Source organism: Flavobacterium foetidum (genome assembly GCF_004634245.1).
In the GTDB taxonomy this organism is placed as follows: Bacteria; Bacteroidota; Bacteroidia; order Flavobacteriales; family Flavobacteriaceae; genus Flavobacterium; species Flavobacterium foetidum.
This window is the reverse complement of record NZ_SJTF01000002.1, coordinates 173,014-288,356: the sequence shown is the minus strand read 5'-3', so window position 1 is coordinate 288,356 and position 115,343 is coordinate 173,014. Positions and strand designations below refer to the sequence as shown.

The window sequence follows — 115,343 nt, the reverse complement described above, 5'->3', positions numbered from 1 at the left end:
GTTCTCCAACTCCAGCCAATCTTAGAAATTTGTGTCAAAAAAGATTTAATGAAACCACCAAGGATAAGGACCTATCTATTTTTAACCATTTTTTTGATTTTCCATTTGATAAGGATAACAAAAACCTATATGGAAATTTGGAACTCAATAAATTAATAGCCGTAAATAGATTTTTTTTAGGGATAACAGACAAACCTTCCGAAAATACCGTCGAATTTTCTGCAATTTTAGTAGATTTTCGACCTAGACCTTTTATGCAATTTATGAATGGTGATGATTGTAATAAAGAAGATTTTAATGATGAGTTGAAGATTGATGTATGTGATAATAATAATGAAGAAGTTGCAATCCCAATAAATACTTTTTTGGAATCCAGTGCAGATAAAAATATAGACAATAGGGAAGGTCAGCAACGAATTAAAGAACAAGATAAAACATCCAAAAAACGGTTATACATTAAACTTACATTGGTTATATGTTTTATGAGTTTGATAATTTATTTTTTTTACCCACAAAAACAATGCATGCAATGGTCTGCAGATCATTACGAAAAGGTAGATTGTGATTTAAAAATTGAAGGTTTAATAGTTTCAAATCCAGTTGAAGTACTAGACCAAAGTCTCATAAATCTTAAGAAAATCAAAGTTTGTGATACAACGAATTGTTTTGATAAAAATGGGAACGCAATTGTTTGGTACGCTAAAACAGCAAACGGAATAGACTTTTTCAATGGTCATGGACGACATCCAGAGACAAATAGTCCGCTTCGCCCCGTCACAAAATATATTTTAGATAAATATGTAATAAAAGAAGACATGAAATAAATCAATTAATCGATTAGCAAAAAAAGGGAAATGATCTTGTATCATTTCCCTTTTTTGCTTCACTACCTTATTATTTTTAGTTCTCGAAGATTTTGATTCTCGAGTTATTTCAATTGCTACATTAATAATGTAAAAAAAGTTTTTACAATGGAGAAACTTCGATGTTACAAATAAAGGCTTAAGTTTTACATAATATATTGATGAAATTTATATAAATCATTTTTGAAATCATGAAAGGGTTTGTAGGTATATACTGGATAATTTAGCAGTATTAAAATAATACAAATTTAAAACAAATAGACATGAAAACTAGAAAGATATTATTAGTATTAGCCTTAAGCTTGGGAGTATTTGCAACATCATGCAGTAATGACGATAATGAAGGAGAAACAATTGTTCCTATCCAAGGAAAATACAATCTTCGTCAGACAGGAATAATCAATCCTATAAATGGACAAGAAGAATTAGTTAATGCACCACAAAACCAAGAAGGATGTCCTGGAGATTATCTGGATTTAAGATTGAGCAATACAGCAGTTATGGGTGATTATCAAGGTACTCAATGTACTTTAACAGAAACTACTGGTACTTATGTTAGATCTCATAATGATTTAACGATTACAGTTGGTAACGTTAGTACTACAAGTGATATCATGAACCTTACAAACAAGGAATTGAAGATTAAAAATAAAGTAACAGGTGTAATCACTGTTTACAGCAGATAGTTTATCGTTTAATCAAAACAAAAAACGGTGTCAGTTAAATTTGACACCGTTTTTTTTTTGCGCTTATTTTTTAAGCCGGAATGTAAATATCAAAAGAGGCGCCTTCGTTGAGCTCGCCTTTTGCGGTTATGATTCCGTTATGGTTTTCTACAATTTTTTTTACTATGGCCAATCCGATTCCGGTGCCTTTATATTGATCTCTTCCATGCAGTCGCTGAAAAACATCGAATATTTTTTTGCTGTAATGCGGTTCAAAACCTATTCCGTTATCGGTAACTGTAATATGACAGTAATTTTTAAGAACATTCAGCTTTTCATTTTTTAAGGATGAACCTTTCTCGATTTCACACGTAATTTTAATTACGGCTGGGACATCTGGTTTCGAAAATTTAAGCGAATTACTCACTAAATTGTAAAGCAACTGTCTGAACTGAAACGGAATAATATTTATTTCGCTACTCTGAGAACTTTCTATGACGGCATGTTTTTGTTCTAATTCTTCTTTAAGATCTTCTTTTACTTCATCGACGATTCTAGAGAAATCTGTTTTCTCAAAAACACGTTCCTTACTATTGGTTCTAGAATACGAAAGAAGATCATTAATCAGCGTCTGCATTCTCTGGGCGGCATTCTGCATGCGTCTGAATTTATCTTTTCCGTTATCCGAAAGATTTTCCCATTCTTTTTCGATAATCTGCGAAGCAAATGTTTGGATTTTTCGCAAAGGTTCCTGTAAATCATGACTTGAGATATAGGCAAACGACTGCAGCTCTTTGTTCATTTCTTCAAGCTCATTGTTTTTTTGCTCGAGCTCAAGCGAATTGAGTTGTAATTTATCGTCTGCTTTCTTTTTTTCGGTTAGATCGTGTGTCACTTTAGAAAAGCCAATAACTTCATTTTGCTTGTTATGAATTGCCGTAATGACGACGCTGGCCCAAAAATGCGTTCCATCTTTGCGAACACGCCAGCCCTGATGAACAGTCTTTCCTTTTTCGCGGGCCAATTGAAGCAATTTTTGCGGCAGGTTGTTTTTTTTGTCCTCCTCAGAATAAAAAATCGAAAAATATTTGCCGACAATTTCATCTGTTTTATAACCTTTTATTTTCTCAGCCCCTACATTCCAATTTTCGATTATTCCGTCATGGTTGAGGTACAAGATAGCATATTCCTGAATTTCCTCGACCATGAGATGATAGCGTTCCTCGCTTTTACGAAGTGATTCGTTTATACTGATCAATTCTCGTGTTCTTGCACTTACCTGTTGTTCTAGTTCATGGGTAAAGGCTTTTTCAGTATGAATGTCTGTAAAAGCACCTACCCATTTTACAATCTTATTTTCGACATCATAAACGGGTTCTCCAATAACAGTATGCCATCTGTAAACACCATCTTTTCTTCTGAATCTTACGTCTGATCGGTAAATTTCGCCTGTGGCTAAACTGTGTTCCCAGACTTTTGTGTTTTCATCTAGGTCGTCAGGGTGAATCATTTTTATCCACGCATCTTCTGTGCCGGGTTCAATTCCGGTGTATTCAAACCATTTTCCCGACGTAAATAATGCATTCCCTTTTTCATCGGTCTCCCAAATCAGCTGTGGTAGGCTTTCTGTCAGGGAACGGAATTTTTTCTCGCTTTCTTCTATTTGTTTTCTCGCTTCTACTTTTTCAGTAACGTCAATAAGCGTCATTTTGATGCCCGAAATAGAGTTGTCGCTTTCGTAAATCGGTGCATATTCAAAATCAACAAAAACATTATGACCAGCTTCGTAAGGCCCGATATGGAGAAGTGATTCAGATTCAGAATACGTTTCTCCAGAATTGTAAACTTTCGTTAATAGGCTGGCATATTTTTGTTGCTTGAGTTCGGGAAACAAATCAAATATCTTTTTTCCTTGAACTTCATTTTCGCTTTTCTTCCAAATATTACGCAACAAAGCCAAATTGGCCATTTCTATTACAAAATCTTTTCCTCGCAGAATTGCATTCGGAACCGGAGATTTCATAATAAGATCTCGCAGTTTTTTCTCGCTTTCCTCGATTTGTTGTTGATGAAATTTTTCTGCAGTAATATCTCTGATGGTACCGATTAATCTTTCAGGCTCATTATCTTCATCATAAAATACTTTTCCTTTTCCTTCCATCCAATGAATAGAGCCGTCGTTCCAGATTACGCGAGCTTCATAATTGAGAACGCCGGTACTTAAAGCATCTTTAAAAGCTTTATTTCTGATATGCATATCGTCAGGATGAAGGTGTTTTAGCAGTTCATCATGGGTAAGCTCAATATTTTCAGTATAACCTCCGATGATTTCTAAATATCGTTGCGAATAGCTTGGTTTTCTTGTTTTTACATCCAATTCCCATGTGCCTAGTTCGCTGGCTTCGAGGACAATTTTAAGTCGGTCTTCGTTTTGCTCTATTTTCTTGCGGCTTAGTACTTTTTCACTGACATCGGTAACCGTAACCAAAATTCCCGAAATGCTTCCGTTTTCTTCTTTGAATGGCTGGTACACGAAATCAAAATAAGAGATTTCCTGTTTGCCGTAACGATTTAACGGAACCGGAACTTCATTGCCCAGATAAGGGACACCAGTGCTAAGAACATTTTTAAGCAGTTCACTAACAGTTTCTTCGACCTCAGGAAGTGTTTCGAAAAGCGGACGACCCACAAAAGAATGTTCTTCTTTATCTACAATTTTAAGATAGTTTTCGTTTGCCATTTCGACCACATACTCTGGGCCGCGAAGTATCGTAATGCCTACGGGAGCTTGTTTTACAGTATTACGGAAACGTTTGTCGCTTTCTTCAATTTTTTTCTTGGCAATATTGAGGTCGGTCAAATCTACACCGGTATTCATTACCCCGTATATTTTTCCGTTTGTATCATAGAGAGGCGTAAAACTGTAGTTAAAGTAAAAAGTCTGCAGTTGGTTGTTTACAACTAAATCAAGAGGAGTATTTTGGGTGTGAAAAGATTGTCCAGTTTCAAAAACTGTAGCAACTTGTTCAAAAACAGATTGGTCTATTAGTTCTGGTAGTATTTCCTTGTATGTTTTTCCGATTACGTCTGGGCCTTTTCCCCAGACTTTTATAATCGATTCGTTGGCAAGTTCAATGCGCATTTCTTTTCCGGCATACACTGCAATCGGAAATGGGGCATTTTCTACCAGTTGTCTTATTTTTTGTTCGCTTTCTTCTAGTTTCGCGGCTATTTTCTTTTGAGTTGTTTCTACAGCAGTAGCTAAAATTCCGCCAACTGTGCCGTCTTCTTTTTTTATAGGGTTGTACGAAAAGTCAAAATAACATTCTTCGCATATTCCGTTTCTGTTTAATGTTATTCTGTAATCTTTTAAAGTTGATGCTTGGCCGCGCATTACTTCGTCAAACATGGGTTTTAGTGTATCCCAGATTTCAGAAAATGCGATTCCGGTATCAGCTCCCAAAGCATCTGGATGTTTAGATTCTTCAAGGATTGATAAAAGAGGATCATTGTAGAGCAATGTATATTTTTCGCCCCATGCAATATACGTAGCAGACCTATTGCTAAGCATCATTGCAGTCATTGTTTTTAAACTCGCCGGCCAATTTTCAGGATCACCCAAGGGAGTTCTGCTCCAGTCTTTTAAACGGAACAACTCACCCATTTTTCCGCCATCAGCTAGAAAATAATGTTCCTTTTTATTGTGGTTCATTTAAAATAAATTTAGGATTGCAGTACAAAAGAAGCTCTTGCAGGCTGTTTAAAGTTTTCTGCAGATGCTGTAGTTAAGGCATTTTCTATCACTTTTTTCAGTTTAGAAAAATCGCCTGGTTTTCGTATATAATAAGAGGCACCCTTTTTAAATAATGTTTCCACAATTTCGCTATCAAGCGAAGTAGAAAAGATGATTATGGGAACTTCGGCCAGTCCTTTATTTTGTTTGATTTCAGAGATACATTCCAAGCCGTTCTTGCGTGGCATATTCAAATCTAAGAAAAGAACATCGGGAAGGTTGTCTGGCGCATTTTTTTCTAGATAATTCATCAGCTGGACACCGTCATGAACCATAAAAAGTCTGGCTTGTACAGATGTTTCTTCGAGAGCTTCTTTGAAAAAATCGCAATCGTCTACATCATCATCGGCTAATAATATGTTGAAAGTGAATTGGTTCATTGGTTAGATAATATATTTTATTTTTTTTATGTATGCTAAGATAACACTAATTTTAACAGTTTTAATCACTTGTATGACTAATAATTTAGACTGTACCTTTAATATTAGTACTTTTTTTACAAAATTAGTTTTTTTGTTTTTAAAAATTTAATTTCTATTCAAAAAGCACTTTTTATAACGCTCTTATTACAATTTTTTTCAGGATGCTGCGTTATAATAAAAAGCTTCCACAAGCTTTAAAAATTATCTCTTTTGTCAAGAAAAAGTTAGTTCTCTTTTTCATACTTACGACATCAAAAAAAACACATTTTCTGTTTACCTCGGGGTACAAGTGTAAAAAAATTACACACCTTGATTTATCTGTTTTTGGGTTAAAAGCCTAAAAATCAGGAAAAAGTGATAATGGCACATCGCTTGTTTATTGGCATTACATCAATTTGTTTTTCGGATTTCCCTAATCAATAAATCCAGAAAACGAGAATTTTAAAAGCCATAGTACAAACTAACAGACATACAAGCATGGAAAGCGAAACAATTATCTCAGACCAATTTTATACAGCAAAAAGTGCCGTTCGCACAGATTCTTTAACCAATAAAATTTTTAATTCTCAGAGTAACTCATATTCGACATTTGTACATAGACCAGCCAGCACACTTGGGCTTTCTATCGTGATAGGAACATTTGTCTTAATGATAGCAGGAGCTTTTTCTGTATATCATTTGCAGGAAGATTTTGAAGCCTTTCAACTCGAAAGAATCAATTCTTCATGGGGGTTTCCGTTTTTAATAATTGCCACGCTTTTGTTTTTTTATCAGACAGCGGTGTTTTTATATAATTCTTATCTTTTTCTTGGTTATAAAGCGATTCCGTCGGTTTCAGACGATTTGCTGCCAACTTGTACCGTAATTGTTCCCGCTTATAACGAAGGAAAATTAGTGTACAATACTTTATTGAGTCTTGCAGAAAGTGATTATCCTGCTCATAAAATTCAGCTTTTGGCTATTGATGACGGAAGTAAAGATGATACTTGGTACTGGATGCAGGAAGCAAAAAAGAAATTAGGAGATCGAGTAACCATCTTTCAACAGCCTAAAAATCAAGGAAAACGTCATGCATTGTACCGCGGCTTTAACCTAGGAACGGGAGACATCTTTGTAACAGTAGACAGTGATTCTATTGTGAAAAAAGATACATTGAGAAACTTGGTGAGTCCGTTTGTGGTAAATGAAAAATGTGGTGCCGTGGCCGGAAACGTACAGGTGCTGAACAATGAAAAAGCAATTTTGCCAAAAATGCTGAACGTAAGTTTTGTAATGAGTTTTGAGTTCATGCGTTCTGCTGAAAGTAGAGTAGGTTCTGTTTTATGTACGCCTGGTGCTTTGGCAGCATACAGAAAAGATGCGGTGTTTAACTGTCTTCCAGAGTGGATCAATCAGACTTTTATGGGGCAACCGTCAGATATTGGAGAAGACCGCGCCATGACCAACATGATTTTAAAACAAGGATTGCATGTATTGTTTCAGCGTAATGCGGTAGTATTGACCAATGTTCCTGAAGATTATAAAGGGCTTTATAAAATGTTTATCAGATGGAGCAGAAGTAATGTGCGTGAAAATCTAGCTATGGCTAAGTTTGTTTTCAAAAACTTTAGAAAAGAGTCAAAATTAGGAGCTAGACTGTTGTTTTTAAATCAGTTTTTCAAGATTGCAATGACGTATCCGTTCCTGTTGTTTATGTTCTTTTTTATTGCAGTGCATCCTGCTTTATTTTTGAGCTCAACATTTTTAGGAATTTTGATTCTCTCGACCTTTTCTATGGTATTTTATGCTAAAAGATACAACCTATCAGAATCTTTCTGGGCATACTCTTACAGTGTTTTTTATACCTTCAGTTTATTCTGGATTGCACCGTATGCAATAGCAACGGCAAGCAAAAGAGGATGGCTTACTAGAGGTCTTTAAATATAACGGAATATTAAAATATATTCCTTCCCCGAGTGAATATCTTTCTTTTTTTAAGAAGAACAGCTGCAAATAATTTTTGCAGCTGTTTTTGTTTTTTAGTAACTCCTTGGTGAATGTGATAGATTGAAAAAAAAAATTTCCTTCAATTTTTTCTAACAGTTATTCAGATTCAAGTTTTGCAATAATCTGTTTTTTCATTGTGGTATGAATGTAATCTAACACTTCGGCATACGAAATTCCATAACGGCGTTCTATATTTTGAAAATGCATCGGAAACTGCCCTAAAATTTTGTCGTAATAAACGTCAAGCTGTTCTGATGAAGGCAAATCGTATTTTAAGCGAAGCTGGAATCTTCTAAGAAGTGCGCTGTCGATTATTTCGTAATGATTCGTAGAACAAATCAACAAGCTGTCTGAAGGAAAATAGTCAAACAATTGGATAATCGTGTTGACTAGACGACGCATTTCGGCTACATCTTTGTCTTCACTGTCACGGCTTTTTCCGATTTGGTCAAATTCGTCCAGAAATAAAACCGCTTTCTCCCGAATTGCTTTGTCGAAGACGGCTTTTAAGTTTTTGGATGTTTCGCCAATTCGAGCATCGATAATAGTGCTGAGGTTGACAATTACGATTTTTTTCTGAAGTTTCTGTGCAATCGCTTTTGCAGTGGTCGTTTTGCCACAGCCAGAACTTCCGTGGAGTAAAATCTTGTTGTCGGCTTTCAGATTGTATTTTTGAAGTTCATGAATGTATTGATGTTCCTTAATGATTTGCACCAGAGCATTTTTGTTTTCATCACTGAAAAATAAATCTTCCAAGGCAATTTTTTCTGTATCGATTAAGGTAAGATCATGTAAGTTCATTTCTTGATTTTTGATGCAAAAATAGGCTTTATTCAATATATTTTGGTTTGGAACTCAGTAATTGATTATTCTGCCAGATTTTCATTCCAGATTTCTTTTCCCAAAAAACGATTTCCGAAGATTGAAGTTCCGATTCGGACCATATTAGAACCTTCTTCAATAGCCATTTCGAGATCCTGCGACATTCCCATCGAAAGTTTTAAATCGGTAACAGAATCGATCTTGGCGGCATAGATTTCATCGCGAATTGTTTTAAGAAGCCGTAAAGACGGACGCATCTTTTCTTTTTCGACATCTAAAAGTCCAATCGTCATTAAGCCTTTAATGTTTAAAGTTTCATAGTCTTTTAGGGTATGAATGAAATTCAAAACGTTTTCTGGTGCCAATCCGAATTTGCTTTCTTCATACGAAGTATTGACCTGTACAAAAACATCCAGCTTTCTCTTTTGGTGTACAAGTTGTTTATGCAATTCATCGGCAAGGCTTAACCTGTCCAACGACTGTATGCAGCTCGCATACTTCAGGACGTCTTTTACCTTATTAGTTTGAAGATGCCCTATAAAATGTCGTTCAATTGGCAATCGTCCTAAAATATCGTTTTTATCTCGCAATTCCTGCATTTTGTTTTCGCCGATTAATGTTTCCCCGGCTTCAATCGCGATTCTAATTTTAGCTGCCGGAACGGTTTTCGTAGCCAATAAAAGCTGCACATCGTCAGGATTTCGCCCCGAAGCTTTGCAGGCATTTTCGATCCGCTGATGCACCTTTAGTAAATTAAAAATGATTTCATTTTTCATATCGCAAATTTAAGCTTAATCTGGATTGTAGTTTTAATCCAGTTTGTTCTATTTGAAGTAGTCCAGTTGTTCTTTTGAAAAACGGGTCTTTCTAAAATAGCCCAGACAGGAACGGCATCCTTTTTCTGCCTTCTTTAGGCAGAAAAAGATATAGTGGATGGCTGGAAACAGCTCCAAATGATTATCATAAATACCAGACTTTTGGTGGACCAGTATTTTCTAAAAAATGCAGAAACTGGATGATTTTCAATTTTTAAATCCGATGTAAATTTGTAGTGTAAAACAATAAAACTTAGTCACTCAGTGACTTAGAAACTTAGAAACTAAAAGAAGATGAAAATAGCAGTTTGGGATACTTATGTAACCCGCAAAGACGGAAAAATAATGCACTTTGATATTTTGGTTGATGAAAATTTGAATGATGCCGAACAAGTGTATGAGTATGGTAAAAAATACCTAAAAAGCGTTGCGCAGGAAGGACAGGCTTTGTCTTCTAAAGAATGCCGTTTTTGTCATATTGACAAAGCGCCGATTGAGGTTGAAAACCAGATTCGAGAAAATGGATTTTCTATAATTGAAATGGAAAATTGTAACTGATGGAACGCGGATGAAATAGATTTGCTTTCGCATAGAGACGGATAAAACTTAACCCGTTGGGTGTAATAAAAAAATAAAAGCATTTTAACACATAGAAGCATAGTTTTTTGTGCCGAAAAAAGAAAATGGAACAAACAAGTTTCCACAAATAGCTAAACTATGTGCATTTACACTAGTGAAACGCCTTTTTTAAGTTTAGTTAAACTATGTTTCTATGTGTTGAAAATAATTTCACCCAACGAGTTAAAACTTATTTTAAAACAACGTTTTTTGCGAAAGCAAATCGTTTATACTGCTTGTAAATTTAGAACTTTACAAAAGTTTAGAAAGCGCTTTAATGCCGTCTTCCATCTGTTTTTCTGAAAGAGAAGCATAACCTAGACGAAAACCTTGGACGGTTTTGTTATAACTGAATTTCTCAGGACTTATAAGCTGAATTCCCTGAGATTTCAGTTTTTCATGAATTTGCAAAACATTGACTTCAGAATTGGGAACAATCCAAAAAGCTAGTCCGCCTTCGGGTTTTGTGAACGTGATTTTGTCGTGAAGGTACTGATTTAAAAGGTTTTCGAAATGGTCTCTTTTGCTTTTATAAATCAAGTTGGCTTTTTTGAGATGACGTTTGATTTTTCCTTCATTGATGAGGTTTAAGACCGCTTCTTCCATAATATTGTCTCCCTGAACATCAATTATTTTTCGGTGTTGCGCTATTTTCTGAATGTTTTCTGAAGAAGTTGCCAAATAACCGATTCTTAATGCAGGTGCCACAATTTTACTAAAGGTTCCGATGTAAATATAATTTTGAAGTCCTGAAAAGCTAGAAACTGGCAGTACAGGACGTTGTCCGAAATGAAATTCGTTGTCGTAATCGTCTTCAATTATGGTAAATCCGAAATGATTGGAAAGTTCAATAAGCCTGATTCTTTTTTTCAAAGACAAAGTAACCGTAGTCGGAAACTGATGGTGCGGGGTAACATAAACGGCTTTTATGTTGTGATGCTTTTGAAGGTATTCTTCGATTTGAGTAATATCCAAGCCGTCAGATTGAACATCGACAGGAAGTAATTCGGCTCCAGCATTTTCAAAAGCTTCCCAGGCGGGCTTGTATCCTGGATTTTCAATCAAAACCGCGTCTCCAGTTTTTAGCACACAATGCGCGGCCAGATACATTGCCATTTGGCTGCCTCGCGTGATGCAAATCTGGTTTTGCGAAATACTCATACCTCGTTTAAAGTTAAGCATCTGAGCAATAGATTTTCTGAATTCTGCGTTGCCGAGTTCGCTGCTGTATCCCATAATCTGCCAGCGCGATTTTCGGCTGAAAATTTCTCTATAAGCTCTTGCCAGATCGCCCATAGGAGCAAGGCGGCTGTCGGGAAATCCGTCATCAAAAACCAAATGCGGAACTGATATTTCCGTGGTATTTTCTGCTAGTTCCTTTTTTATTTTTTTAGGAATAATTTCGGGAACAGTATCTGTTACAAAAGTTCCTTTTCGGTCAATCGTAAGCAGCCATCCTTCTGCGGTCAGTACATCGAGCGCTTCTATAATCGTATTGCGGTTTACATTCAATAATCCCGCTAGCTGCCTGCTTCCTGGAAGTGCGTTTCCGCCAGCGAGTTTTCCGATTTTTATAGCGTCGATAACGGCATCAGCAATTTGAAGGTACAATGCTTTATCTGATTTTTTGTCTAACTGAATTTCTAGTGGCCAAGGTCGTAACATTCGAATTCTTTTCTATTACTGTAAGTCAAATTTACGGTTTTTTAGATAGTGGAATATAGAATATAGAACTTAACAGATTTGCGACTCTTATGTTTTGATTGTATGATTTTCCAGTTTATGGATAATGCTTTTAATATTGGCGCCTTTTCCTAAAACTGGTTTCCATAAATCGCCCTTTTCTTCAAAACGTTTTAATACATTTTTGATGGTAAATTGCGACGGATGCAGTTTTTTGTTTACTTCGTCCCATTCAAGCGGAGTAGAGACACTTGCACCAGGCACAGGTCTTACAGAATAGGGCGATGCCAAGGTCTGACCTCGTCTGTTTTGAAGATAATCTATGTATAATTTGTTGTTTCTTTTTTTGATGGAACGTTCCAGAGTAGTCGTGTCAGGAAGTCTTGACTGTACTTCTCTGGCGATCAGTTCGCCGAGGATTTTTACAGAATCATAATCATATGCAGCGCCGAGCGGAATATATACATGTAGGCCCGTTGCCCCTGAGGTTTTACAATAGCAGGCAGTTTCGAGCTCATCCATCACGTTTTTTACAGTGAGCGCAGTTTCCACCACTTCTTCAAAATTATTATTTGCCGGATCTAAGTCTAAAACCAGCCAATCTGGATTTTCTAAATGTTTGATAGTCGAATTCCACGGATTCATTTCAATGCATCCCAAGTTTGCCATGTACAAAAGGGTCTGTTTGTTATTGCAGATCAGGTAATTTAGATATTCCTGATTCGAGTCTGAATACACTTTTTCTGTTTTGAGCCACGAAGGAACTTTTTCGAGTGCTATATCTTTTTGGTAAAAGCTCTGGCCGTTAATTCCGTTCGGAAAACGATTCAGCGATTGCGGACGGTTTTTGAGGTAAGGAAGAATAAGTTCTGAAACAGCATCGTAATACTCAATAATTTCACCTTTTGTAATGCCGCTTTCAGGAAAATAAATCTTGTTCTGATTGGTAAGATGCAAGGTCGTTTTTCCGATTTTTAAATCGAAATCACTTTCCGCTTTTGTTTTTTTTGCGGTCGAAACTTTCTTTTCTTTTTTCTCTTCTGTTTTCATATTCGGAAATTTAACTTCGGTTGGTTTTTTATCGATTCGTAGACCCAGATAAACGGGATGTCGCAGGTGATGGTCTTGTGTCCACTCAGAAAATTTGACTTGGCAGACCAGTTTTGGTTTTACCCATTGAATAACATCTCGCAGTCCTGTTTTCTCTGAGAGCGGACTTGCATCTGTAAATTGCGGTTCGAGTTTTTGGTAAAGTTCTTTTAAGGTTTCTTCATTAAAACCTGTACCGCATTTTCCAATAAATTTTAATTTTTTATTATCGTATTGTCCCAATAGAATTGCACCAAAATAGTTGCGTGATTTTTTAGGCTCAGTAATGCCGATTATAATTGCTTCTTCCTGTTGGTTTATCTTGATTTTAAGCCAATCAGAGCTTCGTTTTCCAGCATGGTAAACCGCAGTCGCTTTTTTTGCAATTATGCCTTCATTTTGTTTTTCTCCTGCCTTTTTATACAAATCCAATCCTTTTTCTGCCCAATGTTCGGAGAAATAAACATTCGTCAGTTCTTGTTTTTGCAATAACATTTGCAGCAGTTCTTTTCGTTCGAGCAATGATAAGCTCATGGTGCTGTTTCCGTCCAGATACAAAAGGTCAAAAACGTAGTATTTTAAAGTTCCTTTGCCAGTTTTGAGATAATTCTGCAATAATTGAAAATTTGTTTTTCCTTTGGAATCTTCTACAACAACTTCGCCGTCTAAAACTGCTGTATGATTTATTTTCTCCAATTCGCTAGCTATTGGGCCAAAGCTTTTGTTGAATGAAATTTTATTTCTGCTCCAGAGTTCTGTATTTTCTGGATTAATGACAGCAATGGCGCGGTATCCGTCAAATTTATTCTCGAAAATCCATTCAGGGTCATCAAAGGGCTTGGTGGTGGTATCGGCCAGCATAGGTTTTATAAAAATGGCTTTTTGAGCAGAGGAATTTTCATCTGTACCTTTTTTCTGTTTTGCTTTTGGTTGCGAAAGTTTTGAATCTTTTTTGAGTAGTTCTTTTTCCAAAGCTTCTGCTTTTTTCTCCATCGATTCTAGAGTGACATTCGAAATAACCGATTTGTTTTTTTTCAGAATATCGGTTTCAGAGGCAAATTTGTCGTTTTTTTTAATCAGCAACCACGCATTTTCCTGTTTGCCTTTTAGTTTCACAAGCGAAAATTCTCCTTTAAGTTTCTGGCCGTTTAGCACAAAACTCATTCGTCCTTTTTCAAGTTCGCTTTTCAGGGTTTTTTCAGGGTTTGCATTTTCATCAGTAGATTGATAAGTGCCGTTATCCCAAACGATGACATTTCCAGCACCATAATTTCCTTTTGGAATTGAGCCTTCAAAATCTTTATAATCATAGGGATGATCTTCGACCATCATAGCCAAACGTTTATCATCTGGATTCATTGATGGTCCTTTGGGAACGGCCCAGCTCTTTAAAACACCATCTAATTCAAGCCTAAAATCATAATGAAGATGTGATGCGGCATGCTTCTGCACCACAAAAATCAATTTGTCTTTAGATTTTCCAAGCTTTCCTTTTGGTTCTTTGGTTTGCTTAAAGTCTCTTTTCTGATTGTATTTAGAAAGCGCCATAACTGATATGTTTTCAAATTAATTTCTCAATAGAATTTTTCTTTTGAATGATTCTATCACTGTAAATTTACTTTCAATATTTATCCGATTATTACAGGATAAAAAAATAGGATTGCATAATTTACAGATAATTATTTTGATTATCAGTTTATTATGGATTTTATTTGACTGCCGCGGCTACTAAGTAAGCAATCAGTAAGATACTGATCATGAAAATCATCATGGTAATAAAAGTCAGCATTGCAGTCGAATACTGATAACGTCCTTCTTTTAAAAGCTGTACGGTTTTGCGGTATCTTAAAAAAGACAGCAGAATAGTTAAGGCTCCAGTAATAAGCAAGCCAATTCCGAGATAAACGGTAAAGTTGCTATCCGGTGCAACTGTTTCGGCTATGTATTTTGCTGGAAGCTGTTTTATGAATAATGAAAATTTTACTGCAACAAAGCCAAAAACCATGATACCGATGCCGGTTCTTATCCAAGAAAGAAGCGTTCTTTCGTTAGATAATAATTCGTTCATGATTTCTTCGTCGTTGTTCGGTTTCATTTAATTGATTTTTAGGTAGTAATGAAAAAAAATCCACTGAAAGCATAATTTTCAGTGGATTTTTTTCGGGTAAAAGTTTCTTAAGCCGTAGCTGCATCATTAGCGTTGTCAGCTGTTTTTGAAGTCAAGTCCGAAAGCTTGTCTTTTAATTTATTGATACAGTCTGATTTCATATCAGCGATTTTGTTTCTTAAATCTTCACCTTTTTCTGGTGCATATAATACTCCAAGAGCGGCTCCTATTGCAAATCCTCCTAAAAGGGCACATATTGTTTCTGTACTTCTCATGATTTTAAAATTTAAATTAGTAATAATTAATCCACTACAAATTCAGGATCTGCAGTTTTCTTATCGTCTTTGTAAAAAGGTTTTTCCTCCTCATTATCCAAGTTATAACTGTCGTAAGGATTATGATCGTCGTGTGTCGAATAGGGCGTATTGTCTTCGGCCAGATTCAAGCCGCTTTCAATAATTTCTTCATCAAATTCGCTTTCGACGGCATTCCTGTAATTTGTATCAGGATTGTCTCCTGATGTAAATTCCTGGTCCAAAGCCTCATTTTCGTGTGCTGTATCTATATGGTCAGGAGTACACTGGTAATTGATATCATTTTCTCTGAAATCGTTCATCAAATCTTTTTTCATAGCTCAAAAGTTTTAAGTTAAATGATGTCATACAAAATTTGTCAATCTCGAGTAGAATATTTTACAGAATTCAATTTAAAACTTATAATATTTTAAAAATCAGATTTTTGCTCATTTATCTTAAACGGTAAGCATAAAAGTTTCTTTATTAAGGTTGGCCGTATGAAATTGCCAATTTACCGTAACTACTTTTTGCAACACCCTTTTTAATTCGTTAAAATTGTTAGGCTTTTTGATGTAAATGTTGGCTCCGAGAATAAAGGCGTTGTCAATATCTTCTGTGCTCGACGAGGTAGAGTAAATCGCGACAGATAAGTTTTTAAGTTTTTCATCGGCGCGAATTTCTTTCAAACAGTCTATTCCATTTTTTCTAGGCATATTTAAATCTAAAAAGACAATTGAAGGAAGCGTAGTGTCAGGACTGTGAAGATAATCCATTAATTCCTGACCATCATTAAGCATTTTTAATTTATACCGCAGTGAAGTGCTTTCAAATGCTTCAGAAAAAAACAAACGGTCATCTGGATCATCATCAGCTAAAAGAATTTGTATAATATTATCAGCCATTTTTAGTAAAAATTTTGATTAAACAAGTTAATTATTCAGGTGTATGGATTAACCATACAAAAATTGCATCTTTTATATTTAATTGGGTTATACGATTTGCGTCATTTCTTACATTATTATAACATCATACAGAATCTGCAATAAAATCTTATAATATTGAAAGAGAATATTGTAATGATTTATAAGTTGAAAATCACAACTTTACAATGTTAATTTTAAATAAAAAACATTATGGAAACTTCAAGAAAAGATTCGAAATCTGGAATGAAAGATTCTGGAAAAACTCAAAAATCAACATCTGGTTCTCGAGGAAAAAGCGATAATGCAAAATCAACAGATTCTAAAAGCAGAACTGCACATTAATTGATTTTGGTTTAAGAAACACAAATCATAATAAAAGCGTGCTGTCTATTTATAAACAGCACGCCTTTACTTTTAACGTACCAAATCAAATCTTTTTTTCTTTAGCGGCAATTAAGGCCGCTTTATTTGCTTTTTCCTGCTCTTTCAATCTGTAATCTTCATCATCACAATGTTCAGAACAAGAAGTGGTTAGCGTAATAGTTAATACTATTAATGGAAAAATTTTAAGAACTTTTTTCATGAATTGTCTGGGGTTAAAGTTATTTATGAGTAAATATATTGTCAGACAGCATGCGGTTTTTACATAATAAAGTGCGGTTGTTATATAATTTCAACATCAACATATTAAGAAGATTTCTTTTTCTTGTTTTCAAGGCTGGCTTTTAGCATCGACATCAAGTCATCGTTTTGTTTGTGTACAACTTTCATTTTCGGCTTGGCCACCTTTTTGCCTTTGGCCTTGTCTTTTATGATTTTCAATAATTTAGCAGTGTATTCATCTTTATAATTAGAAATGTCAAAAGGCTCTGTAAGCTGGTCAATTAGTTTGTCGGCCATTTCCATTTCCTTGGCTTTCGTTTTAGAAACTGCCGGAAGTTTGAGTTCAGATGTATCTCTGATTTCTTCTTCAAAACGAATACGGTTTAGAACAATGACATTCTTGTAAGGTTTAAGAATAGCCAATGCTTCTTTATTTCGTAAAACAAAACTTGTAATTCCGACTTTTTCTGCAGAGGCCATTGCATCTCTCAAAAGAGCATAAGCATTTGCGGCGCCTTTATCGGGTTCCAGATAGTAAGGTTGCTCATAGTATAAGGAGTCGATTTCTTTTTCGAAAGTAAAATTCTGAATATCAATTGTCTTTGTTTTTTCTGCATCGGCAGCTTCAAAATCTTCGTCTTCTAGAATTACATATTTGTCTTCAATTCTGTAGCCCTTTACGATATCGCCGTAAGCGACTTCTTTTCCGGTGCTTTCGTTTACGCGTTTAAATTTTATGTTCGAATGATCTTTTTTATCCAGCATATCCATATCTAAACTGCTGTCCTGAACCGCAGAAAACAGTTTTACCGGAATGTTGATAAGGCCAAAACTTATTGATCCTGTCCAGATTGCTCTCATAATTAAATATTTTTATAATAGAGCCTTAAATTAACTTTTATGTTTGAATTTGATTTACAATCAACTGGCTCAATTTTATAAAATGCCAATGTACAAATACTGAAGAGCAAGAAGCGAAGCGAACAACCAAATGTGGGAGTAATCGTTAATTATCGGTTTTGAATGTGGTGAGCTAATTGATTATTTATGAATTGTTTACTCTTCATAAGATGAAATTTATTTGACTTACTCCAACCGAATTTATTGCTTTATTGAATATGTACACTACTTTTGGCAAAAAATTAAAAAAAATGACAAAAGTTTATCTTGCTGTACTGGGTCTGATCAGCGCGGCTTTAAACGCTCAGGCACAAAATGATTCTATCATCAATATTAACGAAGTTATTATTCAGGATAATCGTTTCAGTACTCCGATTTCAAAGAAAAACCGAAATATATACGTTATTGATAAAACCGTAATCGAAAAACTTCCGGGACGTTCTATTCAAGAGGTGCTGCAATATGCCAATGGAGTAGACATCCGTCAAAGGGGACCGTTTGGCACTCAGGCAGATGTGAGCATAGACGGCGGCAGTTTTGAACAGACAGTTGTTCTTCTCAACGGAACCAAAATCATCGATCCGCAGACGGCTCATAACATGCTCAATATCCCGATTCCGGTCGAGGTAATAGAACGAATTGAAATTATCCGTGGGCCGGCCGCTTTTATTTATGGCGTAAACAGTCTTACGGGAGCTATCAATATTATAACTAAAAAGCCAACAGAATCGGGTGTTTTGGTAAGTTCGTACGCTGGTTCGAATTTTGAGAAAGATTCGCAAGATACAGGAGATACTTTTTTTGGAACCGGGATTCAGCTTGGAGCTGTTTTAAGCAAAGAAAAACACCAGCATTCAATTTTCGCTTCGCACGATAAAAGCAACGGATATCGCTACAATACGGCGTTCGAGAATAATAAGATTTTCTATCAGGGAAATGTGCAGCTTAACAATTCTAACGAAATTTTAAGTTCTTTTGGTTATATCAACAATGGTTTTGGAGCAAACGGATTTTATGCCGCTCCAGGAGATATAAACTCGAGCGAGGTGATCCAGACCACTTTTGCCAATCTTCAGTCTAGACATGCGATTACCGAGAACTGGAAAATCATGCCTAGAGTAAGTTACCGATACAATTATGACGATTATCGCTATTACGGAATCGCAAATTTAAATGCCGGCAGAAGTCAGCATTACACCAATTCTATTGCAGCAGAACTGAATTCGACGGTCAAACTTTCTAAAGGCGAAATTGGTTTTGGAGCCGAATTTAGAAATGAGGATATCCATTCTTCAAACATTGGTGATCACGATCGCAACAACGTCGGAATTTATGCAGAATACCGAACAAATTTCTTCGAAAGATTGAGCGTGAATTTAGGGACTTATCTTAATTACAATTCAGATTATAAATGGCAGATTTATCCGGGAATTGATGCGAGTTATGTCATTACCGATGAATTTAAAATTGTTGGAAACGTGGGTACAAGCCAGCGAATTCCGTCGTTTACAGATTTGTATTTAAGACAGACCGGAAATATCGGTAATCCCGATTTAGATTCTGAAAATGCCTTTCAGAGTGAAATTGGATTTAAATTCAACAAAAGAAAATTAACTTTCAATGCCAATTATTTCTACAGAAAAATAACCAACTACATCGACTGGACGAGAATGGTTACGACAGTGCCGTGGCAGAGTCAGAACACAGGAGATTTAAGTACAAACGGCTTAAATCTTCGAAGCACTTACCGAATTGATTTCGCTGCAGATTCCCGACTGAATATTGTTTTAGGTTATTCTTATCTTGATGCCGAGTTTAAAAATTCAAGAACTGAAACGTATTCAAAATACCTGATTTCGTCATTAAAACATCAATTGACCAATACAATCGATTACCAATACAAAAAATTCTCTGTATTGTTTGCAACCCGTTTTAACGAAAGAGTCACAGGACCTTCTTACTGGATAAATGATTTCAGGATAAGCCAGTCTATAAAAAAGTTTACAGTCTTTGCAGATGCTCAAAACATATTCAATACTACTTATTTTGAAGTTGGTGCGGTGCCATTGCCTTCAAGATGGTTTAGTTTGGGGGTGAAATTTGCGAGTTTCTAACGAAAAATAAAATGTAAATAGGCTAAAGGTATTCAGTTTTTTGAATACCTTTTTTTGTTTAAAAATTTGTTTTTTTAACACTTACGGTTCTTAAAAAACGAATTTTTATTTTAAATCAGCATCAGCTCGGCGGGCAAAATTTACGTTTGAGGCTTAAAATATAACGTTACGGTTAGTTTTTACAGAAATAAGAAGTTTTATAAAACAATTTTGTAATAGTAAAAACTAACAAACTGTTTTATGTCTTCATCAGAACTTACTATAATCGCCGCTACCAATTTTTCTGAAACCGCCAATAATGCCGTTACATATGCGGCCGGACTTGCAAAATCAGCCGGAGCAAAACTTATTTTATTCAATTCATTTTCTTTAAGTGTCCACAGTGCCAATTCGCTTATTTCGGCTGAGGCAATGCAGCAACAAATCGGAAAACAGACCAAAAGATTGGAGGCCTTAGGAGAAGAACTGTCTAAGCTTTTTGATATTGAGGTGAAAACTTCCTGTACATATTCGTTTGTAGAAGATCAACTTCAGGTTTTAATAGAAGAATCAAAAGCAGAACTGGTTGTTATGGGAATGGCAGAACGTTCTTTTGAGCAAGATCTGCTAGGCAATACCACAACTTCAGTTATAAAAAATATTAATATACCAGTTCTTGCAGTTCCGTTAAATGCACATTTTATTGATACAAAAAAGATACTTTATGCCAGCGATTCACTAAGTTTGTCCTCTATAAAAAGATTCAGCTGGTTGCGAAAAGTTGTGGGTACAATTGGTCTTGAAATCGAATTTTTCAGTGTTGATGAAAGAATCGATGTCTTAAAATCAGAGCAGACAGAACTTATTTGGAGTCCAGAATCTGATTTTGATATTGAAAAAGTGAAGTACATTTACAAAAGTGTACGCTCTAATGCGGTAATCGACGAAATCTACAAAGAGATTAAAGCTTATGGAGCTGATATTTTGGTAATGGTGCCTCAAAAATATGGTTTTTGGGATTCTCTAGTACACAGAAGCAAAACAAGAATAATGGCTGCTGGTCTGGATATCCCGTTATTGTCTTATCCGATGTAAATATTTGTTTATCATGAAAATAAATTACGCTAATAATATTGTTGTAATTACTCTTCTTCCGGTTTTGCTTTTTGTTTCCGGATGTATTTCAGTACTAAAAAACGGAAATCCATTTTCATTAGACCAAAACAGTCTAATGATTTTGTTTTTGCTTACGACCATCACAAGTTATTTGTTTTTAAAAGATCTGGTTTCGGTATTCATCAGCATGTTCGTTTCGGCGAATACTCTATTAGGGACAGTCTTTTTAATGGATTTTTTCGATGTCTGTCTTGATAATTCTGTACTTCCGATATTTATTGTACTGCTGGGTGTTGCAGTTCTAACGAATACTTTTCTGTTGCTATTCATTCATCAAAATAAAAAATCTTCAGAACTAGACGCTCTCGCAGCAGTAAATAAAACAATGAGTGTTATTTTTCCGGCTGTTTTACCTGTTTTGCTGTTGTTGGTCTTGTTTTCTTTTTCTGATTTGCTCTCGAACCACGGAAATGATATTAAATGGATTATCTCTGCAGGAAGTTTGGTTTTGATTGTAAACAGCTTATTGTTGCTTCCTGTTTTGAGCGTAAAACTATTGCCTCACATTAATCAAGAAAGACAGCAAGACGATTTAAAGCCGTCATTTTCAGAGAAATTGTTGATGAAGATTAATGTGAAAATGGATGGTGCAGCAAAAAGAATCGTTTGGATTGTAAGTCCGCTTATTTGTAACAAAAAAATGGCACTACTTGTTTTTACGGTTTTAGCAGTAGTAATAAGCAGTATTTTGATAGTAGAGTCAGATTTATTGTTTCTTATCGCAGATGCTGATGACAGAGTTCTAATGACTTCTTTTCTAGTATACTTTTTTGCTTTAGTTTTTCGATACAGAAGCTATATGCTGGCGCTGATTCCAGCATTGATGATTGTTTCGAATTTTATATTTCTGACCATTTTATGTGCTTTTTTAAATTGGAGGTCTAGTCAATTGATCGAAATAGTGTTTTTAGGAAATATGGTTGTTACGGCTTTGGGAGCTTTTGCATTTACAGAAATGGTTATTTATAAGCTTAAGGAAGAAAAAATGTTAAGTACAGTTTTATTGGATTCGGGTACTGCAATTTTTCGTCAGCTTTTGGCTTCTTCGATTGTGATGATTGCTTTTGTTTTGTACGCAATTTACATAAACCAGGGCAAACAGATTTCATTTTTCGAATTGTTTTCATCCGGAATCATTGTTTTAGCAGGCTGTATCAGCATTGTTTTTCCTATTCTGCTTTTTGGTATTGTATTTTTCAATTTTCATCGTTATTTTGTACAACCTTGTAAAAGGAAAATTAAAAGCATTTATTTCTAAAAACAAAAAAATGAAAGCAGCGATTACAGCAGTAGGCGGCTTTGTTCCGTCTTCTATTTTAAATAACAAAACAATTTCAGAAAGGGTAGAAACCACCGAAGAATGGATTGAAAAAAGAACAGGAATAAAAGAAAGAAGAATTGCAGACCGCGAAAATCAGGCAGTTTCTGATCTTGCGGCCGAAGCAGTTAAGAATCTTCTTGAAAATTATAAAGTTAATCCGCTGGAAGTTGAGGTTTTGATTCTCGCAACCGCAACTCCAGATCATATTCTTACGCCAACGGCATCTAAAGTATGCGAAAAAAGCGGTCTTTTAAATGCTTTCGGACAGGATTTAAACGCCGCTTGTAGTGGATTTTTATTTGCTTTGGAAACAGCTTCTGCAATGATCGAAAGCGGACGTTACCAAAAAATAATGGTTGTGGGTGCAGATAAAATGAGTTCTATTGTAGATTATGACGACCGTACCACTTGTATTCTTTTTGGCGATGGAGCAGGTGCGGTTCTGCTTGAAAATACAGAATCGGGTTACGGATTGCAGAAAAGCGTTTTGAGAACAGACGGGACTGGAACTTCGTCACTCTTTGTTCCTGCAGGAGGTTCTGCCGTGCCTGCGAGTATGAGCTCAATCCTTCATAGACAACATTACCTGAAACAGGACGGATCTTTTGTCTTTAAAAAAGCTGTAGAAGCTATGAGTTCGGCTTGTGCTCAAGCTTTGGAACTTAACAGCATCGATAAGGAAGAGGTAGACTGGGTAGTGCCACATCAGGCCAATTTAAGAATCATCAATGCAGTAAGCAATGCCCTTGATATCTCGATGGAAAAGGTAAAAGTTAATATTGAAAGATACGGTAATACCACATCGGCTACGATTCCGCTTTGTCTTTGGGATTTTAAGGACGATTTTAAAACGGGACAAAATATACTGATTACTACTTTTGGCGCCGGTTTTTCATGGGGCGCTACCTGTTTGAAATGGGGAACCATGAGAGAACGCAGCATCGTTACTCAGAAATCTGAAAAAACAGAAGCAATAGAATGCTTATCATAAGCTAAAAAAAATCCGAAATCACTGCTTTGCATTTTTGACTCGAATAGTTGAGTGTAAGCAGTGATTTTTTAAACTTAAATATGGAATTTAACGCTATAAATAATACAAAAGGAAAGCTTTTTTTCTACAAATACTACAGGGTGATCGTAATTCCTGCTGTATTTCTTGTTTATTTATCGTCGTATTTTCTACTGAATCCGTACGAAAGAACCATCAATACCTTAATTGTAATTGGCTGGACAAAAGACATTCTGATTATTTTGATTTATTGCGGCATCTTAACAGAGCTGAGCCTTTTTGTTGGGAGAAGCCTCAATTACTGGATCAGTTGGGAGCAAAAACCCATTATAAGGGCCGTAGCGCAGTTTTTGTTTATCATTATCGGAACCAGTCTTTTAAATTACCTTTTTTCGTTTCTTTGGTCGTTTTTGTATCCAGAAGAACTTAATGCTAACGAACTTTTAATGATTTGGCAGTCCAATATCATTGCCGCAATTTTATCATTATTTATCAGTTTCATACATACCGGAATTTTTCTGCTCAATCGCTGGCGTGTCACTTCAGAAGAAGCGGCAGAATTAAAAATAAAGGCATCGAAGTTGCAGGAAGCAGTAACGCGTTCTGAACTGGAATCGCTAAAGTTGCAGCTCGACCCGCATTTTATGTTCAATAATTTCAGTACACTCACTGAGCTGATTCATGAAGATCAAGAATCGGCGGCTTCGTTCTTAGAAAATATCTCGCGAGTGTACCGTTATATGATTTCAAATTTAGACAAGGACACCATCACGGTAAAAGAAGAAATTGAATTTCTAAATGCTTATTTCTACCTGCTCAAGAAACGAATGGGCGAAAAAGTGCAGCTCACTATTTCGCTTGACGAAAATCATTTAAAACAGCAACTCCCACCTCTTACGTTGCAGCTTTTGGTTGAAAATGCCGTAAAGCACAATAGCGCGACAACCTCTAGTCCGCTTTTGATTACTATTTATTCTGATAACGGAGATATTATCGTAAAAAATAATATGCAGGCCACCACTGGAAAAACTTTGATTTCTACCGGAATTGGCAATAAAAACATTAAATTTAGATATAAAATCCTATTTGACAGACAACCTGAATTTTCAGAATCAGATGGGTTTTATTTTGTGCGACTGCCTTTAATATAAGAATGATGAGAATTTTAATAGTAGAAGATGAAAGTATTAATGCCAGCCGTTTAAAAAGACTGTTGCAGGAGTTAGAACCCGATTGCCAGATTCTAGATATTCTGGATACTGTTGAAGGCGCGGTAGAATGGTTCAAAAACAATGCTATGCCGGATTTGATTACGATGGATATTCGTCTGGCCGACGGTTTAAGTTTTACTATTTTTGAAAGAGTAAAGATCAACTGTCCTGTTATTTTTACCACAGCTTATGATGAATATGCGATTCGCGCATTTAAGGTGAACAGCATCGATTATCTCATGAAACCAATTGAGAAAAGCGAGCTCGAACAAGCGTTGCAAAAATTTAAATCGCTTACTGCATCGCAACGAAATAACGATATAACGGCAATAATTAAAGACTTCGTAACCAAACCTGCATTTCGTCTTCGGTTTTTAGTAAACTTTCGCGACGGTTATAAAAGCGTCAACGTTTCGGATATCGATTTTATTTACTCTGAATTTAAAACCTCGCACCTTTTTCTGAAAGACATGACTGTAGTTCCTATTGCACAAACCATGGAAGAACTCGAAGAAGAACTCGATCCTGATCTTTTTTTTCGTGCCAACAGACAGTTTTTTATTCGTGCAGAAAGCATCAAATCCATTTCGAATTACTTCAATTCTAAACTCAAAATCCAGCTCAAAAGAACTGCAGATCATGAAGTGATCATAAGCAGAGAAAAAGCTCCTTTTTTTAAACAATGGATGGATCGTTAGTCTTTTATCTTAAATGAAGTTTAAAAGCTAAATACAATTGTTTTTCACCTCTCAGTTTTTTTTTGATTGCAAATCACAGCTTAATTCTTTGATTTTCGCTTAGTCTGAGATTGTTTTTTTGCATTTTAAATCATTGTTTTCCCACCCACTTCATAGCTTGATTTCTCAGATTATCCATTAATCGTTTCAGTATTAAAAAACGACGTTTGAGTAAAATTCTCCAGAATTAAGGCTGTTTTGAAACGTTTCTTTGTCATTGAATTCTATACTCGTTAAATGATATAAAAATGACAAAACAATTTTTTCTGAATTATATGCCACTAAAAAAGTTGGCAGTTTTATTACTTTTTGCCAGCCTTTATTCTTGTGGTAAAGGAGGCGAAAATGGCGGCGAATTTGCTGTTCCAAAACCCGAAGTCGACTTTTTTCAGGCTGAATCCTTAACCGGAGAAGTAGATAAAAAATATCCCGGACTTATTGAAGGAAGCGTAAATGTCGACATTAAAGCACAGGTTTCTGGTTATCTAGAAGCTATTTACGTAAAAGAAGGCGATTATGTAACCAAAGGACAATCGCTTTTTAAAATTAAGGGAGATGTGTTTGCAGAACAGGTAAACAGCAGTCGAGCTTCGTATAAAAGTGCTTTAGCCGCTGTAGCGAATGCAAAACTCGAAGTAGAAAAAATAAAACCGCTTGTAGAAGGAAAAGTATATACCGAAATGCAGCTTAAAACTGCCCAAGCTAATCTTGACGCAGCAACTGCGCAGGCCGCACAGGCAAAAGCGGCTTTAGGTTCTTCTCAGATAAATGCGGCTTTTTCTTTGATCAAGGCTCCGGTAAGCGGCTACATCAGCAGGATTCCGAATCGTATCGGTAATTTGGTTACGCCAGCAGACACTGTGCCTTTGACAGTTTTATCCGAAATCAATACGGTATTTGTTTATTTTTCGATGAGTGAAGCCGATTATCTTTCTTTTATGAAAGACCCAAACTCAAAAAAATCGGTCAGCCTTATTATGGCAGACGATTCGGTTTACGAAAATAAGGGAACTTTAGAAACCGCCAGCGGCAATGTTGACCGTACTACAGGATCGATTACTATGAAAGCCGTTTTTCCAAATCCTAAAAAACTATTGCGATCAGGCGGTTCGGCAAGAATCGTGCTCCAAAACAGTTTGTCTTCGGTTGTTTCGGTTCCAATGGCGAGCGTCAAGGATATTCAGGATAAATTCTTTGTTTTTGTATTAAAAGACAGCAGCAAAGTAGCGATGGTTCCGATAGAAATAGCAGGAAGCGCTGGAAATAATTATTTCGTAAAAAGCGGCGTAAAAAGCGGAGACAAAGTCGCTCTGAATTCTATTGATGCCTTAAATGACAACATGGAAGTGATTCCAAAGAATGCCCCAAAAAACAGCATCAAAAAATAATTGATTTTTAAATTTAAATAACATTTCCATGTTAAAAAAAATAATCGACAGACCTGTACTGGCAACAGTAATTTCTATTGTACTGGTGATACTGGGTATTATAGGTCTCACGAGATTGTCGGTGACAAGATTTCCCGACATTTCGCCTCCAACCGTTATGGTAAGCGGAACGTATCCGGGAGGAAACAGCGAAACGGTAATTCGTTCTGTGGTAACACCATTAGAAGAGCAGATTAATGGGGTTGAGAACATGCAATATATTAAGTCGACGGCCAGTAACGACGGAAGTTTTTCGATAAGCGTAATCTTTAAGCAGGGTGTAGATCCAGATCAAGCTGCGGTAAACGTTCAGAACAGAGTACAGCAAGCAACGCCAAAACTGCCTCAGGAAGTAATCAGAATGGGACTAACGACTTCGAAGCAGCAAAACAGTATGATTGTTATCTTCAACCTTTATACAGACGATAACGCTAAATACGACGAGCTGTTTCTGCAAAATTATGCCAACATTAATCTAGTGCCGCAAATGAAACGTGTTCCAGGTGTGGGACAAGTTCAGATTTTTGGGCAGAAAGATTATTCGATGCGCGTATGGCTCGATCCAAGAAAAATGGCAAATGCAGGACTTGTTCCTTCAGATGTGACTCAGGCTATTGCAGATCAGAGTTTGGAATCGGCTCCTGGAAAACTGGGAGAAGAGTCCAAGGCTGCATTAGAATATGTTATTCGTTACAAGGGAAAGAAAAATAAACCAGAACAATATGAAGATATTGTGGTTAAAAATAACGGCGGAAGTCTTTTAAGACTCAAAGATATTGCAAAAGTCGAATTTGGTTCTATCTCGTACAGCGGCGACAACAAATCGAATGGCAAAAATGCCGTTACAATGGCAATTTTGCAAACTTCTGGTTCCAACGCCAACGATATTGAAATTGGAATCAATAAAGAAATTGACCGTTTATCGAAGTCTTTTCCTCCGGGAATCAAATATGTTAACGTAATGAGTACCAAAGAAAGGCTCGATGAGGCTACAGGACAAGTAAAATCTACTTTGTTTGAAGCTTTTGTGCTGGTTTTTATTGTGGTTTTTATTTTCCTTCAAGACATACGCTCAACGATTATTCCGGCTATTGCGGTACCGGTTGCCATTGTAGGAACATTCTTTTTTTTGTTGGTTTTAGGTTTTACCATAAACATCCTGACGCTTTTTGCCTTGGTGCTTGCAATCGGAATTGTGGTAGATGATGCTATTGTGGTGGTCGAAGCCGTTCACAGTAAAATGGAAGAAGACGCCGAAATTACAGCAAAAGAAGCCACTCATAGCGCAATGTCTGAAATTACGGGCGCTGTTATTTCGATTACGCTGGTGATGTCGGCGGTATTTATTCCGATCGGATTTATGACGGGCTCTTCGGGAATTTTCTATAAACAATTTGCCTATACATTGGCCATTGCAATTATCATTTCGGCAGTAAATGCGCTTACGCTGACTCCGGCTTTGTGCGCGTTGTTGCTGAAAAATGACCATAACAAACACGGAGAGAGTCATCACAAAACAAGTTTTAAAGACCGCTTTTTTACAGGTTTCAACAGCAGCTTTAATAATCTGACTAATCGATATATCAAAGGGGTTCAGTTTTTAATCAACAGAAAATGGATTGCAGCTGGATTTGTAACTGTAATCACAGCTTTGGCCGTTTTTATGATGAATTCGACTCCTAAAAGTTTTGTTCCTCTAGAAGATGACGGTTTTATCTTGTACAGTTTGTCTATGCCTCCTGGAACAGCGCTTGACCGTACAACAGAAGTGGTGACTAAAATCGAAAAAGAATTGGCAACTGTTCCGGCAATTGATAACCACACCAGTATTACCGGATTTAATATTTTGAGTAATAGTGCGAGTTCGGCTTACGGACTTGGATTTGTTAAATTAAAACCTAAAAAGGAAAGAGGAGAGGTAAAAGATATTGATGAGGTTTTAAATCAGGTGAGCGGCAAATTGTCGACAATTAAGGAAGGTTCTGTCATGGCGCTTCGTATGCCTCCAGTTGAAGGTTTTGGTGTGACAAGCGGTGCAGAAATTGTATTGCAAGATAGAACGGCTCGTGATCCGGCAGTCTTAAAAGCAATGGCAGATAAGGTAATCGGACAAATTATGCAGCAACCTGGTGTGCAGTATGCTTATACTACCTTCAGAGCCGATTATCCGCAGCTGGAATTGGAAGTTGACGAAGACAAAGCCCGTCAAATGGGTGTAAATGTGCGGGAACTTCTAGGAAATATCCAGATTTATTTTGCAGGAGATCAATCTGCCGATTTTTCAAGATTTGGTAAGTTTTACCGAGTGAACGTAAAAGCGGGTGGAATTTTCAGAACCGATCAAGAAGCTTTTAATGAGATTTTTGTGAGAAACGATAATAACGAAATGGTTCCTGTAAAATCGATGGTAAAACTGCGAAAGGTTTACGGTCCAGAATCTGTAAACCGTTATAATCTCTACAATTCGGTAAATATTACTGCGGTGGCATTGCCAGGATTCAGTAACGGACAAATTATGGGAAATCTTGAAACAGTGCTGGATAAACTTCCATCTGATTACAGTTATGAATGGACAGGCTTAAGTTTGGAAGAAAAAGCAGGAGGAAACCAAACTGTTGCCATTTTCGGACTTTGTTTGCTTTTTGTATTCTTTTTATTAGCAGGACAATACGAAAGTTATTTATTGCCACTTGCGGTATTGCTTTCTATCCCGACCGGAATTTTAGGAGCTTTTGCAGGAATAAAAGCCGTTGGTCTAGACAACAATATTTATGTTCAGATTGGTTTGATTATGTTGGTTGGACTTCTAGCCAAAAACGCGATTTTGATTGTAGAATTTGCTTTGCAGCGAAGAATGGCCGGACTCTCGATTACCGAAGCGGCTATTGAAGGTGCAAAATCTAGGTTGCGACCTATTATCATGACTTCGCTGGCTTTTATTGTAGGTATGATTCCGCTGATGTTTGCCGCTGGAGGAACTGCTGTAGGAAACAGATCAATCAGTATTAGTGCCGCAATCGGAATGCTGAGTGGAGTAGTGTTGGGAGTTTTTGTGATTCCGCTTCTGTTCATCGTCTTTCAGTATCTGCAGGAAAAAGTTTCAAGCAAAAAAATAATTCAAACAGTTAAGAACGAATAAATGAAAATACGATATAAAATAATAAGTTCTCTAGGCATTGCATTGCTGCTCACATCATGCGTGGTCGGAAAGAAATATGCGAGAACCGATTTAAAGACGCCGGAGCAGTATAATGCAGCAACTTCGGTTACGGGAGATACTGTGCTTCTTCCGTGGAAAAATTATTATAAGGATCCTTTGCTGGTTGACTTGATAGCGAAAGCCCTCGTTAAAAATAACGAGGTGCTTATCGCAATGAAAAGTATGGAACAGCTGGATTTGAGTTACAAGCAAGCAAAATTATCTCTATTGCCAACTCTTGATTTTGAAGCTGGTGCAAGCCGAAATTATATGTCTAAAAACTCGTTGAACGGCTCTTTAAGTTCGCAGTTTACGAGCAAAAATTATATGGATGATTATAATGCGGTATTTAGACTTTCTTGGGAAGCAGATATCTGGGGAAAAGCGGCATTGCAGAAACGTGATGCCAAAGCGGCTTATTTTGCTCAAAGAGAAAATCTTTCGGCTCTAAAAACCCAAATCATTGTACAGGTGGCTCAGGCCTACTATAACCTTCTAGGATTAGACGAACAGTTGAAAATTGCCGAGAAAAATATAGAATTAAGCACCAGTACATTAGAGATGATGCAGCTTCAGTATAAATCAGGAAGCATTAGTTCTTTGGCTGTAAATCAGACCGAAGCACAGAAAAAAACGGCAGAACTCTTGGTTCCGATGGCAAAAGCAAATATTGCGGTTCAGGAAAATGCGTTGCAGATTTTATGCGGTGAATATCCGAACAGTATAAGTCGTGCAGGAAATCTTGATGCCACCGCAATTGATGCCAGTATAGCTACAGGAGTTCCTGCTTTGCTCTTAAGCCGTAGACCCGATGTTAAGGCAAGCGAATTTGCAGTGATGTCGGCTACAGCCAAAACCGGATTAGCAAAAGCGAATATGTATCCGACTTTGAGCATAAATCCTTCCATAGGAGCCAATTCATTTGAGTTTGATAACTGGTTCAATTTTCCAGGATCAATCACTAAAACGTTGGCAGTTAATCTTGCGCAGCCGATTTTTAGAAAAAAAGCACTTCGAACGGCTTACGAAATTGCGGCCTTGGAACAAGAAAAATCGGTAATTCAGTTCAAACAGACTTTTATTACTGCTGTTGGAGAGGTTTCTAATGCGCTTGCAAAACTAAAATATGCCGACGAGCGCATTGAGAAAGCTTCTGAAAAAGCAGTTGCATTAGAAAAAGCAACTACAGATGCCTCGCTGCTGTACAAAAGTGCCATGGCTACTTATCTGGAAGTAATTGCGGCACAAAACAGCGCGTTGCAGAATGATTTGGAATTAATCAGCATCAAATTAGAAAAATTAAATGCCGCAACTGAGCTCTACCGGGCTTTGGGCGGAGGGGTAAATTAAATTAATTCACAAGCAGATACTTCGTTTTAACAACGGAGTATTTGCTTTTTTTATGCTTTTAAGCCATTGAAATATGGAGAAAGTTCGATTCAGCCGTTTAGAATTGTACGATTTGGTTTGGAAATTACCGATGAATCATATCGTCAGACAATACAATATTCCTAGAGTGCGAATAAAAGAGGCTTGCCTGAAAATGGAGGTACCGCTTCCGGGAAGCACTTATTGGACAAAATCGCCCTATCTGAAAGCTCCAAAACCTGAGCTTTCTCCAATCTATTTTGGAAACAGTCATGTCGAAATTGTAAAAAAGGGTTATGAATTACAGCTTCGAAAAACTTCAAAATCAACACCACTGCTAGATCTGGTCAAAGAGATTAGAAACGATGCAAAAGCACCTTTAAAAGTTTCACGTTCCTTAAAAAATCCAGAACAGATAATCGCAAGAACGAAGCTTTTTTGGACAGATAAAGAAATCTCAACAGAAGTTTTTGCCCGTTCTGAGGGAGTTCTTTTTTTGAATGTTTCGAATGCAAAATTAGTTCGAGCGCTGTGTTTTATGGATGCCTTGATAAAACTGTTGGTTTACAGAGGACATCACTTTGAATTGGGTGAAAGTGGTTCGGGCTTAGTAATTATCAATAATCAGGCTGTCACTATAACGCTTCGTGAGGCTATGAAAAGGATTCCGCCGAAAATTGACGAGGATGCCTCGCATTATATCAATTCAGGAGAATTTGTTTTGCGAATAACCAACGGCTTATTACAAAAAGAATGGAGGGACAAAAAAGTTACTTTAGAAGACATGCTTGCTGTAATTGTAGCAAAAATTGAACTTTTTGCAGATGAAGAATTATAAATTTATTTTTTGTTTGATCAATTGCCAATGCCGAAAACATAAGTAGTGTAGTGTTTTAGCTCAAATTAGCTTACCTTTGCAGACACTACCCGCTGACAAATGAATGATAAATTTCCTATACCAGAAAATGAAGTAGAACGTTTGGCCGCCTTAAGGCGTTATAATATTCTTGACACTTTGCCGGATACTGCGTTTGATGATGCCACAAAGCTTGTTTCGTATATCTGCGGTGTGCCGATTGCTCATATTTCGTTTATTGACGAAAATAGACAATGGTTTAAATCTGAAATTGGTATTGGCATTTCTGAAGTGCCTCGCGAAATTACTTTCTGCCGATATACTATTTTAGAATCTGCAATGGTCGAGATAAACGATACCTTTTTAAATGAACGTTTTAAAGACGATCCCAATGTAACCGGCGGCTTTAACGTAAGGTTTTACGCAGGGGTACCTCTTACTACTCCCGACGGCTACAATATCGGAACCATTTGCGCAGTAGACCATGTTGCTAAAAAGCTAGATGAAAATCAAAGAAATGCTTTGTCGATTGTGGCAAAACACGTGATGGCACAGCTCGAATTGGGAACAAAAAATATCGAACTAGACGCTCAGAAAAAAATAGCAGAACGTGCAGTACTGGCAAAAGATCGCTTTTTAGCCAATATGAGTCACGAAATCAGAACGCCTTTAAATGCTATAATCGGTTTTACAGATCTTTTGGCTCAGACCCATTTAGATGAAATTCAGAGCGAATATATTGATAATGTCCAAATTGCTGGTGAAAATCTTCTTTTGATTATTAATGATATCCTTGATCTTTCTAAAATCGAATCAGGCAATCTGACTATAGATTCAGAACCCTTTAATTTACGAAAAACCCTTAAGCACGTTTACAATCTCTTAAAGGTAAAAGTGTTAAATGATGTAGAGTTCAACCTTTACCTCGATGCCGATATGCCAGATATGGTTATGGGAGATCAAGGAAGATTAAATCAGATCTTGGTAAATCTGGTAGGGAATGCGCTAAAGTTTACGACAGAAGGAGAAGTGACTGTTTCTGTCAAAAAAACGGATGAAACAGATGAGGATTACTCGCTCCGTTTTTCGGTAAAAGATTCCGGTATCGGAATTGAGAAAAACAAACTGAAAACCATTTTTGACCGATTTACACAAGCAGAAGAGTCTACAACCCGCAGATTTGGAGGCACAGGTTTAGGGTTGAATATAGTAAAACAGCTAATTGATCTGCATAATGCTGAAATCCATGTCAAGAGCCAGCAGGGAAGAGGTTCTGAGTTTTTCTTTACACTGACTTATAAAAAAGCAGATAGCAGCCAAATTGCGGCAAAAACATCTTCTTCAAATAATCTTGGAGAACTAAAAATATTGCTTTGCGAGGATAATATCTTAAACCAAAAACTTGCCAAAAGCGTAATCAATAATTTTGGTTTTGAATTGGATATTGCAAACAACGGTGAAGAAGGAATTGAACTTTTGACTGAAAACAAGTATGATCTTGTATTGATGGATTTGCAGATGCCAATTAAAGACGGATATCAGACTACAGAATATATCCGAAACGAAATGAAGATGAATATTCCGATTGTAGCCATGACCGCACACTCTCTTGTGGGTGAGCAGGAACGCTGCTTTAGTGTTGGTATGGACGCTTATGTGCCAAAGCCCTTTAAACAAGCCACTCTTTTGAAGGCAATAAAAACGGCTATGAATAAAGAGAATGAGCCTAAATCTGGCAGACGTCTTGATTTGTCTTTTTTGGAAGAAATGTCATGCGGTGACGAAGATTTCAAAAAAGAAATGATTCAGATTTTTGTCGACAGAATTCCGGAACAAGTAACGCAGCTTCAAACCGTATTTAATCAGGATGATGCAGATGCCGTGAAGAGACTCGCTCATAATATGAAGTCTAGTTTGGATATTTTTATGCTTACAGATTTAAGCAGCTACGTTTCGACAATAGAAGAAGAGGCTTCGTTAGGAAGGTTAACAAGCGAAATCAAAGATAAAATCGATTTACTGCATTGCGGTATTGAAGATGCAGTTAAAATTTTGAAGGAACTATGATAAGACATAAATATAACCTAGCTTTACAATACTTAGATAATATAGCGGATTAAAGCCCCAAATATTTAAACCAATGAAAATTATTTTAGCCGAAGATAATGATATCCTACGCAAATCATTATCATTTTTCTTAGAATCCAAAGGATTTACCGTTGATCAGTTTTCTGATGGAAAAGATGCATTGGATGCCATCGAAGCCAACCATTACGATCTTATCCTGACAGACATCAATATGCCTGGAATCAGCGGAATGGAAATTACCCAATATGTAAGACAAAACATTAATTCGAATGTTCCGATTATTATACTGACTTCTTCTGGAGTAGAACAAACCGAATTGGATTCTTTTGATATAGGCGCAAACGAATTTATTGCCAAACCCGTTAGTCCTGCGGTTCTTTTGGTACGAATTAATAAATTGCTAAATACGCGTGTGTAATGAAAAAGCTGTATCACTCCATACTATTCTTGTTTTTTTCAATCTTTGTCTTCGCCCAGGAAATTGCTCCAGAAGCTGTTATGCAGAAAGTAAAAAGTGAGGTCGAGAAGGGAAACTTTGATAATGCTTTGTCTCTGATTGAGCCACTACGCTCTAAATTTCCGCAAGACGAAGACATTCAGGTGTATACGGGACGAATTTACAGTTGGAAAAAAGACTATCAGACCGCTTTAAAAGTCATAAAGCCAATGGCAGACCGCAACAATCCAAATCCAGATGCTCTGTTGGCTGTCATTAATATTTATTACTGGTCGGAGCAATGGGAAACTTGTATTCAATACTGCAATCACTATTTAGCATTAAACCCTAATGATGCCGATGTTTTGAAAATCAAAATAAATTGTCTAGAGAAACTCAATCGAGACCAAGAAGCTTTAGAAATTATTGATGGTTTGCCGGTTACTGAAAATAGTACACAGGCTTTTAGAGGAATCCGTACACTTATCGGAAAAAAAGCAAAAAATGCAGTTTCTGTTTCGTATCTAAATGTTTCTACTTCCAATCCGGGACAAGCTCCTTTTCACTATGGATATGCCGAATACTCTCATAAATTTTCAAAAGCTGCAATTGTCGGAAGAGCAAATATCGGTCACGTCAATAACGAAACCCAGATGCTTTTTGAAACCGATTACTATCAGACTTTTAAAAACAAAAGCTATTTGTACACCAATGCCGGAATTTCGACTGGAGAAACCGTTTTTCCAATCGCAAAAGCGGGTTTAGAATACTATTTTGCTCCGTATAAAAAAATTGATTTCTCGCTAGGTGCTCGTTTCATGCATTTTGATGCCAGCGACATCACGTTGCTAACAGGACAGTTGGCTTATAATACAGGTGCGTACAGCATTGCATATCGTCCATATTACGATACTGAAAACGAATTGTTTTCGCACGTTCTGAGCTTGCAGAAAACAAACGAGGAAAAGGAAAGCGTAATCAGACTCGAACTTCAGTACGGAAATGTTCCTTATCTCTATCTTTACAACGGTTTTACGGCACCACTTAAAGCCTATAGGGCAGGTATTCAGTATCAGCATCGCTTGGGAGATTCCTTTTTTGTGCGCCCGATTTTTCTTTATGAGTATGAAGAATATATTCCGGCAGAATATCGAAACAGGTTTAATGTGCAGTTAATTGTTACGAAACGTTTTTAGCCATGGAAAAGATTTGGGAATTTTATAAAAACGGCCAATGGGAAGTACCGTTTCTCATCTTTTCAATCTGCTTATTTGTTGCAACATCTCTTTTTCTGTATCTACTGATCATTGAAAGCCGCAACAGAAATATCAAAAAAGAGCGACTACGAAACGAATACAGCATTTTAATCGAAAAATTGATGTCTTCTGTAATTTTTGAAGATGTCTCTTTTGCAGCGTTAAAGGAAGATAAAAATCTTATGGTGCTTTTTGACACTTCTTTTTTCAGAGAAAATGTTGTAGAAACCCTTATCAATCTTCATAAAAACTACGAAGGGATTTATGCACTAAAACTCGAACAATTCTACAAAGATTCAGGATTGATAAAAGATTCGTTTAGAAAACTAAAAAGCCTTAGATGGGAAATTAAGTGCAAAGGAATTACAGAACTTGCAGAACTTAATGTGTATGACGCTTTTGACACTATTGTTGCCTTTTCTAAAGCCCGAAACAAGACGTTGAAGATTACGGCAATAAATGCTTGCATAAAACTTGCCGGAACTAACGGAATCGTGCATCTTACAGAACACGCTGATCCGATAGACGACTGGACGCAGGTAAATATCATCAGTGCTTTCAAAAAACATGATATTGGAGACACAAAGGGAGTTGAGCTTTTATTAGAATCGCAAAACACCACTGTCGTAGCACTCGGATTAAAACTTATCAAAGAACTAAAACTGACTCAGAAAGTTCCTTATGTCGCCGAACTAGCAGCACGAACAAATAATAATTTAATAAAATACGAGGCACAAAACGTTTTACAGACGCTGACACTTTAAAAGCATACAAATGGATTTTTTAATTAAGGATTTAGAATGGTTTCTGGATATGTATATACTCCTTGTTTTGGGTTATGCAATCCTCATTATGTCTTCTTATTTAGTATTGGCTTATTTGTCGACCAAAGCATTGCGCAGCTACCTTAAGAAAAACAGTTTTGTAGATTACGAAGTGCTTCTTACAAGCGAATTTGCTCCAAAGCTTTCACTTATTGCTCCTGCTTATAACGAAAGTTTTACTATTGAAGAAAACGTAAAATCGCTTCTTTCATTAAATTACAATAATTACGAAGTTATAGTTGTAAATGACGGGAGCAAGGACAATTCAATGGAAATTTTGATCAAGACTTATGATCTTATTTTGGCAGAACGCGATTTTCATCCACAGATTGAAACTAAAAAAATAAGAGGGCTTTATATTTCCCGAAATGCTGCTTTTAAAAAGCTTGTCGTTATCGACAAAGAAAATGGCGGCAAGGCAGATGCTCTAAATGCGGGACTTAATATTGCAAACAATCCGTATGTGGTTTGTATAGATGTCGATTGCATTTTAGATAAGGACTCACTTTTAAAACTAGCGAAACCTTTTTTAGAATCTTCAGGAAAACGAATAATTGCAACTGGAGGTGTGGTGAGAATTGCCAACCAGTGTGTCATTAAAAACGGACGTTTGGTTGAGGTAAATATTCCAGACGTGATGCTGTCCCGGATTCAGGTGTTAGAATATCTAAGGGCTTTTCTTCTAGGCCGTATGGCTTGGGGAAAACTAGATGGACTTTTGCTGATCAGTGGTGCATTTGGCGCATTTGACAAGGAAATTGCACTTCTTGCAGGGGGGTACGATACTAAAACTGTTGGAGAGGATATGGAATTGGTGGTAAGAATGCGTCGCTATATGCTCGAAAACACATTGCCTTATACTGTTTGTTATATTCCGGATCCGCTTTGCTGGACAGAGGCGCCCGAAGATTTTAAAATATTCAAAAAACAACGCAGCCGCTGGATGAGAGGAACCATAGAAACATTAAGTTTTCATAAAAAAATGTTCTTAAACCCGAAATACAAACTTCTCGGAATGTTGAGTGTGCCGTATTGGACATTGTTTGAATTTTTGGCTCCGGGAATTGAGTTTATTGGTCTCTTAATTACCGTTTTCTTTATAATTTTTGGCCTATTGAATTGGCATTTTTTCTTGCTGTTGGTATTGTTTGTATATACTTTTGCCGTTATGTTTTCTGTTATTGCGCTTTTCAGCGAAGAGCGTACATACCATAAATATCCAAAACAGGCCGATTTTTTTAAACTGCTTTTGGCAGCTTTTATCGAACCTGTTTATTTTCATCCGCTTACTGTTTATGCTGCTTTGTTGGGATACAAGGAAAAAATAAAAGGAACCAAAGGCTGGGGCGAAATGACCCGAAAAGGATTCACCAAAAAGCCCTGATTCCTCGATTTGATTAAATAGTCTGTAGATGCGGACGTATTTGCATAGTTACGATGTCACATCTTTTGGGCTGTGCAAGACAGAACAACACGCTCATGGCAATATCTTCTGCTTCGAGCATTTCTAGTTTTTCTATTTTTTGCTGATGCTCTTCCTTAGTTCCCGGCTGCATATCGCTTGTGACAGCTCCCGGTTCTATAAGTGAAACTTTTATTCCTTTCGAATTGATTTCTCTGCGAAGCGCAGTACTAAAACCTCTCAACGCAGCTTTGGTGGCTACATAAACAGTACTTTCTGGACTGTTTGTTTCAGCACTCATGGATCCAATGTTGATGATGTGTCCAGATTTTTGTGGGGTCATTCTCAAAACAGCTTGTTGCGCAAAAGTGATGTAACCGGAAACATTAGTGTCTACAATGTATTTCCATTCTTTCCAGTCACATTCGGTTATTCCGTCGGCGGCCAGAGCGGCATTGTTTATGAGAATGTCAATACCTCCAAGATTCTGGTCGACCAATTCCCATATTTTTTCAACATCGTCATTATGCGTAATATCTGCAGGAGTACCGTAGATTGCAGCATCTGGAAAGTTTGATTTTATATCGGCTACAGCATTATTAAAATCTTCATGGTCCCTTCCAAAAATGAGTACTCTACCGCCAAGCGAAATCATTAAATCGGCTATGGCTTTTCCTATTCCGGTGGTGCCGCCTGTGATTACTATTCGTTTTTGCTTTATATTTTGTTCGAATAAATCGGATAAATTTTTCATGTTTCTAAGTTTTAAATTATATATATTTTAACTCGGGTGGAATTTTTTTTCAATTCTATTAAATCAGCTTTATTTTTCTGCTGCTTTAGACAAAGATTCTGCCATTGCCTGAGCATCTTCTCCATAATTGTTTTGATAATACTCCAGTAATTGCGCTTTTGTCTTTTTTGCGTTTTTCGAATGCCCTTCCCAAATAACTCCAAGAGAAGTGTAGGGCGGAACCGTAATACCAATTGAGCAAAAAAAGTTGGCAATATTTCCTGTGACATGTTCCACTCCGTCTGAATCGCCCGTCACAATGACGCCGCCAATTTTTCCTTCAAGCGGAGAATCTTTACCTTCAAGAATAATATCGTAGACTTCGTCGAGACGTTCAATACAACGTTGCAGTTCAGAAGAATGATTGTTCCACCAAATGGGCGTGGCAAACAAAAGAATTTCGGCATCAATAATTTTTTGATAAATGGCTGGCCAGTCATCTATGGTTTCCATTTTGGTGTACGTACCAGGAACAATATGATGATTGGCAAGTTTAATTACTTCAAAATCAATATTTCGTTTAGAAAGATATTTTCCAAAAAAATCCACGAGGGTTTCCGTATTTGAGCGTCCTTTGTTTTTTAAGGTTGCCAATAGTATAATCGCTTTCATGTTTTTACTTTATGTGGATTTTATCTAAATCTGTTTTTGCAGGACCGTTAATTACAGTTCCGTCTGTAGCAAATCGAGAGCCGTGGCACGGACAATCAAATGATTTTTCATCAGGATTCCAATGTACGACACAGCCTAGATGGGGGCATACAGCAGAGAAGGCTTGCAATGTATTGTCGTAATCGCGGTAAACTGCAATTTTTCTCAGTCCAGACGACAGAATTCCACCATCACCTGCTTGTAAATCGGCTGTATTTTTTAGGTCAGATGCGGCAATCCAGTCTAGATATTGCGATGCCATGTTTCCGGCTTCTTTTAAAAAATCTCCTGCAGTTCTTAAAGTCACTCGAGAAGGATCATATATCTCTTCCCATTTATTTTGGATACCTAAGATCTGATCAGTGATGATCATAGCTCCAATTGTCGCATGAGTCATTCCGTTTCCAGAATCACCAGTGATAATATAAATATTGTCGCTTCCAGGATTTTTTCCCAAAAATGCCAAAGAATCTACGGGTTCAATAACTTGTCCCGACCATCTATAAGTTATTTCATCAAGTATCGGAAAATATTTTCTTGTCCACATTTCGAGTTTTTCATATCTCGACATTTCCGAAATATCTTCTTCCTCGGCTTGACCGGTTTTATGATCTTCTCCTCCTGCGATAAGCAAATCATATTCATCATCAAAATTTTCTAGGCGCAAATAATGGTAAGGTTGCGAAACCCATTTGGAGTCCATATCTCCCGTATCCCACCATAAAGAATATGGCAGACTGCCTTTCGGAATTTTTCCACCAATAACATAACTTCTATAGGCGTGCTGTTTGGTGTGCATGGTAACAATATCGTTAATAGGCGAATTCGTAGCCACCACAATATGAGAAGATGTAAATTTAAAACCATTTACAGTTGCGCCTTCCTTGCTGATATTTTCTGCGTGGGCTTCAGTATAAATTACGCCGCCCAAGGAAACAACCGCTTCTGCCAAGCCTTTCAAATAATGCAAAATATGAAATTGCGCCTGATTTTTAAATTCGATGCATCTTTCGCTTTCTCCTCCGGCAATAGAGGGCGTGCTTTCTAGTAAAACGGTTTCTAAACCTGCATTTTGAGTTGCTTCATATTCTTTATCCAAGTTTTTTTCCTTGTCGCTCGGATGCAGAAACAAATAACCGCTCGCTCTTTTAAAAGAACAATCAATATTTAAGGTATCGACAATTTTCTCTATTTCATCGATGGCAGCTGTATGGCTTTCTGCGGCAAGTTTTGCAGTTTCTTCTCCAAATATATTGGCTAAGTAATAATATCTGTCGTCGAGGGCATTGCTTAGATGAGCGGTAGTTCTTCCTGTTTCGCCACTTCCAATAAAACCGTCTTCAACAAGAACTATTTTTTTACCAGCTTTCAAAAGTCTGTAAGCGGTTGTGAGGCCAGCTATTCCGCCTCCAATTATAAGCACTTCAGTATTTACATCTTCTTGAGGTTTTTCAAAAGAAATAATAGGAGTGGTATCAATCCAAAAAGAGACATTATCGCCAGAAGTAATGCTGCCTTCATTTAAAAAATCAGAATTATCCATAATATAAAGAGTTAATTGTACTGTTCATAATCTGTTCACTATCAAAACTACTAACATTACATTGGTGTGGCTTACAACTTTTTTATATTGTTTTTATAGGATTGCCAGTTGTTTTTTATGTAAGAATTTGAATTAATAGTGTAATCTTAAGTGTTTTATTAATAGTTATTTAGCTTCTGTTAATTTTAAAATTTCACATTATGAAAGCAGCAGTTATACACGGACCGGGCTCTGTCAAATATGATACAGTAGATGATCCAATTTTAAAAGAAAAAGATGATATAATTCTAAAAGTAACCTCCACGGCAATCTGCGGATCAGATCTTCATATTTATTCAGGCGGTCTTCCGCAGCTTAGACCAATGGTTTTGGGGCATGAGTTTATGGGAATCGTTGAAGATACAGGCTCAGCGGTAACCCATTTAAAAAGAGGCGACAGGGTAGTAGTTCCTTTCCCGATTGCATGCGGTAATTGTTTTTTCTGTAATCATGATGTTCCTGGAAATTGTGAACATAGCAATCCCGAGCATTATGGTCCAGAAGGTGGTATTATGACAGAAAAGGGAGGAGCGTTGTTTGGCTACACTGATCTTTATGGCGGTTATGATGGAGGACAGGCGCAGTATGTTCGTGTTCCGTATGCCAATTATGGCCCACGAGTTGTTCCCGAAGATTTGTCGGACGAGCAGGTTTTATTTTTAACCGATATTTTTCCGACAGGTTATACTGGAGTTGATTGGGGCGAAGTAAAAGGAGGAGAAACGGTTGCTATTTTTGGAGCAGGACCGGTTGGAATCATGGCAGCAAAAAGTGCCTGGCTGCGTGGTGCGGGACAAGTAATTATTGTAGATACGCTGCAGTACCGTCTTGATAAAGCCAAAGCTGCGGCAGATGCTGTGACTTTGCTTTGGGAAGATGGACCAAAAGATGTTATTGAGCAAATTCGTGCCATGACCAACGGACGCGGTGCCGATGTCTGCATTGATGCGGTCGGATTTGAGCCTGACCGAAATTTGGCTGACCGAATTAAAGCGACAATCAACTTTGAAAAAGGTTCGATTAAGGTTTTGGAGGCCTGTATGAGCACCGTAAGAAGAAGCGGTATTGTTTCGGTTCTTGGAGTTTATCCTGTTAATTATGATAATTTTCCATTGGGACAATTTTTTGACAAAGGAATTATCTTAAAGGGAGGACAGGCACCTGCACACAAACATATTGATAAATTATTGGAGTATGTTGTTCAGGGAAAAGTTAAGCTCGATGATATTATTACGCACAGGCTTCCTTTGTCTGAAATCTCACATGCGTATGATATTTTTAAAAAGAGAGAAGACGGGTGCGTAAAGGTTGTTTTGGATCCTTGGAAATAAAAAGTAAAGATGAAATTCTAATATTCTGATGTTAGAATTTCATCTTTATTTCATAATGAAACTTGGTAAGTATTCTGAAAAATAAATTAACTGCCAGTTTCCATGTTTGGCGCGTCTACAGGTTTTGATTGGGAAGAACCGATCTGCCTGAAATAAATCGAAAGCATTACGATGGCAAAAACAGATAAAAATTCGCTCTGCCAGTTTTGAAAAGATTCAAACCAAAATCTAGAATTGCCTAGATAAGAGGAAACTGTTTCAAGAGCTTCGCCTTTTTTGCTCAACTGTTCGTTTTCATCTTTAAGGCTTCCATAAAAATGAATAATGAAAGATATCACAAATAGCAAGAGCAAGATAATTGTGAGCGAATGTTTGTAGAGTTTTAAAATAAAGCCTCCTTTTTTAACGGGCCACGGAGCCTCTTTTTTTGATGGATCCGGCTCTTTGTCAACTTCTTCTGGCTCATCGAGTTTTTTAGATTCTGATGATCCTTTCTGTTTTAAAAAAATAGTCAGCACAACAAACAGAGCCATTTGTAGAAATTCACTTTCCCAGTTTTCAAAAGTAGACTGAAAAAAATGACCTGATAGTAAATAAGAACTCATAGGAATGATTTGTCCTCCTTCTTCGACAAGTTCTTTATTATGCTCTTTAAAACCTAAAAAAATCTGTCCGGTGAGTGAAATGGCAAATAGCAAAAAGAAGCAAATGCATAAGCCATTATTTCTAAAAAATATTTTCATATCTCATAACTTTTCTATCAAATTTCTAAATAGCAGCCAAATGTTTTTTACAAGATTTAGTTTCTATTTTATACTTTCTTCATTGTAAATCAGAATTTTGAAATTTCGGCTTGTTTATTTGATTCCTGTAAATATCAAATGTAATTATGTAAATGGGCTATGAATTGCTATTCTATTTTTGAAACATTACAAACTAAAAAATGATAATTATGAAAAAGCTTTTAAAAACCAATATAGCCTTACTGATTCTAGTGGCTGGATTGGCATTTTCGTGCAAAAAAAATGAAAATACAATGGATAATGAGACTTACACAGTCGACTCTACCGAAACTGCAGTTGATACGATTGCTCCGTCTACAGATACAACTGCCACTGGTACAAACGGAACTACTGGCGCAACGGGCAATGGTTCTACGGGTTCTGGAACTGACGGGTCTACTCAAAAAGGAAACACAAATCTTAACGATTCTGTGCAATAATTTTTAGCTTCAATATTTAAAAAGCCTGTAATGATTTTTCATTACAGGCTTTTTTGGGTAAGCAAATTATGAGTTGCGATTGGGGTCTGTACCCTCTTCATCGTCTTCATTGAAGTTTTCGTTGTCAAATTCTTCATTTTCGTCTTCAAGCGCATCGCTGCCAAGATTTTCGTTATCATAAGTTTCGTTGTTGAATTCTTGGCTGTCAAAATCATTTCCGTAGTCGGGCTCAGCGTTGTCAGATATAGAATGATCTGGTGAAAAAAAGTGTTTTTCTTCTGTTTCTCTATAATTATCGTATTGAAAATCTTGGTTTTCGTGTCCGTAATCTTCTCTTTCGTCGTAGTACATAGCAAATAATTTAAGGTTGTTTATAATTCGAATTCTATAATGTTTATGATTTAAAAATAAGTAGAACTTTAATTTTTATTTTACAGTTCAAAGCTTTGTGATTGTATAATTTACAGTCGGTTTGTGAGTTTAAACTATCCTTTTTCCCCATAAAAGCACTTCAAGCTTATTGGCATATTGAACTTTATCAGGATAGGTCGAAACAATAAATTTTCCTGCCTGATAGAAGATTTCCTTAATTTCTACTTCGAGACCTTTCAGATTCCATTCCTTATGGTGAATATCAAAGCGGCACAAATCTCGACCACAATATTCGTACAATGCATGTCTTTCGGTTAACCATACATCCAAATCTGTTTTTTCAAGTTCTTTTTGCTCTCCCATAGAAATATCAAGAAAATGTTTTAGGCTTTCATTTTTAGATGAAAGTTTAGTGCCATGATAATGAATTTCCGATTTTTGATAAGGAAGGTTTATTAGGATGCGAGATAAAATGACTTGTATTAATTTATCGGTTTCGATAGAAAAAAGGTAAATTCCCGGAATTCCGTCTTTTATGACATAGGTGCGGACATTAATTTCCCTAAAATTAGAAATATAAGGCAAGGAAGGTAAATTTCGCAGTCTCATATTCTTGACTTCAAATGCCACAAGCGACACCCAAGTATTATTGTTGTGTGTGTCGAGCTGTACTCCTGCTGGAATATAGCTTTCTATAAAATACGCAGGAACCTCCCAATGAAAAAATAGGGTTTGATGCCATTCCTGATAGTACTTCCATTTTTCAAGAGGCAAGGGATATTTTCTCTGTTGCGTATGAGCCAATATTTGATTTATCGAATTCATCTTAATTGGCGCCTTCGACCCAATGGAGGGCTTTATTAAAATCATTCTTTTTAAAACCGCGAAACTCTCCCGATACAAAATAATTGAAACTATTCGTAAACCTGATCGCTCTTTCAGAGTCTGTAATTATCGCGGCACGATTCCATTTTCCTAAATTTCGCAATCCCAATAAGGCATCTTCCATCCAAGATGCAATTTTAAGATTCTTTATATCTGTATCAATCAAAATCAGAAAGTTTATTTCATTTCGTTTTTTGGCCAGTTCCACAACTACAGGCACAAGAGCAGTTTGGTAATCTTCTGCAGTTATTTCGCCAGTAGCTCTAAAAGCGGCTACATTTTCTGGAGAGTCTATTTTTTGTATCATAATCAGGCGGATTTTAATCTATAACGCTCAAATTTAAAAATGAAGAACAGATTTTATTTATACAATAAAATTCAGAAATTACAGAATAGCTATCTGTTGTTAAATCAATTAATTAACCTAATTGTAATCATATAAATACGGACACAAAATCCTGTAAAAAATCAATAAATAGGAGACCTACTTTTGAGTTATTAATTATTTAAAAACATTTGTTATGAAAACTACAGAGACAAAAAAGCCAGCTGCAAAAAAAACAACTGCAGCATCTAATAGTAAAGCAACTTCTAGTAAGTCAACATCAAAAACTGCATCTAAATCAAATAGTGGCGCTGTAAAAGCAAAATCATCTGCTGCTGAAGGATTAAGAGAATTATTTGTTGATTCTTTAAAAGACATTTATTGGGCAGAAAAAGCATTAACCAAAGCGCTTCCAAAAATGGCTAAAAATGCCACTTCAGAAAATCTTATTACTGCCATCAACGAACATTTGACTGTGACTCAAGGACAAGTAGAAAGACTTGAACAAGTTTTTGAATTGCTAGGAGAAAAAGCAACAGCAAAAAAATGCGATGCTATGGAAGGACTAATTAAAGAAGGAGAAAGCATCATGGAAGAAACACAACAAGGACCTGTTCGTGATGCCGGAATTATTAGTGCTTCTCAAAAAATCGAGCATTATGAGATTGCCTCTTACGGAACATTAGCAGCCTTTGCGCTTACGCTTGAAGAAGAAGATGCGGCGGCATTGTTACAGCAAACCTTAGAAGAAGAAAAAGAAGCAGATACTGTTTTAACCGAAGCGGCTTACAACACTATCAATTTTGATGCTTCTGAAGAAGATGAAGAGTAATCTTCTAATGCAATTACAGAAAACCTCTAGTCCGATTTTTTAAAATTGGACTAAAGGTTTTTTACTTTTTTTGGATGAATATTAATTAAAAAACTACGATTATGAAGATATCTAGAGAAATACTAAACGGTTTTTATATATTTCTGGGCGTGGCAGCTTTTTTTCTATTAATGGAGGTCTTAAACCTTTCGCATGTATTTTATTTGAGATTGCTTAATGTTCTTTTTATTTTTTATGGAGTAAACAGAACCTTAAAAGCGAATATTGCCGAAGGAAATAATAGTTTTGTTCCGAATGCGGTTTCTGCTATGCTAACTTCTTTTACGGGAGTAGTTCTAAGCATAGTCGCATTGCTGATTTACAGTTATGCTAAAGGTGGAGATGCGTATGTAAAAACGCTATCTCAGGCATTTATGTTTGGCGGAGAACCTTCTGTAGCAACGTATACAATCTGCTTGTTTTTTGAAGGGACAGCATCTTGTATTATCGTTACGCTGCTCTTAATGTTGTATTGGAACAACAAATACAAAGCAGATTGACTTGATGAATATAAAGTAACAACACTCAATAAAAAAAAGAATTTACTAATAACCTGTTATTAATAAATTCTTTTTTTTGCTTAAAATCTTTTCAGTTATCGAATGTCTTCCTCTTCATCGTCTTCGTCGTCGTCAAAGTCTTCATCTTCTAGGTCGTCATCGGTATCATCAAATTCGTCTTCATCATCTTCTTCTGGAGTGTCGCTGTTTGCGTCGTATTCGTCAAGAGTTCTTCGGTCTGGGTCAGTATCCAATGAATTATTTGTATCTAAATCCTGAGCAATTTCAGCATTTTTCTGGAAGTGAGGATCAGAAGTATCGTTTTCGTCGTGGTTTTCGCGATCTCTTTCGTTTAGGTCTGAATCATAACTTCTACCAGTGCTTTTGTGTTGATTGATTGCCGGATCTTGGGTTTCCATTGTTTCTGAAATGATTGGGTCTCCTGAGTTAAAATTACGATCGTCTCGACCATAATTTCGATTGTTTTCTAGTGCCATAGCAGTTTTGTTTTTAAATTAATAATTATAAAAGTTTAATGGTTAAAGATGTTTTCAAGTTTTTGAAAATCAAATTCTTATAAACTTATATTGCAAATCTACTACGCTAGTTGAAGTGATATTTATAAAATAATTTTTGTCAATTATATTATTGCCATTTAATGACTTGCTTGCAATTCTTAAGCTTAACTCGTTGGGTGAAATTATTTTCAACACATAGAAACATAGTTTAACTAAACTTAAAAAAGGCGTTTCACTAGTTTAAATGCACATAGTTTAGCTATGTTTGGAAACTTGTTTCTTCCATTTTCTTTTTTCGGCACAAAAAACTATGCTTCTATGTGTTAAAATGCTTTTATTTTTTAATAATACCCAACGGGTTAAGCTTATATAAATTGTTTGTAAACGATAAAAGCAGTTGCTCCGAAAATCACATGAGCAAAAAATAATTGTATATAATATCCTTTAAAATCGATATTGGGTTGCTGCTTTTGAAGTGAAAAAAGAATAACCCATCCTATAATTCCGATTACGCCACTGATAGCTCCTAACAAATATGCTCCAATCCAGTTGAATGCTACAATATTATGTTGCCATAAAATATGATAAGCCACTACAAAGCCGAGTCCGATTAGGTAATGCAGTATCCAGCCCATAATAAAATGAACCATTGTGGCCGATTTTAATTGCACTGATTTTAATACATAAGCTAAAAGAACTGGTTCTTTGTAGATTTCTCTCGCACTTTTAGAAACAGCATAACTAAACATAGTCATAACAGTAGTAGCCGCAAACGCGGCAGCAAAAATCTGTAGAATAATGTCAATCATTTTAATTCGAGTTAGATTAATAAGATTGAATTTAAGCTAGTTATGAAATACGCACTTATAAATTTTCTAATCCGAATTATAATATTTCCATTCAAATTATTGCTGTAGAATCAATTTTGCTTCTGCGTTTGCTGTATCAAGTTTAACAGCTTTACTGGCATATTCTTTTGCAAGATTATTTTTTTCTTGTTTTTGATAGGCTTTTGCAAAAACAAGATACAATGGTGAACTTGGCTTTTTACTGAGAATTTCTAACGCTTCTTTTTCACGGCCAAGCGTGAGCAGGGTAGCAGTAGCGCTTGTCCAGTCTTTGTCTGTAAACTGTTTTTCGTTTAGTAAGGCTGCAATTTCAGGTTGATTTTTTAAACAATAAAAAACAGGCAAATATTCTTTCCAATTCGGATTTTCCTTTAATCCTTTTTTGATATAAGCTATAGCGTTTTTTTCGTCGTTCAACATAAGAAAAGCGATAGAAATTTTAGGATAGATTCCGTTCCATCCTTCGAGCATTTTTTGTGCTTCGGCTAATAATATAGTGCCTTTCTCTATATTCTTTTTCCTAATAGCACTGACAGCCTGATTAAGGCGGATTCTACCATAATGATAATTCAGTAATTTTTGTAAATCTTCAAAAGGAGTTTTAGAATCGTCTACACGAAGGTCAATCTGGTTGTACCATTCGTTTTGCGTTCCTTTTACAGCTAGAGCTGCAGATTGTTTTCCCTGAATCTGCCCTCCAGCATTTTGTCCTGCAGTGATGCTTTTCACTAAACGTTCGGCCAGAGTTCCAGTACTTTCAGTAAATGTTTTTGCCATAGCTTCAAGAACTCCGTCTGCGAGTTGATTTCCCATCACCACAAAAGATTTTCCCACAAGATGTGCTGATTTTCCTTGCCAATATTCTAATGCCTGACCAGTAAAAGCAAAAGCGTTTCCGTTTTTATCCAAACCCGCAACCTGGCGATAAAACCATTCTTCATCTTTGTTTTTGGTCAATTCGATAGCGTCTTTAATAGACATTCCGTCTTTTAGATTTTTAAAACCGTTTAAGGCGTAAGCAGGTTCAGTATCGGCAATGACCGAAAAAGCACCCACTCCGGGTTCTATATAAACCGTCGAATTGCCCACATAAATATTGTTGGTGGCCACTGCAATTCCCCATTCTTGAGCTTCTTCATCATAGGCAGTGATTGAAAAAGTGGCATTTATATTTTTTTCCAATAAAAGGCTTGGCAGATTTTGCGCATTTGCTTTATAAAAAACCAGCACTGAAAAAAGAATTTGGCTTATCAATTTCATAAAACGCTGTCTGTATAAGGTTCGTTCCATAAATGGTTGGGTTTTAGGTATACAGCATTATGCTGAAAATCAAGGATTGTGTTGAATCTTTTCAGGACCTCATTGCCAAGAATATGGGTTTTAAAACGCGCAGGATTATTTCCCGAAAGCAGCTGCACGGGAATAGCTGCTAAAGAGTATTGTCCCAATTTCAAAAAGTCGTTAAGCACGGTAAGTACGGGAATTTCTTTTCCTGCCCCGTTTTTCATTATAACTTTTTTGATAACGGTCAGTTGATCTTTAGGGTATTTTTGTTCTTTCATCCACTCATCATCCAGCATAATAGTTCTTTGATAGCCGTTGTCAAACAAAAAACGCCCAATGTATTTATTTTGCTTAACCTGCAGTTCTCCGTTTATGCAGAACAATGTGTGGGTATATTCGATATCGAGCTTTTGATATTTTTTAGAAATTTTAGATAATTTAGAATGAACAATAAACACATTCTTGTCGTAATCTATTTCTACGATTTTTCCATCAAACAAGTTCCATCCAAAACGTCCGATGGTTCCCTGTCCTGAAACTTCTACAGGATAAATGTGTTGATTGTCAAAAATCTGGTTTCCAATCTGAAAGCTGTGTCCGTTGAGGTTTTCAAGATTCAATCTTTTGATTCCCTCATTCGTCAGCAGAAAATCGGTGGTACCTGAATCAAACTTTAAATCAATAGTATCTTTTTGGTTTAGTCTTACTTTAAAAATAATATTGTTGAAAGCCGAAAGTACAAACGGAATTGTATCGTGAATTTCTGGTTTTATCGTAGAAAAATCTTTTACTGGCGGACTCTGAAAACGCGTAAAACATGAATCTTTTTGGTTTAAGAGTACAACAAAGTCGTGTTTTTCTCCGGGTTTTAATTTTATTTTGAGCGAATCAATGTCTGTGTAGAGTTTTACCCATTTTGGTTTAGCACTTTTATTTGAGGTATAAACATCGGGTTTTGTTTTCGGATCAAGATGCCACGATTTTTTTTCCTGATTTTCTTCCTGAATAAAAGCAGAAGCATTAGAAGCTTTAATAACATTTGGTCTTTTTTGTGCCTGAAGAACCACTGCAAATAAACTTAATACGATTAGGGCGTTTTTTTTCATTTTTAAAGATTAGCGATTAGTCCGTAATGACAGCCGGAAGAAGAAATTCCTGCATGATTCTTTTTACCTGCGGATGCGCATAAGATTTGTTGTAAGCTGTTGCAGTTACAACTACAACAAGAGGAATATCCTTAAAAATATACACTTTGTTGCCGCCATTGCCGCTGCAGCCAAAAGTTTCATACGTTTTTCCGTTTACCGTAAAAATTTCTTTCCAAAACAAAAATCCATAGCCGGGTACATTTTCATCATTCGGAAAATAATTGGTAAAGCTTTTTTGGATCCATTCTTTTGAGAGCAGTTGTTTTCCGTTCCATAAACCTTTATTTTGATAAAGCTGTCCGTATTTTGCCAAGTCAAGTGTTCGTAAACCAAGACCACCCGCAGTATTGGCCACCTTTTGAGGCGTGTACTGCCATTTGTACTCTTTTATTCCGAGTGGCCCGAACAGTTTTTTCTCAGCATAATTTTCCAAACCGTTTGGTACGCGTTGATTTAGAATATCACCAAGCATTACAACTCCGGCGGTAAAATAATCCCAATTTTTGCCTATTTGTTTTTTTGAATCCATCGGAAGATCTAAGCCAAACTTCACCCAATTGTCTGTCGGATACATGTTTTCTTCATTTCCCGGAGAATTTTCATCCTGATCCGAACCGTCAAAACCAGAGCTCATTGTCAAGAGGCTTTTAATCGTCACTTTTTCTTTTTCAGCGGAGTAGTTAGCGAATTTTTTCAAGTCATAAAACTGACTCAATGTCTCATTTTCATTTCTGATGAATCCGTCTTTTATGGCAATTCCCATAACCGTCGACGCAAATGATTTTCCCACAGAACGCGTGTCATGAAGTTTGTTTCGGTCGGCGCCGTTAAAATATTCTTCCAACAGCAATTCGCCTTTTTTGATTACGGCAATGCTGCTGATTTCCTTAAATCTTTTTTCGAGTATGCGCTGATTTAGGTTTCGAATAAGAAGGGTATCAAATTTTGACGACGAAATTTTCCATTCCTGCACCGGTTTTATTTTCTGGACAGCAATTTGAGTTTCGTCGATTGTAACCGGAACAGCATCAGTCTTAATCGTTCCTTGCGCAATTAAGTTTCCTGTCTTTACTGTTCCTCCTGATTTCAGATAAGGTCTGATTTCAATTTTAAGCAAATGTTTTCCAGAAAAAAGAGCGTCTTCGCCACCGTTTGCAAAATAAAAACGCGACCAAAGATAACGTCCCCAAGAATCTTCTTGAGCAGTACTGAAAAGCGGAATCTGCAAAGTCGTTGCTTTGTTTTTGTTTTCAACAGTTCCGGCTCTTGCATTTAGATTTTCGGAGTAGATAAGTTTATCGTCTACATAAAAACTAAACTGAAAGTTGCCGTTTTTAAGGAGTTCTTCTGAGGTTGATTCAGGACTAAGTTCATGTAAAAAATTAGTAAGCGTATTGGCTGTAAAAATTCTCAGATACAGATTTTCGTCTTTTCTAAATGTAATGCATTCTAAAAAATCTGTTTCTTTTAAGTCTTCTGTTTTTACTGGTTTTGCAAGGAAAATGATTTTTCCTGTGTTTTTAGACTGAATCGGATTGGTCACCGTTTCGGGCGTTACAATATTTTGCGCCCTGCTCGAGAACCATACTAAAAAAATGCAGCTGATAAACCAAAATGTTGTTCTCATTCTAATGTATTTTAAGTTAAATAAGACAAATATAGAACGTCGTATTGCGCTGAGATAGAATGAAATTAACATTCGGTATCTTTTTTTAGCAAAGATTAAATTAATAGCTTGCGATAATTTGAAGGCGTCAATCCAATTTGTTCCTTAAAACATCGTATATAATGACTCTGATCTGAAAAATTTGTTACACACGAAATTTCGACAAGCGAATTTTCTTTGTCTGTTAACAATGCAAGCGATTTTTCAATTCTGATTTTGCGAATGTATTCGCCAAAAGTGCAACCAAAATATTTTGGAAAACTGCGTGAAAGGTGAACTGGATGCACGTTCAGAATTTTAGAAAGAGCAGTCAGCGAATGCTCGTCAGAGAAGTTTTCGTGAAGAAATTCCTTTAAAGTCTTTGCCCATTTCGGAATAGAATTGCTGTGAAGCGAATCCGTTTTTTTTATATTTTTTAGTGAATTCAATAGCAGAGCGTCAACAGACAAATTACTGTAATCGTCATTAATGCAGCTTTCTGCAAAGAGTTTGTAGAACAATAATTTAACTTCGGGATTCTCTACCAAAAGGCTTCCTTTTAAGTCATCTAAAGAAAAATCAAACTGATCGAGCCAGTTTTGTTCGATTTCGATATGAAAACCGCGTGTAAAACCCGGAGGTTTGATGTTGTAATGAGAATCATCCCAATTATGAAACAGCAGTGAACCGGCAGAACATTGGTAAATTTCTTTTTTATTGCCTTCTAGGACTTTTCCTTGCAGTATAAAAGTAAAATACGGTTTTTCATGATAGTGCCAGTCCACTTTTTCATGCGTATACTGCGTGTCTGTAATGGTAAGACCGCCCAGCTGTATATGTCTGCTGGTTTGCCCAAAAAACTGTCCTGTCTTTAATTGTTCCATCCGTAGAATTGCTTTTTTGGCGCAATTATTTTTTCGTTTTAGAGAAATTTAATCGGATGTTAAATTAAGAAAATTAATACAATGAATTCAGAAAATAATATAACGCGTTGGATAAAATTAATTTAAGTACATAGAAATCTAGATTTACAGGTGCTAAAAAAGGCGTTTCACTATTCTTAAAAATGTATTTTATAATTTTCAATTTTTTCTTTTAATCTGGCAGCCAGATAAGCGTTTCCATCTTTTAAGGTATCATAAATTAAAACCGATTCTGCATAATATTGTTTTTTCTTTTCGGCATCCCAATAATAAGGCGGAGAATAAAGATTGCAGATTCGGTCGGCCATTTTTACAGACCATACCTCTTTTGGTTGTTGTATGATTCTTGTCAGGCTGTCTTTCATTTGGTCTTCTTTGCTTTCCATAGCCGTATTTTTTGTCAAAGCGCTTACGCCATTTGCAATCTGTTCGCCAAATAAGCTTTTGATTTTTTCAAATGTAGTTTCAGTGTCTTCTATGGTATCGTGCAGTAGTGCGCAGGTTACGGCCAAGTCGCCGTCAAGGCTGTCTTCGTGATCGAGTGATTGTATGACTTCAAAAACCACGCTTCCGATGTGGTTGATGTATTCTATATGTAGTCCTTCTTCATTTGCACCATATTTTTGTCCCTGATGCAGTTTTGAAACCAAATGCCAAGTATTTTGCAGTTTGTCTATTGACCATTTTTTCATAAATGTAAATTTTAAGGCTGATATCTTTACAAGATACTAAATAAAACACGTTGGGTGAAATTATTTTTTTTCAATTCTATTAAATCAGCTTAGATAAGCCTGCTTTAATCTGTATGAATATGAGTGAAAAATTTATGAGCAAAAGGATTTCATACTCCCGATAGCTCGGAATTAAAGGATTTTCAAATCAGATTAAATTAAATGAAAATACAATTTTAATTAAAAAATCGGACATGGAAAATATGAAAAGACCGTCAGAATTAATATTATTTCTTGTAATAAATTAGTATTATATTAGCCTTGCAAAATGGTGGTAAGGTCACACAACCTATGAAAAGTAACTGCTGTGCATCAAAAACTAAAAACAATAATTTTAAAGTACAAGCTGTCACGCTTTTTTCAATAGTAAGTGCATCATGGAATTAACGGATAATAAAGACCTTTTTCAGACTATTTTTAATGCAGCCTCGAGCGGGATTGGTGTTATGAGGGCAGTTTATAATAAAGAAAAAGTCATAGAAGATTTTTTGTTATTATTGTTTAATGACTATTCATTTAAATGGATTGGCGATGTAGATTACAAGGGGAAATTGTTCAGTGAAATTTTTCCGTCTGTAAAAGAAAACGGAATTCTAGAAAAATTTATTGAAACGGCCAAAACCGGCACCACGGCAAATTTTGAGGAATGGTATGTTGTTAAAGGAGTAAAATATTGCTTTCGATTTACGGCTGTCAAGCAGGAAGATTTATTGGTCGTTACGGCAGAAGATGTAACAGAAAAAAAAATATCTGAACGTACTTTGGAAGATGCGCTTGTCGCTGCCGAAAAACAAAAAAGACTTTACGATTCTATTATAAACAACACGCCCGATCTGGTGTATGTGTTTGATTTAGATTACAGATTTACTTATGCCAATAAGGCCTTATTGACCATGTGGGGAAAAACAGCAGAAGATTCTATTGGTTACGGATTAAGAGAAAACGGATACGAAGAATGGCATGCTTTGATGCATGAACGAGAAATTGATCAAGTGGTCGCAACTAAAAAATCAATTAGAGGAACCGTGTCTTTTCCGCATGCAGAATTAGGAAGGCGAATTTACGATTATATTTTTGCTCCAGTAATTAATGAAGAAGGCGAAGTAGAAGCTATTGCAGGAACAACTCGTGATATAACCGAAATAAAGCAGGCAGAAGGAAAGCTTCAGATTAGTGAAAGCAGGCTAAAGTCGATGATCGACCAAACACCTGCGCCTACGCTTGTTTTAAAAGGAGATGATTTGGTGATTGAACAGATCAATAAGCATATGCTGCAAATGATCGGCCGTGGTGAAGAAATTATCGGGATGCCTTTAATCGAAGTTCTTCCTGAACTTGAAGGTCAGTATGTATGGACACAGGTTCAGAATGTCTACAATAAAGGAATTCCTTTTGATCAGAGCGAAGTCCTTGTGCCTCATAACCGCACAGGCGAGATGCAAGATTATTATTATAACTTGGCGTATCGCCCTTTAATCGAAGACGGAAAGATTACTGGTATGATACAGGTTGCGGTAGAAGTCACAGAACAAGTGCTGGCTAGAAAAAGACTAGAAGAAAGCGAAAGCCGTTTTAGGGCTTTAGTAAATGCTTCCTCAGACGTGGTTTACCGCATGAATGCCGATTGGACCATTATGCGAAGTCTTGACGGAGGATTTTTTAACTCTGAAAATAACATTGTCAATTGGCTGGAGAAATATATTAGTCCAAACAATCACGAAAAGGTTTTGGAACTTATTGCGCAGTCTGTAGCAGATAAAAGCATATTCGAATTAGAACATAAGGTTCCCAATGCTGATGGGAGCTTCCGTTGGACTTTCTCGCGTGCTGTGCCCATACTCGATCAAGACGGAAATATTATAGAATGGTTTGGAGCTTCTAATGATGTTACTTCAGAAAGAGAAGTTCAGGAAGTTATTAGGGAAAGCGAAGAGAAATTCAGGCAACTTGCCGACCTCGTTCCTCAGATTATCTGGACCAGCGAACCCGACGGTTTTGTAGATTATTATAATAAAAGATGGTATGAATACACTTGTGTTGAAGAAAACCAGACGGGTGATATCAGCTGGATTCCGTTACTGCATCCAGATGATGCCACTTTTGTCGTAGAGAATTGGTACAATAGCATTAAAAAAGGGATTCCTTACCAGCTTGAATTTAGGTTAAAAAATGGAAAAACTGGCGGATATCGCTGGTTTTTAAGCAAAGCCGTTCCGATTACAGATAAAAGTGGTGTAATTTCGAAGTGGTTCGGAACCTGTACAGATATTCATGAACAAAAATCAATTACCGAAAAACTTGAAATATTGGTTAACGAGCGGACTAAAGAATTGCAGCGCTCCAATGCAGATTTACAACAATTTGCGCATGTGGCGTCGCACGACTTAAAAGAGCCGGTACGAAAAATAAAAACGTTCACCAGTCGTCTTGAAGACCATCTTCAAGACGGATTGGATACAACTTCAGCGAAATATATAGATCGTATTCACGTTGCAGCAGACCGAATGTTTAATATGATTGACGGGGTTTTGGCCTATTCTAAAATTAATGCATACCTGCAGAAACCCACACTTGTCGATTTAAACGAAGTTCTGAAAAATATTGAGACAGATTTAGAAGTTTCTCTTCAAAAATCAGAAGCAAAAATACACTACGATAATTTACCAAAAGTAGAAGGTGCTTTGGTGTTATTGTATCAGCTTTTTTACAACTTAGTTAATAATTCAATTAAATTTGCTAAAGACGATGTACCGCCTCAAATCACAATATCATCTAAGATAATAGACAACAAGGCTGTAATTAAGGTTGAAGATAACGGAATAGGTTTTGATGCTACCCAAGCCGAAAGAATATTTGAAACATTTACGCGCCTGAATTCTAAAGACCGATATGAAGGCACAGGTCTAGGATTGTCGCTTTGTAAAAAAATTGCTGAGCGTCATGAAGGAAATATAACCGCATCTGGAACTTCTGGAAACGGTGCTGCCTTTATTATTACACTACCTTTAAAGCAAATACAAAAGGATATTTAAGATGGAAAAAGTAATTTTATTGGCAGACGACGACATAGACGATACTGAAATGTTCTGTGAAGCACTGCAAGACATCGACCAGTCTATCAAATGTTATTGTTCTGTAAATGGCAATGAAATGATGGAGCAACTCTACAGTTTAGAACGTGTCCCTGAACTGATTTTTCTTGATTTGAATATGCCTTTACTCAGCGGCTTGGACTGCCTTAGAGTGTTAAAGGAACAACAAAAGTATCAACAAATTCCCGTTATCATGATTTCTACCTCTTCGCATAAAAATGATATGGATGCGGCGGCGGCCTTAGGAGCGATTTGTTATTTTGTAAAGCCAAATAATTTCAAGGATTTAAAAAACATACTCCGCTCAATTACCGCAAACCTCGACGAAAAACTTAAAGAAGTCATCATCAATCTTCACTCTGGAGGGTCAAAGCACATCTTTTATCTTGAGTGAAAATTTTAGCGCTACTTCATTCCTATATATAGCTAAATTCCTTTTTCGCAGTTTGTATTTTTTATCCCTACATTTTTTCTAATTCAATATATTGTTGTCAATAGGCTCTAGGAGTTGTATTGCCCATTTTTTGCAATTCAATAGCAATGCAAACAGTTTGTAAAGCAACGAGAGATTTAATTAGTATTGACAAAACCAAATTGACTGAATTATAGGAATAACCTGTAGTATTTTTAAAAATGTTGCAGTTGAACGAGAAAAACGCAATATACGTAGATTTACTTGCTGTTATTTAAGGCTATGTTTTTATTTTTGCTTTCAACCTATATGCACAAAAACATAATTTATTTATCGCCCCAAACTGCTTAATTTAAATGACCTTAGATAATTGGCCCAAACATATCCAGAAGTATCTCTTTCTGCTAAAAGATGGTTTTTTTCAATTTCCGTACTTGTTCAATACACCGCAGATAATGTTGGAAAGTATACTGAAATTGCCTATAACAAGACACTTTCCGTTAAAAAGCCTTATTACCTTCAATACACCGCTTTGCAAGGCAAAAATGTATTATAAAGAATTTGAAGAAGGATTCTGGCTGCTGACTTTTTATATGACGCTTAAAGAAAATATCATGGCTTTGTCGGGTTATGATACAAACAAAAGCAGTGAGTACTATCTTTTGACTTTTTCTGTTTTTGAATATCAATTCCCCTTAAAAGACGGAACATCCTTAACACTTTTGAGTACTTGTTGGACCATCAGTAAACCTGGCACCGAAATTTCCAGTTATTTCTACAAAGAAGCAGACGGAAAATTTTTTAGCATTGCCATGACCAAAAGCTGGGTGAAGAAGAATTTTTCTTCCAAAAAATTTAAGGATCGAAAAACAATACTAAACTTTTTTAATGGAAAAAGAGGCTCTTATACTTGGTTAGACATTTCTGAAAAAGCACATCAAGTTGGTGCAGAAATTTCTGAAATTCTGGAAAGAGAAACCAATTCAGAATCAGACAATCTGAAACTGAAAAAGAAGTCGATGAAATTAATTACCGAATTTTTTGACAATGCTTTTGCTGACACAAGAATAGAAGATAATATTTCGCTTAGCAATCTGGATTATCTGAATGTTTCTAGGGCAGAAAGAATTATCCTGCAGCATCTGCATCTTCCATTTATTGGTATCGAGCATATTGCAAAAGAAGTCAATACTTCTCCGACAAAGTTAAAATCAAATTTTAAGGCCGTTTATGGTTTTTCAATGCTGCAATATCATAAAGAAAAAAATTTGGTTCTAGCGATGCAACTTGTTCAGAAATCAGATTTCACTATTCAGGAAATTGCAGTGATTACGGGGCATGACTCGGCAGGGAGATTTGCTTCAAGTTATAAAAAGAGATTTGGAAAACTGCCTTCAGAAGAACGTTTTTTGGAAGTATAAAATAACTTTTTTCCATAAAATAAAACGGTTAGGACTATTTTAAACTTTTCCGAGCAATATACCTGATTTCAGGTAACTCTTTTATTTTTAGTTTCTTAAATATCCTTGTATTTTAAGCAATATACTAATTTTCTTTCAACAATCAATCGTCTTTTTTAAAACGAAAATATGTCCGAATTGACTATTCATAGCTTTATTTTTCGTTTACATTTGGCGCCGAAAGAAATGATTAACCTTTTCAGAATCAGTAGTTCTGGTTGATTGTTTTATCTCTGCTGATTTTCAGCGATTATGAAAATTTATTAACAACCCATTTACGCCAGGTTTTAAAAAAGAGACTTGAGCGTACAGGCTTTGTTATGCTTATTCGGAATTTTAAATTGTTTTAATATATGGTGAACTTTACTTATCTAAAAATTTTAACATTTAACAAAGAACGGACACTAAAACAGTTTTTAGTCGGTTTTTTGTTTTTGTGCAGCCTTAGTGGTTTTTCACAGACAAGTATTTCAGGAATAGTAAACAGCTATTTTTCGGTTACAGGTATCAATCAGCCAAGTTGTGACCCTTGTGTGGCAAGCTGTATTCATACCATTACGGTGAGTAATGCGACTGGACTTGTAGCAGGAGATAAAGCTCTGATTATTCAGATGAAAGGAGCAACAATCGAAACTACTAATACAGCTACTGCTGGTAGGGTGACGGCAATAAATAACACAGGTAACTACGAATTTTTTGAAATAAAAAGTATTGTAGGAAATGTGGTGACTCCTATGTTCCCTTTAATAAAAAATTACAATACCAGTACCGGTATGGTTCAAGTTGTAAGGGTTCCGAGGTATACGGGTGATGTAACTATCGCTGGCAGATTAACAGCAAAAGAATGGACCACTGCAGAAAGGAATGGTGGTGTTTTGGCTATAGAAACAAATGGAAAATTAATATTTAATGCAGATATTGATGTAGCAGGACAAGGTTATGAAGGAATCAGGATGAGTCAAAACGGTCCAGATAACAACTGTAATTCTAATCCAACAACACAATATGTTTTAAGCAGTACAGCCACTTCTTCGTATACGAAAGGAGATGGTATTGTAATTGATGATAGTAATACTAACCGCGGTCGTGCCCCAAGAGCAAATGGTGGTGGATCAGGTATTGCAGGAGATTCAGGCGGAGGTGGTGGATCTAACTATGGTGCCGGAGGCGAAGGTGGAAGACGCTGGTGTAACACTGCGGATAGTGCTGGAGGTTTAGGAGGTGTTTCCTTATCTTCGTTTTTTGCACAAGATAAAGTATTTCTTGGAGGAGCCGGAGGTTCGGGATATGTTACGACAAACAATCCTTCGTCAGCCGCTGACGGAGGTGGTATTGTAATTATTTTTGCCAGTGAGATTGTCGGAAACGGACATTCTATTATTGCAGATGGTTTTTCTCCACAACCGGTAAATGTTTCTGGTGATCCAGACGGAGGAGGAGGAGGAGGTGCCGGCGGAACGGTAGTCTTGAAAAGCCCTCTTTTTACTGGAAATTTAACTGTTTCTGCCAAAGGAGGTGACGGTCAGGATTTAAATACTACTGTATTGCATGGTCCCGGCGGTGGAGGCGGTGGTGGAGCTTTGTTGTATTCACTTGCCGTATTACCCCCAAATGTAACGCTTATTTCTAGTGGAGGTGAAGGAGGACAGCACACAGGAGGAAATCGTAACGGATCTCAGAACGGTTCTGCTGGTGGAAGCGTTTCGTTATATGTTCCAGTAGAAAATCCTAATTATGTCGGAATTGATGACGAAGACGGACTTTCGATAGAATGTGATTTAGACGATGATAATGACGGAATTTTCGATACTGTAGAACGAGCTGCAGGTTTGCCAGATCCTTTTGCGTATCAGCCAGGCGCGACAAAACCAAACTTCCTTAACTCGAATGCACCTGGTTTTATCGATAGTAACAAAGATACTGTTGACGACAGATATGATAATGATTTAGATGGAATGATTGATCAGCTGGATTTAGATTCTGATAATGACGGTTGTCCAGATTCGGTTGAAGCATACGGAAATACGGGGGTCGACCCAGATAATAATGGGTTTTATGGTACGGGATTGCCACCTGCAACAAATGCGAATGGTACAGTTGTGGGGGCTTCTTATGCTACTCCTGTTAATACTACAGGAACTTCTAAACCAAATTATTTAGTTGCGAATATTGTAACTATTATCACCAATCCGGCCAATAGAAGCGCAAATGTAGGCGGAAATGCTACATTTAGCACATTGGTGTCTGGTGCTAATCTTGTTTATACTTGGAAACAAAGTACTAATGCAGGTGCGACATGGACAACTGTTACCAATGGTGGTACTAGTCCAGTGTTTTCGAATGCAACTACGAACTCGTTGACTTTGACAAATATTCCACATTCATTCAATGGCTATATGTACAGATTAGATGTAACAAGTACTTCAAATGTTTGTGCGCAGCCTAATTCGAATACAGCTGTTTTGAATATTGTTAACAGAGCTCCAGTAGCCACAGGTAATAGCTACAGTGTAAATGAAGGAGGAACTTTGACGACTACGGCTGCTTCGGGAGTTCTAGCAAATGATACCGATGCAGATGGTGATGCGTTGACAGCTATTTTAGTTTCTAATCCGACTAACGGAACATTGACATTAAATTCAAACGGTTCATTCACTTACATCCACGATGGAAGCGAAACTCTTTCAGACAGTTTCACTTATAAGGCTAATGATGGATATGATGATAGCTCGACAGTAACGGTTAACATCACAATTAATCCTATAAACGATGCTCCGGTTGCCCTTAACGACAGCAATTACACGGTTGCCGAAGGCGGAACGCTTACGGCCACTGCAGCGAACAGCATACTGCTGAACGATACGGATGCCGAGGGAGACGCCCTTACGGCGGTACTGGTTTCGGGCCCATCGCACGGAACACTGACGCTTAACGCGAACGGAACCTTCACCTACGTTCATGACGGAAGCGAGACGACAAGCGACAGCTTCACCTACAGAGCCAACGACGGCTCTCTGAACAGCAACATCGCAACGGTATCGATTACGGTCACTCCTGTAAACGATGCTCCTGTTGCCCTTAACGACAGCAATTACACGGTTGCCGAAGGCGGAACGCTTACGGCCACTGCAGCGAACAGCATACTGCTGAACGATACGGATGCCGAGGGAGACGCCCTTACGGCGGTACTGGTTTCGGGCCCATCGCACGGAACACTGACGCTTAACGCGAACGGAACCTTCACCTACGTTCATGACGGAAGCGAGACGACAAGCGACAGCTTCACCTACAGAGCCAACGACGGCTCGCTGAACAGCAACATCGCAACGGTATCGATTACGGTCACTCCAGTAAACGACGCACCGGTTGCCCTAAACGACAGCAATTACACGGTTGCCGAGGGCGGAACTCTTACGGCCACTGCAGCGAACAGCATACTGCTGAACGATACGGATGCCGAGGGAGACGCCCTTACGGCGGTACTGGTTTCGGGCCCATCGCACGGAACGCTTACGCTTAACGCTAACGGAACCTTCATATACGTTCATGACGGAAGCGAGACGACAAGCGACAGCTTCACCTACAGAGCCAATGACGGCTCTCTGAGCAGCAACATCGCAACGGTGTCGATTGCGGTGACTCCAGTAAACGACGCACCGGTTGCCCTAAACGACAGCAATTACACGGTTGCCGAGGGCGGAACTCTTACGGCCACTGCAGCGAACAGCATACTGCTGAACGATACGGATGCCGAGGGAGACGCCCTTACGGCGGTACTGGTTTCGGGCCCATCGCACGGAACATTGACATTGAATGCAGACGGCTCTTTCACCTACGTGCATGACGGAAGCGAAACTCTTTCAGACAGTTTCACTTATAAAGCTAATGACGGAACAGTTGACGGAAACACTGCAACTGTTACAATTACGGTCACTCCAGTAAACGACGCACCGGTTGCCCTAAACGACAGCAATTACACGGTTGCCGAAGGCGGAACGCTTACGGCCACTGCAGCGAACAGCATACTGCTGAACGATACGGATGCTGAGGGAGACGCCCTTACGGCGGTACTGGTTTCAGGCCCATCGCACGGAACACTGACGCTTAATGCTAACGGAACCTTCATATACGTTCATGACGGAAGCGAGACGACAAGCGACAGCTTCACCTACAGAGCCAATGACGGCTCTCTGAGCAGCAACATCGCAACGGTATCGATTACGGTTACTCCAGTAAACGACGCACCGGTTGCATTTAACGACAGCAATTACACGGTTGCCGAAGGCGGAACGCTTAACATTTCTGCTCCGGGAGTTTTAGGAAACGACACGGATGCCGAGGGAGACACGCTTACTGCCATCGTGGTAACGAATCCTTCGCACGGAACATTGACGTTGAATGCAGACGGCTCTTTCACCTACGTTCATGACGGAAGCGAGACGACAAGCGACAGCTTCACCTACAGAGCCAATGACGGCTCTCTGAACAGCAACATCGCAACGGTATCGATTACGGTCACTCCAGTAAACGATGCTCCTGTTGCCCTAAACGACAGCAATTACACGGTTGCCGAAGGCGGAACGCTGAACATTTCTGCTCCGGGAGTTTTAGGAAATGATACGGATGCCGAGGGAGACACGCTTACTGCCATCGTGGTAACGAATCCTTCGCACGGAACATTGACATTGAATGCAGACGGCTCTTTCACCTACGTGCATGACGGAAGCGAAACTCTTTCAGACAGTTTCACTTATAAAGCTAATGACGGAACAGTTGACGGAAACACTGCAACTGTTACAATTACGGTCACTCCAGTAAACGACGCACCGGTTGCCCTAAACGACAGCAATTACACGGTTGCCGAAGGCGGAACGCTTACGGCCACTGCAGCGAACAGCATACTGCTGAACGATACGGATGCTGAGGGAGACGCCCTTACGGCGGTACTGGTTTCAGGCCCATCGCACGGAACGCTTACGCTTAATGCTAACGGAACCTTCACATACGTTCATGACGGAAGCGAGACGACAAGCGACAGCTTCACCTACAGAGCTAACGACGGCTCTCTGAACAGCAACATCGCAACGGTGTCGATTGCGGTTACTCCAGTAAACGATGCTCCTGTTGCCCTAAACGACAGCAATTACACGGTTGCCGAAGGCGGAACGCTTACGGCCACCGCAGCGAACAGCATACTGCTGAACGATACGGATGCCGAGGGAGACGCCCTTACGGCGGTACTGGTTTCGGGCCCATCGCACGGAACGCTTACGCTTAACGCTAACGGAACCTTCATATACGTTCATGACGGAAGCGAGACGACAAGCGACAGCTTCACCTACAGAGCCAATGACGGCTCTCTGAGCAGCAACATCGCAACGGTATCGATTACGGTGACTCCAGTAAACGATGCTCCGGTTGCGCTTAACGACAGCAATTACACGGTTGCAGAAGGCGGAACGCTGAACATTTCTGCTCCGGGAGTTTTAGGAAACGACACGGATGCCGAGGGAGACGCGCTTACTGCCATCGTGGTAACGAACCCTTCGCACGGAACATTGACGTTGAACGCAGACGGCTCGTTCACCTACGTGCATGACGGAAGCGAAACTCTTTCAGACAGTTTCACTTATAAAGCTAATGACGGAACAGTTGACGGAAACACTGCAACTGTTACAATTACGGTCACTCCAGTAAACGATGCACCGGTTGCCCTTAACGACAACAATTACACGGTTGCCGAAGGCGGAACGCTTAACATTTCTGCTCCGGGAGTTTTAGGAAACGACACGGATGCGGAGGGAGACACGCTTACTGCCATCGTGGTAACGAATCCTACGCACGGAACATTGACGTTGAACGCAGACGGCTCTTTCACCTACGTTCATGACGGAAGCGAAACTCTTTCAGACAGTTTCACTTATAAAGCTAATGACGGAACAGTTGACGGAAACACTGCAACTGTTACAATTACGGTCACTCCAGTAAACGACGCACCGGTTGCCCTTAACGACAGCAATTATACGGTTGCAGAAGGCGGAACACTGAACATTTCTGCTCCGGGAGTTTTAGGAAACGACACGGATGCCGAGGGAGACGCGCTTACTGCCATCGTGGTAACGAACCCTTCGCACGGAACATTGACGTTGAACGCAGACGGCTCGTTCACCTACGTGCATGACGGAAGCGAAACTCTTTCAGACAGTTTCACTTATAAAGCTAATGACGGAACAGTTGACGGAAACACTGCAACTGTTACAATTACGGTCACTCCAGTAAACGACGCTCCGGTTGCCCTTAACGACAGCAATTACACGGTTGCCGAAGGCGGAACGCTGAACATTTCTGCTCCGGGAGTTTTAGGAAACGACACGGATGCCGAGGGAGACGCGCTTACTGCCATTGTGGTAACGAATCCTTCGCACGGAACATTGACGTTGAACGCAGACGGGTCTTTCGCCTACGTACATGACGGAAGCGAAACTCTTTCAGACAGTTTCACTTATAAAGCTAATGACGGGACAGTTGACGGAAACACTGCAACTGTTACAATTACGGTTACTCCAGTAAACGATGCTCCGGTTGCCCTTAACGACAGCAATTATACGGTTGCCGAAGGTGGAACGCTTACGGCCACTGCAACCAACAGCATACTGCTGAACGATACGGATGCCGAGGGAGACGCCCTTACGGCGGTACTGGTTTCGGGCCCATCGCACGGAACACTTACGCTTAATGCTAACGGAACCTTCACATACGTTCATGACGGAAGCGAGACGACAAGCGACAGCTTCACCTACAGAGCCAATGACAGCTCTCTGAGCAGCAACATCGCAACGGTGTCGATTACGGTGACTCCGGTAAACGACGCACCTGTTGTCCTAAACGACAGCAATTACACGGTTGCCGAAGGCGGAACGCTTAACATTTCTGCTCCAGGAGTTTTAGGAAACGACATGGATGCCGAGGGAGACGCGCTTACTGCCATCGTGGTAACGAACCCTACGCACGGAACATTGACGTTGAATGCAGACGGCTCTTTCACCTACGTGCATGACGGAAGCGAAACTCTTTCAGACAGTTTCACTTATAAAGCTAATGACGGGACAGTTGACGGAAACACTGCAACTGTTACAATTACGGTTACTCCGGTAAACGATGCTCCGGTTGCCCTAAACGACAGCAATTACACGGTTGCCGAAGGCGGAACACTGAACATTTCTGCTCCGGGAGTTTTAGGAAACGACACGGATGCCGAGGGAGACGCGCTTACTGCCATCGTGGTAACGAACCCTTCGCACGGAACATTGACGTTGAACGCAGACGGCTCGTTCACCTACGTGCATGACGGAAGCGAAACTCTTTCAGACAGTTTCACTTATAAAGCCAATGACGGCTCGCTGAACAGCAACATCGCAACTGTGTCGATTACGGTTACTCCAGTAAACGACGCACCAGTTGCAAACAACGATACCAATACAGTGATCCCATCAACAGCTGGCGCAACTGCAATTAATGCTCTTTCTGGAACAGATGTAGACGGAACTATTGTGAGCTATACTGTTAGGACTTTACCATTACATGGGGTTTTGGCTCTAAATGGAACAGTTATAACATCGAATCAGTTATTGACACCAACAGAAGCGGCTAATCTTACTTATCAACCAAGCGGTTCATTTAATGGTAATGATTCGTTCACTTTTATTGTGACAGATGATTTAGGAGCTGATTCGGCACCAGCAGTAATTACTATTCCTGTCGGAAACAATGCTCCAGTAGCAAATAACGATACTAATTCAAATATGCCTTCAAATGCTGGGGCAACTGCTATTAAAGCTTTAACTGCATCAGACACCGACGGTACAATTGCAAATTACATTATTGTGACTTTGCCTACTCACGGAACACTAGCTATTGCTGGTACACCGCTTACAGTAAATCAGATATTGACACCGCTGGAAGCTGGAATGCTGACGTACACTCCAAGTGGCGCATTTTCAGGAAATGACTCATTTACTTTTACAGCAACAGATAATAATGGAGCTGTAGACGCAACACCTGCCGTGATTACAATTCCGGTTGATAAAAGAGTACTTGTTGCCGTGGCGGATCCTGTAGGTTCAGTTGTTGGAATCAACGAAGTAGTTAAAATAGTAAATGTTTTAGACAACGATACTTTAGACAATAGTCCATTATTAATCTCAGATATCAATCTAAATGTATTAACTCCTGATCCGAATAATGTACTGACATTAGGTCCAGACGGAACCGTTGAATTGATTCCAAATGCTCCACCGGGAACTTATACGTTAACATACGAAATCTGCGAAAAAGCGAATACAGCCAACTGTACATCGGCAACGGTAACCGTTACTGTAGTTGCTCCTTCAATGACTGTAACAGCAGAAAGTTACTGCTCAAACAATGCAGCATTTGTGAGATATGCAGTCACAGCTGATAATTTTACACCAAAAGATTTGGTAACTATTAATTGGATTGATAGCGCAAATCATATTGTGGCAACACAAACCAATATGCCTTTGGCAGGAAATGTATTGTGGCCTGGGACAGTGCTTAATGCAAATAACATTCCGACCGACTGGCCAGGATGGGTATTGGTAAACGGACAATGGTTGGAAGGTAATGACGGATTCGAATTGACAAGACCTGCGGTAACAATGCAGTTTGTATTAAATCCAACACAATCGGTAACGGTGAATTATCCTGCTGCTTCATCTGGATGTAATGCTAAGCCTCAATTCGGAATTGAAGCAGGAAATGACGACGACACTGCAATTGCAGACGGTATCAATGGTTCATTAGAAATAATAAATGTATTAGATAATGATAAATTAAACGGTGTACCTGTCAGACCTGAAGATGTTATCCTTACAGGAAACAATTTCCCAACAGGAATAACTTTAAACGAAGACGGTACAATTGATGTTGCGCCTGGAACTCAGGGAGGAAGCCATACGTTGACTTACCAGATTTGCGAAAAAGCAAACAATAATAACTGCAGCACGGCGACCATCCATATTTTTGTTGAAGTGCCTTCTATTTCATTGATTATGGAAGCAGCATTGAATGATGAAAACGGAAATGGAAATATTGAGGCTGGGGAAACGGTAACCTACACTTTTACTATCGCAAATACTGGAAATGTAGCGTTGCAAGACATCATAATCTCTAATCTTTTACCAGGAGTTATCTTGAGCGGAAGTTCGATTAATTTGGCTGTAGGCCAAAGCGACAGTACAACGTTTACTGCAACTTATACATTAACTCAGGCCGATATTAATGCGGGTGTATTAAGCAATCAGGCGACAGTTTCGGGAATTTCTCAAAGCGGCATCATCGTTCTGGATAAATCTGATTTCGAAAATGCAGGTGGAGATAATCCAACTGTGATCGAATTAAACGGCTGTAACATCAAAGTCTTTAATGCGGTTTCTATGAATGGCGACAATAAAAACGAAAGATTTTACATCAGAGGTATTGAGTGTTATCCAGAAAATACGGTTCAGATTTTTAACCGTTGGGGAGTTTTGGTTTTCGAGAGAGATCATTACAACAACAATGATGTAGTCTTTAAAGGTTTCTCAGAAGGAAGAACAACCGTAAAAGAATCAAACGGATTGCCAGAGGGAACATATTATTACGTTTTAAGATACAAAGACAACCAGTCTAAGCCTAGACAGCAAGCCGGTTACTTATATCTTACTAAATAATATTTCCTTATTAATACAATGGCTTAGCCAAGGTTAAGCCATTATTTTAAAAATATATAAATGAAAAAAATAGCTTTAGTTTTATTGTTTTGTTCTGCTGTAGGTTTTGGTCAGCAGGATGCGCAGTTTACACAATATATGCACAATACCATTAACATAAATCCTGCCTATGCTGGGTCAAGAGGAGTGATGAGCGTTTTTGGATTGTACCGTACACAATGGGTTGGACTCGATGGTGCACCGAAAACGGGTACATTATCGGTAAACACGCCATTAAACAACAGTAATTTAGGATTGGGTGTTTCGTTGGTAAATGATCGAATAGGTCCTACAACTGAGAATAATATTGCTGTAGATTTATCATACTCTATTCAGACATCGGCAGAGGCTAAATTGTCTTTTGGTATCAAAGGATCGGGAAACATTTTTAATCTTGATCCTAATAAACTCACGCCAGAACATCAAGGAGATCCTCAGTTTGCCGATTTTAAGAATAAATTTACGCCAAACATAGGAGCAGGGGTTTACTACCATTCAGACAAAGGGTATGTAGGTTTGTCTGTGCCGAACTTTATAGAAACAAGACGTTATGACGATAACGAAACTGCCATTTTTAAAGAACTTATCAATTACTATTTAATTGCTGGTTATGTGTTTAATCTGGATCGTTATGAGATGGTCCAGTTTAAACCTGCAGTTTTGGCCAAAATGGTACACGGTTCTCCGCTTCAGGTAGATGTTTCTGCAAATTTTATGTTTAACGAAAAATTCGTTGCGGGGGTATCGTACAGATGGAGTGCGGCTTTGAGCGCCATGGCAGGTTTTCAGGTTAACAAAAGCATGTACATTGGTTATGCGTACGATCGTGAAACAACTAAGCTGAACAATTACAATTCGGGCTCTCACGAGATATTCCTGCGTTTTGAGTTTATGAATAAGTACAGCCGAATAACATCACCAAGATTCTTCTAATTATGAAACTGAAAAAAATACTAGCTGTCATTTTTCTTTCTTTATTCTTTTTGAACGGGAATGCGCAGAAAGCTCTTCTAAGCAAAGCAGAAAAAGAATATAATGATTACGCCTTCGCGGATGCTATTTCTATGTACGAAAAAGCTGCTGCCAGCGGATATCAGGACGAAAAGATGTTTCAGCGCTTAGGAAATGCTTATTATTTTAATGCCGACCTGGCAAAAGCTGCTGGATGGTACGAAAAACTTTTTGCCTTAAATGCAAAACAGGAGCCCGAATATTTCTACCGCTATGCGCAATCGCTTAAAACGAAGGGAGATTACGCTAGGGCGGATAAGATGCTGAACGAATTCAATAAAATAACCAACACTGACAGTCGCGGCATTTTATTCGAAAACAATAAAAATTACCTTGAACAGATTAAACTGAATTCAGGCCGTTTTGAAATTTCTCCTGCCAATATCAATTCGGAGCATTCTGATTTTGGAAGTGCTTTTTTAAATAATAGTCTAGTTTTCAGCTCCGCGAGACCTATTGGAAAAAAGGAAGGCAAAACTTTTAAATGGACTAACAAATCGTTTACCAATTTATATGTTGCCACAATTAAAGCCGACGGAAATCTTAACAAAGCGGTTCTTTTGAATGATGAAATTAATTCAAAATTTAACGAGTCGACTCCAGTTTTTACCAAGGACGGAAAAACAATGTATTTTACCAGAAACAATTATCTGGATGGAAAACGTGGAAAAGATGATAAGAATATCACTTTGCTGAAATTATACAAAGCCGATTTTGTAGACGGAAAATGGACGAATATAAAAGAACTTCCTTTTAACAGTGATAAATACAGTACGGCACATCCAGCTTTGAGTTTAGACGAAAAGAAATTGTATTTTGCTTCTGATATGCCGGGAACTTTAGGTCAGTCAGATTTGTTCAGTGTGACGATTAATACTGATGGAACTTTCGGAAAACCTGAAAATTTAGGAAAAGGCATCAATACGGAAGGAAGAGAAACTTTCCCATTTATTTCGGGCGATAACGAATTGTACTTTGCAACCGACGGTCGTCCTGGACTTGGTGGATTGGATATTTTTGTTTCGAAAATTCTTGAAAACGGAACTTTTGACCGTGTTCAGAATATTGGTGAACCAATAAACACCAGTTTTGATGATTTTGCTTTTATAATTGACAGCAATACCCGAAAAGGATATTATTCTTCAAACAAAAAAGGCGGTATCGGAAATGACGATATTTACAAATTTACCGAAACCAAAAAAATGGTCTGCGAAAGAACTTTGACCGGAACCATCTCAGACAATAAAGCAAATGAACCTATAGAAGGAGCAAAAGTCAAATTGCTTGACGATAAGAATCAGGTTATAGGAGAAATCACAACAGCTGCAGACGGAACGTATTCTTTTACGGTAAACTGCAGTAAAAATTATCTTATTAGAGTAGAAAGAAAGCAATATCCCGTAAAAGAAAATCCAATTGCAATTGCATACGGACTAGACAATAAATTGGATTTTGTATTAGAAAAAGAAAAAGTTGCCGCAATTGCATTGCCACTTCCAGTAGTCAAGAAAATCAAAATTGGAACAGACTTAGGAAAAACGCTAAATATTTCGATGATTTATTTTGATCTAGGAAAAGCAGATATAACAGAATCTGCGGCGGTTGAACTTGAAAAAATCTTTGCCGTAATGCAGGAATATCCAAACATGAAAATTGATATCCGTTCGCATACCGACAGCCGTTCATCAGCAAAATCAAATATGGTTTTATCTGATAAAAGAGCCAAATCAATCATGGCTTGGCTTATACAGAAAGGCATCGATGCCAATCGTCTGAAAGGAAAAGGATATGGTGAAAGCAAACTTCTTAATAAATGTAAAGACGGAGTAAAATGTTCTGAAGAACAGCATCTGGTAAACAGAAGAAGTGAGTTTTTAATCACCTCAATGTAAAAAAGAAATAGTTTTAAGTAAAAAAAGCCGTAAGAATATTTTTCTGCGGCTTTTTTGATATTTATATTTTGTCTGAAATTAAATTTTTTCAGCGATGTATTTTGCAACTTCTGCCAATCTGTTGGCAAAACCCCATTCGTTGTCGTACCATGCGGCAACAGAAAGAAGATTTCCTTGTTTTGCGGTAAGCGGCAAATCGATGATTGAAGAATGCGGATCGGCAACAATTCTTGCAGAACTCCATTGTTCTTCCAAAACGTCTAAAACACCTTTTAGTTCGCCTTCTTTTGCTGCTTTCCTAAAAGCGTCATTTACTTCTTCAACAGAACAATCTTTTGTTGTAACTAGATTTAACTCGGCGATACTTCCCGTTTTGGTCGGAACACGATAGGCTTTTCCGGTAATTTTAAGATCGTTCCATATAAATTGCAGCGCTTTTGCAGCTCCCGACGAGGACGGAATTATATTTTCTGCCGCAGCCCAAGAATCACGTCTGTCCTTCATTGGCTGATCGGTTAACGATTGTGTGTTGGTGTAGGAGTGAACCGTAGAAAAAAGTCCGTATTCTATACCGAAATTTTCTTTGATGACTTTTACAACTGCTGCCAGCGCATTTGTTGTGCAACTCCCCATACTGATTATTCTATGGTTTGCGGCATCAAATTCATCTAGATTGATTCCCTTTAGAAGCACAGCATCACAATCAGCCAAAGATTTACTTGGCGCGCTTACCAAGACATATTTGGCGCCATTGTCTATATGTTTTTGTGCATTTTCTCTTGTAGTGGCGCGTCCCGTGCAATCTACAACCAAATCGATACCGAGAGATTTCCAATCGGGAATTTCCTTGCTTGAATTTTTGTACGGAATCTGTCTGTCTCCAATTATAAAATTTTCACCAGAAGTTTTTACTTCTTCATGCCATCTGCCGTAATTGCTGTCAACGCTGAATAATGCTCCCAACAATTCTACATCCTGAATATCTGCGATAACTTCAGGAACTAAAAGATTGTTTTTTAAGGTCACTCGAAGAAACTGTCTTCCAATTCGACCAAATCCGTATAATGCTATTTTTGCCATGATATAATGTGTTTATAATTTATTGTCTGGAGATTTAACCGCAAAATCCGCAAAGATTGGCTTAAATACAGCAACACTTTATATATTGCTATCTTAAGTTTTTTCTTTGCGGTTCTTGCGTTTAAAAAATTAATTGATTTTAACCAAGTGCGCTTCAATAGCGGCTCTGTCTGATTCGTATTGTGCCGGAAGTTTTAAGTTTTGTCCTAATTCTTCCAAACTTTCATCTACGGTAAATCCAGGATTGTCTGTTGCGATTTCGAATAAAACACCTCCCGGTTCTCTGAAATAAAGAGAGTGGAAATAATTTCTGTCAATCTGTGGCGTAATAGACAAACCAAATGCTTCGACTTTTTCACGGAAGTGCATTAAGATTTCGTCATTTTTTACTCTAAAAGCAACATGGTGAACAGTTCCGTTTGCATTTAAGCCACGTTTTTCATCTGCTAGTTCTACTAAGTCAACTATAGCGGCATTTTCTACGGCATCGGTGGCATAGCGGTAACGGTTTATATCTTGATCGATTAGTTTGTAACCGAATATTTCTGTCAAGACTGCAGCGGTCGGTTTTATGTTGTTTAAGGTTAAAGTAATGTTATGAAAACCTCTAGTCGCAACAGCAGCTGTTACTTCGTCGGTTTCCCAAGGTTTTCTGTTGTCTTCTGTTTTAGATTCGATTAATTCTAACTTCAAACCATCAGGATCAAGGAAAGTCAGGTATTTTTCTCCGAATTTCTCTGCTGGTTTATTATAGATGACATTGTATTGCTCAAAACGTTTCTGCCAGAAATCTAAACTTCCTTTTGGTACAGAATAACCAATTTCTGTTGCCATTCCAGAGCCTTTTCTACCTTGTTGGATTCCTTCTCCCCAAGGGAAAAAAGTTAAGATAGTTCCAGCGCTTCCTATTTCGTCGCCAAAGTAAAAATGATAGGTTCCAGGGTCGTCAAAATTTACCGTTTTTTTGATGAAACGTAAGCCTAGTATTTTAGTATAAAATTCAAAGTTGCGTTTAGCGTCGCCTGCAATTGCAGTAATATGGTGTAAGCCTAAAATTTTATTTTCCATGGTTTTATAGTATTAATTTGTTATTGATTTTTCTTTTACAAATTTACTTCCGTTGCGGCTCTGAATCGATTAACCTAGATTAAGAAATAAAAATGAACATTTTTTCTGTCGTTCATTTAGTAACCAAATAACATTCCTTTTGTTGTAATGTATTGTAAATTAGTAATTTAAAATTGAATTACAGCCTTTTGGAATACGATATTTCGTAATTTTATGAATTATGTGTGTTTTATTTCGAAAATCAATGGTTGTAAAATAGGGCGATTTCTTAAATTTACCTTTTACCCATTAATACCACACCCAAGACATTATGGAAAAGCCGCAAGATCAGACCGCAGTTATTATGAACAGGCTGCAGGAAAGAGAAAAAGAACAAATGCTGACGTTGGCAATCTGTAAGGCACTTTCTGAAGCTTCGACGAAAAATGAATTCCATACTCTTGCAAGTCATTTGCTTAAAGATTATTTTTCTTTTGAAGATTTTATTCTGGCATCATCAAACGAAGGAGAAACCGAATATCAAATTTTATATCAGTTTACCAATCCAGAAATTCAAACACAATCTTACATTCTAAAAGATGGCTTTTTTGATTTGTGTCTCGAATCGGCAGATATTGTTGTTTTTGATTTAAAAGATTTTGAAAGTACTGGCGCACTTCCTAATTATCTTCATTCAGTAAAAAATAAAAATTTTAAAAACGGAATCGGAATTTGTCTTCCTGCTATAAAAGGCAATCGGAATGTGCTTTTTCTTTTCTTTAAAAATGCAACAGTTTTTACAAGAGAAACCAGCAGAATGCTTAGAAGTATTGCGCAACAGCTTTCTATTACGGTGAGAAACATCAAAATGGCTTCGGCGTATGAAAAAGCTCTTGCTGAACTTGAAATTTTGAAAAAGAATTTGGGCGAAAGAAAACTGGAAATTAAAACCGAAACTGAAAATTTTCATGGTCTTGTCGGAAACAGCGCCGTCATGAAAAAGGTGTACGAATTGATAGCGCAAGTGGCGCCTTCTGAATCTACTGTTTTGATTTTTGGAGAAACAGGAACCGGAAAAGAGCTTATTGCAAATGCAATTCATAATTTGTCATTGGTTTCAAACGAAAAAATCATAAAAGTGAATTGCGCTTCGATTCCCGAACATTTGATTGAAAGCGAATTGTTCGGTCATGAAAAAGGCGCATTTACTGGTGCGACAGATTTAAGAATTGGCAAGTTTGAGCAGGCGCATAACGGAACTATTTTTCTGGACGAAATAGGAGAATTGCCGTTGGAACTTCAAGGCAAGTTGCTTCGTGTACTGCAGGAAAAAGAAATAGAAAGAATCGGGGGAAGGAAAACAATCAAAATAAATGTACGTGTAATAGCCGCAACCAACAGATTATTGGAAAAAGAAGTGGCAAAGGGGCATTTTAGAAGCGATTTGTTTTATCGGCTGAATGTTTTTCCGATAGCGCTCCCAGCGTTGCGCGATCGAGTTGAAGATATTGAGGATTTGGCAGATTTCTTTCTGGCGAGACATTCTCACAAAATAGGCAAAAAGATAAAAGGTTTTTCTAGAAAAGTATTGAAAAGCATGATTTCAAATCCGTGGCCAGGAAATGTTCGTGAATTGGAAAATATGGTAGAACGGAGTATTTTATATGCTAAGGAGGAAATCATAAAAGAAATGCCATTTCCGGAAATTTTTATTGCCACATCGCCAGAGACGGCAGACGAATTTTATACCAAAAAGTTGCAGGAAGTAGAGAAGGAGCATATCCTGAAAGTGGTTAAAAAATGCGGCGGAAGAATTTCGGGGCCTCAAGGTGCAGCCGTTTTATTAGGTCTTCCGGGAACGACTTTAATTTCGAAAATGCAGAAACTCGGAATCAAAAAAGAACATTTCTTAAGCTGACTTATTCCTGCATTTTTATTTTTCCTGACGAAAATGCCCAGAAAACCAATAAAAGCATATTGATTGCCAAAGCAATTGCAGGAAACCGAAACGAAAGCCCAAAAGCAATCAAATAGGTTGGAAATCCGTACAGGTAATTATTTCTGATTTTTTGGATGGCGACAGCAGTAATTCCGGGACGCAAAAGTTTTTTGTCTTGAGCGGCGACAAACCATAAAAGATTGTATGCAAAATTGATCAATACAAACATTCCGGTGTAAATCGCAACGGCGATACCAGATGCTTCTCCATCAAAAAAACGTGCCAGAAGCGCCGTTGGATACGAAACCGCCGTGACTAGAAAAAGAATAAATCCGTTGGAAAACATGATGGCAGTATTGCGGCTGTAGATTTGTTTGAAAATCTTGTGATGATTGACCCACATGATAAAAATGCTGAAAAACGAAAGGCTGAAAGCGAGATAAGTTGTCCATTCTTCTGTTAAAAAACGAAGCAATTCTGTTCCGTTTTTTATTGCAGACGTTTCCGGAGCATGAAGATCCAAGACTAAAAGCGTAATGGCAATAGCAAAGACACCGTCGCTGAAGCCTTCTATTCTGGAGGTTTCTTTTTCCATTTTTATAATTTTATAAATATCGATTTTCTGAGTTTTGGCTCAATATTTTTGGTTTTATGCCCTTTGCCGGTTGTATCTTCCACTAATAAAATAGAACCGGTATTAAAGGTTCTTTTTTCGCCAAGCGAAGTTTCGATTTCAACGCCGCCTTCCAGCAAAACTATGTACTGACGGTCTGGCGCATTATGAAAATCGTAATCATACGACGGACTCACTTCTCTAAATACGATTGATTGTACAGGTTCGTCATCAGATAAAAATCCGATGTCGCCATTGTTTTTCAATGGAACTTCAAAATCTTCAAAATGGCTTTCACCATCAAGGTCGCTGTAAATTCGGGTTATTGTAATCATTGCTTTTTAGAAAAAATAAGCTGGTTTGCCAAATCAATTTCGTTCTGGCTAATAGTGTGTCCCATATTGTCATAGATTTTTTTGGTAACGTTTGCTCCCATTTTTTCAAGAAGTACCGCTGTTTGGTCGACTCTTTCCACAGGAACATGAAAATCGGGATCACTGGTTCCGATAAAAATTGGTGTACCTTCAAAGTTTCCGCGGTAATGCTCTTCGTAAACCTTATCGCCTATAAGTCCGCCTGTAAAAGCAACCACGCCGCCATACCTAGCAGCATTTCTAGCTGTAAATTCCAAAGCAAGACAGGCTCCTTGCGAAAATCCTAAGAAATAAATATTTTCTTTTTCGATTCCGTTTTGCTGTACGGCAACTAAAACCTGCGAAAGTGCATGAAGCGAATTTGAGAATGAAGGTTCATTTTCGGCAATAGGAACCAAAAAAGAATACGGATACCAAGTTCTGTTGTCGGCCTGAGGCGCGACCAAAGCAAAATCTGCCACATCCAGATATTTTGCAATAGAAAGAATGTCATGAGCTTCTGCTCCTCTTCCGTGAATCATTATTAAAGCTTTTTTTGCTTCATTTAAGTTTATTCCTGCTGTAAGTGTGTCTAAATTCATAATGCTCTTATTTAAGTTAACCCGTGGAGTGAAATTATTTTTCAATTCTATTAAATCAGCTTTAATCTGTTTGAATCTGCGTGAAAAATTTATAAGTAAGATTTCACGCAGATTTTAGCAGATCAAATTAGATTTTAATTATTGAATGTATCTATTTTATTCTATTTCACCCAACGGCTTTATTTAAGTTATTTTTTCCAGATGTCTTTGTATTCTTCAGGATGTTTTGTGAATTGAGCGTGTACGTACGGGCAAAGCGCCTTAACCATCATTTTATTGGTGCGTACATACGAAACCATTTCTTCGAGAAGTTTTTTTGCGTAACCTTTTCCTTCGGCTTCTGGCTCAACTCCTGTGTGGTAGACAGTCAATACATCTTCTTTTAGGCTAACTGTCATTTCGCCCAATTTTTTTTCATCGACATAAAGATTAAAATTGCCGTGTTTTTTTTCGTCTAATTCTAATTTTATTGTTTCCATAATTTTTTGTTTTATATGTTGGTTTATAACCACAAAATTCGCTAAGATTGGAGTCAAGTCAGCTTAATGTAGATTAATAATATCCCTGCTTGATTCCTAGTTTCTTCATTTTAGAATACAAGGTTTGTGGTTGCATTTGCAGCAGTTCTGCGGCACCGCCGGGACCCGAAACTTTGCCACCGCAATTTTGAAGAGCGGTCATAATGTGTTCTTTTTCCATTTCTTCCATTGTTTTCATTTTGCCGTTGTTTTGCTGCAAATGAATTAGTGTATTTGAAGGAAGATCGAACTTTTCGATTTCGCTTGTTTTCGCTAACAATACATTACGTTCTATAAGGTGTTCGAGTTCACGTATGTTTCCGGGCCAGTCATAATTCATTAATTGTGCTAGAGCGGATGGGTTGATGTGTGAAACATTTTTTCTCGATTTTGCTGCATATTTTTTCACGAAATACGCAGCCAAAGCTTCAATATCTTCTTTGCGTTCCTTTAACGGCGGAAGCTCAATCGGGAAAACATTTAATCTATAATATAAGTCGAGCCTGAAACGACCTTCTGCGACTTCTTTTTCCAGCGATCTATTAGTTGCAGCGATTACACGTACATTAATCTTAATCGTTGAACTGCCGCCCAGTCTCTGGATTTCTTTTTCCTGAAGCACACGCAATAATTTTACCTGCGAATCTAGAGGCAGCTCTCCAATTTCATCCAAAAAGATGGTTCCGTTGTGGGCTTGCTCAAATTTACCGATTCTTTGTGAGTTGGCTCCTGTAAAAGATCCTTTTTCGTGTCCAAACAACTCAGATTCAACCAATGACTGAGGAAGGGCCGCACAATTAACAACCACAATAGCATTTGATTTATGTGCCGAAAGATCGTGTAGGGCATGGGCGACTCTTTCTTTTCCCGTACCGCTTTCGCCAAGAATCAAAACTGAAGTTTCTGCTGGTGCCACTATTCTTATTTTTTCTATAACTTCATTTAAAAGCGGACTGTTTCCAATTATTCCTTCTATTGCTGTGTTTTCTACAGTTTGCGGAATTTCTGTAAATGCACCTCGTTCCTCATTGTATCTGTATTTGGCAATATCCAGCATTACCAAAAGATCTCGCTCTCTAAAAGGTTTTACCATAAATCCGTACGGATGTGTTTCTTTGACCGCTTCGAGCGTAGATTGGTTGGTATTGGCAGAAATGTACAAAAACGGCAGTTGCATTTCTCGTAGTTCCCATGCCAGATCTATCCCCGTAAGATTGTCTTTAAGCATAATATCCAATAATACCCAGTCTGGTCTTTTAGCTTCTATGAGTTTGCGCGCCTGAACTACAGAAGAGGCAATGCCCGTAATCTGGTAACCCGCTTTCATGAGCATAATTTTTAAATCATTTGCTACAATAAATTCGTCTTCTACAATTAGAATTTTTTCTTTCATTGCCTAAAAGTTATATGATTTCAGCATTTTCGGTTGATGCTTCAAATTCAGTATTTCTTGTAAATGTAATTTTGAGTTTAAGTCCATTATCGCTTTTCATTTCAAAAATCCCGTCAATCTGATCGGTCAGTCCCATCATTAAATTCATTCCAAGTGAATCTCTTTCTATTTCGTCAAAACCATCTGGAAGACCGATTCCGTTGTCCATAATCAACAGCTCATAATTATTATAGCCGATATTTTTAAGGACTATTTTTACTTCGCCTTTTCTGTCTGCGGGAAAAGCGTATTTTATGGCATTGTTGATCGCTTCGTTGATGATTAATCCCAGAGGAACTGCTTGTGCAACATCAAGATAAACTTTTTCTGTGTTTAAAACAAAATTGATTTTGTCATCAGTATTAAAACATTCTTTCATATTGCTAATCAATTCGTAGATGTACCACGACATATCAATATTAGCGAGATTATCAGACTGATATAATTTTTGATGAATAAGCGACATGGCATGCATTCTGTGCTTGCTGTTTTGTATCGCCATAAGTGCATCTTCATTGTCCAGATAAGCCGATTGCGTATTTAATAAACTAATGACAATCTGAAGGTTGTTCTTAACTCGGTGATGAATTTCTTTTAAAAGCCATTCTTTCTCCAAAAGCATTTTTTTGTTCAGTTCGTTTTGCTCGGTGATTTTCTGTTGTTTGATTTCGAGTTGCTCGTTCGTCTTCTTTTTCAGCCTGAATCGGTTGTACAAAAGCACGACTAGTGCACTCAAGATAACGACAATTATAATAAACAGATATCTCACTATAGTGTCGTTGTGAATCTTTATTTCTTGAAGTTTTGCCTTTTGCTGCAGCAAATCGATATTTTTATCTTTTTTTTCACTTTCAAACTCAATTTGAAGGCTGCTGATTTGTTTGCTTTTTTCGCCTTTGAAAACAGAATCCGACAGACTTTTATACAACTGATAATGTTTGATTGCTTCGATGTAATTCCCCCTCGAAGAATCTGCCTTAAACCAAATCAGATAACTTTCAGATCTTATGAGATTGTTTCCCGCTCCTGCAGCGAGGGTGTCCAGGCGCTTAATTGTTCGGTAGAAATCGTCGAACTTTTTTATTTGATAATGATAAGAAGCAAAACTTCTTAAAATCGCAATACTGTTGCCGTTTCTATCTGCATTTTCGCCATAGTAGTCTGCCAGTTTTTTATAATAAACCGTGGCAGTACTATTGTTTTTCAGAATTCTGTAAATATTAAAAAGCAGATAGTTTTCTTTCATCTGCCTTTCTATGTTTGAGGTCGGAAAATGAAGCTGCATTTCTTTTATAAGTTTCAGAGCTTCGTTTTCTTTTTTCTGGCGAATAAGGAGCGAACATAGGTTTTCTCCAATTGTGCGCACATATTCTGTATCCTTATGATATTTCGCAATTTCTAATGCTTTATACCAATATTCCTCGGCATCGTTATTTTGACGCAGGTAATAATAAACCAATCCGACATGATTGTAAATTGAGCTTAACTGAAGCGAATTATCGTTTAGCGCAATAGCCGTTTTTTCTGCTAAAAGAGCATATTTCAAAGATTCGGGATAATTTCCTTTTTGCGTATTAACTTCAGACAGCAGATTGTAAACCCCTTGCAGTTTCTGATATTTGATAGCTTTATAAAGAGCTAGAGATTCTTTTAAAAGCGGTTCAGCCTTCTCTGGATTCTCATTGATGCTGTATAATTCTCCTAGTCCTTTTAGGTTTTCGGCTTGTTTTTCCTTAGCACCCGATTTCTTAAAAAGCTCAATTGCCGTTTCCTTATATTTTGCTTTTTGTTCCAGCGAAGCGTCGTAAATAGAAAGCTCGGCATAACTTTCTGCCTGCAATTCGGTCAGATTATGATTTTTAGAGTAAGAAACAGCTTCCTTTGCTTTTTTAAAAGCATTACTGGTGTCTCCTTTCTCTCTAAAAATCTGCGCATCAAGCAGTATGCTTCTTGCTTTGCCTATTTTATATCCCAAACGGTCAGACAATAATTTAGCCTGAGCATTTATCATGCGTGCGTTTTCGAGATCAGTCTTAAATTCGCCAGGCTTTTTGAGATAATAGCTGCTTAAATCTAGAAGCAATATTGCTTTTTCCGAATTGTTTTTAGAAGCTGCTATTTTGCTTTTTAACACATTTGGATTTTCTGTCTGTTGTGCATTTCCTACTAGAGGTGTAAAAAATAAAACAACTGCAAAGCTTGTAATTATTATTTGTTTTTTGACAGCATTTATGGGGCTAAAATTCATTTTTTAAAGATAATCTATTATCAGAAATCTGCAAATTGGCAAACAGTCTAGGTTAGTTATTTCGGTGGTACCAATAACAGATAATCATCGCGATTCCAGGGAGGATCAAAGTTCCCAAACCGAAAAATTTTCCGGCAACGGCACCTAAAAAGCAACCTGCTAAGAAACCGGTAATGGTAACCAGCTGTTTCTTAAAACTCAAGAAGGAATCAGAATCTGAAACGCCATTTTTAATAAGATTTCCTAAATCAAGAGACGCTTGCGTTACATTTCCTGTCATCATCGTAGTGGGTCCGTGTGTTTCTTTGGCATATAATTTTCCAAAAGCATTCTGTAATCCCATGGCAAAAACGGTTGTCATCGCTACGCCGTACATTGCCCATTCTGAAAATATTTCCAAATAGCCAAAAATGTACGAAGCAATACCGCTTAAGAGCAATATAATTCCTTCCCAAAACAAAATCGTATAGCGGTTAACGCTTTTCAAAACAATTCTTCCTCCAGCAATTACAGCAATTACAAAGATTGGAAATGTTAATAATTTAATCCAAGCATGCACATCTGAACCTTTTACGATTTGATAAGCAAAAACAATAAAGTTGCCCGTAACATGTGCAGAAAATATAGAATCTGCGGCAACAAATGTTACGGTATCGCAATACCCTGCTATCATAGTGAGCAGCAGGGTTACGTACCAAATATTTTTTTGTCCTTCCATACTATTAATTTAAATGAGCACGAAGCATCCAAGCCATTTTTTCATGATTTTCTACAAGACCAGTAATAAAATCACTTGTTCCTGCATCTTGAAGTTCTCCGGCAATGCTGTTGATGTTTTCACGCAAGTAAATGATAATGCTTTCGTGATCCAGAAGTAACTCCTTGATAAAACCATTGCTGTCGTTTTTTTCTTTTAATTCTTCTGACAAATGAGTGAGCGCCAGAAAATCTTTTAGAGATGCAGGTGTGTAATGTCCTAAAGACCTGATTCTTTCGGCAACCGTGTCGACAATCTCATCAATTGAATCGTATTGTTGTTCGAAAAAAAGATGTTTGTTGTAGAAATCTGGACCCTCAACATTCCAGTGAGCTCTTTTCGTTTTAGTATATAATACAAATTCATCCGCAAGAATTTTGGTTAAGACATCTACGACTTTTGAGATGTTTTCTTGTTTGATTCCGATGTTTGCTTTCATTTTAAATAAGGTTTAATAAGTAATAATCAAGTGAATATTTTCCTGCTCCAAATGCAAGAATTAATAATAAGGATAAAGTGTACATGTACGGAACATCTCGTACTTCAAGGGAATCTTTTCGGTGAACGACAAAATATCCTACGGCTGTAACTCCAATTGTCGGCAGTACGGCCAGCCTGGTGCCGAGGCCGAGAATAATAAAAAGCGGTACAGCGGTATCAGAAAAAGTGGCGACGAATCCATTCAGTTTTTCTGGAAGATGCAGCGGATTCGGAACTTGTTCTTTTTGACCGTTTTCCAGACGGAATTTCTTCATGCCGTGTACTCGAAATAGCTCAACAGCGAGCAGAACTCTAAAGACTAAAAAGGCCATATTGTTGAACGATGTTCCTAAATCGGAGTACAAAATTTGTTTTATAAAATCAGTCATTTTTTTTTGAATTTAAAAAGCGAAGCAGGAACAGCCCAAAGCGCCCCAAAATGCATTATAATTGTTTACCGGTACATTGCTCAATCTTGCCGCGTCATGGTTGTGTGCATGAACATCGCAACTGCCGCTGCAACTGTGAATCTGTGCAGTCAGTTTTGGTTTAGCGTCTGCTTTTGTGTTTTTTTCAATAGCACTCTGCAAACCACTTCTTACAGGATAACCGTTGTAAATATTAGTTGGCGACCAGTCTGGCAGAATCGGAATATGAGGCGGCGAAAACGAAGAAAAATCTCCATTGGCATACACAATTTTTCCGTCGACCATAGTCAGATCAGCTTCGATTTTTTTGATTTCTTCATCATCGATTGTGAAATAATCGCGGTCTAAAACCACTAGATCGGCAAACATTCCAACTTTAATGTCGCCTTTTTTGGTTTGTTCCTGAGAAAACCAAGCGCTTCCTCTTGTGTACAATTCCAAAGCAGTTTGTCGGTTTAATCGAGTTTCGTTGTACAGTTGCAAACCTCCAACCGTTTTTCCGGCCGTCATCCAATACATAGAAACCCAAGGATTGTAGCTGCTGACACGTGTAGCATCTGAACCCGCACCAACTGGAACTTCCATTTCAAGCATTTTTTTGATTGGCGGTGTGTTTTCGGCAGCTTTTGCTCCGTAACGATCGGTGAAATATTCTCCTTGATAGGCCATTCGGCTTTGAACCGCGATGCCGCCGCCAAGAGCTTTTACACGTTCAATATTGCGCTCATCGATTGTTTCGGCATGATCGAAAATCCAAGGAAGTCCGTTAAACGGAATTTCACGGTTTATTTTTTCGAAGACATTCAAAAATCTTGTAATGCTTTCGTTGTAGGTAGCATGAAGCCTAAATGGCCAGCGGTTTTCTACCAAAAGGCGAACTACTTTTTCCAATTCAGCTTCCATATTTTCAGGAAGATCAGGTCTTGGTTGCAAGAAATCTTCAAAATCTGCTGCAGAAAAAACCAACATTTCACCAGCGCCATTGTGGCGGTACATATCGTTTCCTTGGTATAATTTTACGGTATCAATCCAATCCGAAAAATCTTCAAATTCGTGTTTTGGTTTCTGAGTGAAAAGGTTATAAGCGATTCTGACCGTCAATTGATTTTTTTCATTCAATTCATTTACCACTTTATAGTCGTCGGGAAAGTTCTGAAATCCACCTCCGGCATCAATAACACTTGTAATTCCGAATCGGTTGAGTTCTTTCATAAAATGACGAGTCGAGTTGAGCTGATGTTCGTAGGAAAGAGTAGGTCCTTTAGCCAATGTAGAATACAAAATCATTGCATTTGGAGTCGCGATTATAAGTCCGGTCGGTTCTCCGTTAGCATCTCTTTCGATATGCCCTCCAGGAGGTGCGGGAGTATTTTTATTATAGCCGACAGCTTTTAATGCCGCTCTGTTCATAATCGCTCTGTCGTACAGATGAAGAATAAAAACTGGTGTTTCTGGTGCGATGGCATTGATTTCTTCTAAAGTCGGCATTCTGCGTTCTGCAAACTGAAACTCAGTCCATCCTCCCACAACACGAACCCATTGCGGATTCGGCGTACGGTCTACTTGCTCTTTTAGCATTCTAAGAGCATCGGCAAGCGAAGGAACACCATCCCAGCGCAATTCTAAGTTGTAATTTAACCCTCCGCGAATAAGATGAATATGCGAATCGTTGATTCCGGGAACCACTCTGCGGTTCAAGAGATCTATGATTTTAGTTTCTTCAGAAGCAAATTCCATCACGCTGCTGTCGTTTCCGACTGCTATAAATTTTCCATCTTTAATTGCAACCGCTGTTACATTTGGAGTTTCGGTATTGAAACTATGAATTTTGCCATTAAATAAAATTAAATCTGCTTTCATAATTTAGGATTTAGCGTTAAGTTTTGCAATCGCATTCTTGATTCCTTCTCCTGCAACCGTGTAAAACGCCGGTCCGGCAAGAAGAATAATTTTGCTTAAAGGTTTATGATCAGACATTTTTTTGTCCTTTAAATACAGCTGTGTTCTATAAGCTTCAAAAGAGCCTAAAACCACATTTTCTGCTACTAAAGCTGTGGGAGAATCGATTCCGGCATCTTTGATATCGCTTGCAAAAGAAAAATCGGTTACGCCCATACGAAGCGCCTCACGCATAGCCACGCTTCCAACACTGATCATTAAATCGGGTGTAAATTTATTGCGGTCGCCTAAGCCAATTAATAATAATTTTTTTGAAGCCAAAGCGCCTTTAGGAGCCGTAATTAGCAATGTTTCAAGCGAGTGACCAGTAAATTTTCCGCTTTTGCGTAATTCGGTTATAATCCCTTTTAAGGCGTCGTCCAAATGTACCATTCCGTTTAGGTTTGCTGGAAGTGCTGGCGGATTAAAGATGTCGCCTTCTGTATATTCAAAAACGCAGGCAACCTGTAATTCTGCGACTGCAGCAGACGGCCCTTGAACCAATCCGTTTACAGCAACGCCGTCTACTTTACCCCAAGTTGTAGTCGAGCCGATTGCTGCATTTTGCGCAACAGCAGAACTAGTTGAACCTGCAAATATTAGAAGAATTAGAATAAGCTTTCTAATTGGATGTTTTTTGAAAATGGCTGCTTTTTCCATATTTAGAAATTTAGTTGATGTTTTTTATAACGTAGAATTTGACGCGTATGAAGCGGATTTGCGCAGATTCTGTTTGTAGCTTTTTAGTTAAAAAATCTGTTTTTTCAGCGTTTCCAATAGCGAATCAGTTTTATCTGTGTGCTATTGTTTTTATGTTTTTAAAATTTGAATCCGAGTCTGGCATTAAAGAAAACACCGTCTTTCGAATTTGGAATAATATCATTGATAAAAGCACCAGTTTTAAAGTACTGAATACCGCTCACGACTGAAATATATTTGTTGACGCTATAGGTGAAATTGGCCAGATAAGCCGTTCCGATATAACGTTCGTCTGATGCGCTTCCGGGCAGATTTAAAGTACCGCTTGGTCTGTAAACGCCGTCCTGGGTCGAATATCTCCAATTAAAAACCACATCGACCTGCATCTTTAGTTCCGGAAGCAAATCGACTGTAGCATAAGGATGAATATCGATGAGGTTGACAGGACCAACCTGCGGACTAAAACCAAAATAGCCTCCTTTTGGATACAGCGGATTGAAAGTCTGCAGATTTTCATTCCCTTTATTCAAATCCCCTGAGATATAATCATTTCGGAGATTGATGGTCGGTTTGAGTCTGATTTTTTCAAAAGAATATCCTATATCTGCCGATGCTGTCCAGGCATTTATGTTTCCAGAACCAAAACTTCCGAATTGGTAAGCGGCTTCTAGATTGTAGATAAAACCGCCTCCGTATTTCCAGAATCTGGTTCCTACGGTGTGTCTTTTTTCAGGAGCGATTCCTTGTTCAAAGAGCGATTCGTTTCTTTTTATTCCGAGATAATACAAATCCAGATTTCCTGCCTTCGGGAATATGATTTTAGAGTAAGCTCCCCAAAGATTGAGCTGTTTTGACATTTTATTATCAAAAACACCTGTATAAATGGTATTGGCCATCATCGCAAATCCGTCAATCGAAAAACGAGACGAAACGTACATGATCTTTCCTCCTGTAAAGTAAAGTCTGGCATTTGGTCCCTCTCGTACCGAAATTAACCTTCCCGAGCCGTAGTCGAGTTCCTGTCTTCCGGCGCGAACAAGTACTTTTTTATCTTTTTCCTGCCATAGCGTTACATCCAAAAAAAGATTCTGAACATTTAGCTGATCTTCGTCAATTCCTCTCGGGCCGTTAATTCTTCCATCCTGCAGAGCGCTTCTTAACTGTGCAAATACTCTAAAGTTTTTTCCAAGATGAATATCTGCATGAAGATCATAGCGTTGCAAAAGAAAATTGTTATGCCCAATATTAAGTCGTCCCCAATCTTCATTATTGAAATCAACATATTCATATCGTGCTTCGCCTCCAAAAGACAGGTGAAAATCTTTCTCTTGATTTAAAGGAACAAATTTTAAATTCTCATAAAAGTTTCGGGCAGAATCTTTGAGGTATTCATAATTTTCATCGTAACGCAAAAGTTTAAAATTTTGTGCCGATGCAATGTTTCCTAAAAAGAGAAAAAGAAAAAGTGACTTGACGATTTTTGATATGGATTTTGCTGATTCCAAAATAATGAAGGCTTAGAGATTTTATTTGTTTTTGTTTCAGGTTTCAAGTTTCAAGTTTCAGGTTTCAGATTTCAAGTTTGAAGTTGAAATGATGAAAAATGAATTAGTGTTTCAACATGTTGTGAGCATAGTGAATACCTAAACCATAAGAACCGCCATGTTTTTTCATTAAGTTCGTTACCGGAGCATACGTTTCCTCACGAGCCCAATCTCTTTGAAGTTCTAATAAATACTGAATTGAAGTTACAGGTATTGCACCAGCTTGAACCATTCTTTGTACCGCACGTTCATGAGCTTCATTACTAACATCGCCGCAAGCATCTGTAATGATGTAAACTTCGTAACCTTCGTCGATAGCCGATAACGCTGGGCCAACAATACAAACACTTGTCCATAAACCAGCTAAAACGATTTTTTTCTTGTTTTTTGCAACGATTGCCTTATAAGCGTTTTCGTCTTCCCAAGTATTCATCGTGGTACGGTCAATATATCCTGAAGTGGCGATTGGATAAAATTCTTCTACTTCTGGAAAAACAGGACCAGAGAAACTCTCTTCTGCTACCGTTGTTACTACAGTCGGTACATTAAAGATTCTTGATGCTCCCGATACGATTGCTACATTGGTACGCAATTCGCTCAAAGGAAGATTGCTTGTAGCAAATGCCATTTGTCCTTCAAAATCGATTAATACTAACGCGTGGTTGTCTGGTGATAATAAGTTTACTGATGGTTTCATAGTTATTTATTTTTAAAGTTATTTTTTAGTATTAGGCTGTTTTTAGCCATTTTTTTATTTGTTATGATGCAATAGGTTTTAGAAAAAAGCCTATTTTTTTTGCTTACGATAATTTGAAATTTTTATTAATGTGTCGAAAGTTTTCTGATCATTTCAGCCGACACAGAATCGGCATAGATTCCGAAGGCGCTTGTTAAAACACCTTTTATATTGTAAACCTCAGATACAATTCCGTACACTATATCTTCGTCTCCGGGATCGGTATCTCCCTCAAAACGAAAAAGATATTCAATCTTAAATTCGTTAGGAGACATAGATTGCGAATTGTTGTTGAAACGGATACAATTGACATCAAGATTAAAGTTTTGCGTAAAACCTTGATTGTTGAGCCATTGCAAAGCTTCGGTAACCGTGTCAAAAGCGGGTGGTTGAAATGCATTCATACGTTAGAAGTTTTAAACTGTCTGCGGATAAATGAAAACGCAGACAGTTTTAATTAATAAAACAGCTTATGCTTTAATAAAATCTAAAATATCGTTGTTGATTGTTTCGGCATTAAGGGTTGGCATTCCGTGAGAAAATCCAGGATATCCGATTAGTTTTCCGTTTTTCAAAAGTGCCGCCGCTTTTGGTGCCTGATGGTAAGGAACAATCTGATCGTCTTCTCCATGCAGTACCAGAACAGGAATGTCTAAACTCTTAAGATCTTCTGTAAAATCAGATTCAGAAAAAGCTTTGATGCCTTCGTAATGAGCCAGAACAGAACCCATCATTCCCTGACGCCACCAGTTTTGTTTGATTCCTTCTTGAACAGTTGTTCCTTCACGATTCCATCCGTAGAAAGCAATCGGGAAATCGTGGTAGTATTGCGCTCTGTTAAATCCGGTTCCTTTTCTGATTTCATCAAAAATGGCTAATGGCACTCCTTCAGGATTTGTTTCGCTCTGAATCATAATCGGAGTAATGGCGCTAATAATCACTGCTTTTGCAATTCTTCCTTTTCCGTGTTTAGCGGCATATCGTATAACTTCTCCTCCTCCGGTTGAGTGGCCAATGTGTATAGCATCTTTAAGGTCTAAAGCTTCAGTCAGTTCGGCGATGTCTGCTGCGTAAGTATCCATGTTGTTGCCTTCTGAACTCTGTCCCGAACGCCCATGCCCGCGGCGATCATGTGCGATAACTCTGTAGCCTTGTTTTAGGAAAAACATCATTTGTGTGTCCCAATCATCGCCTGATAAAGGCCATCCGTGGTGAAAAACGATTGGTTGTCCTTTTCCCCAGTCTTTGTAATAAATTTGTGTTCCGTCTTTTACTGTAATAGTGCTCATTTTTTTTATGGTTTTAGATTATTAAATGTTTTGATCAATCAAAATTTAGACTTGCGGTCAAAGCTTTCTGATATGATTTTTTTTCTGTGAAAATTTCTTCTGCAAACTTAGAACGGGTACAGAAAGTTGTTGATTAATCTAGATTAAGAAATGAAATTTACTTTTGTAACTATTTGTCTTATAGTATTTTAATTTGATTTTGAAATTGAATCGGAATTTTTTGAGGTTTTTTTATCAGTCTTTTCACGTTTGGATTTTTTAATAAATATTGGATGCCAAACAGTAGCCAAATTATATGCCTAAAACAAAATATCCTTTGTTTTCAACGGTTTGCAGATTTGTGCCGTTTTATTTATTTACGATATATCGTTAATTTATTAAAAGCGTTCTTCAATTATTAAAAAATCAGGAATTCAAGACACGTAATAGAAATAAAAAAACAGCCTTATTTCAGATAATACGGGGAGTGAAATGAATGCTTCTCCCGACAAGATTTTATTTTTAAGAATTTTTCTATTCATTTGAAATTTTAGCCTTTTTTTATTATTATATTTGTTAGAGAAACCCAAATATCACAACAAATGCAAAAAAACGTTTTAGGAGGCTTAAAAGAGTACGAAAGCAAATTAAATACTATCTGGACACAACTTCTTTTGGAAAGAGGATCGACTGATGGAGCTACTGAAGAAGAAGAATCGAAAGAATTTACATCGCTTTTCTTAGAAGCTATAAAACTAGGTGGCAATAGCACAGATTTAAATTCCCAGGAATTTGACAAACTTTATGATTTACTGACAGGAATTTCAATCTCAAGAGCAAAACGTGGTTTCTCGCCGCGCGAAACAGGACAGTATATCATTTCTTTCAAGGAGGCCGCTTCAAAGATTTTATCAGAAATCGAAAGTGAGCCAGCCGCACTTTATGCTGCAAATCTCGAATTGAGCACTATAGTAGACAATCTTACAATTATGACTTTTGAGTCTTTCCTAAAAGGACGCGAAGATGTAATTGCGAGACAGACAGAAGAAATCAGCGAAATCTCAACTCCGGTTATCCGTGTTTGGGAAGGTGTTGTAGCCTTGCCTATTATCGGAACTTTAGACAGTTCCCGTACACAGATTGTAATGGAAAACCTATTGCAGCAAATCGTAGACACTGGAAGTTCTATTGCTATTCTCGATATTTCTGGAGTGCCAGCTGTAGATTCTCTTGTAGCGCAGCATTTGATTAAAACAGTTAGCGCAACGCGTTTAATGGGAGCAGAATGCATCATCAGCGGTATTCGTCCAGAAATTGCTCAGACAGTGGTACATTTGGGTATAGATCTTACAGGAATTGTTACAAAAGCAACTCTTGCGAGCGCGCTTCAAACAGCATTTGAAATGCTGCAGCTTACGGTGGTGAAAAGAAAATAGTCTATTTAGATTTTTTGAATGATATGGAAAGAATTCCTATACTAAAGATGGGAGATTTTCTTCTGGTGACCATACAAGTCGATTTGTACGATCAGTTAGCAGAAAACCTTGAATCTGACTTAATAAATACAATCAATAAACATAATTCTAAAGGTGTTTTAATTGATATATCGGCTGTTTCCATAATTGACTCATTCATGGGACGCATCCTAGGGAATATAGCGGTAATGGCCAAAATATTAGATGCACAGACAGTAGTTGTAGGAATGCAGCCAGCTGTTGCAATTACATTAGTAGAACTCGGATTGTCACTAAATGGTGTAATTAGTGCTCTGAATGTGGAAAAAGGCATGGATCTGCTTCGCGCAAAAATGTATAATGGCGATAACGAAGAACAGATCGATGATGATAACAGCGACCAATAAAGTAGAAATTGCAATCGTACGAGAACAAGATGTGGTGCCGTTGCGTAACCGCGTGAAAGATTATGGCGTAAAAGCAGGAATGAGTATTTTAAACCAAACCAAGCTGATTACTGCCACAAGCGAACTCGTGCGCAACCTTTTGAAATACGGAGGAGGAGGAAAAGTTCTGGTTGAAGAAGTAAACAACGGACGTGACAAAGGCGTTCGAGCTACTTTTATAGACAATGGTCCCGGAATAGCAGATATTGATCTGGCCATGAAAGATGGATACAGTACAGGAAAAAGTCTTGGGCTGGGGTTGCCTGGAACCAAAAGGCTTGTTAATGAATTTGATATAAAAACAGAAATGGGAGTTGGAACGACTGTTACTATAATAAAATGGAAAAATGGATAATACTTTTTCCACCTATAAGATTGAAGATCGTAGTCTGGTAGCTTTTATAAAACGAGAAATACACAACCTTGCTCTACAGGCGGGTTTTAGCGTGCATCGAGCCGCAGAAACAGATATAATTGTGGCAGAACTGACTTCAAATCTTATAAAATACGCAAATGGAGGGGAGTTTTTATATCGTAGTCGTGAAGTAGATGGTCATAATGAAATTGAAATTTACTGCCTTGATAATGGTAAAGGAATTGATAATGTCGTTAAAATCATGAATGATGGTTATTCATCATCAAATACTCTAGGTCATGGACTCGGTTCTATAAAAAGATTAAGCAACGATTTTCAGATATATTCTCGCAGAGATTGGGGAACTGTCCAATATGTGAAAATATGCGAGAAAGCAGATACCACTTTCCCTCGTGAGAAACCAGGTTTTAATAGCGCTGTCATCAATGTAAATTATCCCGGAGAATTGGTCTGTGGCGATGGTTATCGTATCAAATATACTTCTAAAGGATTTCAAATATTTGTTGGAGATGGTCTTGGTCATGGCGCATATGCTAATGAGGCCGTTGAGATGGCAATAAAGGCTTTCATAAGGTCAAAAGCAGAAGATGCGGTAGAGATATTAAAAGAGATTCATGACGGAGTAAAAAAAACAAGAGGTTTGGTGGCTTCAATTGCTTGCGTAGATTATAAGACACAAACATGGAATATATGTGGTATTGGCAATATTAATACTCGCATTTATAGAGGTTTGGAAAATAAAACTTATACGCCTTATAACGGAATCATTGGACTTAATATTCCGAGAACGATGAAAAGCACCACCGTTCCATATTTAAAGCATCAGATAATTATTATGCATAGCGACGGATTACGTACAAGATGGAATCTCAATGAAATGATGTCTATCATCAAACAGGATCCTGGCGTCATCGCAGCTTCATTGTACAAAGACAATATTAGAGGAACAGACGATGCAACAGTGCTGGTCGGAAAAATAATTTAGGGTATGAAAGAGATTGTAAGTATAAATCTTGATAATGAAATGGACCTGATTCTGGCCCATAAAAGATCAATGAAAATTGCAGAGATGTGCGGTATGCCTTCTTCGTTTCAGACTAGATTTGCTACTGCTGTTTCGGAGGTTGCAAGATGTTCTATCGCAAATGGAGAGAACTCTATATTGAAGCTCGGAATAAATGTCATAAAAACGACTCATAAAGAAATCGTGGCTATTGTCAGCGATTCTAATGATTTGAAAAAATGCAATCCCGAAGCTTTTAAATATGCAGCCAAACTTTCTGGAAATATAGAATACAGTTATAATGATAATTATTCTGTAACACAGTTCAGCCAGAAGGTTCTTTCTCCCGGATTGCTTTCTGAAGCCAAAATTAAAAGTCTTGCCGATTACTTCAAATACGAATCGCCGCTTTCTCCGTATGACGAGATTCGAAAGAAAAATATAGAACTTATAGCACTTTCGGAGAAATTAGGAGAAAGTGAAAACAGGTATAGACAGCTGGCTAATTCAATTCCGATTCTGATTTGCATTATCAACGAACGCAACCATGTGCTGCTTACAAATGAATCTTTTCAGGGATTTCTAAAATCTTCATTTACTGTTTTTGAGCGTAAGGAACTGGCTACTTTCATTCATCCTGATGATTTGGAAAACATTATTGACAATTGGAATAAAATAAAGAAAAATCGCAGTGAATATTATGGAGAAACCCGAATCAAAAAGGGAGATGCTTACAGATGGCATCTGGTTTCCATAATTCCGAACAAGGCAGAAGACAGTTCATTTACCAATTGGCTGGTTTATTTTGTAGACATTCATGCCCAAAAAACGGTAGAAGAAACGCTTAAGAATAATTCTGAATTGAAAGTGATTCAGCGTGAATTGGAAAATGCCAATTCGAAGCTAATCTTCAAAAATAAAGAGCTACAGCAGTTTGCCTATATTGCAAGCCACGATTTACAAGAACCGCTTCGAAAAATCAGAATTATGCTTTCTCGCGCAGGCGAAGGATTGAGCGAAGAACAGAAAAACAAATATTATTTTGATAAAATCAATAGTGCCGCTGGACGAATGTCGGACTTGATTTCTGACGTGCTCAACTATTCGAGAGTAGACAATAACGTAAACACGCTATTGCCGGTTGATTTAAATGAAATTTTACGCGAAACCATACACGATTTAAGTCTTATAATAGACGAAAAAAATGCAATTATCAATATAAGTCCGCTGCCAACTGTGGCTGGACTTAGTACGCAACTGCGCCAATTGTTTTTTAATCTAGTAAACAATGCGCTAAAGTTTAATGCTGCTGAACCGATTGTAACCATTAGCGCCGATGAAGAAAGCATTGCAGCACTCGATCAATATAAACCTCAAGGAAATTATCATTTAATCACTATTGCCGATAACGGAATTGGAATGGACAGCAAATATTCGGGTCGCATATTCGACATGTTTCAGCGTCTGCATGATCGAGATCAATACGGCGGTAACGGAATCGGGCTGGCGCTCTGCAAAAGAATTATCGAAAATCATAATGGCGTAATCAATTTTACCAGCGAGCCTGGAAAAGGAACTACATTTTATATTTATCTGCCTAAATAAACGCATTAGGCAGATTTTTTATTACTATCTAACCGTTGGGTGTAATTAAAAAATAAAAGCATTTTAACACATAGAAGCATAGTTTTTTGTGCCGAAAAAAGAAAATGGAAGAAACAAGTTTCCACACATAGCTAAACTATGTGCATTTAGACTAGTGAAACGCCTTTTTTAAAGTTTAGTTAAACTATGTTTCTATGTGTTGAAAATAATTTGTTACCATCTATTTAATGAGATTGCTGGTTTCGGTAATCAATTCCTGCATTAAATGCGAAGCGCTGCGATGTTTTAAATTGACGGTATTTTGTCCTGACCAAAAGTTAACCAAATCGGATCGGCCTTGAGCAAGAGCTGCGGTTTTTAGAGGAGCGATTAATTTGGTTTGCAACGGAAAAGGCAAAACTTCAGTTTCAAAATCGATTTCATTCGAAATTTTATTGCGTATCATTCTTCCCATTCTTCCTGTTAAGGATTTTGAAACTACAGTATCATTCGAACCATCAGAAAACAAGATTTCCTTATGAAGCGGTGCCGCCGCCGATTCGTCTGTAGCCAAAAAGGCCGTGCCTAACTGCACAGCATCGGCTCCCAAAGTAAGTGCCGCCACTATTCCTTTAGCATCTGTAATACCGCCTGCCGCGATTATAGGTGTTTTGATTTTAGCTTTTAATTGCTGCAAAAGGCTGAACAATCCTGTAAAAGACTCTTGAGCTGGTTTCAGAAAAGAAGGACGGTGACCTCCAGCTTCAAATCCGGCAGCAACAATGGCGTCAACTTGGGCTTCTTCTAGAGCAAGAGCTTCTTCTAGAGTTGTGGCAGCGCCAACAGTTGTGATTCCCAATCTTCTGCTTTCGGCTAAAATCTCTTTGGAGGGAATTCCGAAAATAAAACTAAAAACAGCTGGCTTGATTTGAAACAGAACTTCAATCTGTTTCTCAAATTTTGAAGGAATATCAGTAGAAAGTTGAGGAAGCGGAACTCCGAGTTCATCAAAATAAGGCTTAAAAAGCAGTTTGATTTTTTCCAGTTTTTCCTCCGGAAAATGAATTAGGTTTTTATCAACATCATCTACCCATAAGTTAATGTTGTAAGGTTTAGAAGTTACCGCTTTTATAGCTTTATCAGCTTCCAGGATTTCATCGGGACTCAGTGTATAAGCACCATAACTGCCAAGACCGCCCGCATTACTTACAGCCGCAAGAAGAGAAGCCGTAGAAAATCCGCCTCCCATCGGGCCCTGTAAAATGGGATAGTCGATGCCGAATAATTGTGTTATTTTAGTTGAATTCCACATCACGTTCTTAAATTAACATTTGTTGTTGCTTATTTTCCATCTACTAAGATACAACAGGATTGTGCTTAAATTTATATGTTTTGTTATTTTTTAGAGTAATGACGTTGTGAAAATGCAATGGTTTCATTCAACAAAAAATCTATTTTGATCTGCTGAAATCATTAAAATCCGCGTGAATTACTTTTGAGTACCGATTTTTTCACGTGACTTTAAACAGATTTAAATCTAAACTGATAAGTAAAATTGAAAATAATAAGTTCACCCAACGCATTAAAGTAATTTTAACCCGTTGGGTGTAATTAAAAAATAAAAGTATTTTAACACATAGAAGCATAGTTTTTTGTGCCGAAAAAAGAAAATGGAAGAAACAAGTTTCCACACATAGCTAAACTATGTGCATTTAGACTAGTGAAACGCCTTTTTTAAGTTTAGTTAAACTATGTTTCTATGTGTTGAAAATAATTTCACCCAACGAGTTAATTTTAATAAAACTATACTTTTGTTGTAATAAAAAATAAAAATGATGTACTTTTGTCAAAATACTTAACAAGCACTTGAAAAGGTTATTCATCATAGTACTTTCCCTTTTAATTTTATGCCCATCATTTGGGAGCTTGTTCATTTATGCTTCTTTTAAAATCAATCAAAAAGAAATAGCGCAAACCATTTGTGTGCAACGAAAAGCAGTTTTTAACAGCTGTAACGGACGTTGCGAACTTCAAAAAAGCATTAAGAAATATTCTGACAACGAAAGAAAAATGCAGAACATCCTAAAAGACAAATTAGAGGTTGTGTATATTCAGAACATCCAAGCTTTAGAGTTTGCTGCTATTCCGGTAATCGAATCAAAAAAGAACGATTTCCTTTTATTTGATAAAAAGCCAGTGGGAGCTTCAAATCTTACTTTCCATCCTCCGGTCTATTTCGTATAGGTCAAAAATTTCAGTTTTATATAAGCAATTTTCGATTTGAAGATTGATTCGGCTTTTACTGCCACTTGTGTTGTATCCAATAAAATCTTGGTATTGCATCTTAGTATGTACAATTTGGCAATTGGATAAAGTTGCATAAAACTTTTTCAAGACTGATTTTTCTGATTCCTTTTTGTATTTGAAGGAATGTTACTCTACGCCTTCATTTGCTTTATTCTTGGTTACTAAATGGTATCGCCGATTTGATGATCTCAAATTGTCGCATGCCGCATTTACAGTCTTTAACCCTTCATATCAAAATGAAATTTTTTAATTTTTTGGTAATCGCATTTTTTGCGCTTGCCTCATGCACGCTTGACAAAACAGATTACGAAGCTGAAACTGGCTTAGAAATTCCGGAGTTGTCTGAATTTAAGGAAGCCGTTTCGTTTACTTCTGGTAATTATAAAGTAAGCATAGAAGCTTTAAACGGAACTTTTTACAAAGGTTACAACGAGCTTCGTTTAAAAGTTTTGAATGCACAGAACAATCAACGCGTTAATCCTTCTGCAGTTACTTTTTTGCCGATAATGACGAATTCTGATAATGTTCCGAGTTCATGTCCGCATCAATACAATTTAGAATATGACGCTGCAAATAACTATTACAGCGGCTATTCTGTATTTACTAGCGAAAGTGATGCTTCGGGCAATTGGAAACTCTACATTTCTTTTACGGTTGACAACCAAAAATATGAAATCAACAAACAGGTTACTGTAGAGAAACAAAGCAATAAAAACTTGAACATGACTGCTTTTACAGGCAAAGACGGCGAACAGTATTGTATTGCCTTAATAGCGCCTCAAAAACCAAAAGTTGCAGAAAATGCGCTGATAGCAGGAATTTACAAATACAACAAACCAACTACGGCGGCTGGAACTTTTCCCGATCCTTCTCAATTTTCTTATTCTGAGGTAATGGGATATACATTAAAATTGGATCCTAGAATGCCAGAACCTTCTATGGGAAATCATTCGTCTCCTAATAATAGAGATTTGACACAGCAAAACGATGGGTTTTATCACGGTGTTGTCAATTATACCATGACGGGAAATTGGACGCTAAACCTGATTTTAATGAATCAAAACGGATTGATTCTTAAAGGAACTGTAGTGCCGTCTGATTTTACCCCCGGTGTCGAAGGAGTAAAAAGTGAATTATACATTGATACTTTATTCTAGGCACATGAAATATTTTATAATAGCACTTTTTTGCGGAATAGCGCTAACGGCTCAAAACAATCATGCGCATCATGATAGTATCAAAAATCTAGAAGAAGTAAAAGTACAAAACGCAGCAAAAAAGAAAATTGAGACCGAAATGAAAATGGCGGTTTCTGTTGATGAATTTTTGTCTTCGTCGGATAATATCAGTTTCATAAAAAGAGGGGCTTATGCCTGGGAGCCGTTGTTAAACAATATGAGCACAGAACGTTCTCAGGTCACAATTGACGGTATGCATATTTTTGGAGCTTGCACCGATAAGATGGATCCGATCACCTCTTATGTAGAAAGCAATAATCTGGCTGCGATCGATATTAAATCGGGGCAGGAGGGAAGCCTTCATGGAGCTACTGTTGCGGGAAGCATTGATTTAAAGAGAAGAAGCACGGCTTTTAGCCTAGAACCAAAATGGAAAGGGACTTATCAAACGGGTTTTGAGTTTAATAATAAGCAATTTTTTAATCTCGGTAATGTTTCATTTTCAAGAAATAAATTTGTTGCAGAAGGAAGCATTTCGTATCGAACTGCCGATAATTATTTTGATGGAAATAATGATGAGGTCAAACATTCGCAATACAACAAGTTCAACACTTCGTTAGGATTGGCTTATAAAACCAGTGATTTATCATCTGTAAGAGTAGATGCGATTTTTGATGTAGCAAAAGATGTCGGGTTTCCGGCACTTCCGATGGATTTGTGGCTTTCTCGCGCTTTGATCACCTCGGCTTCGTACAAGCAATTGTTTGAGGACGGATTGTTTAGAGTGGTCGATACCAAGATTTATTACAATGCCATAGAGCATTATATGGATGATACAACACGTCCTGAAAATCTCGTACATATGGATATGCCCGGATGGAGCACTACTTACGGATTGGTTTCTAAAGCTAATCTGAAGAAAAACAGTTATTCTTCTGAAATTTCATTAAATGCCTACGACAATCTATCAATTGCGGAGATGCGAATGTATCCGCAGGATAGAAGCAATAGAACTATGTTTGCCTTTAGCTGGCCTTGGGTTACCACTCGTTTTGCCGGATTGGCCATGAACAATTCATGGGAGATTTCAGAGAAAAGCCAAATAAATATGGGCGGTTCTTTGGGCGTGAATTACAATTATTCTAAATATGTCGAATTCAACTGGATTTTTCATCCGGGAGCTTCTCAGGAAAAAACGCGATTCTTGCCAAGCCTTCATGCCGGCTATCAGCTAAATATCGAGCAGTTTAATTTTTCAGTCGGGACAGGTTACGGCCATAGAGCGCCTTCTGTTTCTGAGGGTTATGGATATTACATCTACAATAGTTTTGACCGTTACGATTATATCGGAAATCCGGATTTGAAAAATGAAATTTCGTATGAAGGAAATGCATCTGCTGGTTTTAAAAACGACAGATTCAGTATTCAAGGAAAAGTAAATTACTTCTACATCCAAAATTATATCATCGGAAGGATTTTGAGCATGGGAAGTCCGATGAATTATCAATCTGTGGGGGTCAAAGGTTATACTTCTTTAGATTATGCCACACTTTTGAACCTGTCTATGAATGTCAGCTACGACATTTTGGAACATTTGCATTGGAAAGGAACGCTTACCTACGCACGTGGAACTGATGATAAAAACGGAAATCTGCCTTTTATTCGCCCGTTGAGCTATCTGACGTCGCTTCATTTTATGCATAAGAATTTTGGCATCCAGACTTCTGTAAACGGCGATTTGGAACAAATCAACTACAGTCCAGAATATGGAGAAGATTTAACGCCAGCTTATACGATTTGGAATCTTTCGGCCGATTATACTTTTAAAATCAATAAACTACGAAGCACAATTCAGATTGGTGCAGAAAATTTATTAAATGAATATTACAGCACCTATGCCGATTGGGGCAATATTCCAAGAATGGGGCGTAATATTTTTACTTCATTAAAAGTAAGTTTCTAAGCAAATGAAAAGAGTTTTTAGTATCACAATGACAATATTGTTTCTGCTGGTTTCTTTCCAGCAGGCGCTGCTTATTGTGCATTATAAACTCAATCAAAAGAATATCGAAAAGGAGTTTTGCGTCAACAAGTCCAAACCCGAAATGCAATGTCATGGTAAATGCCATTTGAATAAAGAATTGCAGCAATCAGAAAAAAATAGTGATCTTGAATTAACAGGATTAGGAAAGAAGATTGATGTGATTTTGATTTCGGAGATTGAATTTGCCTGGAACATTATAAAGGAAATAAATTCCAGAAAAGTATTGATATATAAAGAAATAGGTCAAACAGAACCTTGTCTCGAAATTTTTGTACCGCCGCCTATTGGGTGATTAACTTTCTCAATTCTTTAACCGATAATTGCGCAGATTCCACAAATTGGTTTGCTAAAATTTGTGCAGTTTGTGGTTAAATCAAGCTTCATAATAGTTGCCAAAACTAGATGCTTAATTATTAGAATGATGAAATATGCAAATCTAATGGACTTTATTAAATACAAAAATTTAAATATCAAAAAATGCAAAATTTAAAAAAATACCTTTTATTGGCAGTTGCTGCTTTAGCCTTTGTTTCTTGTTCAAACGATGGTGATAATCCTGCAGGAAATGTTACGCTAGAATTCAATAACACTTTTAAAAACACGACGATTATTTTAGGCGATGTTGCTTCGACTTCCGCTACGACGAATACTTCGGCAGCCGGACAAATACATCATTTTTCGGAGCTAAAATATGTAATCAGCAATATTCGTCTGGTAAAAGATGACGGAAGCGAAGTTGCGTACAATATAAATGATTTAGACAAAGGAGCAACCGTTATCGATCAGTCTAAAACAGCTTCGTTAAGTTATGTTTTAAGTAATGTTCCAGCCTCATCATACAAACAAATCAAGTTTGGATTGGGAATAAAACCAGAACAAAATACGTTAGACCAGGTTAGATTTCCGAACTTTTATGCTGCAGCTGGAGCAAATGATACGGCAATGATGTGGGAATGGGGATCAGGCTACCGTTTTACTAAAATTGAAGGTTTTTATGGTGCTGATAATAAAACCATGTCAATTCATACCGGAAGTACTGTCGAAGGAAAAAAAGGAGATGCGTCTACTTATACTCAGGGCGTAAATGCTTACCGAGATATCACTTTAAGTCTAACAACCAATGTAGTAGTTGGAGGTAATGCTCCAGTTATTAAAATTAAGGCTGATTTTGATAAAATGTTGAGCGGCAAAACGAATACGATTACGCTTTCAACCGGAACAGGAGATGCTGATAATGCAACTCCAAATGTTCACACGGCTGCACAGATGGTTAAGTTTGTGGATAATTTGGGTGGAAACGGAACAAGCGATATTAGCGGAATGTTCTCGGTTACGGCTGTCGAAAACTAAAATTATTTCAGAGCTGTCTGAAATTTTAGGTTTCGGACAGCTCTTTTAAAAATTCATTTAAAATGAAAAAAATAATTGGTTTTATAGCTTTGATGTTGCTGATTTCTTGTAGTAATGATGATGCTGAAATGGTTGCTGTTGATAATCCGGAAATTGCCTTAAACATTCCCGCCGACTTTCCGGAAGTGAATAGCTTTGTGAGTTTAAACAAACCCACAAAATATGGAGTAGCGTTAGGAGAAAAGCTTTTTTCAGACAAAAGATTCAGTGCAGATAATACAATTTCGTGTTCGAGTTGCCATATTCAAGCGAATGCTTTTGCAGATCATAATGCGCAGGCAATCGGAATTGATGGCAGGGTCGGACTGCGTAATACGCCATCAATTCAGAATTTAATCTTTATGCAATTTTACAATTGGGACGGAAGCAAGCTGCAACTCGAGAACCAGCCTTTGGTTCCCATTATAACCCACGAAGAAATGGATTCGTCGATTTTGGAAGTCATCGGTAAAATAGAAAATGATGTTACTTATAAAGAATTATTCAGGAAAACATTCGGAGACGAAAACATAACGCCCGAGAGGATTTATAAAAGCATTGCACAATTTGAGTACAGCTTAATTTCTGCAAACAGCAAATACGACAAAGTAAAGCGCAACGAAGGCGATAGTTTTACAATCGAGGAAGCAAAAGGCTATGAAACTTTTCAGCAAAAATGTGCGAGTTGTCACAGTACAGAGTTATTTACGGATCAGAGTTTTAGAAACATCGGTTTTCCTGTAAACACCAATTCTAATGAAGCCGGAAGAGCGAGAGTTACCGGACTCCCTGCCGATTTTATGAGTTTTCGTGTTCCGACTTTACGGAATATTGAATATACAGCACCTTATGGAAGTTTCGGTCAGTTTCCGACCTTAAAATCTGTTTTGGATTATTTTGATAACGGAGTTCTAGAAGCCGATAATCTTGATCCGATTTTTAAAAATAACGGAAACAGAATTCCGCTCACAGAAGAAGAAAAAACAAATCTTATCGCTTTTATGAAAACATTGAGCGATAAGGAGTTTGTGAAGTAAGCTGTTCTTTAAGTTTTCGAAAAAAGCCTGTAAAATTAATCTTTACAGGCTTTTTGTTTGTGTCTAATTATAGCTTTCCGCTTCATCCACCAAGTTTTCTTGTTGATTTCAAGCGCTATTTTGTTTTTTCGTTTGTAATAAATCGTTATAGAAATGGCGATAAATAGTGTTGAAAATCTGAAAATATTAGCACAAGTATCTCCGAGCGAATTACTGCTGACATCAAAAAGAAGCCAATACAGATTCATCAGACAATGTAAAAAAACAGCAGTCCACAAATTGAAATTCCATTCAGCGTAAATCCATGCGAATATGACCGAACCCAAAAAGGTAATCAGAAAAATTCCGATAAGTTCATTTAGGTCGGTGCTTTGGTATAAATGTGCTATTCCAAACAAAAGCGAACCCAGAAAAATGGAAGGCATAAAACCCAATCGTGTAAATCGGTACAACATTCCGAAAAGAAATGCTCTATAGATGATTTCTTCAAAAATTGCAGATGAAATGGTGTTGATGAGAATCGTGTCTAGAGATAGTTTTGTATTCAAACTAAAGTTTACCAAATAAGCAATCAACATTGGAAGTGTCGATACAAAAGCAAAAATAACACCGATAAACAAGCCTTTAGAAAGACCTAATTTCTCAGTAACGCTACCAGTGCTTTTATGCAAAAACATCACCGTAATAATTAAAGGGATTAAAGTTATGGTGTAAGCAAGGACATGTCCTAGAATTTTAGAATGGCTTGCTACTGTAATTTCTTTTTGAAGGAAGGAAAAAGTAGTGGCATCGATTAAGAAATAAATCGCAAAACCGAAAATGAAAAGCAGCGGAAATTTTAATTTGTTCATAGTTGTTTCAGGTGTTTGCAGCAAAAGTAAAAGACACAGAAACCACAAATCAAATTAAAGTGGCGATTGACAAAAGTTAGGGACGAAGAACAAAATTCTTTAAAATCGGTACTGCCGAATCGAGATATTTTCTCGAAACAGTCAATTCTTTTTCGATGTCCTGTATCGCGATTTTGTAACCCGAACTATTGCCTTTAAATCTTGTAGTTTTTTCTAAGTTGACAATAAAGGAGCGATGGATTTGCTTAATGGTATCGGTCTGAATTTGGCTTAATAATTTGGTCAGCGAAATTCGAATCATTTCTTTTTGAAGCATTCCGTTCTTATAAAAATACAGCATGCAATAATTATCAGCAGATTCGGCAAAAAGAAAATCGCTCTCTTGCAGTTCTAAACAATAATTGGAATAATCGGCAGTGATAAACAATTTGGTGTTTTTTTCATTTGTTTTCGAATAAGTATCATGTTCCAAAACAGTTTTTCCGAAAGATACATTTTTGTTCATTAAATGATTTTCCTTGTTGTTGAGGTAAATATATCGAGCCAGAATATAAGCCATAACAACTGGACCTCCAAGCGCTGTTGTGTAAGCGAACATATACAAATAGTTTTCAAATGAAAAACTTACTTTGCTGACAAATAAAGTGTTGTAAAAGTAAGACAAAGAAGAAATTAATAACAAAATCCAGAACGTCTTAAACAATTCAGAACCGATTGTCCATTTTATATTTTGTTTTGAAAGCAACAAATTGATACTGCAAAATGAAAACGTGGTAATAATTCCGTACGGAAACAACAGCAAATATTTATAACTATGCTCAAACTGACTGGTTCCAAATGGCTGATAAATGATTAAAAGAAAATACAATAACATACCTGTTAGGGAAGAGGTTAGGATGATTTCCTTATTGGTTTCGCTGTTTGGGTATAGGGTGTTTAGTAGCATTTTGATTTTTTGATTGATGATGTTAATCTGATGAAAGGTAAATTGGTTAGTGCTAATTTATGAAAAAAGAGATTTTTTGGGGATTAATATTTGATTAATGAATTATTTATACGATATGCCAATATAATAGTTAGATTGTATGTTTTTATAAAAGTTATTGATTAATGAAAGTCATTTTGTTAACAATTAAAATATCAACTATGTAGTTATAGTTGATCAAAAAGTAAAAATCCTGTAAATGTTGATTTCACAGGATTTTTTGGTTTAGAGATCTAATTTAATTGCTCAACATACATATTATCGTGGAGGATAATTTTATCTCCTAAAAGGTCTTTCAAGAGCATTAGGCATGGTGCGTCTGAATCAAATTCCAAACCCTGTACAAAGTCGAATGCTTTGAGGGGTTTGTCTTTACCATTTGAATTAATGTTATGTGCATTTTCAAAGTTTTGAACATGAACGTATCTTCTAGCCATTCCTTTCATAATTTGATTTGCGTTAACAATCTTGTCCCAAATTGAACTATTTAATGACCAAGCACTATTCGCTGAACTATCCTTATTAAATCTTGTGTCCGAATCATGTATAACACAATGTTCTATGTGAAATGCAGTAAAAATTTCTTGGAAGAATGGGATGTTATTTTTGGAACCTGAATTTAATACATAAATTTCATAGTCATTATAAAAACGTTTTATCAAATCTCTAAATACAATAGCTTCAGTATCACCTTCAACTATAATCACCATTTTCGCATAAAATGATTCGCATACATGAGGATTAAATCTATTAATCATTTGGATACGTTGTTTTCGTTCGTCATCGCTTCTAAAAACTTCATCTCCTACTTGGTATGTAAATGTGGTTTCATCATGTTTCTTAACTACTCTCACCAATGATGAATGTGGTTTGGAAATGTCGATCATAAGAGGGGAGTGGGTTGCACATATGACTTGAAATGGAGAATTTTCGGCTAGATCATATAAACTTGTTCTAAGTTTAAATGTAATTTCTGGATGTAAGAATAGTTCAGGCTCTTCATATAATATTATATATTCTTTCCTTTTTCCTTCGCGAGATCTTTTTAGGAAAGTTAAAAAATTATATAATGCTTGACGAATCACACCATGTCCATATTGCGTAAAAACCTCGTTTCTATCGATTCCTTCTTTGCTAATTGTTACACTGTGATTTTTTTTAAATGAATCTTCCAGTTTTATATTATCATCATCTTTAGGTGAAAGTTTTAGTGTAAGGTCTGAGAACACTTTTTTAAAATATTCATTTATTTCCTCATTATATTTTGTAACAATATCTGAGTCAGCTATTTTTTGCTGTAGTTTCTTAACGCCGTCTATCAACTGATTTAGGTCTTCACCGTAGTCGTCTTTTAATTTTTTAAGAATTTCATCTTGTATTAATTTATTGACTTTTTCTTCAAGACTACTTTCGGTCTCCATGGCGCTGATTAGAATTGGTGTAGGAGAGTGTTTCTGGAATAATGAAGGCATTCCGCCAAAACCGTTAAGTATCCATTCATCAGTTTCAGGAGAAAATGTATATTTATCTGCAGTTTCATGTTTTGTCCAGATTTTTTTTATTCGAATAAAGTTATTTTCATCTACCCATTTTTTAATCCAATCAGGGTCACTGCCTTTTCCTTTAGTTACTGCAGCTAATTCGTCATCATCATCGTCATTTTCATCTTTTAAAAAGACGCCTTCTATTTCAATAGGTGTATTAACGTCATAGTTGTAAAAATCAGATGTGTTTGCTTTTTGAGCGGAATTAATAAAAAATTCATATGCGCGCAGAAAAGAAGATTTACCAACATTATTTAGTCCGATAAGAAAAATAATGTTTGAGGATGAAAAATCAATTGTATTGTTTTCTCCTTTAAGACCTCGAAAATTTTTAATGATAAGCTTTTGTAGTTTCATATGATAGTTAGTTATTAGTTTAATTACTAAAAATATAACTTTACCACTCTTTTTGTTAGAGTGAAACTACCTGATTTGATTTAGTTTAATATTAAATTTATCAACAATAAAAATATCAACGAAATTGTCAACCAAAAAACGAAAAAGCCCATAAACAAAAAGTTTACAGGCTTTTTTTTGTGGAGTCGCCGGGAATCGAACCCGGGTCCAAACAAGCAGCTAAAGAGCTTTCTACACGCTTATTTCCTGATTGGGTTTTCGATGTTGAGCTAGGTCAGAAACAACCACCCAACACTTATCTTCTTAATTTTCGAAATCCACCCGAAGCTCTTGAAAATCTAGGTTTATTTTTACGGTTCCCCTTGACAGAACGCCACAAACCAAGGCTTTCTAGGAGAATCCAGCTTCCCTACCTTGTAGAGACGTGGCTAATCGTACTATAATTCAGATTATGCAGCTAAAGCGTAATTATTTTCGCCGTTTAAAAGTGTGAGATCTTATATTTACGAGCAAGGTCTCAATGCTCGACGTGCTTACTTTTCAACTCGACTTGCTGTCAAAACCAGTCGACCCCAAAAATGAGTTTGCAAATTTAGACTTTTTGCAATTAGTTTATATTAAAATTTTCAGAAAATTTTGGTTATTCTTCATCTTTGAAGTTAAAAGGATAATCGCCAAAAATAGGAGCCAATTTGCGAACGGCATAAGTGTTTCTAGTCATTTTGTTAGACAATGCAATTATCGTTACCTGTTCTTTCATCAAAGTGATGTAAGAAGACGTATAACCGTGCCACCAGCCATTATGAAAGTAAAAATTCTGTCCCGTCTCCCAGTTTATCATTCTGATTCCGAGGCCGTAATTTTTGGTGCCTTTTCGTTCATTGCTATAGCCTACGTAGACCTGTTTTAATAATTCAGGTTTCAGAAAATCAGGAGAATTTCTTGCTCGGTCAAATTTCAGCAAATCACGAGGCGTCGAAAATATATTCTTGTCGCCATAAACGGCATCCATATAATCTAAGCCAATTTCTACACCAGATCCTTTATAAGAAGGCACTATTGTTTTGCGGTCTTTTTCATAATCAAAAACAAAAGTGTTTTTCATTCCCAATGGCTTAAAAATCATTTCGGTCATTGCTTCTTTATAGCTTAAGCCGGTAATTTTCTCAATGATCAGCGCCAACATGGCGTAGTTGGTATTGCAGTAAGCAAAACGAGTTCCGGTTCTAGATTCCAAACCGATATCTTTGGTTGCCATGATTTCGAGAATATCCTTATTCGTCAGCTGATTGTGTCGGTCCCAAATCGATTTGTCGCGGTCTGTAAAGTAGGCATAATTACGCATGCCACTGCGGTGATCCAACAACATTCTGATGGTACAATCTGGATATGGAAAAGTTTTAAGGATAGTATTTACCTTCTGGTCAAGTTCTATTTTTCCGGCATTTACCAATTTCAAAATCGCAGTAGCTGTAAGTACCTTGCTTACAGAAGCGATATGAAGCGGAGTATCGGCATTTATTTTCGTTCCCTCATTTTTGTCGGCGAATCCGTTATATCTTTCAAAAATAATCTGACCGTTTTTGGCTACCAAAAAGCCGCCATTCATGGTGTTATTAGGCCAATTTTTATTGTAAAAATGATTGATTCTGCCTGTTACAGAGTTCTTAAAGGCCTGAGAAATCTTTTTTTCAGCGCCTAAAGGTTTCATTTTCGGTAAGGTATCTTCGATTGCTGGTGTTTCAGCAGTTTGTGTTTTTTTATCATTTCCACAAGAACTTAAAACTAGGATAGAGAAAAGTATTTGTGGTATATTTGTTTTTTTAAGGAAAATCATTTGCATCGTTCTTTAAAAACAAATATATCGAATTCAATTTTGTTGTTTTCGCATTTTAAAGCGTTCTAGAACGGTTGTTTTAACATGTTTTTAACAACGTGTTTTTTTAGTTGTTTGTTTATCAGTATTTAACGGTTTTTAAACATTCTAAATTGTTTTTGTGAAAGAAAATTTTAACTAAATTTGTTATATTTGAAACAAATATTGCTTAAAAAGTTATATAAATAATATTTTAATTCTGGTTTAAATGAAATTTGGAATACTAAAAGAAAGAAAAAATCCGCCCGACAGAAGAGTAGTGTTTTCGCCAGACGAACTCGCAAAACTTAAACAGCTTTATCCCGAGGTTTCGGTTGCAGTGGAAAGTTCCGACATCAGAATTTTTTCTGATACTGACTATAAAAACATGGGGCTGACAGTGACCGATGATGTTTCTGACTGTGATGTTCTTTTTGGCGTAAAAGAAGTTCCGGTAGAAAATCTGATTCCGAATAAGTCGTATTTCTTTTTCTCACATACCATCAAAAAACAGCCTCATAACAGAAAGTTGCTTCAGGCCATTTTGGAGAAAAAAATTGATCTTTACGATCATGAAACGATTGTCGATGAACACGACCGTCGTTTGATTGGTTTTGGAAAATATGCCGGAATGGTGGGTGTTTATAACGGAATTAGAGCTTTCGGAATTAAATTCGAATTGTTTAAGCTTCCAAAAGCCGAAACGCTTTCGGGGAAAGAAGATTTGATAAAGCATCTAAAACGTATTACGATGCCGGCTCTGAAATTTGTAGTAACGGGAACCGGGAAGGTAGGAAGCGGTGCAAAAGAAATTTTGGATGCGATAAAGGTTAAAGAAATTACGATAGAAAATTACTTAAGCAAAACTTATGCGCAGGCAGTGTATGTGCAACTTGATGTTTTGGAATACAATAAACGAAAAGACGGTCTGGTTTTGGATTTCAAAGACTTTGTGGCGCATCCAGAGGAGTATGTTTCAGATTTTGAACGATTCACAAAGGTTTCAGATATTTATTTCGCTGGACATTTTCACGCCAATAATGCTCCCATGATTTTGACAAAAGAGATGCTCAACGCAAGCGACTGCAAACTCAAAGTGGTAGCCGATATTTCGTGTGACGTTAACGGACCAATTGCTTGTACGGTACGTTCTTCTACCATAGAAGAACCGCTTTACGGTTATTTTCCTTTCGAAGACAGGGAAGTAGATTTTTTTCATCCTGCGGCAGTCGCAGTAATGGCGGTGGATAATCTGCCATGCGAAATACCGAAAGATTCCAGTATAGGTTTCGGAGAACAGTTTATGGAATTTGTAATTCCGGCCTTCTTCAATGGGGATAAAGACGGAATTCTAAAACGAGCCAAAATAACAGAAAACGGAAAACTTACAGAAAGATTCAGCTATCTGCAGGATTATGTTGATGGGGGAAAGTAAGTTATGGGTTATGGGTTAAGAGTTAAGGGTTATGAGTTAGAAGTTGAGAGTTTTGTTCTTGAAAATAAAAAGCGGTAAAGCATTTTATGTTTTACCGCTTTTACTGTTAAAGATTAAGCGTCAATCTATAAACTTCTAACTCTTAACCCATAACTGATTACTTCAAATCAAACCATATCCTCGGCTTTCACCCAAGCATCAAAATCTTCGGGTGTTACATAACCTAGGCGTACGGCTTCATCTTTCAAAGTTGTTCCGTTTTTATGAGCTGTTTGCGCAATTTCTGCCGCTTTATAATATCCAATTTTTGTATTTAAAGCTGTTACCAACATTAAGGAATTGTCTACTAATTCTTTGATTCTTTTGTGGTTTGGTTCGATTCCTTGTGCGCAGTGTTCGTCAAAAGAAACACAGGCATCACCAAGTAATCGTGCCGATTGTAAAAAGTTGGCAACCATTATAGGTTTAAAAACATTCAGTTCATAATGTCCCTGCATGCCTCCAACAGCAATCGCCATATCATTTCCGATAACTTGAGCACAAACCATGGTAAGCGCTTCGCATTGTGTCGGATTTACTTTTCCGGGCATAATAGAAGAGCCGGGCTCGTTTTCTGGGATATGAATTTCGCCAATTCCGGAACGAGGCCCGGAAGCTAGCATTCTTACATCGTTTGCAATTTTATTTAATGAAACCGCTAATTGTTTCAAAGCTCCATGCGTTTCTACAATGGCATCGTGTGCGGCCAGTGCCTCAAATTTGTTTTCAGCCGTTACAAACGGGTGATTTGTAAATTTGGCGATGTATTCAGCAACTTTTACATCGTATCCTTTTGGAGTGTTCAATCCGGTTCCGACTGCTGTTCCTCCAAGAGCAATTTCTGATAAATGGCTTAAAGTGTTTTTTAGCGCTTTTAGTCCAAAAGCCAATTGTGCGGCATATCCAGAAATTTCCTGACCAAGGGTGAGGGGAGTGGCGTCCATTAAGTGTGTACGTCCTATTTTTACAACGTCTTTAAATTCGTTTGCTTTTGAAACTAAAGTTGCGTGCAGTTTTTCAACTCCTGGAATTGTGGTTTCTACCACCATCTTGTAAGCTGCGATATGCATTCCGGTCGGGAAAGTATCGTTAGACGATTGTGATTTGTTGACGTCGTCATTGGCTTTTATGAATTGTTCGCCTTCGCCGATTTCAAAACCTTTAAGAACCTGAGCGCGATTGGCAATTACTTCATTGACATTCATATTGCTTTGTGTCCCAGAACCAGTCTGCCAGATTACAAGCGGAAACTGATCGTCCAGTTTTCCTTCTAATATCTCATCGCAGACTGCGGCGATAGCATCTCTTTTCTCGGTTGAAAGAACGCCTAGGTCACAGTTTGCATACGCTGCAGCCTTTTTTAGATAGGCAAATCCTTCAATGATTTCTGACGGCATAGAGCCAGCTGCTCCAATTTTAAAATTATTTCGAGAACGTTCTGTCTGTGCACCCCAATATTTATCGGCAGGGACCTGAACTTCTCCCATGGTGTCTTTTTCTATTCTGTATTTCATTATATATGTAGGGTTTGTTGTTTATTGTTGTCGTTCTTTTGAAAATGATTCCCTAGCCTGATGAAAGCGAAATCTCCCAATCTAGAAAAACAAGGTTTTTTATCCGTTGCTTTTGCTTATCGGCATTACAGCGGAAAGCAGGAAATAGCTCTTCAAAAATATTTACATCTTTTAAAAGCCTTTATTTAAAAGAGATTTGTATTCAAAAAAAGCTTATTTAAAATGAGTATAAATATACGGATAAATGTTATTTCACGAAAATTGATTTAGATTTTATTGCTGAGAAAAAATATAAGGCTTACATTTGCGGTAACATTCAAAATTCCGGAAAACATGTTTGAATTTTCACAGTACTTAGGCTTTTTGCTTTTCTTAACCATACTAACTATAGGGTTTTGGTTAATGTTTTTCTTGGTTGGTTTCTTATCTTATTGGGTAACAGGAGCTAGTTGGGAAATGATCAAAGAGAAAAGAGCCAAAAAAAGACAAGAAGAACAATCAGTTAAAATTTAATTGATTTCAAAAAAGAAAGGACCCGTTTTTACGAGTCCTTTTTTTTGAATCCATAACAAATTCCAAAATCTGAAATTCTAAATTCCAAATTGATTGAACATATTAAAACCGGATAGTTTTTTTTAAATCTGTCGGGTTTTCTTTTGATTTAGATATTTAATATTCCGTAGGAATATATCGTTGGTAGAAAAAAATCCAAATTCCAATTTTTAAGTCGGAATTTGGATTTTATTTTTGAGTCCAAAGATTGGAATTTGGAATTTCTATATTGAAATTTTAATAGCGTTTATCCAGGAAAATCTCCTCCTTCTTCGCCACCGCCATTTCTTGGTGCGTTTTTATCTCTTTCACCTTTTGGTTTATTGAAACGGTAGGTGAACGATAAATTGAATTGACGTCTACGCCATTGCATTTCACCATAAGAAGTTTGGTTTTCAAGATAAGTGTATGATTTCATAATCCTTGAATTGAAAACGTCGCTGATGTTGAATGCGATAGTTCCTTTGTCTTTTAAAACATCTTTGCTCAACGAAGTATTCATTCCGAATTGTCCTAGGTTTTTACCTTGAGCGGTTTTTTGTTGGCCATTGTACATGGCAGTCAATTGCCAGTCAATTTTGTAAGGTAATGTTACTTTTGAGCTAACTCTTGTAAACCAAGAATTGGCCTTATTGTCAAGATTTTGTGTAATAACTTCGCCTGTTACAAAATCGGTATAACTATTTTCTCCTGTTGAATTTATATTGAAGAAATTAAAATTACTGTTTAACTTCCACCATTTAAATGGAGTATAGTTGAAGGTAAATTCAAAACCAAACTTTTGCTCTTTTCCTAAGTTTATCGGACGACTTAAAATAACCGGATTTCCGTCCACTACTTCGCCTGTTGGAGTTCTTACAAAGCTGAACACATCTTTTGTGTCTTCAAAATAAGCAGAAGTGCTAAAAGTAACTTTTGTCCATCTTTTGATGTAGCCAATGTCGTATTTGTCTGTTAAAGATGGATCTAAGTCAGGATTTCCTTGAAAAATATTAATGTTACTAGCGTAATTGACCGCAGGATTCATAAAACGTCCTCTTGGTCTTGACAAACGTTTGCTATAGCTTACGTTAAAATTACTCTGATCAGAGATTTCATAACTGATGAAAGCGCTTGGAAATAAATTATTGTATTTTTTAGTATTAAAGTCGTTAGAATCCAATAGGTTAACTTCTATATTGGTGTCTTCCCAACGAAGACCGAATAAATACGAAAATTTGTTTACTTTAAAACCGTATTGCGTGTAGAGAGCATTGATGTATTCTTTGTATTCTAAATTGTTAGAAAGATTTGTGTCTTTTGCGCCTTGCGAATCAGTTACAAAATATTCGTTATTTAGATCTCCGAAGCTTCCTTTATAACCAGCTTCAAACTGACCGCCTTTTCCTAAAGGAAGAACATAGTCTGCTTGAAACAAAACTTGTTTCTGAACCTGGTCGTTCAAAGTTGAGTTTACGATTGTGTTTGGTGAGTTTGAGATTACACTATTGCTGTCGTCTGTATTTCTTGAAATAGACAAATCTGCGGTAAGTTTGTGTCCTTTGTCGTTGAAATTTTTGATTAAGTTAGACGTAAACTCAACGTTATCACTTCCTGTATCTCCATCATTTAAACGATAAGTTGCTCCTGTAAAATTACGGTCAGCATCAAAATTATTGTAGTTGATAAGGTCTCTGTCCTCGCCGCTGTTTTTTTGATAGTTTATTGCATTGGTCCAAAACGTATTTGGAGCTACTGTCCATTCTACGCCAGCTCTTGCATTAAAGCCATTTCGTATTCTTTTGGTATCACGATCTTCATCAAGATAACTTCTTGTAGATCCGTCTTCGTTAAAGTATTGCGAATTTGTTAAACCGCGTCCTTCGTTGGTTCTGTAGTTGTAACCAGCGGTAGTAAAGTAGTTTAGTTTTTCTGTTTTATAGTTCAAGTTTCCGCTCAAACCGTAAGTTTCAGGAATTCCTGTAGAAGCAATAAAAGTTCCGTTGAATCCTTGATTTTTTCCTTTTTTAAGAATGATATTGATAATTCCAGAACCTCCTTCTGCATCGTAACGCGCAGATGGATTCGTGATTACTTCTACTTTGTCAATCGCATCGGCAGGAAGTTGTCTTAAAGCTTCTGCCATATTAATAGCTTGCGAAGGTCTTCCGTCAATCAAAATTCTGATGTTGTCACTACCTCTTAAACTTACATTTCCTTCCGTATCTACAGATACAGAAGGTACGTTGTCTAGAACATCGCTTACGCTTCCGCCCTTTACAATCATATCCTGCCCAACGTTATAAACTTTTTTGTCCAATTTAATGTCTACTGTCGATTTCTCGGCGCGAACTACAACTTCGTTCAGCTGTGCGGCATCTTCAGATAAATTTACTGTACCTAAATTGGTATCGCCCTGAATGCTTTTTTGTTTTATTTCAGTTGATTTAAACGAAATAAATTCAATTTTAATATCGTAGGTTCCAGGAGCAATCGCTACCTCAAATTCTCCTTTCGGATTGGTGATTCCGCCAGCAATAACTTTAGTGTCGTTTGGTGCCGTAATCGAAATTGTAGCGTACTCGAGAGGTTGTTTCGTAACTTTTTCTAAAACTTTTCCCGTAACCTTGGCTTTGCTTTTCGGACCCGGGCCTTCTTGTGAATAGTTGTAAATGCTTGTAAATAAGAATGCAAGCAGTACAGCAAATTTAAATTGTTTCATTTTTTTGGTTTCTTTTCTTCTTAGACCGCAAAAATAGACTTTGGTTTAATTTAGAAAATCACAAAAAAATGTTAACAGAATATTTTAGAACTAATCTAAAAAGCTTGCTACGGCTTCTAAATCTCTTCCAATTATGGCTTTTCCGTTTTTTACAACAATTGGTCTTTCAATCAAAATAGGATTGTCAACCATTGCCTGCACAATTTCGTCATCGGTCAGTGATTTGTCTTTGTAGCTTTCTGTCCAAATTTTTTCTTTGGTGCGAATTAACTGCAGCGGTTTTAAATCAAGTTGTTGCAACAGCGTTTTTAATTCATCAAAAGAAGGATTCTGTGTCAGATACGGAATAATTTCAAATTCCTGATTGGTGTTTTCAATAAAAGCCACACAGTTTCTAGATTTTCCGCAACGAGGATTGTGGTAAATTTGTATCATTTTGTTATATTTAAGAAATGGTAAAAACGCTAAGACAAAAAAGCGGTATTTTAGCATTGTCAAAAATAAGATTAACTTATAATATTTGGATCTCCCTCTTTAAAATTTTAAAATATGTTTTTAGAACAAGGAATTAAACCTGAAAATAGGTTTTGGAAATACCTTTTAGGCTCTGTTTTTATCATTGCAGCATCGTTTATAGGGCAAATTCCACTCTCTGCAGCAGTGCTTTACAAATGTTTTGCAGAAAATAAGCCTTTCCCCACAACAAACGAAGGTGTCATGAAGATGTTTGAGTCTAATATGACCTTGTTTCTGGTCATGATTTCTTTTGTTTTTGCTTTTGCCGGAATTTATTTCGTAGTAAAATATATTCACCATCAGACCTTGCTGTCGATAACAACATCGCGAGCAAAAGTCGATTGGAAAAGAATTTGGTTTTCCTTTTTTTTATGGGCTTTCTTTTCGGGCATAAGTTTTCTGTTTGTGTATTTAAGGTCTCCCGAGAATTTTGTTTTCAATTTTAATTTAATTCCGTTTTTGATTCTGATTCTGATTGCTTCAATCTTGATTCCGATTCAGACCAGTACAGAAGAATATGTTTTTAGAGGATATTTAATGCAGGGATTTGCTAATCTTTCGTACAACAGATGGTTTCCGCTTCTCATGACTTCCATAATTTTCGGTTCTATGCATATTTTCAATCCAGAAGTTGCAAAAATGGGAAACATCATAATGATTTACTATATCGGAACAGGTCTGTTTTTGGGGATTATCACCTTGATGGATGAGGGGATTGAATTAGCTTTAGGATTTCATGCCGCAAATAATCTGGTGGGAGCTTTGTTAGTTACATCTGATTGGACTGTTTTTCAGACCAATTCTGTTTTTATAGATCGTTCAGAACCCTCGGCCGGCTTGGATGTAATTCTTCCGGTTGTGATTATTTATCCGATTTTGCTTTTTATTTTCAGTAGAAAATATGGCTGGAATAATTGGAAAGAAAAACTAAGTGGAAATATTAATAAATCAGGAAATCATGTCAAATTTAACTCATAAAAACGTTCATAATTATTTTAAACTAAATGGATATCATTTAAATGCGAAAGATTTGTGTCGTGTAGGCTATAGTTTTATTAAAGAAGGAGATGCCTACGAACAGTCGATTGGGGAGTTTTTTCTTGATTGGTTCGATGAAAAAGAGTATATCGAAATGACTACTTCTGGCACCACGGGATTGCCGAAACTGGTTCGTTTAGAGAAAAAAGCAATGATTTATTCTGCGCTCGCAACTGGAGATTTTTTCGGACTCGAGCCAGGA

Annotated in this window: 97 protein-coding genes and 1 other RNA gene (2 of these 98 only partly in view); 46 read left to right on the top strand and 52 right to left on the bottom strand. The window is 37.3% G+C overall.

Translation table 11 applies throughout. The annotated features are described in order from the left end of the window. Window positions 1-824 carry the 3' portion of a hypothetical protein gene (locus tag E0W73_RS03565; RefSeq protein WP_135220723.1) on the top strand. 88 nt of this gene lie to the left of the window's left edge, so only the last 824 of its 912 coding nucleotides appear in the window; its start codon lies off the left edge, out of view; it ends in the stop codon at window positions 822-824. 302 nt (window positions 825-1,126) lie between these two features. Further along, complete coding sequence (locus E0W73_RS03560; RefSeq protein WP_135220722.1) at window positions 1,127-1,549, top strand: lipocalin family protein; 423 nt, start codon at window positions 1,127-1,129, stop codon at window positions 1,547-1,549. 70 nt (window positions 1,550-1,619) lie between these two features. Here E0W73_RS03560 and E0W73_RS03555 read toward each other — a convergent pair whose 3' ends face one another. After that, window positions 1,620-5,240, bottom strand: a complete 3,621-nt coding sequence (locus tag E0W73_RS03555) for a PAS domain S-box protein (protein WP_135220721.1) — start codon at window positions 5,238-5,240, stop codon at window positions 1,620-1,622. 11 nt (window positions 5,241-5,251) lie between these two features. Continuing rightward, on the bottom strand, window positions 5,252-5,701 hold the full coding sequence (locus E0W73_RS03550) for a response regulator (protein ID WP_135220720.1): 450 nt from the start codon (window positions 5,699-5,701) through the stop codon (window positions 5,252-5,254). A gap of 519 nt (window positions 5,702-6,220) precedes the next feature. On the opposite strand from E0W73_RS03550, the gene E0W73_RS03545 reads away from it, so the two are divergent. Beyond that, window positions 6,221-7,663: a glycosyltransferase gene (locus E0W73_RS03545; protein WP_135220719.1), complete on the top strand. Its 1,443-nt coding sequence runs from the start codon at window positions 6,221-6,223 to the stop codon at window positions 7,661-7,663. Window positions 7,664-7,825: 162 nt separating this feature from the next. Here the strand turns inward: E0W73_RS03545 and E0W73_RS03540 are convergent, their stop codons facing one another. Next, entirely contained in the window at window positions 7,826-8,530 is a 705-nt protein-coding gene (locus E0W73_RS03540) for an AAA family ATPase (RefSeq protein WP_135220718.1), read from the bottom strand. A 65-nt stretch (window positions 8,531-8,595) separates the two neighbouring features. Then, entirely contained in the window at window positions 8,596-9,327 is a 732-nt protein-coding gene (locus E0W73_RS03535; protein ID WP_135220717.1) for a YggS family pyridoxal phosphate-dependent enzyme, read from the bottom strand. Between the two features lie 333 nt (window positions 9,328-9,660). Between E0W73_RS03535 and E0W73_RS03530 the strand changes: the two genes are divergently transcribed. Beyond that, window positions 9,661-9,924 carry a DUF2024 family protein gene (locus tag E0W73_RS03530; protein ID WP_135220716.1) on the top strand — a complete coding sequence of 88 codons (264 nt, stop codon included), beginning with the start codon at window positions 9,661-9,663 and terminating at the stop codon, window positions 9,922-9,924. Between the two features lie 312 nt (window positions 9,925-10,236). Here the strand turns inward: E0W73_RS03530 and pdxR are convergent, their stop codons facing one another. The 6 genes from pdxR to E0W73_RS03500 form a co-directional block, all read right to left on the bottom strand. Continuing rightward, entirely contained in the window at window positions 10,237-11,649 is a 1,413-nt protein-coding gene (gene pdxR, locus E0W73_RS03525) for a MocR-like pyridoxine biosynthesis transcription factor PdxR (protein WP_135220715.1), read from the bottom strand. An 87-nt stretch (window positions 11,650-11,736) separates the two neighbouring features. Beyond that, a complete protein-coding gene (ligD, locus tag E0W73_RS03520) occupies window positions 11,737-14,304 on the bottom strand; it encodes a DNA ligase D (protein ID WP_135220714.1) in 2,568 nt (855 codons plus the stop codon). A gap of 160 nt (window positions 14,305-14,464) precedes the next feature. Further along, the gene (locus E0W73_RS03515; protein ID WP_135220713.1) at window positions 14,465-14,851 is read right to left on the bottom strand and encodes a YidH family protein; all 387 of its coding nucleotides are present in this window, start codon (window positions 14,849-14,851) and stop codon (window positions 14,465-14,467) included. 80 nt (window positions 14,852-14,931) lie between these two features. Next, a complete protein-coding gene (locus tag E0W73_RS03510) occupies window positions 14,932-15,138 on the bottom strand; it encodes a YtxH domain-containing protein (protein ID WP_135220712.1) in 207 nt (68 codons plus the stop codon). A gap of 26 nt (window positions 15,139-15,164) precedes the next feature. Continuing rightward, window positions 15,165-15,494 carry a hypothetical protein gene (locus tag E0W73_RS03505; RefSeq protein WP_135220711.1) on the bottom strand — a complete coding sequence of 110 codons (330 nt, stop codon included), beginning with the start codon at window positions 15,492-15,494 and terminating at the stop codon, window positions 15,165-15,167. A gap of 120 nt (window positions 15,495-15,614) precedes the next feature. Beyond that, window positions 15,615-16,061, bottom strand: a complete 447-nt coding sequence (locus tag E0W73_RS03500; protein ID WP_135220710.1) for a response regulator — start codon at window positions 16,059-16,061, stop codon at window positions 15,615-15,617. Window positions 16,062-16,292: 231 nt separating this feature from the next. Between E0W73_RS03500 and E0W73_RS21640 the strand changes: the two genes are divergently transcribed. Next, window positions 16,293-16,424 carry a hypothetical protein gene (locus tag E0W73_RS21640; protein ID WP_262710877.1) on the top strand — a complete coding sequence of 44 codons (132 nt, stop codon included), beginning with the start codon at window positions 16,293-16,295 and terminating at the stop codon, window positions 16,422-16,424. 85 nt (window positions 16,425-16,509) lie between these two features. Here E0W73_RS21640 and E0W73_RS21365 read toward each other — a convergent pair whose 3' ends face one another. Further along, the gene (locus tag E0W73_RS21365) at window positions 16,510-16,665 is read right to left on the bottom strand and encodes a hypothetical protein (RefSeq protein ID WP_162847652.1); all 156 of its coding nucleotides are present in this window, start codon (window positions 16,663-16,665) and stop codon (window positions 16,510-16,512) included. Window positions 16,666-16,769: 104 nt separating this feature from the next. Further along, on the bottom strand, window positions 16,770-17,546 hold the full coding sequence (gene ku, locus E0W73_RS03495; protein ID WP_135220709.1) for a non-homologous end joining protein Ku: 777 nt from the start codon (window positions 17,544-17,546) through the stop codon (window positions 16,770-16,772). Window positions 17,547-17,836: 290 nt separating this feature from the next. Here ku and E0W73_RS03490 point away from each other — a divergent pair, with 290 nt between their 5' ends. The 15 genes from E0W73_RS03490 (at window position 17,837) to E0W73_RS03420 (ending at window position 37,970) form a co-directional block, all read left to right on the top strand. Then, window positions 17,837-19,699, top strand: a complete 1,863-nt coding sequence (locus E0W73_RS03490; protein ID WP_135220708.1) for a TonB-dependent receptor plug domain-containing protein — start codon at window positions 17,837-17,839, stop codon at window positions 19,697-19,699. A 240-nt stretch (window positions 19,700-19,939) separates the two neighbouring features. Beyond that, window positions 19,940-20,773 carry a universal stress protein gene (locus tag E0W73_RS03485; RefSeq protein ID WP_135220707.1) on the top strand — a complete coding sequence of 278 codons (834 nt, stop codon included), beginning with the start codon at window positions 19,940-19,942 and terminating at the stop codon, window positions 20,771-20,773. A gap of 13 nt (window positions 20,774-20,786) precedes the next feature. Next, window positions 20,787-22,112, top strand: coding sequence for a hypothetical protein (locus E0W73_RS03480; RefSeq protein ID WP_135220706.1), 1,326 nt, complete (start codon window positions 20,787-20,789; stop codon window positions 22,110-22,112). A 10-nt stretch (window positions 22,113-22,122) separates the two neighbouring features. Next, complete coding sequence (locus E0W73_RS03475; RefSeq protein WP_135220705.1) at window positions 22,123-23,166, top strand: beta-ketoacyl-ACP synthase III; 1,044 nt, start codon at window positions 22,123-22,125, stop codon at window positions 23,164-23,166. Between the two features lie 80 nt (window positions 23,167-23,246). Further along, complete coding sequence (locus E0W73_RS03470; RefSeq protein ID WP_135220704.1) at window positions 23,247-24,335, top strand: sensor histidine kinase; 1,089 nt, start codon at window positions 23,247-23,249, stop codon at window positions 24,333-24,335. Window positions 24,336-24,340: 5 nt separating this feature from the next. Next, window positions 24,341-25,093: a LytR/AlgR family response regulator transcription factor gene (locus tag E0W73_RS03465; RefSeq protein WP_135220936.1), complete on the top strand. Its 753-nt coding sequence runs from the start codon at window positions 24,341-24,343 to the stop codon at window positions 25,091-25,093. Between the two features lie 287 nt (window positions 25,094-25,380). Continuing rightward, window positions 25,381-26,520, top strand: coding sequence for an efflux RND transporter periplasmic adaptor subunit (locus E0W73_RS03460; protein ID WP_135220703.1), 1,140 nt, complete (start codon window positions 25,381-25,383; stop codon window positions 26,518-26,520). A gap of 28 nt (window positions 26,521-26,548) precedes the next feature. After that, complete coding sequence (locus E0W73_RS03455) at window positions 26,549-29,698, top strand: efflux RND transporter permease subunit (RefSeq protein ID WP_135220702.1); 3,150 nt, start codon at window positions 26,549-26,551, stop codon at window positions 29,696-29,698. Continuing rightward, window positions 29,699-31,108 carry a TolC family protein gene (locus tag E0W73_RS03450; RefSeq protein WP_135220701.1) on the top strand — a complete coding sequence of 470 codons (1,410 nt, stop codon included), beginning with the start codon at window positions 29,699-29,701 and terminating at the stop codon, window positions 31,106-31,108. A gap of 73 nt (window positions 31,109-31,181) precedes the next feature. Further along, complete coding sequence (locus E0W73_RS03445) at window positions 31,182-31,964, top strand: hypothetical protein (RefSeq protein WP_135220700.1); 783 nt, start codon at window positions 31,182-31,184, stop codon at window positions 31,962-31,964. Between the two features lie 99 nt (window positions 31,965-32,063). Next, on the top strand, window positions 32,064-34,049 hold the full coding sequence (locus tag E0W73_RS03440; RefSeq protein ID WP_135220699.1) for a GAF domain-containing hybrid sensor histidine kinase/response regulator: 1,986 nt from the start codon (window positions 32,064-32,066) through the stop codon (window positions 34,047-34,049). Window positions 34,050-34,122: 73 nt separating this feature from the next. Next, the gene (locus E0W73_RS03435; RefSeq protein WP_135220698.1) at window positions 34,123-34,488 is read left to right on the top strand and encodes a response regulator transcription factor; all 366 of its coding nucleotides are present in this window, start codon (window positions 34,123-34,125) and stop codon (window positions 34,486-34,488) included. After that, the gene (locus tag E0W73_RS03430) at window positions 34,488-35,702 is read left to right on the top strand and encodes a YaiO family outer membrane beta-barrel protein (RefSeq protein ID WP_135220697.1); all 1,215 of its coding nucleotides are present in this window, start codon (window positions 34,488-34,490) and stop codon (window positions 35,700-35,702) included. Before E0W73_RS03435 ends, E0W73_RS03430 begins: the two co-directional genes overlap by 1 nt. 2 nt (window positions 35,703-35,704) lie before the next feature. Continuing rightward, on the top strand, window positions 35,705-36,526 hold the full coding sequence (locus E0W73_RS03425) for a hypothetical protein (protein ID WP_135220696.1): 822 nt from the start codon (window positions 35,705-35,707) through the stop codon (window positions 36,524-36,526). Between the two features lie 10 nt (window positions 36,527-36,536). Continuing rightward, a complete protein-coding gene (locus E0W73_RS03420) occupies window positions 36,537-37,970 on the top strand; it encodes a glycosyltransferase family 2 protein (protein ID WP_135220695.1) in 1,434 nt (477 codons plus the stop codon). 13 nt (window positions 37,971-37,983) lie between these two features. On the opposite strand, the gene E0W73_RS03415 is transcribed toward E0W73_RS03420, so the two are convergent. From E0W73_RS03415 to E0W73_RS03405, 3 genes are all read right to left on the bottom strand, one after another. Beyond that, window positions 37,984-38,742: an SDR family oxidoreductase gene (locus E0W73_RS03415; RefSeq protein WP_135220694.1), complete on the bottom strand. Its 759-nt coding sequence runs from the start codon at window positions 38,740-38,742 to the stop codon at window positions 37,984-37,986. 69 nt (window positions 38,743-38,811) lie between these two features. After that, entirely contained in the window at window positions 38,812-39,393 is a 582-nt protein-coding gene (locus tag E0W73_RS03410) for a flavodoxin family protein (RefSeq protein WP_135220693.1), read from the bottom strand. A gap of 4 nt (window positions 39,394-39,397) precedes the next feature. After that, window positions 39,398-40,975 carry an FAD-dependent oxidoreductase gene (locus tag E0W73_RS03405; RefSeq protein ID WP_135220692.1) on the bottom strand — a complete coding sequence of 526 codons (1,578 nt, stop codon included), beginning with the start codon at window positions 40,973-40,975 and terminating at the stop codon, window positions 39,398-39,400. A gap of 200 nt (window positions 40,976-41,175) precedes the next feature. Here E0W73_RS03405 and E0W73_RS03400 point away from each other — a divergent pair, with 200 nt between their 5' ends. Next, entirely contained in the window at window positions 41,176-42,345 is a 1,170-nt protein-coding gene (locus E0W73_RS03400; RefSeq protein ID WP_135220691.1) for a zinc-dependent alcohol dehydrogenase, read from the top strand. Window positions 42,346-42,431: 86 nt separating this feature from the next. Here the strand turns inward: E0W73_RS03400 and E0W73_RS03395 are convergent, their stop codons facing one another. Continuing rightward, on the bottom strand, window positions 42,432-43,088 hold the full coding sequence (locus tag E0W73_RS03395; protein WP_135220690.1) for a DUF6766 family protein: 657 nt from the start codon (window positions 43,086-43,088) through the stop codon (window positions 42,432-42,434). Between the two features lie 209 nt (window positions 43,089-43,297). Between E0W73_RS03395 and E0W73_RS03390 the strand changes: the two genes are divergently transcribed. Next, complete coding sequence (locus tag E0W73_RS03390; protein WP_135220689.1) at window positions 43,298-43,567, top strand: hypothetical protein; 270 nt, start codon at window positions 43,298-43,300, stop codon at window positions 43,565-43,567. A gap of 66 nt (window positions 43,568-43,633) precedes the next feature. Here the strand turns inward: E0W73_RS03390 and E0W73_RS03385 are convergent, their stop codons facing one another. From E0W73_RS03385 to E0W73_RS03375, 3 genes are all read right to left on the bottom strand, one after another. Then, a complete protein-coding gene (locus E0W73_RS03385; RefSeq protein ID WP_135220688.1) occupies window positions 43,634-43,918 on the bottom strand; it encodes a hypothetical protein in 285 nt (94 codons plus the stop codon). 129 nt (window positions 43,919-44,047) lie between these two features. Continuing rightward, on the bottom strand, window positions 44,048-44,764 hold the full coding sequence (locus E0W73_RS03380; protein WP_162847651.1) for a YqjF family protein: 717 nt from the start codon (window positions 44,762-44,764) through the stop codon (window positions 44,048-44,050). A 1-nt stretch (window position 44,765) separates the two neighbouring features. After that, window positions 44,766-45,131 (bottom strand): SpoIIAA family protein, encoded by a 366-nt coding sequence (locus tag E0W73_RS03375; protein ID WP_135220686.1) that lies wholly within the window; start codon window positions 45,129-45,131, stop codon window positions 44,766-44,768. A gap of 214 nt (window positions 45,132-45,345) precedes the next feature. On the opposite strand from E0W73_RS03375, the gene E0W73_RS03370 reads away from it, so the two are divergent. Together E0W73_RS03370 and E0W73_RS03365 are read left to right on the top strand one after the other, a co-directional pair. Then, on the top strand, window positions 45,346-45,981 hold the full coding sequence (locus E0W73_RS03370) for a YciE/YciF ferroxidase family protein (RefSeq protein WP_135220685.1): 636 nt from the start codon (window positions 45,346-45,348) through the stop codon (window positions 45,979-45,981). A gap of 101 nt (window positions 45,982-46,082) precedes the next feature. Next, window positions 46,083-46,520, top strand: a complete 438-nt coding sequence (locus E0W73_RS03365) for a hypothetical protein (RefSeq protein ID WP_135220684.1) — start codon at window positions 46,083-46,085, stop codon at window positions 46,518-46,520. A gap of 95 nt (window positions 46,521-46,615) precedes the next feature. Here E0W73_RS03365 and E0W73_RS21360 read toward each other — a convergent pair whose 3' ends face one another. The 7 genes from E0W73_RS21360 to E0W73_RS03335 form a co-directional block, all read right to left on the bottom strand. After that, window positions 46,616-47,017 carry a hypothetical protein gene (locus tag E0W73_RS21360; RefSeq protein WP_162847649.1) on the bottom strand — a complete coding sequence of 134 codons (402 nt, stop codon included), beginning with the start codon at window positions 47,015-47,017 and terminating at the stop codon, window positions 46,616-46,618. 386 nt (window positions 47,018-47,403) lie between these two features. After that, a complete protein-coding gene (locus E0W73_RS03360) occupies window positions 47,404-47,847 on the bottom strand; it encodes a hypothetical protein (protein ID WP_135220683.1) in 444 nt (147 codons plus the stop codon). Between the two features lie 96 nt (window positions 47,848-47,943). Continuing rightward, complete coding sequence (locus E0W73_RS03355; protein ID WP_135220682.1) at window positions 47,944-49,176, bottom strand: DUF1028 domain-containing protein; 1,233 nt, start codon at window positions 49,174-49,176, stop codon at window positions 47,944-47,946. Further along, on the bottom strand, window positions 49,143-50,276 hold the full coding sequence (locus E0W73_RS03350; protein WP_135220681.1) for a hypothetical protein: 1,134 nt from the start codon (window positions 50,274-50,276) through the stop codon (window positions 49,143-49,145). Before E0W73_RS03350 ends, E0W73_RS03355 begins: the two co-directional genes overlap by 34 nt. 16 nt (window positions 50,277-50,292) lie before the next feature. After that, window positions 50,293-51,945, bottom strand: coding sequence for a serine hydrolase domain-containing protein (locus tag E0W73_RS03345; protein WP_135220680.1), 1,653 nt, complete (start codon window positions 51,943-51,945; stop codon window positions 50,293-50,295). 95 nt (window positions 51,946-52,040) lie between these two features. Continuing rightward, window positions 52,041-52,847, bottom strand: coding sequence for a helix-turn-helix transcriptional regulator (locus E0W73_RS03340; RefSeq protein WP_135220679.1), 807 nt, complete (start codon window positions 52,845-52,847; stop codon window positions 52,041-52,043). A gap of 176 nt (window positions 52,848-53,023) precedes the next feature. Next, the gene (locus tag E0W73_RS03335) at window positions 53,024-53,578 is read right to left on the bottom strand and encodes an HD domain-containing protein (RefSeq protein ID WP_135220678.1); all 555 of its coding nucleotides are present in this window, start codon (window positions 53,576-53,578) and stop codon (window positions 53,024-53,026) included. A gap of 416 nt (window positions 53,579-53,994) precedes the next feature. Here E0W73_RS03335 and E0W73_RS03330 point away from each other — a divergent pair, with 416 nt between their 5' ends. From E0W73_RS03330 to E0W73_RS03305, 6 genes are all read left to right on the top strand, one after another. Further along, window positions 53,995-56,649, top strand: a complete 2,655-nt coding sequence (locus tag E0W73_RS03330) for a PAS domain-containing sensor histidine kinase (protein WP_135220677.1) — start codon at window positions 53,995-53,997, stop codon at window positions 56,647-56,649. Window position 56,650: 1 nt separating this feature from the next. Then, window positions 56,651-57,103, top strand: coding sequence for a response regulator (locus tag E0W73_RS03325; RefSeq protein ID WP_135220676.1), 453 nt, complete (start codon window positions 56,651-56,653; stop codon window positions 57,101-57,103). Window positions 57,104-57,477: 374 nt separating this feature from the next. Beyond that, a complete protein-coding gene (locus E0W73_RS03320; RefSeq protein ID WP_135220675.1) occupies window positions 57,478-58,542 on the top strand; it encodes a helix-turn-helix domain-containing protein in 1,065 nt (354 codons plus the stop codon). A gap of 392 nt (window positions 58,543-58,934) precedes the next feature. Continuing rightward, a complete protein-coding gene (locus tag E0W73_RS03315; protein WP_135220674.1) occupies window positions 58,935-68,312 on the top strand; it encodes an Ig-like domain-containing protein in 9,378 nt (3,125 codons plus the stop codon). A gap of 60 nt (window positions 68,313-68,372) precedes the next feature. Then, complete coding sequence (locus tag E0W73_RS03310) at window positions 68,373-69,284, top strand: PorP/SprF family type IX secretion system membrane protein (protein WP_135220673.1); 912 nt, start codon at window positions 68,373-68,375, stop codon at window positions 69,282-69,284. A gap of 2 nt (window positions 69,285-69,286) precedes the next feature. Further along, window positions 69,287-71,254: an OmpA family protein gene (locus E0W73_RS03305; protein ID WP_135220672.1), complete on the top strand. Its 1,968-nt coding sequence runs from the start codon at window positions 69,287-69,289 to the stop codon at window positions 71,252-71,254. A gap of 78 nt (window positions 71,255-71,332) precedes the next feature. Here the strand turns inward: E0W73_RS03305 and E0W73_RS03300 are convergent, their stop codons facing one another. Both E0W73_RS03300 and E0W73_RS03295 read right to left on the bottom strand, forming a co-directional pair. Continuing rightward, complete coding sequence (locus tag E0W73_RS03300; protein WP_135220671.1) at window positions 71,333-72,334, bottom strand: type I glyceraldehyde-3-phosphate dehydrogenase; 1,002 nt, start codon at window positions 72,332-72,334, stop codon at window positions 71,333-71,335. Window positions 72,335-72,463: 129 nt separating this feature from the next. Beyond that, window positions 72,464-73,402 carry a ring-cleaving dioxygenase gene (locus tag E0W73_RS03295; RefSeq protein ID WP_135220670.1) on the bottom strand — a complete coding sequence of 313 codons (939 nt, stop codon included), beginning with the start codon at window positions 73,400-73,402 and terminating at the stop codon, window positions 72,464-72,466. A 310-nt stretch (window positions 73,403-73,712) separates the two neighbouring features. Here E0W73_RS03295 and E0W73_RS03290 point away from each other — a divergent pair, with 310 nt between their 5' ends. Beyond that, on the top strand, window positions 73,713-75,299 hold the full coding sequence (locus tag E0W73_RS03290; protein ID WP_135220669.1) for a sigma-54 interaction domain-containing protein: 1,587 nt from the start codon (window positions 73,713-73,715) through the stop codon (window positions 75,297-75,299). Window position 75,300: 1 nt separating this feature from the next. Here the strand turns inward: E0W73_RS03290 and E0W73_RS03285 are convergent, their stop codons facing one another. The 15 genes from E0W73_RS03285 to E0W73_RS03215 all read right to left on the bottom strand — a co-directional run bounded on the left by E0W73_RS03285 (window position 75,301) and on the right by E0W73_RS03215 (window position 88,957). Next, window positions 75,301-75,915 (bottom strand): TMEM175 family protein, encoded by a 615-nt coding sequence (locus tag E0W73_RS03285; protein ID WP_135220668.1) that lies wholly within the window; start codon window positions 75,913-75,915, stop codon window positions 75,301-75,303. 2 nt (window positions 75,916-75,917) lie between these two features. Next, entirely contained in the window at window positions 75,918-76,268 is a 351-nt protein-coding gene (locus tag E0W73_RS03280) for a cupin domain-containing protein (RefSeq protein WP_135220667.1), read from the bottom strand. Continuing rightward, on the bottom strand, window positions 76,265-76,888 hold the full coding sequence (locus tag E0W73_RS03275) for an alpha/beta hydrolase (protein WP_135220666.1): 624 nt from the start codon (window positions 76,886-76,888) through the stop codon (window positions 76,265-76,267). The genes E0W73_RS03280 and E0W73_RS03275 overlap by 4 nt, the downstream gene beginning before the upstream one ends. A 188-nt stretch (window positions 76,889-77,076) precedes the next feature. Beyond that, window positions 77,077-77,367: a GNAT family N-acetyltransferase gene (locus tag E0W73_RS03270; protein ID WP_135220665.1), complete on the bottom strand. Its 291-nt coding sequence runs from the start codon at window positions 77,365-77,367 to the stop codon at window positions 77,077-77,079. A gap of 73 nt (window positions 77,368-77,440) precedes the next feature. Further along, window positions 77,441-78,799, bottom strand: a complete 1,359-nt coding sequence (locus E0W73_RS03265) for a sigma-54-dependent transcriptional regulator (RefSeq protein WP_135220664.1) — start codon at window positions 78,797-78,799, stop codon at window positions 77,441-77,443. A 10-nt stretch (window positions 78,800-78,809) separates the two neighbouring features. Then, a complete protein-coding gene (locus E0W73_RS03260) occupies window positions 78,810-81,086 on the bottom strand; it encodes a tetratricopeptide repeat-containing sensor histidine kinase (RefSeq protein WP_135220663.1) in 2,277 nt (758 codons plus the stop codon). Window positions 81,087-81,138: 52 nt separating this feature from the next. Then, window positions 81,139-81,804, bottom strand: coding sequence for a YoaK family protein (locus E0W73_RS03255; RefSeq protein ID WP_135220662.1), 666 nt, complete (start codon window positions 81,802-81,804; stop codon window positions 81,139-81,141). A 4-nt stretch (window positions 81,805-81,808) separates the two neighbouring features. Continuing rightward, a complete protein-coding gene (locus E0W73_RS03250) occupies window positions 81,809-82,282 on the bottom strand; it encodes a Dps family protein (protein WP_135220661.1) in 474 nt (157 codons plus the stop codon). Window position 82,283: 1 nt separating this feature from the next. Continuing rightward, a complete protein-coding gene (locus E0W73_RS03245) occupies window positions 82,284-82,712 on the bottom strand; it encodes a DoxX family protein (protein ID WP_135220660.1) in 429 nt (142 codons plus the stop codon). A 12-nt stretch (window positions 82,713-82,724) separates the two neighbouring features. After that, on the bottom strand, window positions 82,725-84,611 hold the full coding sequence (locus tag E0W73_RS03240) for an amidohydrolase (protein WP_135220659.1): 1,887 nt from the start codon (window positions 84,609-84,611) through the stop codon (window positions 82,725-82,727). A gap of 3 nt (window positions 84,612-84,614) precedes the next feature. Next, complete coding sequence (locus E0W73_RS03235) at window positions 84,615-85,349, bottom strand: M17 family peptidase N-terminal domain-containing protein (protein ID WP_135220658.1); 735 nt, start codon at window positions 85,347-85,349, stop codon at window positions 84,615-84,617. A 158-nt stretch (window positions 85,350-85,507) separates the two neighbouring features. Then, window positions 85,508-86,893: an alginate export family protein gene (locus E0W73_RS03230; RefSeq protein WP_244248427.1), complete on the bottom strand. Its 1,386-nt coding sequence runs from the start codon at window positions 86,891-86,893 to the stop codon at window positions 85,508-85,510. A gap of 103 nt (window positions 86,894-86,996) precedes the next feature. Further along, on the bottom strand, window positions 86,997-87,629 hold the full coding sequence (locus E0W73_RS03225; RefSeq protein ID WP_135220656.1) for a hydrolase: 633 nt from the start codon (window positions 87,627-87,629) through the stop codon (window positions 86,997-86,999). 125 nt (window positions 87,630-87,754) lie between these two features. Then, window positions 87,755-88,072 carry a phosphoribosylpyrophosphate synthetase gene (locus E0W73_RS03220; protein WP_135220655.1) on the bottom strand — a complete coding sequence of 106 codons (318 nt, stop codon included), beginning with the start codon at window positions 88,070-88,072 and terminating at the stop codon, window positions 87,755-87,757. Between the two features lie 66 nt (window positions 88,073-88,138). Next, complete coding sequence (locus E0W73_RS03215) at window positions 88,139-88,957, bottom strand: alpha/beta fold hydrolase (RefSeq protein ID WP_135220654.1); 819 nt, start codon at window positions 88,955-88,957, stop codon at window positions 88,139-88,141. 581 nt (window positions 88,958-89,538) lie between these two features. Here E0W73_RS03215 and E0W73_RS03210 point away from each other — a divergent pair. From E0W73_RS03210 to E0W73_RS03190, 5 genes are read left to right on the top strand one after another with little or no spacing between them, the layout of a single operon-like run. Then, the gene (locus E0W73_RS03210; protein ID WP_135220653.1) at window positions 89,539-90,372 is read left to right on the top strand and encodes an STAS domain-containing protein; all 834 of its coding nucleotides are present in this window, start codon (window positions 89,539-89,541) and stop codon (window positions 90,370-90,372) included. 23 nt (window positions 90,373-90,395) lie between these two features. Continuing rightward, complete coding sequence (locus E0W73_RS03205) at window positions 90,396-90,797, top strand: STAS domain-containing protein (protein ID WP_135220652.1); 402 nt, start codon at window positions 90,396-90,398, stop codon at window positions 90,795-90,797. After that, window positions 90,751-91,191, top strand: a complete 441-nt coding sequence (locus E0W73_RS03200) for an anti-sigma regulatory factor (protein ID WP_244248426.1) — start codon at window positions 90,751-90,753, stop codon at window positions 91,189-91,191. Before E0W73_RS03205 ends, E0W73_RS03200 begins: the two co-directional genes overlap by 47 nt. After that, window positions 91,184-92,197 carry a SpoIIE family protein phosphatase gene (locus tag E0W73_RS03195; protein WP_135220651.1) on the top strand — a complete coding sequence of 338 codons (1,014 nt, stop codon included), beginning with the start codon at window positions 91,184-91,186 and terminating at the stop codon, window positions 92,195-92,197. Before E0W73_RS03200 ends, E0W73_RS03195 begins: the two co-directional genes overlap by 8 nt. A gap of 3 nt (window positions 92,198-92,200) precedes the next feature. Further along, window positions 92,201-93,820 carry a sensor histidine kinase gene (locus E0W73_RS03190; RefSeq protein WP_135220650.1) on the top strand — a complete coding sequence of 540 codons (1,620 nt, stop codon included), beginning with the start codon at window positions 92,201-92,203 and terminating at the stop codon, window positions 93,818-93,820. A 220-nt stretch (window positions 93,821-94,040) separates the two neighbouring features. Here E0W73_RS03190 and E0W73_RS03185 read toward each other — a convergent pair whose 3' ends face one another. Continuing rightward, window positions 94,041-95,111 carry an NAD(P)H-dependent flavin oxidoreductase gene (locus E0W73_RS03185; protein WP_135220649.1) on the bottom strand — a complete coding sequence of 357 codons (1,071 nt, stop codon included), beginning with the start codon at window positions 95,109-95,111 and terminating at the stop codon, window positions 94,041-94,043. Window positions 95,112-95,665: 554 nt separating this feature from the next. On the opposite strand from E0W73_RS03185, the gene E0W73_RS03180 reads away from it, so the two are divergent. The 6 genes from E0W73_RS03180 to E0W73_RS03155 all read left to right on the top strand — a co-directional run bounded on the left by E0W73_RS03180 (window position 95,666) and on the right by E0W73_RS03155 (window position 101,754). Next, a complete protein-coding gene (locus E0W73_RS03180; protein WP_244248424.1) occupies window positions 95,666-96,043 on the top strand; it encodes a hypothetical protein in 378 nt (125 codons plus the stop codon). 299 nt (window positions 96,044-96,342) lie between these two features. Beyond that, a complete protein-coding gene (locus tag E0W73_RS03175; RefSeq protein ID WP_135220647.1) occupies window positions 96,343-97,263 on the top strand; it encodes a hypothetical protein in 921 nt (306 codons plus the stop codon). A gap of 4 nt (window positions 97,264-97,267) precedes the next feature. After that, the gene (locus tag E0W73_RS03170; RefSeq protein ID WP_135220646.1) at window positions 97,268-99,247 is read left to right on the top strand and encodes a TonB-dependent receptor plug domain-containing protein; all 1,980 of its coding nucleotides are present in this window, start codon (window positions 97,268-97,270) and stop codon (window positions 99,245-99,247) included. Window positions 99,248-99,251: 4 nt separating this feature from the next. Further along, entirely contained in the window at window positions 99,252-99,620 is a 369-nt protein-coding gene (locus E0W73_RS03165; protein WP_135220645.1) for a hypothetical protein, read from the top strand. 185 nt (window positions 99,621-99,805) lie between these two features. Further along, complete coding sequence (locus E0W73_RS03160) at window positions 99,806-100,678, top strand: MbnP family protein (protein WP_135220644.1); 873 nt, start codon at window positions 99,806-99,808, stop codon at window positions 100,676-100,678. Between the two features lie 62 nt (window positions 100,679-100,740). Then, window positions 100,741-101,754 carry a cytochrome-c peroxidase gene (locus tag E0W73_RS03155; protein ID WP_135220643.1) on the top strand — a complete coding sequence of 338 codons (1,014 nt, stop codon included), beginning with the start codon at window positions 100,741-100,743 and terminating at the stop codon, window positions 101,752-101,754. 35 nt (window positions 101,755-101,789) lie between these two features. Here E0W73_RS03155 and E0W73_RS03150 read toward each other — a convergent pair whose 3' ends face one another. The 5 genes from E0W73_RS03150 to E0W73_RS03130 all read right to left on the bottom strand — a co-directional run bounded on the left by E0W73_RS03150 (window position 101,790) and on the right by E0W73_RS03130 (window position 107,334). Then, a complete protein-coding gene (locus E0W73_RS03150) occupies window positions 101,790-102,605 on the bottom strand; it encodes a CPBP family intramembrane glutamic endopeptidase (protein ID WP_135220642.1) in 816 nt (271 codons plus the stop codon). A 76-nt stretch (window positions 102,606-102,681) separates the two neighbouring features. After that, window positions 102,682-103,551 (bottom strand): LytTR family DNA-binding domain-containing protein, encoded by an 870-nt coding sequence (locus E0W73_RS03145; RefSeq protein ID WP_135220641.1) that lies wholly within the window; start codon window positions 103,549-103,551, stop codon window positions 102,682-102,684. A 272-nt stretch (window positions 103,552-103,823) separates the two neighbouring features. After that, the gene (locus E0W73_RS03140; RefSeq protein WP_135220640.1) at window positions 103,824-105,491 is read right to left on the bottom strand and encodes an ATP-dependent nuclease; all 1,668 of its coding nucleotides are present in this window, start codon (window positions 105,489-105,491) and stop codon (window positions 103,824-103,826) included. 177 nt (window positions 105,492-105,668) lie between these two features. Then, window positions 105,669-106,065, bottom strand: a transfer-messenger RNA (tmRNA) gene (gene ssrA, locus E0W73_RS03135). Window positions 106,066-106,131: 66 nt separating this feature from the next. Further along, window positions 106,132-107,334 (bottom strand): serine hydrolase domain-containing protein, encoded by a 1,203-nt coding sequence (locus tag E0W73_RS03130; protein ID WP_135220639.1) that lies wholly within the window; start codon window positions 107,332-107,334, stop codon window positions 106,132-106,134. Between the two features lie 241 nt (window positions 107,335-107,575). Between E0W73_RS03130 and E0W73_RS03125 the strand changes: the two genes are divergently transcribed. Further along, on the top strand, window positions 107,576-108,781 hold the full coding sequence (locus E0W73_RS03125) for an NAD(P)-dependent oxidoreductase (RefSeq protein ID WP_135220638.1): 1,206 nt from the start codon (window positions 107,576-107,578) through the stop codon (window positions 108,779-108,781). A gap of 167 nt (window positions 108,782-108,948) precedes the next feature. Here the strand turns inward: E0W73_RS03125 and fumC are convergent, their stop codons facing one another. Continuing rightward, the gene (gene fumC / locus E0W73_RS03120; protein ID WP_135220637.1) at window positions 108,949-110,334 is read right to left on the bottom strand and encodes a class II fumarate hydratase; all 1,386 of its coding nucleotides are present in this window, start codon (window positions 110,332-110,334) and stop codon (window positions 108,949-108,951) included. Window positions 110,335-110,667: 333 nt separating this feature from the next. On the opposite strand from fumC, the gene E0W73_RS03115 reads away from it, so the two are divergent. Further along, window positions 110,668-110,847, top strand: a complete 180-nt coding sequence (locus E0W73_RS03115) for a hypothetical protein (RefSeq protein ID WP_135220636.1) — start codon at window positions 110,668-110,670, stop codon at window positions 110,845-110,847. A 286-nt stretch (window positions 110,848-111,133) separates the two neighbouring features. Here the strand turns inward: E0W73_RS03115 and E0W73_RS03110 are convergent, their stop codons facing one another. Together E0W73_RS03110 and arsC are read right to left on the bottom strand one after the other, a co-directional pair. Continuing rightward, complete coding sequence (locus tag E0W73_RS03110; RefSeq protein WP_135220635.1) at window positions 111,134-113,587, bottom strand: outer membrane beta-barrel family protein; 2,454 nt, start codon at window positions 113,585-113,587, stop codon at window positions 111,134-111,136. A gap of 90 nt (window positions 113,588-113,677) precedes the next feature. After that, window positions 113,678-114,022 (bottom strand): arsenate reductase (glutaredoxin), encoded by a 345-nt coding sequence (arsC, locus tag E0W73_RS03105; protein ID WP_135220634.1) that lies wholly within the window; start codon window positions 114,020-114,022, stop codon window positions 113,678-113,680. A 114-nt stretch (window positions 114,023-114,136) separates the two neighbouring features. Between arsC and E0W73_RS03100 the strand changes: the two genes are divergently transcribed. Both E0W73_RS03100 and E0W73_RS03095 read left to right on the top strand, forming a co-directional pair. Continuing rightward, entirely contained in the window at window positions 114,137-115,081 is a 945-nt protein-coding gene (locus E0W73_RS03100) for a CPBP family intramembrane glutamic endopeptidase (RefSeq protein ID WP_135220633.1), read from the top strand. Further along, window positions 115,062-115,343, top strand: the 5' portion of a protein-coding gene (locus tag E0W73_RS03095) for an AMP-binding protein (RefSeq protein WP_135220632.1). 762 nt of this gene lie beyond the right edge of the window; only the first 282 of its 1,044 coding nucleotides appear in the window; it begins with the start codon at window positions 115,062-115,064; the stop codon falls past the right edge of the window. The genes E0W73_RS03100 and E0W73_RS03095 overlap by 20 nt, the downstream gene beginning before the upstream one ends.

Bases quoted from the DNA above. Each gene is read 5' to 3' on its own strand.
- E0W73_RS03125 (WP_135220638.1), top strand. From the start codon at position 107,576: ATGAAATTTGGAATACTAAAAGAAAGAAAAAATCCGCCCGACAGAAGA.
- E0W73_RS03250 (WP_135220661.1), bottom strand. From the start codon at position 82,282: ATGAAAGCAAACATCGGAATCAAACAAGAAAACATCTCAAAAGTCGTA.
- E0W73_RS03210 (WP_135220653.1), top strand. From the start codon at position 89,539: ATGCAAAAAAACGTTTTAGGAGGCTTAAAAGAGTACGAAAGCAAATTA.
- E0W73_RS03115 (WP_135220636.1), top strand. From the start codon at position 110,668: ATGTTTGAATTTTCACAGTACTTAGGCTTTTTGCTTTTCTTAACCATA.
- E0W73_RS03260 (WP_135220663.1), bottom strand. From the start codon at position 81,086: ATGAATTTTAGCCCCATAAATGCTGTCAAAAAACAAATAATAATTACA.
- E0W73_RS03530 (WP_135220716.1), top strand. From the start codon at position 9,661: ATGAAAATAGCAGTTTGGGATACTTATGTAACCCGCAAAGACGGAAAA.
- E0W73_RS03190 (WP_135220650.1), top strand. From the start codon at position 92,201: ATGAAAGAGATTGTAAGTATAAATCTTGATAATGAAATGGACCTGATT.
- E0W73_RS03480 (WP_135220706.1), top strand. From the start codon at position 20,787: ATGAAAATAAATTACGCTAATAATATTGTTGTAATTACTCTTCTTCCG.
- E0W73_RS03265 (WP_135220664.1), bottom strand. From the start codon at position 78,799: ATGAAAGAAAAAATTCTAATTGTAGAAGACGAATTTATTGTAGCAAAT.
- E0W73_RS03240 (WP_135220659.1), bottom strand. From the start codon at position 84,611: ATGAAAGCAGATTTAATTTTATTTAATGGCAAAATTCATAGTTTCAAT.
- E0W73_RS03360 (WP_135220683.1), bottom strand. From the start codon at position 47,847: ATGATTGACATTATTCTACAGATTTTTGCTGCCGCGTTTGCGGCTACT.
- E0W73_RS03420 (WP_135220695.1), top strand. From the start codon at position 36,537: ATGGATTTTTTAATTAAGGATTTAGAATGGTTTCTGGATATGTATATA.
- E0W73_RS03290 (WP_135220669.1), top strand. From the start codon at position 73,713: ATGGAAAAGCCGCAAGATCAGACCGCAGTTATTATGAACAGGCTGCAG.
- E0W73_RS03510 (WP_135220712.1), bottom strand. From the start codon at position 15,138: ATGAGAAGTACAGAAACAATATGTGCCCTTTTAGGAGGATTTGCAATA.
- arsC (WP_135220634.1), bottom strand. From the start codon at position 114,022: ATGATACAAATTTACCACAATCCTCGTTGCGGAAAATCTAGAAACTGT.
- E0W73_RS03355 (WP_135220682.1), bottom strand. From the start codon at position 49,176: ATGGAACGAACCTTATACAGACAGCGTTTTATGAAATTGATAAGCCAA.
- E0W73_RS03405 (WP_135220692.1), bottom strand. From the start codon at position 40,975: ATGGATAATTCTGATTTTTTAAATGAAGGCAGCATTACTTCTGGCGAT.
- E0W73_RS03335 (WP_135220678.1), bottom strand. From the start codon at position 53,578: ATGAAAAAATGGTCAATAGACAAACTGCAAAATACTTGGCATTTGGTT.
- E0W73_RS03145 (WP_135220641.1), bottom strand. From the start codon at position 103,551: ATGCTACTAAACACCCTATACCCAAACAGCGAAACCAATAAGGAAATC.
- E0W73_RS03220 (WP_135220655.1), bottom strand. From the start codon at position 88,072: ATGAATGCATTTCAACCACCCGCTTTTGACACGGTTACCGAAGCTTTG.
- E0W73_RS03390 (WP_135220689.1), top strand. From the start codon at position 43,298: ATGAAAAAGCTTTTAAAAACCAATATAGCCTTACTGATTCTAGTGGCT.
- E0W73_RS03195 (WP_135220651.1), top strand. From the start codon at position 91,184: ATGGATAATACTTTTTCCACCTATAAGATTGAAGATCGTAGTCTGGTA.
- E0W73_RS03560 (WP_135220722.1), top strand. From the start codon at position 1,127: ATGAAAACTAGAAAGATATTATTAGTATTAGCCTTAAGCTTGGGAGTA.
- E0W73_RS03485 (WP_135220707.1), top strand. From the start codon at position 19,940: ATGTCTTCATCAGAACTTACTATAATCGCCGCTACCAATTTTTCTGAA.
- E0W73_RS03400 (WP_135220691.1), top strand. From the start codon at position 41,176: ATGAAAGCAGCAGTTATACACGGACCGGGCTCTGTCAAATATGATACA.
- E0W73_RS03455 (WP_135220702.1), top strand. From the start codon at position 26,549: ATGTTAAAAAAAATAATCGACAGACCTGTACTGGCAACAGTAATTTCT.
- E0W73_RS21640 (WP_262710877.1), top strand. From the start codon at position 16,293: ATGGAAACTTCAAGAAAAGATTCGAAATCTGGAATGAAAGATTCTGGA.
- E0W73_RS03320 (WP_135220675.1), top strand. From the start codon at position 57,478: ATGACCTTAGATAATTGGCCCAAACATATCCAGAAGTATCTCTTTCTG.
- E0W73_RS03255 (WP_135220662.1), bottom strand. From the start codon at position 81,804: ATGGAAGGACAAAAAAATATTTGGTACGTAACCCTGCTGCTCACTATG.
- E0W73_RS03330 (WP_135220677.1), top strand. From the start codon at position 53,995: ATGGAATTAACGGATAATAAAGACCTTTTTCAGACTATTTTTAATGCA.
- E0W73_RS03325 (WP_135220676.1), top strand. From the start codon at position 56,651: ATGGAAAAAGTAATTTTATTGGCAGACGACGACATAGACGATACTGAA.
- E0W73_RS03270 (WP_135220665.1), bottom strand. From the start codon at position 77,367: ATGGAAACAATAAAATTAGAATTAGACGAAAAAAAACACGGCAATTTT.
- ligD (WP_135220714.1), bottom strand. From the start codon at position 14,304: ATGGCGCTTTCTAAATACAATCAGAAAAGAGACTTTAAGCAAACCAAA.
- pdxR (WP_135220715.1), bottom strand. From the start codon at position 11,649: ATGTTACGACCTTGGCCACTAGAAATTCAGTTAGACAAAAAATCAGAT.
- E0W73_RS03185 (WP_135220649.1), bottom strand. From the start codon at position 95,111: ATGTGGAATTCAACTAAAATAACACAATTATTCGGCATCGACTATCCC.
- E0W73_RS21365 (WP_162847652.1), bottom strand. From the start codon at position 16,665: ATGAAAAAAGTTCTTAAAATTTTTCCATTAATAGTATTAACTATTACG.
- E0W73_RS03140 (WP_135220640.1), bottom strand. From the start codon at position 105,491: ATGAAACTACAAAAGCTTATCATTAAAAATTTTCGAGGTCTTAAAGGA.
- E0W73_RS03280 (WP_135220667.1), bottom strand. From the start codon at position 76,268: ATGATTACAATAACCCGAATTTACAGCGACCTTGATGGTGAAAGCCAT.
- E0W73_RS03130 (WP_135220639.1), bottom strand. From the start codon at position 107,334: ATGCAAATGATTTTCCTTAAAAAAACAAATATACCACAAATACTTTTC.
- E0W73_RS03545 (WP_135220719.1), top strand. From the start codon at position 6,221: ATGGAAAGCGAAACAATTATCTCAGACCAATTTTATACAGCAAAAAGT.
- E0W73_RS03425 (WP_135220696.1), top strand. From the start codon at position 35,705: ATGGAAAAGATTTGGGAATTTTATAAAAACGGCCAATGGGAAGTACCG.
- E0W73_RS03365 (WP_135220684.1), top strand. From the start codon at position 46,083: ATGAAGATATCTAGAGAAATACTAAACGGTTTTTATATATTTCTGGGC.
- E0W73_RS03215 (WP_135220654.1), bottom strand. From the start codon at position 88,957: ATGAGCACTATTACAGTAAAAGACGGAACACAAATTTATTACAAAGAC.
- E0W73_RS21360 (WP_162847649.1), bottom strand. From the start codon at position 47,017: ATGGCACTAGAAAACAATCGAAATTATGGTCGAGACGATCGTAATTTT.
- E0W73_RS03235 (WP_135220658.1), bottom strand. From the start codon at position 85,349: ATGGAAAAAGCAGCCATTTTCAAAAAACATCCAATTAGAAAGCTTATT.
- E0W73_RS03245 (WP_135220660.1), bottom strand. From the start codon at position 82,712: ATGACTGATTTTATAAAACAAATTTTGTACTCCGATTTAGGAACATCG.
- E0W73_RS03555 (WP_135220721.1), bottom strand. From the start codon at position 5,240: ATGAACCACAATAAAAAGGAACATTATTTTCTAGCTGATGGCGGAAAA.
- E0W73_RS03310 (WP_135220673.1), top strand. From the start codon at position 68,373: ATGAAAAAAATAGCTTTAGTTTTATTGTTTTGTTCTGCTGTAGGTTTT.
- E0W73_RS03165 (WP_135220645.1), top strand. From the start codon at position 99,252: ATGAAAAGAGTTTTTAGTATCACAATGACAATATTGTTTCTGCTGGTT.
- E0W73_RS03465 (WP_135220936.1), top strand. From the start codon at position 24,341: ATGAGAATTTTAATAGTAGAAGATGAAAGTATTAATGCCAGCCGTTTA.
- E0W73_RS03490 (WP_135220708.1), top strand. From the start codon at position 17,837: ATGACAAAAGTTTATCTTGCTGTACTGGGTCTGATCAGCGCGGCTTTA.
- E0W73_RS03175 (WP_135220647.1), top strand. From the start codon at position 96,343: ATGAAATTTTTTAATTTTTTGGTAATCGCATTTTTTGCGCTTGCCTCA.
- E0W73_RS03100 (WP_135220633.1), top strand. From the start codon at position 114,137: ATGTTTTTAGAACAAGGAATTAAACCTGAAAATAGGTTTTGGAAATAC.
- E0W73_RS03150 (WP_135220642.1), bottom strand. From the start codon at position 102,605: ATGAACAAATTAAAATTTCCGCTGCTTTTCATTTTCGGTTTTGCGATT.
- E0W73_RS03460 (WP_135220703.1), top strand. From the start codon at position 25,381: ATGACAAAACAATTTTTTCTGAATTATATGCCACTAAAAAAGTTGGCA.
- E0W73_RS03470 (WP_135220704.1), top strand. From the start codon at position 23,247: ATGGAATTTAACGCTATAAATAATACAAAAGGAAAGCTTTTTTTCTAC.
- E0W73_RS03200 (WP_244248426.1), top strand. From the start codon at position 90,751: ATGGCGATAACGAAGAACAGATCGATGATGATAACAGCGACCAATAAA.
- E0W73_RS03430 (WP_135220697.1), top strand. From the start codon at position 34,488: ATGAAAAAGCTGTATCACTCCATACTATTCTTGTTTTTTTCAATCTTT.
- E0W73_RS03295 (WP_135220670.1), bottom strand. From the start codon at position 73,402: ATGGAAAATAAAATTTTAGGCTTACACCATATTACTGCAATTGCAGGC.
- E0W73_RS03205 (WP_135220652.1), top strand. From the start codon at position 90,396: ATGGAAAGAATTCCTATACTAAAGATGGGAGATTTTCTTCTGGTGACC.
- E0W73_RS03410 (WP_135220693.1), bottom strand. From the start codon at position 39,393: ATGAAAGCGATTATACTATTGGCAACCTTAAAAAACAAAGGACGCTCA.
- E0W73_RS03450 (WP_135220701.1), top strand. From the start codon at position 29,699: ATGAAAATACGATATAAAATAATAAGTTCTCTAGGCATTGCATTGCTG.
- E0W73_RS03445 (WP_135220700.1), top strand. From the start codon at position 31,182: ATGGAGAAAGTTCGATTCAGCCGTTTAGAATTGTACGATTTGGTTTGG.
- E0W73_RS03370 (WP_135220685.1), top strand. From the start codon at position 45,346: ATGAAAACTACAGAGACAAAAAAGCCAGCTGCAAAAAAAACAACTGCA.
- E0W73_RS03305 (WP_135220672.1), top strand. From the start codon at position 69,287: ATGAAACTGAAAAAAATACTAGCTGTCATTTTTCTTTCTTTATTCTTT.
- E0W73_RS03440 (WP_135220699.1), top strand. From the start codon at position 32,064: ATGAATGATAAATTTCCTATACCAGAAAATGAAGTAGAACGTTTGGCC.
- E0W73_RS03225 (WP_135220656.1), bottom strand. From the start codon at position 87,629: ATGAAACCATCAGTAAACTTATTATCACCAGACAACCACGCGTTAGTA.
- E0W73_RS03300 (WP_135220671.1), bottom strand. From the start codon at position 72,334: ATGGCAAAAATAGCATTATACGGATTTGGTCGAATTGGAAGACAGTTT.
- E0W73_RS03505 (WP_135220711.1), bottom strand. From the start codon at position 15,494: ATGAAAAAAGATTTGATGAACGATTTCAGAGAAAATGATATCAATTAC.
- E0W73_RS03160 (WP_135220644.1), top strand. From the start codon at position 99,806: ATGCAAAATTTAAAAAAATACCTTTTATTGGCAGTTGCTGCTTTAGCC.
- E0W73_RS03155 (WP_135220643.1), top strand. From the start codon at position 100,741: ATGAAAAAAATAATTGGTTTTATAGCTTTGATGTTGCTGATTTCTTGT.
- E0W73_RS03385 (WP_135220688.1), bottom strand. From the start codon at position 43,918: ATGTACTACGACGAAAGAGAAGATTACGGACACGAAAACCAAGATTTT.
- E0W73_RS03110 (WP_135220635.1), bottom strand. From the start codon at position 113,587: ATGAAACAATTTAAATTTGCTGTACTGCTTGCATTCTTATTTACAAGC.
- ku (WP_135220709.1), bottom strand. From the start codon at position 17,546: ATGAGAGCAATCTGGACAGGATCAATAAGTTTTGGCCTTATCAACATT.
- E0W73_RS03415 (WP_135220694.1), bottom strand. From the start codon at position 38,742: ATGAAAAATTTATCCGATTTATTCGAACAAAATATAAAGCAAAAACGA.
- E0W73_RS03435 (WP_135220698.1), top strand. From the start codon at position 34,123: ATGAAAATTATTTTAGCCGAAGATAATGATATCCTACGCAAATCATTA.
- E0W73_RS03380 (WP_162847651.1), bottom strand. From the start codon at position 44,764: ATGAATTCGATAAATCAAATATTGGCTCATACGCAACAGAGAAAATAT.
- E0W73_RS03170 (WP_135220646.1), top strand. From the start codon at position 97,268: ATGAAATATTTTATAATAGCACTTTTTTGCGGAATAGCGCTAACGGCT.
- E0W73_RS03285 (WP_135220668.1), bottom strand. From the start codon at position 75,915: ATGGAAAAAGAAACCTCCAGAATAGAAGGCTTCAGCGACGGTGTCTTT.
- E0W73_RS03550 (WP_135220720.1), bottom strand. From the start codon at position 5,701: ATGAACCAATTCACTTTCAACATATTATTAGCCGATGATGATGTAGAC.
- E0W73_RS03275 (WP_135220666.1), bottom strand. From the start codon at position 76,888: ATGAATTTAGACACACTTACAGCAGGAATAAACTTAAATGAAGCAAAA.
- E0W73_RS03315 (WP_135220674.1), top strand. From the start codon at position 58,935: ATGGTGAACTTTACTTATCTAAAAATTTTAACATTTAACAAAGAACGG.
- E0W73_RS03340 (WP_135220679.1), bottom strand. From the start codon at position 52,847: ATGGAACAATTAAAGACAGGACAGTTTTTTGGGCAAACCAGCAGACAT.
- E0W73_RS03515 (WP_135220713.1), bottom strand. From the start codon at position 14,851: ATGAAACCGAACAACGACGAAGAAATCATGAACGAATTATTATCTAAC.
- E0W73_RS03395 (WP_135220690.1), bottom strand. From the start codon at position 43,088: ATGAAAATATTTTTTAGAAATAATGGCTTATGCATTTGCTTCTTTTTG.
- E0W73_RS03350 (WP_135220681.1), bottom strand. From the start codon at position 50,276: ATGAAAAAAAACGCCCTAATCGTATTAAGTTTATTTGCAGTGGTTCTT.
- E0W73_RS03375 (WP_135220686.1), bottom strand. From the start codon at position 45,131: ATGATACAAAAAATAGACTCTCCAGAAAATGTAGCCGCTTTTAGAGCT.
- E0W73_RS03345 (WP_135220680.1), bottom strand. From the start codon at position 51,945: ATGAGAACAACATTTTGGTTTATCAGCTGCATTTTTTTAGTATGGTTC.
- E0W73_RS03540 (WP_135220718.1), bottom strand. From the start codon at position 8,530: ATGAACTTACATGATCTTACCTTAATCGATACAGAAAAAATTGCCTTG.
- fumC (WP_135220637.1), bottom strand. From the start codon at position 110,334: ATGAAATACAGAATAGAAAAAGACACCATGGGAGAAGTTCAGGTCCCT.
- E0W73_RS03500 (WP_135220710.1), bottom strand. From the start codon at position 16,061: ATGGCTGATAATATTATACAAATTCTTTTAGCTGATGATGATCCAGAT.
- E0W73_RS03475 (WP_135220705.1), top strand. From the start codon at position 22,123: ATGAAAGCAGCGATTACAGCAGTAGGCGGCTTTGTTCCGTCTTCTATT.
- E0W73_RS03535 (WP_135220717.1), bottom strand. From the start codon at position 9,327: ATGAAAAATGAAATCATTTTTAATTTACTAAAGGTGCATCAGCGGATC.